This is a genomic window from Pseudomonas peli, from assembly GCF_050563605.1.
GTDB classification, from domain to species: Bacteria; Pseudomonadota; Gammaproteobacteria; order Pseudomonadales; family Pseudomonadaceae; genus Aquipseudomonas; species Aquipseudomonas peli_A.
Genome location: NZ_JBNXUH010000008.1, coordinates 112,230 through 225,415 on the forward strand (window position 1 = coordinate 112,230; position 113,186 = coordinate 225,415).

At 60.8% G+C, this 113,186-nt stretch carries 101 protein-coding genes, 3 tRNA genes and 1 pseudogene (1 of these 105 only partly in view); 44 read left to right on the forward strand and 61 right to left on the reverse strand.

Going from position 1 to position 113,186, the window contains the following annotated elements:
- From pilB to yacG, 5 genes are all read left to right on the forward strand, one after another.
- Positions 1–120, forward strand: the end of a protein-coding gene (gene pilB, locus ACQ4LH_RS11835) for a type IV-A pilus assembly ATPase PilB (protein WP_430697344.1). It extends 1,584 nt beyond the left edge of the window; only the last 120 of its 1,704 coding nucleotides appear in the window; its start codon lies off the left edge, out of view; the stop codon is at positions 118–120.
- A gap of 3 nt (positions 121–123) precedes the next feature.
- Positions 124–1,341, forward strand: coding sequence for a type II secretion system F family protein (locus ACQ4LH_RS11840; RefSeq protein WP_430697345.1), 1,218 nt, complete (start codon positions 124–126; stop codon positions 1,339–1,341).
- Between the two features lie 3 nt (positions 1,342–1,344).
- A complete protein-coding gene (locus tag ACQ4LH_RS11845) occupies positions 1,345–2,214 on the forward strand; it encodes a prepilin peptidase (protein WP_430697346.1) in 870 nt (289 codons plus the stop codon).
- A 268-nt stretch (positions 2,215–2,482) separates the two neighbouring features.
- On the forward strand, positions 2,483–3,097 hold the full coding sequence (gene coaE, locus ACQ4LH_RS11850; protein ID WP_430697347.1) for a dephospho-CoA kinase: 615 nt from the start codon (positions 2,483–2,485) through the stop codon (positions 3,095–3,097).
- Positions 3,094–3,294, forward strand: a complete 201-nt coding sequence (gene yacG / locus ACQ4LH_RS11855) for a DNA gyrase inhibitor YacG (protein ID WP_275960686.1) — start codon at positions 3,094–3,096, stop codon at positions 3,292–3,294. Before coaE ends, yacG begins: the two co-directional genes overlap by 4 nt.
- A gap of 3 nt (positions 3,295–3,297) precedes the next feature.
- Here yacG and ACQ4LH_RS11860 read toward each other — a convergent pair whose 3' ends face one another.
- Together ACQ4LH_RS11860 and ACQ4LH_RS11865 are read right to left on the reverse strand one after the other, a co-directional pair.
- Positions 3,298–3,513 carry a hypothetical protein gene (locus tag ACQ4LH_RS11860; RefSeq protein ID WP_430697348.1) on the reverse strand — a complete coding sequence of 72 codons (216 nt, stop codon included), beginning with the start codon at positions 3,511–3,513 and terminating at the stop codon, positions 3,298–3,300.
- Positions 3,514–3,617: 104 nt separating this feature from the next.
- Entirely contained in the window at positions 3,618–4,307 is a 690-nt protein-coding gene (locus ACQ4LH_RS11865) for an energy-coupling factor ABC transporter permease (RefSeq protein ID WP_430697349.1), read from the reverse strand.
- A 133-nt stretch (positions 4,308–4,440) separates the two neighbouring features.
- Between ACQ4LH_RS11865 and ACQ4LH_RS11870 the strand changes: the two genes are divergently transcribed.
- The 4 genes from ACQ4LH_RS11870 (at position 4,441) to ACQ4LH_RS11885 (ending at position 7,181) form a co-directional block, all read left to right on the forward strand.
- The gene (locus ACQ4LH_RS11870; protein ID WP_430697350.1) at positions 4,441–5,070 is read left to right on the forward strand and encodes a DUF1780 domain-containing protein; all 630 of its coding nucleotides are present in this window, start codon (positions 4,441–4,443) and stop codon (positions 5,068–5,070) included.
- Positions 5,067–5,561: an MOSC domain-containing protein gene (locus ACQ4LH_RS11875; RefSeq protein WP_430697351.1), complete on the forward strand. Its 495-nt coding sequence runs from the start codon at positions 5,067–5,069 to the stop codon at positions 5,559–5,561. The genes ACQ4LH_RS11870 and ACQ4LH_RS11875 overlap by 4 nt, the downstream gene beginning before the upstream one ends.
- A gap of 81 nt (positions 5,562–5,642) precedes the next feature.
- Complete coding sequence (locus ACQ4LH_RS11880; RefSeq protein ID WP_160085534.1) at positions 5,643–5,816, forward strand: DUF3094 family protein; 174 nt, start codon at positions 5,643–5,645, stop codon at positions 5,814–5,816.
- Positions 5,817–5,879: 63 nt separating this feature from the next.
- The gene (locus ACQ4LH_RS11885; RefSeq protein WP_430697352.1) at positions 5,880–7,181 is read left to right on the forward strand and encodes an NAD(P)/FAD-dependent oxidoreductase; all 1,302 of its coding nucleotides are present in this window, start codon (positions 5,880–5,882) and stop codon (positions 7,179–7,181) included.
- Between the two features lie 119 nt (positions 7,182–7,300).
- Here the strand turns inward: ACQ4LH_RS11885 and ACQ4LH_RS11890 are convergent.
- From ACQ4LH_RS11890 to ACQ4LH_RS11900, 3 genes are all read right to left on the reverse strand, one after another.
- Positions 7,301–7,376: transfer RNA gene (locus tag ACQ4LH_RS11890), tRNA-Lys, on the reverse strand.
- A gap of 5 nt (positions 7,377–7,381) precedes the next feature.
- Positions 7,382–7,458 (reverse strand) — tRNA-Pro (locus ACQ4LH_RS11895).
- A 9-nt stretch (positions 7,459–7,467) separates the two neighbouring features.
- Positions 7,468–7,543: transfer RNA gene (locus ACQ4LH_RS11900), tRNA-Asn, on the reverse strand.
- 212 nt (positions 7,544–7,755) lie between these two features.
- Here ACQ4LH_RS11900 and ACQ4LH_RS11905 point away from each other — a divergent pair.
- Positions 7,756–10,113: a DUF1631 domain-containing protein gene (locus ACQ4LH_RS11905; protein WP_430697353.1), complete on the forward strand. Its 2,358-nt coding sequence runs from the start codon at positions 7,756–7,758 to the stop codon at positions 10,111–10,113.
- A 9-nt stretch (positions 10,114–10,122) separates the two neighbouring features.
- Positions 10,123–10,458: a PilZ domain-containing protein gene (locus ACQ4LH_RS11910; RefSeq protein WP_275960678.1), complete on the forward strand. Its 336-nt coding sequence runs from the start codon at positions 10,123–10,125 to the stop codon at positions 10,456–10,458.
- Positions 10,459–10,542: 84 nt separating this feature from the next.
- On the opposite strand, the gene clpB is transcribed toward ACQ4LH_RS11910, so the two are convergent.
- From clpB to rluD, 3 genes are all read right to left on the reverse strand, one after another.
- On the reverse strand, positions 10,543–13,107 hold the full coding sequence (clpB, locus tag ACQ4LH_RS11915) for an ATP-dependent chaperone ClpB (RefSeq protein ID WP_430697354.1): 2,565 nt from the start codon (positions 13,105–13,107) through the stop codon (positions 10,543–10,545).
- A 165-nt stretch (positions 13,108–13,272) separates the two neighbouring features.
- Positions 13,273–13,998 (reverse strand): peptidoglycan editing factor PgeF, encoded by a 726-nt coding sequence (gene pgeF / locus ACQ4LH_RS11920; RefSeq protein WP_430697355.1) that lies wholly within the window; start codon positions 13,996–13,998, stop codon positions 13,273–13,275.
- Between the two features lie 47 nt (positions 13,999–14,045).
- Entirely contained in the window at positions 14,046–15,020 is a 975-nt protein-coding gene (gene rluD, locus ACQ4LH_RS11925) for a 23S rRNA pseudouridine(1911/1915/1917) synthase RluD (RefSeq protein WP_090251260.1), read from the reverse strand.
- Between the two features lie 147 nt (positions 15,021–15,167).
- Here rluD and ACQ4LH_RS11930 point away from each other — a divergent pair, with 147 nt between their 5' ends.
- The 4 genes from ACQ4LH_RS11930 to ACQ4LH_RS11945 all read left to right on the forward strand — a co-directional run bounded on the left by ACQ4LH_RS11930 (position 15,168) and on the right by ACQ4LH_RS11945 (position 19,522).
- Positions 15,168–16,151: an outer membrane protein assembly factor BamD gene (locus tag ACQ4LH_RS11930; protein ID WP_430697356.1), complete on the forward strand. Its 984-nt coding sequence runs from the start codon at positions 15,168–15,170 to the stop codon at positions 16,149–16,151.
- 212 nt (positions 16,152–16,363) lie between these two features.
- Positions 16,364–16,603 carry a PP0621 family protein gene (locus tag ACQ4LH_RS11935; RefSeq protein ID WP_430697357.1) on the forward strand — a complete coding sequence of 80 codons (240 nt, stop codon included), beginning with the start codon at positions 16,364–16,366 and terminating at the stop codon, positions 16,601–16,603.
- Positions 16,593–18,182, forward strand: a complete 1,590-nt coding sequence (locus ACQ4LH_RS11940; RefSeq protein ID WP_430697358.1) for a sensor histidine kinase — start codon at positions 16,593–16,595, stop codon at positions 18,180–18,182. Before ACQ4LH_RS11935 ends, ACQ4LH_RS11940 begins: the two co-directional genes overlap by 11 nt.
- Before the next feature lie 2 nt (positions 18,183–18,184).
- Positions 18,185–19,522, forward strand: coding sequence for a sigma-54-dependent transcriptional regulator (locus ACQ4LH_RS11945; protein WP_430697359.1), 1,338 nt, complete (start codon positions 18,185–18,187; stop codon positions 19,520–19,522).
- Positions 19,523–19,590: 68 nt separating this feature from the next.
- Here ACQ4LH_RS11945 and thiO read toward each other — a convergent pair whose 3' ends face one another.
- Genes thiO through ACQ4LH_RS11980 form a run of 7 tightly spaced genes read right to left on the reverse strand, consistent with a single transcriptional unit; the run spans position 19,591 to position 28,230 of the window.
- On the reverse strand, positions 19,591–20,697 hold the full coding sequence (gene thiO / locus ACQ4LH_RS11950) for a glycine oxidase ThiO (protein ID WP_430697360.1): 1,107 nt from the start codon (positions 20,695–20,697) through the stop codon (positions 19,591–19,593).
- A gap of 22 nt (positions 20,698–20,719) precedes the next feature.
- Positions 20,720–21,154, reverse strand: a complete 435-nt coding sequence (locus tag ACQ4LH_RS11955; protein WP_430697361.1) for a type IV pilin protein — start codon at positions 21,152–21,154, stop codon at positions 20,720–20,722.
- 26 nt (positions 21,155–21,180) lie between these two features.
- The gene (locus ACQ4LH_RS11960) at positions 21,181–26,097 is read right to left on the reverse strand and encodes a PilC/PilY family type IV pilus protein (RefSeq protein WP_430697362.1); all 4,917 of its coding nucleotides are present in this window, start codon (positions 26,095–26,097) and stop codon (positions 21,181–21,183) included.
- A 13-nt stretch (positions 26,098–26,110) separates the two neighbouring features.
- Positions 26,111–26,521, reverse strand: a complete 411-nt coding sequence (locus ACQ4LH_RS11965) for a pilus assembly PilX family protein (protein WP_430697363.1) — start codon at positions 26,519–26,521, stop codon at positions 26,111–26,113.
- A 10-nt stretch (positions 26,522–26,531) separates the two neighbouring features.
- Complete coding sequence (locus ACQ4LH_RS11970) at positions 26,532–27,269, reverse strand: PilW family protein (protein WP_430697364.1); 738 nt, start codon at positions 27,267–27,269, stop codon at positions 26,532–26,534.
- Positions 27,266–27,733, reverse strand: a complete 468-nt coding sequence (gene pilV, locus ACQ4LH_RS11975) for a type IV pilus modification protein PilV (RefSeq protein WP_430697365.1) — start codon at positions 27,731–27,733, stop codon at positions 27,266–27,268. The genes ACQ4LH_RS11970 and pilV overlap by 4 nt, the downstream gene beginning before the upstream one ends.
- Positions 27,730–28,230, reverse strand: a complete 501-nt coding sequence (locus tag ACQ4LH_RS11980) for a GspH/FimT family pseudopilin (protein ID WP_430697366.1) — start codon at positions 28,228–28,230, stop codon at positions 27,730–27,732. Before ACQ4LH_RS11980 ends, pilV begins: the two co-directional genes overlap by 4 nt.
- 120 nt (positions 28,231–28,350) lie before the next feature.
- Between ACQ4LH_RS11980 and ACQ4LH_RS11985 the strand changes: the two genes are divergently transcribed.
- Entirely contained in the window at positions 28,351–28,866 is a 516-nt protein-coding gene (locus ACQ4LH_RS11985; protein WP_430697368.1) for a GspH/FimT family pseudopilin, read from the forward strand.
- Here the strand turns inward: ACQ4LH_RS11985 and ispH are convergent.
- The 6 genes from ispH to murJ all read right to left on the reverse strand — a co-directional run bounded on the left by ispH (position 28,850) and on the right by murJ (position 36,333).
- A complete protein-coding gene (gene ispH, locus ACQ4LH_RS11990) occupies positions 28,850–29,797 on the reverse strand; it encodes a 4-hydroxy-3-methylbut-2-enyl diphosphate reductase (protein WP_430697369.1) in 948 nt (315 codons plus the stop codon). The genes ACQ4LH_RS11985 and ispH overlap by 17 nt on opposite strands.
- A gap of 146 nt (positions 29,798–29,943) precedes the next feature.
- Positions 29,944–30,396 carry an FKBP-type peptidyl-prolyl cis-trans isomerase gene (gene fkpB, locus ACQ4LH_RS11995; protein WP_430697370.1) on the reverse strand — a complete coding sequence of 151 codons (453 nt, stop codon included), beginning with the start codon at positions 30,394–30,396 and terminating at the stop codon, positions 29,944–29,946.
- Positions 30,389–30,898, reverse strand: coding sequence for a signal peptidase II (gene lspA / locus ACQ4LH_RS12000; protein ID WP_430697436.1), 510 nt, complete (start codon positions 30,896–30,898; stop codon positions 30,389–30,391). Before lspA ends, fkpB begins: the two co-directional genes overlap by 8 nt.
- 7 nt (positions 30,899–30,905) lie before the next feature.
- Positions 30,906–33,737 carry an isoleucine--tRNA ligase gene (gene ileS / locus ACQ4LH_RS12005; RefSeq protein ID WP_430697371.1) on the reverse strand — a complete coding sequence of 944 codons (2,832 nt, stop codon included), beginning with the start codon at positions 33,735–33,737 and terminating at the stop codon, positions 30,906–30,908.
- A gap of 48 nt (positions 33,738–33,785) precedes the next feature.
- On the reverse strand, positions 33,786–34,712 hold the full coding sequence (gene ribF, locus ACQ4LH_RS12010; protein ID WP_430697372.1) for a bifunctional riboflavin kinase/FAD synthetase: 927 nt from the start codon (positions 34,710–34,712) through the stop codon (positions 33,786–33,788).
- Positions 34,713–34,788: 76 nt separating this feature from the next.
- Positions 34,789–36,333: a murein biosynthesis integral membrane protein MurJ gene (gene murJ / locus ACQ4LH_RS12015; protein WP_430697373.1), complete on the reverse strand. Its 1,545-nt coding sequence runs from the start codon at positions 36,331–36,333 to the stop codon at positions 34,789–34,791.
- A 179-nt stretch (positions 36,334–36,512) separates the two neighbouring features.
- On the opposite strand from murJ, the gene rpsT reads away from it, so the two are divergent.
- Positions 36,513–36,791: a 30S ribosomal protein S20 gene (gene rpsT, locus ACQ4LH_RS12020; protein WP_160085557.1), complete on the forward strand. Its 279-nt coding sequence runs from the start codon at positions 36,513–36,515 to the stop codon at positions 36,789–36,791.
- 134 nt (positions 36,792–36,925) lie between these two features.
- On the opposite strand, the gene ACQ4LH_RS12025 is transcribed toward rpsT, so the two are convergent.
- From ACQ4LH_RS12025 to rplU, 5 genes are all read right to left on the reverse strand, one after another.
- Positions 36,926–37,390: a CreA family protein gene (locus ACQ4LH_RS12025; RefSeq protein WP_311089339.1), complete on the reverse strand. Its 465-nt coding sequence runs from the start codon at positions 37,388–37,390 to the stop codon at positions 36,926–36,928.
- Positions 37,391–37,400: 10 nt separating this feature from the next.
- Positions 37,401–38,519 (reverse strand): glutamate 5-kinase, encoded by a 1,119-nt coding sequence (proB, locus tag ACQ4LH_RS12030; RefSeq protein WP_160085559.1) that lies wholly within the window; start codon positions 38,517–38,519, stop codon positions 37,401–37,403.
- A gap of 68 nt (positions 38,520–38,587) precedes the next feature.
- Positions 38,588–39,811, reverse strand: a complete 1,224-nt coding sequence (gene cgtA, locus ACQ4LH_RS12035; protein ID WP_430697375.1) for an Obg family GTPase CgtA — start codon at positions 39,809–39,811, stop codon at positions 38,588–38,590.
- A 174-nt stretch (positions 39,812–39,985) separates the two neighbouring features.
- Positions 39,986–40,243 (reverse strand): 50S ribosomal protein L27, encoded by a 258-nt coding sequence (gene rpmA / locus ACQ4LH_RS12040; protein ID WP_003176049.1) that lies wholly within the window; start codon positions 40,241–40,243, stop codon positions 39,986–39,988.
- A 39-nt stretch (positions 40,244–40,282) separates the two neighbouring features.
- Positions 40,283–40,594: a 50S ribosomal protein L21 gene (gene rplU / locus ACQ4LH_RS12045; RefSeq protein WP_430697376.1), complete on the reverse strand. Its 312-nt coding sequence runs from the start codon at positions 40,592–40,594 to the stop codon at positions 40,283–40,285.
- Between the two features lie 245 nt (positions 40,595–40,839).
- On the opposite strand from rplU, the gene ACQ4LH_RS12050 reads away from it, so the two are divergent.
- Positions 40,840–41,808, forward strand: coding sequence for a polyprenyl synthetase family protein (locus ACQ4LH_RS12050; RefSeq protein WP_430697377.1), 969 nt, complete (start codon positions 40,840–40,842; stop codon positions 41,806–41,808).
- A 157-nt stretch (positions 41,809–41,965) separates the two neighbouring features.
- On the forward strand, positions 41,966–42,193 hold the full coding sequence (locus ACQ4LH_RS12055; protein ID WP_090249418.1) for a PA4570 family protein: 228 nt from the start codon (positions 41,966–41,968) through the stop codon (positions 42,191–42,193).
- Between the two features lie 79 nt (positions 42,194–42,272).
- On the opposite strand, the gene ACQ4LH_RS12060 is transcribed toward ACQ4LH_RS12055, so the two are convergent.
- The 9 genes from ACQ4LH_RS12060 to ettA form a co-directional block, all read right to left on the reverse strand.
- Positions 42,273–42,890: an FKBP-type peptidyl-prolyl cis-trans isomerase gene (locus ACQ4LH_RS12060; RefSeq protein ID WP_430697378.1), complete on the reverse strand. Its 618-nt coding sequence runs from the start codon at positions 42,888–42,890 to the stop codon at positions 42,273–42,275.
- Positions 42,891–42,951: 61 nt separating this feature from the next.
- The gene (locus tag ACQ4LH_RS12065) at positions 42,952–43,098 is read right to left on the reverse strand and encodes a DUF2256 domain-containing protein (protein ID WP_430697379.1); all 147 of its coding nucleotides are present in this window, start codon (positions 43,096–43,098) and stop codon (positions 42,952–42,954) included.
- Complete coding sequence (locus ACQ4LH_RS12070) at positions 43,095–44,630, reverse strand: cryptochrome/photolyase family protein (RefSeq protein WP_430697380.1); 1,536 nt, start codon at positions 44,628–44,630, stop codon at positions 43,095–43,097. Before ACQ4LH_RS12070 ends, ACQ4LH_RS12065 begins: the two co-directional genes overlap by 4 nt.
- An 11-nt stretch (positions 44,631–44,641) precedes the next feature.
- The gene (locus ACQ4LH_RS12075; protein WP_430697381.1) at positions 44,642–44,947 is read right to left on the reverse strand and encodes a DUF6482 family protein; all 306 of its coding nucleotides are present in this window, start codon (positions 44,945–44,947) and stop codon (positions 44,642–44,644) included.
- A 139-nt stretch (positions 44,948–45,086) separates the two neighbouring features.
- On the reverse strand, positions 45,087–45,584 hold the full coding sequence (locus tag ACQ4LH_RS12080) for a TIGR00645 family protein (RefSeq protein ID WP_304866230.1): 498 nt from the start codon (positions 45,582–45,584) through the stop codon (positions 45,087–45,089).
- Positions 45,585–45,786: 202 nt separating this feature from the next.
- On the reverse strand, positions 45,787–46,128 hold the full coding sequence (locus tag ACQ4LH_RS12085; RefSeq protein WP_430697382.1) for a hypothetical protein: 342 nt from the start codon (positions 46,126–46,128) through the stop codon (positions 45,787–45,789).
- 198 nt (positions 46,129–46,326) lie between these two features.
- Positions 46,327–48,789, reverse strand: a complete 2,463-nt coding sequence (locus ACQ4LH_RS12090; protein ID WP_430697383.1) for a Lon protease family protein — start codon at positions 48,787–48,789, stop codon at positions 46,327–46,329.
- A 121-nt stretch (positions 48,790–48,910) separates the two neighbouring features.
- On the reverse strand, positions 48,911–49,243 hold the full coding sequence (locus tag ACQ4LH_RS12095) for a TraR/DksA family transcriptional regulator (RefSeq protein ID WP_430697384.1): 333 nt from the start codon (positions 49,241–49,243) through the stop codon (positions 48,911–48,913).
- Positions 49,244–49,392: 149 nt separating this feature from the next.
- Positions 49,393–51,060, reverse strand: coding sequence for an energy-dependent translational throttle protein EttA (gene ettA, locus ACQ4LH_RS12100; RefSeq protein ID WP_275960645.1), 1,668 nt, complete (start codon positions 51,058–51,060; stop codon positions 49,393–49,395).
- A 356-nt stretch (positions 51,061–51,416) separates the two neighbouring features.
- Between ettA and ACQ4LH_RS12105 the strand changes: the two genes are divergently transcribed.
- From ACQ4LH_RS12105 to ACQ4LH_RS12120, 4 genes and pseudogenes are all read left to right on the forward strand, one after another.
- Entirely contained in the window at positions 51,417–55,604 is a 4,188-nt protein-coding gene (locus ACQ4LH_RS12105) for a bifunctional diguanylate cyclase/phosphodiesterase (protein ID WP_430697385.1), read from the forward strand.
- A gap of 125 nt (positions 55,605–55,729) precedes the next feature.
- A complete protein-coding gene (gene glyA / locus ACQ4LH_RS12110; protein WP_430697386.1) occupies positions 55,730–56,986 on the forward strand; it encodes a serine hydroxymethyltransferase in 1,257 nt (418 codons plus the stop codon).
- A gap of 391 nt (positions 56,987–57,377) precedes the next feature.
- Positions 57,378–61,091: pseudogene (locus tag ACQ4LH_RS12115) on the forward strand (M10 family metallopeptidase C-terminal domain-containing protein); the annotation flags it as partial.
- 150 nt (positions 61,092–61,241) lie between these two features.
- Positions 61,242–61,613 carry a PilZ domain-containing protein gene (locus ACQ4LH_RS12120; RefSeq protein WP_430697387.1) on the forward strand — a complete coding sequence of 124 codons (372 nt, stop codon included), beginning with the start codon at positions 61,242–61,244 and terminating at the stop codon, positions 61,611–61,613.
- A 44-nt stretch (positions 61,614–61,657) separates the two neighbouring features.
- Here ACQ4LH_RS12120 and radA read toward each other — a convergent pair whose 3' ends face one another.
- The 3 genes from radA to ACQ4LH_RS12135 all read right to left on the reverse strand — a co-directional run bounded on the left by radA (position 61,658) and on the right by ACQ4LH_RS12135 (position 63,696).
- Positions 61,658–63,022 (reverse strand): DNA repair protein RadA, encoded by a 1,365-nt coding sequence (radA, locus tag ACQ4LH_RS12125; protein ID WP_430697388.1) that lies wholly within the window; start codon positions 63,020–63,022, stop codon positions 61,658–61,660.
- A gap of 68 nt (positions 63,023–63,090) precedes the next feature.
- Positions 63,091–63,369, reverse strand: a complete 279-nt coding sequence (locus ACQ4LH_RS12130) for a YdcH family protein (RefSeq protein ID WP_339523122.1) — start codon at positions 63,367–63,369, stop codon at positions 63,091–63,093.
- 84 nt (positions 63,370–63,453) lie between these two features.
- Complete coding sequence (locus ACQ4LH_RS12135; RefSeq protein ID WP_430697389.1) at positions 63,454–63,696, reverse strand: YdcH family protein; 243 nt, start codon at positions 63,694–63,696, stop codon at positions 63,454–63,456.
- A 136-nt stretch (positions 63,697–63,832) separates the two neighbouring features.
- On the opposite strand from ACQ4LH_RS12135, the gene ACQ4LH_RS12140 reads away from it, so the two are divergent.
- Together ACQ4LH_RS12140 and mscL are read left to right on the forward strand one after the other, a co-directional pair.
- Positions 63,833–64,579, forward strand: coding sequence for an EAL domain-containing protein (locus ACQ4LH_RS12140; protein WP_430697390.1), 747 nt, complete (start codon positions 63,833–63,835; stop codon positions 64,577–64,579).
- Between the two features lie 67 nt (positions 64,580–64,646).
- Entirely contained in the window at positions 64,647–65,060 is a 414-nt protein-coding gene (gene mscL / locus ACQ4LH_RS12145; protein ID WP_430697391.1) for a large-conductance mechanosensitive channel protein MscL, read from the forward strand.
- A 53-nt stretch (positions 65,061–65,113) separates the two neighbouring features.
- Here mscL and ACQ4LH_RS12150 read toward each other — a convergent pair whose 3' ends face one another.
- The 3 genes from ACQ4LH_RS12150 to ACQ4LH_RS12160 all read right to left on the reverse strand — a co-directional run bounded on the left by ACQ4LH_RS12150 (position 65,114) and on the right by ACQ4LH_RS12160 (position 68,869).
- Positions 65,114–66,667 carry a TerC family protein gene (locus ACQ4LH_RS12150; RefSeq protein ID WP_430697393.1) on the reverse strand — a complete coding sequence of 518 codons (1,554 nt, stop codon included), beginning with the start codon at positions 66,665–66,667 and terminating at the stop codon, positions 65,114–65,116.
- Between the two features lie 322 nt (positions 66,668–66,989).
- The gene (locus tag ACQ4LH_RS12155) at positions 66,990–67,763 is read right to left on the reverse strand and encodes a ferredoxin--NADP reductase (RefSeq protein WP_430697394.1); all 774 of its coding nucleotides are present in this window, start codon (positions 67,761–67,763) and stop codon (positions 66,990–66,992) included.
- 110 nt (positions 67,764–67,873) lie between these two features.
- Positions 67,874–68,869 (reverse strand): DctP family TRAP transporter solute-binding subunit, encoded by a 996-nt coding sequence (locus tag ACQ4LH_RS12160; RefSeq protein ID WP_430697395.1) that lies wholly within the window; start codon positions 68,867–68,869, stop codon positions 67,874–67,876.
- Positions 68,870–69,260: 391 nt separating this feature from the next.
- Here ACQ4LH_RS12160 and ACQ4LH_RS12165 point away from each other — a divergent pair, with 391 nt between their 5' ends.
- On the forward strand, positions 69,261–70,385 hold the full coding sequence (locus ACQ4LH_RS12165; RefSeq protein ID WP_430697396.1) for a methyltransferase: 1,125 nt from the start codon (positions 69,261–69,263) through the stop codon (positions 70,383–70,385).
- A gap of 9 nt (positions 70,386–70,394) precedes the next feature.
- On the opposite strand, the gene ACQ4LH_RS12170 is transcribed toward ACQ4LH_RS12165, so the two are convergent.
- The 8 genes from ACQ4LH_RS12170 to ACQ4LH_RS12205 all read right to left on the reverse strand — a co-directional run bounded on the left by ACQ4LH_RS12170 (position 70,395) and on the right by ACQ4LH_RS12205 (position 79,364).
- Entirely contained in the window at positions 70,395–70,538 is a 144-nt protein-coding gene (locus ACQ4LH_RS12170; protein ID WP_339730371.1) for a DUF2474 domain-containing protein, read from the reverse strand.
- Between the two features lie 10 nt (positions 70,539–70,548).
- Positions 70,549–71,556 (reverse strand): cytochrome d ubiquinol oxidase subunit II, encoded by a 1,008-nt coding sequence (cydB, locus tag ACQ4LH_RS12175; RefSeq protein ID WP_430697397.1) that lies wholly within the window; start codon positions 71,554–71,556, stop codon positions 70,549–70,551.
- 2 nt (positions 71,557–71,558) lie between these two features.
- A complete protein-coding gene (locus tag ACQ4LH_RS12180) occupies positions 71,559–72,998 on the reverse strand; it encodes a cytochrome ubiquinol oxidase subunit I (RefSeq protein ID WP_430697398.1) in 1,440 nt (479 codons plus the stop codon).
- Positions 72,999–73,236: 238 nt separating this feature from the next.
- Entirely contained in the window at positions 73,237–73,803 is a 567-nt protein-coding gene (locus ACQ4LH_RS12185) for a nucleotidyltransferase family protein (protein ID WP_430697399.1), read from the reverse strand.
- A 1-nt stretch (position 73,804) separates the two neighbouring features.
- Complete coding sequence (locus ACQ4LH_RS12190; RefSeq protein WP_430697400.1) at positions 73,805–74,776, reverse strand: XdhC family protein; 972 nt, start codon at positions 74,774–74,776, stop codon at positions 73,805–73,807.
- A 16-nt stretch (positions 74,777–74,792) separates the two neighbouring features.
- Complete coding sequence (locus ACQ4LH_RS12195; protein ID WP_430697401.1) at positions 74,793–76,001, reverse strand: cytochrome c; 1,209 nt, start codon at positions 75,999–76,001, stop codon at positions 74,793–74,795.
- 2 nt (positions 76,002–76,003) lie between these two features.
- Positions 76,004–76,543 (reverse strand): (2Fe-2S)-binding protein, encoded by a 540-nt coding sequence (locus tag ACQ4LH_RS12200; RefSeq protein WP_430697402.1) that lies wholly within the window; start codon positions 76,541–76,543, stop codon positions 76,004–76,006.
- A complete protein-coding gene (locus ACQ4LH_RS12205; protein WP_430697403.1) occupies positions 76,536–79,364 on the reverse strand; it encodes a xanthine dehydrogenase family protein molybdopterin-binding subunit in 2,829 nt (942 codons plus the stop codon). The genes ACQ4LH_RS12200 and ACQ4LH_RS12205 overlap by 8 nt, the downstream gene beginning before the upstream one ends.
- A 283-nt stretch (positions 79,365–79,647) precedes the next feature.
- On the opposite strand from ACQ4LH_RS12205, the gene ACQ4LH_RS12210 reads away from it, so the two are divergent.
- The gene (locus tag ACQ4LH_RS12210; RefSeq protein ID WP_430697404.1) at positions 79,648–80,877 is read left to right on the forward strand and encodes an MFS transporter; all 1,230 of its coding nucleotides are present in this window, start codon (positions 79,648–79,650) and stop codon (positions 80,875–80,877) included.
- Here the strand turns inward: ACQ4LH_RS12210 and ACQ4LH_RS12215 are convergent.
- Positions 80,874–81,428 carry a DJ-1 family glyoxalase III gene (locus tag ACQ4LH_RS12215; protein ID WP_430697405.1) on the reverse strand — a complete coding sequence of 185 codons (555 nt, stop codon included), beginning with the start codon at positions 81,426–81,428 and terminating at the stop codon, positions 80,874–80,876. The genes ACQ4LH_RS12210 and ACQ4LH_RS12215 overlap by 4 nt on opposite strands.
- A 185-nt stretch (positions 81,429–81,613) precedes the next feature.
- Here ACQ4LH_RS12215 and ACQ4LH_RS12220 point away from each other — a divergent pair, with 185 nt between their 5' ends.
- From ACQ4LH_RS12220 to ACQ4LH_RS12230, 3 genes are all read left to right on the forward strand, one after another.
- Positions 81,614–82,906, forward strand: coding sequence for an NCS2 family permease (locus tag ACQ4LH_RS12220; protein WP_170049396.1), 1,293 nt, complete (start codon positions 81,614–81,616; stop codon positions 82,904–82,906).
- Positions 82,907–82,961: 55 nt separating this feature from the next.
- Complete coding sequence (gene trmA / locus ACQ4LH_RS12225) at positions 82,962–84,050, forward strand: tRNA (uridine(54)-C5)-methyltransferase TrmA (protein WP_430697406.1); 1,089 nt, start codon at positions 82,962–82,964, stop codon at positions 84,048–84,050.
- A gap of 131 nt (positions 84,051–84,181) precedes the next feature.
- Positions 84,182–84,676: a DUF4136 domain-containing protein gene (locus ACQ4LH_RS12230; protein ID WP_430697407.1), complete on the forward strand. Its 495-nt coding sequence runs from the start codon at positions 84,182–84,184 to the stop codon at positions 84,674–84,676.
- A 1-nt stretch (position 84,677) separates the two neighbouring features.
- Here the strand turns inward: ACQ4LH_RS12230 and ACQ4LH_RS12235 are convergent, their stop codons facing one another.
- Entirely contained in the window at positions 84,678–85,064 is a 387-nt protein-coding gene (locus tag ACQ4LH_RS12235; protein WP_311089373.1) for a DUF4345 domain-containing protein, read from the reverse strand.
- A 143-nt stretch (positions 85,065–85,207) separates the two neighbouring features.
- On the opposite strand from ACQ4LH_RS12235, the gene ACQ4LH_RS12240 reads away from it, so the two are divergent.
- Both ACQ4LH_RS12240 and ypfJ read left to right on the forward strand, forming a co-directional pair.
- Positions 85,208–85,648 carry a DUF411 domain-containing protein gene (locus tag ACQ4LH_RS12240; protein ID WP_430697408.1) on the forward strand — a complete coding sequence of 147 codons (441 nt, stop codon included), beginning with the start codon at positions 85,208–85,210 and terminating at the stop codon, positions 85,646–85,648.
- A gap of 72 nt (positions 85,649–85,720) precedes the next feature.
- Positions 85,721–86,590: a KPN_02809 family neutral zinc metallopeptidase gene (gene ypfJ / locus ACQ4LH_RS12245; protein ID WP_430697409.1), complete on the forward strand. Its 870-nt coding sequence runs from the start codon at positions 85,721–85,723 to the stop codon at positions 86,588–86,590.
- An 89-nt stretch (positions 86,591–86,679) separates the two neighbouring features.
- On the opposite strand, the gene ACQ4LH_RS12250 is transcribed toward ypfJ, so the two are convergent.
- Positions 86,680–87,567 (reverse strand): PA4780 family RIO1-like protein kinase, encoded by an 888-nt coding sequence (locus ACQ4LH_RS12250; RefSeq protein ID WP_430697410.1) that lies wholly within the window; start codon positions 87,565–87,567, stop codon positions 86,680–86,682.
- A gap of 374 nt (positions 87,568–87,941) precedes the next feature.
- Here ACQ4LH_RS12250 and ACQ4LH_RS12255 point away from each other — a divergent pair, with 374 nt between their 5' ends.
- Entirely contained in the window at positions 87,942–88,346 is a 405-nt protein-coding gene (locus ACQ4LH_RS12255) for a DUF2218 domain-containing protein (RefSeq protein WP_430697411.1), read from the forward strand.
- Positions 88,347–88,355: 9 nt separating this feature from the next.
- Here the strand turns inward: ACQ4LH_RS12255 and ACQ4LH_RS12260 are convergent, their stop codons facing one another.
- A complete protein-coding gene (locus ACQ4LH_RS12260; protein ID WP_430697412.1) occupies positions 88,356–89,246 on the reverse strand; it encodes a LysR family transcriptional regulator in 891 nt (296 codons plus the stop codon).
- Between the two features lie 101 nt (positions 89,247–89,347).
- Between ACQ4LH_RS12260 and ACQ4LH_RS12265 the strand changes: the two genes are divergently transcribed.
- The gene (locus ACQ4LH_RS12265; RefSeq protein WP_430697413.1) at positions 89,348–89,989 is read left to right on the forward strand and encodes an NAD(P)-dependent oxidoreductase; all 642 of its coding nucleotides are present in this window, start codon (positions 89,348–89,350) and stop codon (positions 89,987–89,989) included.
- A gap of 25 nt (positions 89,990–90,014) precedes the next feature.
- Positions 90,015–90,296 carry a DUF2218 domain-containing protein gene (locus ACQ4LH_RS12270; RefSeq protein ID WP_430697414.1) on the forward strand — a complete coding sequence of 94 codons (282 nt, stop codon included), beginning with the start codon at positions 90,015–90,017 and terminating at the stop codon, positions 90,294–90,296.
- Here the strand turns inward: ACQ4LH_RS12270 and ACQ4LH_RS12275 are convergent, their stop codons facing one another.
- Both ACQ4LH_RS12275 and ACQ4LH_RS12280 read right to left on the reverse strand, forming a co-directional pair.
- Entirely contained in the window at positions 90,297–91,484 is a 1,188-nt protein-coding gene (locus ACQ4LH_RS12275; protein ID WP_430697415.1) for an HD domain-containing phosphohydrolase, read from the reverse strand. It lies immediately after the preceding gene.
- Between the two features lie 13 nt (positions 91,485–91,497).
- The gene (locus ACQ4LH_RS12280) at positions 91,498–95,004 is read right to left on the reverse strand and encodes a response regulator (RefSeq protein WP_430697416.1); all 3,507 of its coding nucleotides are present in this window, start codon (positions 95,002–95,004) and stop codon (positions 91,498–91,500) included.
- A gap of 122 nt (positions 95,005–95,126) precedes the next feature.
- On the opposite strand from ACQ4LH_RS12280, the gene ada reads away from it, so the two are divergent.
- Positions 95,127–96,167: a bifunctional DNA-binding transcriptional regulator/O6-methylguanine-DNA methyltransferase Ada gene (gene ada, locus ACQ4LH_RS12285; RefSeq protein ID WP_430697437.1), complete on the forward strand. Its 1,041-nt coding sequence runs from the start codon at positions 95,127–95,129 to the stop codon at positions 96,165–96,167.
- A gap of 99 nt (positions 96,168–96,266) precedes the next feature.
- Here ada and ACQ4LH_RS12290 read toward each other — a convergent pair whose 3' ends face one another.
- Positions 96,267–97,544 carry an acetyl-CoA C-acetyltransferase gene (locus tag ACQ4LH_RS12290; RefSeq protein ID WP_430697417.1) on the reverse strand — a complete coding sequence of 426 codons (1,278 nt, stop codon included), beginning with the start codon at positions 97,542–97,544 and terminating at the stop codon, positions 96,267–96,269.
- A 170-nt stretch (positions 97,545–97,714) separates the two neighbouring features.
- Here ACQ4LH_RS12290 and ACQ4LH_RS12295 point away from each other — a divergent pair, with 170 nt between their 5' ends.
- Positions 97,715–99,070, forward strand: coding sequence for a 3-oxoacyl-ACP reductase (locus ACQ4LH_RS12295; protein WP_430697418.1), 1,356 nt, complete (start codon positions 97,715–97,717; stop codon positions 99,068–99,070).
- A gap of 234 nt (positions 99,071–99,304) precedes the next feature.
- On the opposite strand, the gene speA is transcribed toward ACQ4LH_RS12295, so the two are convergent.
- The 5 genes from speA to ACQ4LH_RS12320 all read right to left on the reverse strand — a co-directional run bounded on the left by speA (position 99,305) and on the right by ACQ4LH_RS12320 (position 103,600).
- The gene (gene speA, locus ACQ4LH_RS12300) at positions 99,305–101,218 is read right to left on the reverse strand and encodes an arginine decarboxylase (RefSeq protein WP_282874937.1); all 1,914 of its coding nucleotides are present in this window, start codon (positions 101,216–101,218) and stop codon (positions 99,305–99,307) included.
- A gap of 125 nt (positions 101,219–101,343) precedes the next feature.
- The gene (locus ACQ4LH_RS12305) at positions 101,344–101,715 is read right to left on the reverse strand and encodes a translation initiation factor Sui1 (RefSeq protein WP_275961578.1); all 372 of its coding nucleotides are present in this window, start codon (positions 101,713–101,715) and stop codon (positions 101,344–101,346) included.
- A 19-nt stretch (positions 101,716–101,734) separates the two neighbouring features.
- Entirely contained in the window at positions 101,735–101,926 is a 192-nt protein-coding gene (locus ACQ4LH_RS12310) for a hypothetical protein (protein WP_430697419.1), read from the reverse strand.
- A 60-nt stretch (positions 101,927–101,986) separates the two neighbouring features.
- Complete coding sequence (locus ACQ4LH_RS12315) at positions 101,987–102,523, reverse strand: NUDIX hydrolase (RefSeq protein ID WP_430697420.1); 537 nt, start codon at positions 102,521–102,523, stop codon at positions 101,987–101,989.
- 3 nt (positions 102,524–102,526) lie between these two features.
- Complete coding sequence (locus ACQ4LH_RS12320; protein ID WP_430697421.1) at positions 102,527–103,600, reverse strand: DUF2333 family protein; 1,074 nt, start codon at positions 103,598–103,600, stop codon at positions 102,527–102,529.
- A gap of 308 nt (positions 103,601–103,908) precedes the next feature.
- Between ACQ4LH_RS12320 and ACQ4LH_RS12325 the strand changes: the two genes are divergently transcribed.
- The 7 genes from ACQ4LH_RS12325 (at position 103,909) to prmA (ending at position 113,008) form a co-directional block, all read left to right on the forward strand.
- Complete coding sequence (locus tag ACQ4LH_RS12325; RefSeq protein WP_430697422.1) at positions 103,909–105,528, forward strand: diguanylate cyclase; 1,620 nt, start codon at positions 103,909–103,911, stop codon at positions 105,526–105,528.
- A 1,089-nt stretch (positions 105,529–106,617) separates the two neighbouring features.
- Positions 106,618–107,661 (forward strand): methyl-accepting chemotaxis protein, encoded by a 1,044-nt coding sequence (locus ACQ4LH_RS12330; RefSeq protein WP_430697438.1) that lies wholly within the window; start codon positions 106,618–106,620, stop codon positions 107,659–107,661.
- 137 nt (positions 107,662–107,798) lie between these two features.
- A complete protein-coding gene (locus ACQ4LH_RS12335) occupies positions 107,799–109,565 on the forward strand; it encodes a protein-disulfide reductase DsbD (protein ID WP_430697423.1) in 1,767 nt (588 codons plus the stop codon).
- 120 nt (positions 109,566–109,685) lie between these two features.
- Positions 109,686–110,135, forward strand: a complete 450-nt coding sequence (aroQ, locus tag ACQ4LH_RS12340) for a type II 3-dehydroquinate dehydratase (RefSeq protein ID WP_430697424.1) — start codon at positions 109,686–109,688, stop codon at positions 110,133–110,135.
- Positions 110,136–110,157: 22 nt separating this feature from the next.
- Positions 110,158–110,619, forward strand: coding sequence for an acetyl-CoA carboxylase biotin carboxyl carrier protein (gene accB / locus ACQ4LH_RS12345; protein WP_304869465.1), 462 nt, complete (start codon positions 110,158–110,160; stop codon positions 110,617–110,619).
- A gap of 17 nt (positions 110,620–110,636) precedes the next feature.
- A complete protein-coding gene (accC, locus tag ACQ4LH_RS12350; protein WP_305590390.1) occupies positions 110,637–111,986 on the forward strand; it encodes an acetyl-CoA carboxylase biotin carboxylase subunit in 1,350 nt (449 codons plus the stop codon).
- Between the two features lie 143 nt (positions 111,987–112,129).
- Positions 112,130–113,008: a 50S ribosomal protein L11 methyltransferase gene (prmA, locus tag ACQ4LH_RS12355; protein WP_430697425.1), complete on the forward strand. Its 879-nt coding sequence runs from the start codon at positions 112,130–112,132 to the stop codon at positions 113,006–113,008.
- The last annotated feature ends 178 nt before the right edge of the window (positions 113,009–113,186 follow it).

A 113,186-nucleotide genomic window follows, 5' to 3' on the forward strand; every position in this document is an offset into this window, starting at 1 on the left:
ATTGATATTTCCATCCAGATGCGCAAAGACGGCTTTAATGACCTGCGTACTTCAGCCCTGCTGAAGGCCATGCAAGGCGTTACCAGCCTCGCCGAAGTGAACCGTGTGACTAAGGACTAACCGATGGCCGTTAAAGCACTAAAAACCAGCACCTTCGCCTGGGAAGGCACCAATAAGCAGGGTGCAAAAATAAAAGGTGAAGTCAGCGGCCAGAACCCAGCACTGGTAAAAGCTCAGCTGCGCAAGCAGGGCATCAACCCCACCAAAGTACGCAAGAAATCCGCCTCGCTGTTCAGTGCAGGCAAAAAAATCACACCAATGGATATTGCGCTGTTTGCTCGACAAATGGCCACCATGATGAAAGCAGGCGTACCACTGCTCCAATCTTTTGAAATTATTGGTGAGGGACTGGACAACCCCAATATGCGTAAACTGGTAGATGACATAAAACAACATGTTGCTGCCGGTAATAGTTTCGCGGCTTCACTGCGTACACGACCAGAATATTTCGATGATCTGTTCTGCAACCTAGTAGATGCAGGCGAACAGGCGGGCGCACTTGAGGACCTACTGGACAGAGTTGCCACATATAAAGAAAAAACCGAAGCACTAAAAGCAAAGATAAAAAAGGCAATGAATTACCCGATTGCCGTAATTGTTGTGGCCGTTATAGTTTCAGCTATATTGCTAATCAAAGTAGTACCACAATTCGAGACTGTATTTTCAAGCTTTGGAGCAGAGCTACCTGCGTTCACCCAATTTGTTATAAGCATCTCTCAGGGTCTTCAAAAGTGGTGGTTTGTAATACTTGTAGCTACATTTATTCTAATATTTTCGCTCAGAGAAGCAAAAAAACGCTCCGAGAAATTTCGAAACTGGATTGACCGCACGGCCCTGAAAGCGCCTATTGTAGGAAGCATTATCTACAACTCATCCGTAGCCCGTTACTCGAGAACCTTGGCAACCACCTTTGCCGCAGGTGTTCCTCTCGTCGAGGCATTAGACTCAGTTGCAGGGGCAACCGGCAATATTGTATTCAAGAATGCCGTTAATAAAATCAAGCAGGATGTTAGCGCTGGGATGCAGCTTAATTTCTCAATGCGCAGCACAGGCGCATTCCCGTCAATGGCCATTCAAATGACCGCTATTGGTGAAGAGTCCGGCGCACTGGACATGATGCTGGATAAAGTAGCAAGTTATTATGAAGCGGAAGTAGATAATGCTGTTGATGGCTTGACTAGCCTGATGGAGCCCCTAATCATGTCCGTACTGGGCGTATTGGTTGGCGGCCTGATCATCGCAATGTACCTGCCAATCTTCCAACTGGGCGCCGTTGTTTAACCTATGTCAGTAATCGACTTCTTGGCCAGCCACGTGCTGGCCTTTATTTTATGCGCACTGCTTGTCGGCTTGTTGGTCGGCAGCTTCCTCAATGTGGTGGTTTATCGCCTACCCAAAATGATGCAGCGCGATTGGCATGAGCAGGCCCGTGAAATATTGGAGCTGCCCGCCGAGCCCCATACAGCAACATTCAATCTGGTACTGCCCAACTCAACTTGCCCGCACTGCTCCCATGAAATAAAGCCCTGGGAAAACATTCCGGTTATCAGCTACCTGTTTCTGCGCGGCAAGTGCTCAAGCTGCAAAGCATCGATCAGCATGCGCTACCCACTGGTTGAGCTGGCTTGCGGTTTGTCGTCGGCCTTTATCGCCTGGCACTTCGGTTTTACCTGGCAGGCTGGCGCGATGCTGCTGTTGACCTGGGGCTTGCTGGCGATGAGCTTGATCGATGTTGATCATCAGCTGCTGCCGGATTCGCTGGTGCTACCGCTGTTGTGGCTTGGTTTGATTGCCAATAGCTTTGGCATATTTACCAGCCTAGAAGATGCGCTCTGGGGGGCAATTGCCGGCTATCTGAGCCTATGGTCGGTGTACTGGTTATTCAAGCTGGTAACCGGCAAGGAAGGCATGGGTTATGGCGACTTCAAGCTGCTGGCCATGCTCGGCGCATGGGGTGGCTGGCAGGTCTTGCCGTTGACGATACTGCTGTCGTCGCTGGTTGGTGCGATCCTGGGCCTGATCATGCTGCGCTTGCGTAACGCTGAAACCAGCACGCCCATCCCTTTCGGCCCTTACTTGGCGATTGCCGGTTGGATTGCCTTGCTCTGGGGTGAGCAAATCACCTCCAGCTATCTACAGATCGCCGGCTTCTAATCAAGCCACCGGCGGTGGGAGGCGCTTTAGCGGCGAGCGGTTCAAGAACAGTCGCGGCTAAAGCCCCTCCTACAGGCCAGTAACATAGCCCGGATGTACTCCGGAAAATCCCCCAAGATTGCATCCAGGCTACGGTTTTCGCTGGCCATCCAGCGAGCCTGCAGATACGCCTATATCTTTCGCGGGCACGGCCCGCTCCTACTGTTCGCCAGCTGCCAAGCTGCTGCACTACAATCGCGCCTTCGAATGACCGGCAAGAGCACGCACCTTGACCACAAAACCTTGGATTCTTGGCCTTACCGGCGGCATTGGCAGCGGCAAGAGTGCTGTGGCCCAGTACTTTATCGATCTGGGCGTGCATCTGGTCGATGCCGACCACGCAGCGCGTTGGGTGGTTGAGCCTGGTAAGCCGGCGCTAACCAAGATCGCCGAGCACTTCGGCAGCGATGTACTGCAAGCTGATGGCCAACTTGATCGCGCGGCACTGCGCAGCCGGATTTTTGCCGACGCCGGTGAGCGGCGCTGGCTTGAAGCGCTGCTGCATCCGCTGATCGACAAGGAAATCATCCAGTACCTGGCGCGGGCAGAATCACCCTATGCCATTCTGGTTTCGCCGTTGCTGGTTGAATCAGGCCAGCACAAGCTGACCCAGCGCATACTGGTGGTGGATGCCCCCGAGCAGCTGCAAATGCAGCGCACCATGGCTCGCGACCAGAGCTCCAGCGAGCAGGTGCAGGCCATTCTCAAGGCTCAGGCCAGCCGTAAAGAACGCCTACGCCACGCCCATGATGTGCTGCTCAACGATCAAGACTTGCCCTGGCTGCGAGCCGAAGTGGAACGACTCCACACCTTTTACCTGAGCCTACGCGGAGGCCAAGCATGAGTACGCCAACCCTAGTCGCCTGCCCCACCTGCAACGCGCCCGTCGAATGGGGCCCGCAAAGCCCGAACCGGCCCTTCTGTTCAGAACGCTGCAAGCTGATCGACCTCGGCGCCTGGGCCTCGGAAGAGCACGCAATTGCCGGCAACCCACTGGAAGATGATCTGTTCTCTGGCGAGCTACCGCCGCGCGAGCACTGATATTCAGGGCCGCATAAAGCTGTAGTCGCGATCGCTATCCAGATTGTCAGCGAGAAACTGCAGCTCTGCGGCCAGATCCGCCGCGCTGCGTCCGGCCCGGCTACGCTCGACCACTGCGCTGAGCAAGGCCCGCAGCACCATGGCCTGATCAAAACCCTGCGCCTCGACACCCAGCAAGCTCTGCTCAATTGTCTGCCTTGCCCATTGATGCACACCCATATCGCGCCCTCTCCGTTGATAGATCAAAGATCGCGCATAGCCGTTCGCGCAGCTTGATCTGAATCAAGCTGCGCAACGCAATCGAAACGCTGAAGGGCGTGCCATCAGCGCGGCAGATCATCATCCTTCCAGGGCGCGGCCAGATAACGCGTGCGATTGAAGGTCTCCAGCCAATCCGGATAGAACACCACCAGCGCCGTGACCAACATGCCGTTGATAAAGGCCTCGGGGAAAATCACCAGCCAGAGGTAGCCGATAAAGTCCTCCAGCCATGGCGGCATAGGGAACAGCCCATCCACCCAGAGCACCGTGAAGGCGGCAGCGATACACAGCAACGCCGCCAGCGCAGCGGCGAAGAAGCCACTGCAGAAGATATACACGAACAGATTGCGCGGCTGTTTTTTCTCGACCCACAGCGCGCATGCCTCGGTCACCCACACGGGAATCACCACCAGCAGCACACCATTGACGCCCAGCGCAGCAAGGTCCTGCCGGCCCAGCGCCAGCAAGCCCAGCTGCGCAATCAACCCCACCAGCATGGCCAGAGGCCAATCCAGCAGCAAGGTGACCGCCGTCATGCCGATAAAGTGATAGGACAGGCCCGAGTCGAAATCTCGGCGTACCAGCCACAGTACAAACAGCGCCAGCGCCGTGCCGCAAAGCAGATGTTGGCGGCGCAGATCACTGCACAGCTCAACCCAGGGCGCACGCCAGATCGCCCAGCACAGCAGCGGCAAATAGATCAGCCAACCCAGTATCTGACTGGTGGAAGACAATAAGTGCGCGGCAATCATGCGGAACAACCCCCAAGCCATCGTGGCCGACTTGCGCAGTCTACAACTGCGGCCTCCAGCAACACATGAAAAGCCCGCAACAACCGTCGCAGAGGGATACCAACAACCCAACCGCGCAGGCTAAGCTGAGCCCATGGATGACTCAGATTACCTGCGCCTGCTGACGCATCAGGCCGAACAAGCCAACGCCTTTCTCTCCAACGCGCGCAAGTGGGAGCGCGAGCGCTGGGTGTGCCAGCGCCTGTTGCAAGCCTTGAACGTCAGCCATCGCCTGGATGAGTTCAGTGCCGCGGGCCATGAACCGCCTGACGTGTTGTTCCGCGAGGCCAGCTTTGAGGTGTTCTTCGTCCTCGACGAAGGTCGCCGCCTGAATGATGAATGGCGCGCCGAACTGGAACGGCGGCGCAGCGCATTTTCCCTCAGCCAGCTGGTGCGCCGCGAAGCAAAACCACGGCGCATCGCCGCCGCCGAACTGCAACAGCGCCTGACGCCAACCCTGCGCAAGAAAGCCCACAACTATAAAGAGCGCGGCCTCGACCTGAGCGAGCTGGACCTGCTCGCTTACGTCAACCTGAAACGCGCGGTGCCGGACTTCAATAGCCACTTTCCGCCGCCAACCGAGTTTCTCCGCCAGGGCTGGCGCTCGCTATCACTGGTCGGCCCGACCTTTGCGCGCGTGCTTTTCGCTCACCCGGACGCTCCGGACTTTCTGCGCAACAACCTCGGCCGCTCCGTACTCTTCGATGTGGGCATCAGCCTGTGAGCCCTTTGCACGAATTGCTCGCGGCCGTGCCGCAACAGGGCTGCGTGCGCTGGATTGGCGTTCGCCCAGCCTCGCGGGCGGCGATGATCGAGCTGGAGGCCGTTGAAGCGCGCCGCGAAGCCGGTCTCACCGGCGACCACAGCCGGCCAGGGCCACGCAATGCCAGGCAGGTCACCCTGATCCAGTGGGAACACCTGGCGGTGATCAGCGCATTGATGGGCCGCCCAGCCGAACAGCCAATCAGCGCACCTGAAATACGGCGCAATATCGCCATCAGTGGCATCAACCTGTTCAGCCTCAAAGGCCGGCGTTTTCGCCTCGGCCAGGCGATCCTGGAAACCACCGGTTGGTGCCAACCCTGCGCCAAGCTGGAAGAACGCCTGGGGCTTGGCACCTTTCAGGCCATGCGCGGCCACGGCGGAATTACTGCGCGCGTGCTACAAGGGGGCATTATTCGTCTGAATGACGCCCTGCGCGTTGAGCCTTTATAAGCCGCGCAGCTAGAATGCCCAGCACTTCAGCCTGCAATCGATCCCATCAATTGCCAAACGGCCCCTTAATTCGAGGCACGCATGTCCAGTCGCCTGAACCCTGATGATCAAAAACGTGTCGAGCAATACCTCAGCGCTCCGCAACATCAGGTCGAGCGCCAGCCGTTCAAGGTTTGGCGGCTGCTGCTGATCATCGTGATGGTCACGATTGGCCTGGGCGTGCTGAGCCGTCTTCTGAGTCGACTGGTGCTATGAGCTGCTTAGCGCTCGCCCACAGCGACTCGCCACTTTTTCTTAAAAGCCTTGTGAGCGTGTCTGATGACTCATCAAATCATAATTGTCGGCGGCGGCGCCGGCGGACTGGAGCTTGCTACCCGCCTGGGTAGAACCCTGGGGAAACGCGGCCAGGCCAGGATCACGCTGGTCGACGCCAACCTGACGCATATCTGGAAACCGCTGCTGCACGAAGTGGCCGCTGGCTCACTGAACTCCTCCGGCGATGAGCTGAACTACGTGGCGCAGGCCAAGTGGAATCACTTCGAGTTCCAGCTGGGCCGGATGTGCGATCTCAACCGCGCAGAAAAACGCATCAGCCTGGCGGCCACCCTGGACGACCACGGCCAGGTGCTGATGCCTGCTCGCGAGCTGAGTTATGACAGCCTGGTCATCGCCGTGGGCAGCACCACCAATGACTTCGGCACTGCCGGCGCCGCCGAGCACTGCCTGTTTCTGGATACACGCGAGCAGGCCGAGCGCTTTCACCGTCAACTGCTCAGCCATTACCTGCGCGCCCACGCCAGCCAGAGTGAAACCACCGAGCTAATCAATATCGCCATCGTCGGCGCCGGTGCCACGGGCGTTGAACTCGCCGCCGAGCTGCACCACGCAGCGCGTGAACTGGCGGCCTATGGCCTGGATCGGATCAGCCCGGAAAATATGCGCATCACCCTGATCGAAGCCGGCCCGCGGGTATTGCCAGCCCTGCCGGAGCGCATTAGCCATCCCGTGCATAAAACCCTGGAGAAGCTCGGCGTAACCGTGCTCACTGGCGCCGCCGTCAGCCAGGTGACTCGCGAGGCGCTGCATACCGCGCAAGGCCAGGTTATTCCGGCCACCTTGAAAGTCTGGGCGGCGGGGATTCGCGCGCCTGATTTCCTTAAAGAGCTGGATGGCCTGGAAAGTAATCGCATCAACCAGCTGCAAGTACGCCTGACGCTGCAAACCACCCAGGACGACAACATTTTTGCCTTCGGCGACTGCGCCGCCTGCCCACAACCCGGCAGCGAAGGACGCAACGTGCCGCCACGCGCACAAGCGGCGCACCAGCAAGCATCGTTGCTGGCCAAATCGCTGAAGCTGCGCATTGAGGGCAAAGCCCTGCCTGAATACCGCTACCGCGATTACGGCTCACTGATCTCGCTGTCGACCTTCTCGGCGGTCGGCAACTTGATGGGCAACCTGACCGGCAGCGTTATGCTCGAAGGCTGGCTGGCCAGAATGTTCTACGTGTCGCTCTACCGCATGCATCAGATCGCCCTGTATGGCGTAACCCGCACGCTGCTGATGATGCTCGGCGACCGCATCGGTCGCAGCACCGAGCCACGTCTTAAGCTGCACTAAGTTGTCTGCGGACAAGGCCTCGCCTTGCCCGCAGTAACCCCAGCTAGTGGCGAAGCAAAAATCGCAGGCAATAAAAAACCCGCACTAGGCGGGTCTTTTACTTTCAAGCGTGCTTGAAATGGTGGGTCGTGTGGGATTCGAACCTACGACCAATTGGTTAAAAGCCAACTGCTCTACCAACTGAGCTAACGACCCAAAAATGGTCGGGGTAGGGGGATTCGAACTCCCGACATCCTGCTCCCAAAGCAGGCGCGCTACCGGACTGCGCTATACCCCGATGAAAGATTGGCTCCGCGACCAGGACTCGAACCTGGGACCCAATGATTAACAGTCATTTGCTCTACCGACTGAGCTATCGCGGAACTACTTGCTTCCTTTCTCAGAAACCGGAGCCGGTTGTTAAATCGTTTCCCGTGTCTGAGGCGCGCCATTTTACGTTTCCGCGCGCGCCTGTCAACCCCTTAAATTGCTTTTAGTACAATGATTTGCAGCTGCGTGAGCGGCTGCTATATCTTCCCTATGTCTGTATTCATTGCAGGACGCACCAGCCGTAAGGCTCCAGCCAGGAAAGTCCATGAGTAACCAGGGCATACCGCCAAATCCACCCGGCTCAACGCAGACCCTTGCCAGCCGGGGTATCCAGCCGCGCTTCGGCGACCTGGTGCAAAGCTGTCGAAAACTGGTAATGAACCGCCTGGCCGAACACCTGACCGGGGTCTTCGCCCAGGTCGACGACACGCTGTTTGAGTGCGCCGAAAAAGCCGAGAACAATCAGGTGCAAACCCTGTTCTTCGACAACATGCGCGAGATCCGCAGGCAGCGGCCACAGATAGAACGCAGCTACCACCAGCAGATCGCGCAGAACTTCTCCGACTTCCTCGAAGGCAAGCTCAAGCCGCCACCCAGCGCCAGCGAGCTGGACGCTGAGCACATGGCCCTGGTGCAGAACGAGGATTATGAAGAAAGCCTGCAAGTCACCAATATGGTCAGCCGGGTCAAGGCGCGCTGTGCGCAGCCGCTGTTTGCCCTGGAGCAACGCCTGGCCCTGCTGAACAACGGCCAGAAGCTAGGCGAGGACATCAACCCCTTCGGTCCGCAGATGATTGCCCAGGCCTTTCGCGACGCGCTGACGCCCTGCCCGTTTCCGCTGCGTATAAAGGTCATCCTCTATACGCTGTTTGATACTCATGTGATGCAGAGCCTGGACAGCATCTATGCCGCGTTGAATCAACGCCTGATCGATGCCGGTGTACTGCCTAACCTCAAGTACACCGCGCAGCGCAACAACCCGCCGGCCCCTACAAAGACAACACCCGCCGCCGCACCCGGCGAACACCCGACCGAGAGCAGTACAAGCAATAGAAACCCGGGCGGTACTGCCACCGCGCAACCTCAAGCGCAACCCTACAGCGCTGGCAGCACCGATCTAAGCGGTCCGCCGCCGAACGACCCGCAGGAATTGCTCGGTAGCCTGGCAACGCTGCTGAGCGAACACCGCCAACGCGACATTGACGCGCCACTGCTTGGCGGCACCCGCAGCATTGCCAGCTTTACCCCGCGCGAAGCGACCAGCACCTACAGCGCCTCGGCCCTGCTGGATGCGCTCAACCGCATGCAGCAGCAATCGGCCAACGACCTGTCACAGCGCCTGAGTCGCCCGCAGCAGGTAGAAGGCCTCAAGGCCGATTTACAGCAACAGTTGGAAGCCCACAGCGAGCTACCTGGTCAGCAGAAGGTTTCCGACCAGGAAGCTGACGTGATCGACCTGGTCGGCATGCTGTTCGACTTTATCCTCGACGACGACAACCTGCCGGACAGCTGCAAGACCACCCTGTCCCACCTGCACACGCCCTACCTGAAAGTGGCGCTGCAGGACAAAGCGCTGTTCACCCAACACCATCATCCTGCCCGCCGCCTGCTCAATGCCATGGCCCAGGCCGGCGTGCTGTATGGCGGCGACGGCGATGAACGCGGCCTGCTGGCCAAGATGCAATGGGTAGTTGAGCGGGTTATCCATGATTTCTTCGGCGATCTGCAACTGTTTGAAGGATTGCTGGAGGAGTTCAACGAGTTCGTTGCCACCCTCAGGCACAAAGTCGAACTGCGCGAACGCCGCGCGGTGGAAGCAGCCAAAGGTCGCGACAAACTGCTCGGCGCTCGCCAGCACGCGGTCGAAGCAATAGCCAATAGCCTGAACAATCGCCAGCCGCCGACCATCATCCGCAACTTCCTCGAATTGACCTGGGCCGACGTACTGGTATTCGTGCTGCTGCGCAACGGCGAACAGAGCCCGGAATGGCAGCGCGCCTGTGAAGCGGCCGAGCAGCTGGCCTGGAGCGGCATCCTACTCGACGAAACGGGTCGGGAACGCCTGCAGAAACTGCGCGTACCGCTGCTCGAAGACCTGCGCAAAGGCCTGGAACTGCTCGGCGGCTACCACGAGGACGGAATCCGCCGCCTGCTGCAGGACTTGGTAGCCTGCCAGCACGCCGTACAGGCTAAACAGCCGCAGGTGGCTGCCCAACTCAAACCGACGCTGCCAGAGAGCCCATTGGGCGCCATGCTCGGCGAAGATGCCGCACTGGCGACCCTGGCGCCGCGCGAATCGACACTCTCGGCCCGCGCGCAAACACTGGCCAAGGAGCTGGGGCATATCGAGTTCGGCACCTGGTTCGAGTTCGTCAATGGCGAACAGGTACGCACACTCAAGCTGTCCTGGTTCAGCCCAACCACGCGTAACTATATGTTTGTCGACCAGAGCGGCCAGCGCGTGGCAATCAAGCCACTCACCCAGCTGGCCACAGAAATGGAACAAGGGCTGGCGCGCATCGTCACCCCTGAACGAGGTGCACCGCTGGTGGACCGCGCCCTTACCGCCATTTACCGCGTGCTCCAGCGTTTTACCGGGCGCACGGCTGAGCCTCAAGAATAAGGAACTCCTATGGATGACGAACGTCGCCTGCACAGCCGGCATAACGCCGACGTGCAGCTGGAAGTCTTCGACTTACACACCGGGCAGCGCCTGGGCCGCGTGGTCGACCTGTCCGCCGATGGCTTTATGTTGTTCAGCGATACCCCGCTGACCGCCGACGAGCTGGTGGAGTGCCGCCTGGTCAGTGAACAGGAGGTTGAAGGCGTGTGCGAAATCACCCTGGGGGCCGACTGCCTATGGAGCCGCCCTGGCGCCGACGGCCAGCATTGCTGGGCAGGCTTTCACATCATTGATCTGGCCGAAGATCAGGCGGCCGCGCTGGAAATTCTGCTTAAGCATCTGTAATCCAGCCCCATAAAACACACCCCGGTCAGCGCAAACTGAACCGGGGTGTGTTTTATTCGGCAGCCTTAATGCTATCGGCTGCGCTTAGCCGAAGACGATCTCATCACCCTCGACCCTGCCCGTCACGCTAGTGCCAGGGGCAAACTTGCCGGCCAGAATCAGCTGCGCCAAGGGGTTTTCGATCCAGCGCTGCACTGCACGCTTGAGCGGGCGCGCGCCATAGACCGGGTCATAGCCGACGGCGATCAGCTTGTCCAAAGCCTCGTCGGACAACTCCAGGCTCAGCTCGCGTTCGGCCAGACGCTGACGCAAACGACCCAGCTGGATTTGCGCAATCCCAGCAATCTGATCGCGAGCCAGCGGCTCGAAGATCACCACCTCATCGATCCGGTTGATAAATTCCGGACGGAAGTGTGTGCCCACCGCATCCATGACCGCCGCCCGCTGCGCCTCGCGATCACCGACCAGCTCCTGAATCTGCGTGGAGCCGAGGTTGGAGGTCATCACGATCACGGTGTTCTTGAAATCCACGGTGCGGCCATGACTGTCGGTCAGGCGCCCATCTTCCAGCACCTGCAACAGCACGTTGAACACATCCGGGTGAGCCTTCTCCACCTCATCCAGCAGGATCACCGAATAGGGCTTACGGCGTACGGCCTCGGTCAGATAGCCACCCTCCTCGTAACCGACATAGCCCGGCGGCGCACCGATCAGCCGCGCCACGGAGTGCTTCTCCATAAACTCGGACATATCGATACGCACCAACGCCTCTTCGGTATCAAAGAGAAACTCGGCCAGCGCCTTGCACAGCTCGGTCTTGCCGACCCCGGTCGGGCCGAGGAAAAGGAACGAACCGCTCGGCCGATTCGGATCAGATAGTCCAGCACGGGAGCGCCGCACGGCGTTAGCCACGGCGACTACGGCTTCGTTCTGACCGATGACCCGCTGATGCAGCAAACCTTCCATTTTCAACAGTTTGTCGCGCTCGCCTTCGAGCATTTTGCTCACCGGAATACCGGTCCACTTCGATACCACTTCGGCGATTTCTTCCTCGGTAACCTTGCTGCGCAGCAGCTGGTTCTCGCTTTTACCGTGCTGGTCGACCATCTGCAGGCTGCGCTCCAGGTCCGGAATAATCCCGTACTGCAGCTCAGCCATACGATTGAGATCACCCTTACGCCGCGCCGCCTCAAGCTCCTGACGGGCTTGCTCGATCTTCTGCTGAATCTGCGCGGAGCCTTGTACCTCGGCCTTTTCCGATTTCCAGATATCTTCCAGGTCGGCGTACTCGCGCTCCAGCCGCGCAATGTCTTCGTTAAGCTTGGCCAGGCGCTTGATCGCCGCTTCGTCGTCTTCTTTCTTCAACGCCTGAGCTTCAACTTTGAGCTGAATCAGACGCCGCTCAAGGCGATCGAGCACCTCAGGCTTGGAGTCGATCTCCATACGAATGCGACTGGCCGCTTCGTCGATCAGGTCGATGGCCTTGTCTGGCAGCTGACGGTCGGTGATATAGCGGTGCGACAGCTTGGCCGCGGCGATGATCGCGCCGTCGGTGATGGCCACCTTGTGGTGCACCTCGTAACGTTCTTTCAGGCCACGCAGGATGGCGATGGTGTCTTCTTCGCTCGGCTCATCGACCAGCACTTTCTGGAAGCGCCGCTCCAGCGCCGCGTCTTTCTCGATGTACTGGCGGTACTCGTTGAGCGTGGTCGCGCCGACGCAGTGCAGCTCGCCACGCGCCAAGGAGGGCTTGAGCATATTGCCGGCGTCCATCGAACCTTCGCCCTTGCCGGCGCCAACCATGGTGTGCAGCTCGTCGATAAACAGGATGATCCGCCCTTCCTGCTTGCTCAGTTCATTGAGCACCGCTTTCAGGCGCTCCTCGAACTCGCCGCGGAACTTGGCGCCAGCAATCAGCGACCCCATATCCAGCGACAGCAGACGCTTATCCTTCAAGCCATCCGGCACTTCGCCGTTGACGATGCGCTGAGCCAGGCCTTCGGCAATCGCCGTCTTGCCCACGCCCGGCTCGCCGATCAGCACCGGATTGTTCTTGGTGCGGCGCTGCAATACCTGAATGGTGCGGCGGATTTCATCATCACGACCGATCACCGGATCGAGCTTGCCTTCCTCGGCACGCTTGGTCAGGTCGACGGTGTACTTGTCCAACGCCTGGCGGTTTTCCTCGACGTTCGGATCATTCACCGCATCGCCGCCACGCAAGTTGGTCACGGCGTTTTCCAGCGCCTTGCGGCTGACGCCCTGACCGAGCAGCAGCTTGCCCAGCTTGGTGCTCTCATCCATCGCGGCCAGCAGCACCAACTCGCTGGAGATAAATTGGTCGCCCTTCTGCTGCGACAGGCGATCAGCCTGATTGAGCAGGCGCGCCAGATCCTGCGACAGATTGACGTCGCCGGATGGATTCTGGATTTTGCCCAGCTGATCCAGCTCCTTACCGAGAGCCAGACGCAGGCTGTTGACATCAAAACCGACCTGCATCAGCAGCGGCTTGATCGAGCCGCCTTGCTGTTCGAGCAATGCCTGCATCAGGTGCAGGGGCTCAATGGCCGCATGGTCCAGACCAACGGCCAGGGACTGCGCATCGGATAGCGCGAGTTGCAACTTGCTGGTTAAACGATCAATACGCATAAACAATCAACCCTCGTGGTGGTGGCAGGCCGGCGCACTGAATCGCACCCAAACAGAAAGCCTGCGAGATGAAGAGTAGATGAGGACGATTGTGCGGGTTTCAAGCCGAGCGGCGTTGACCTGGGTCATTTGCCGCAACAGCGCCGCAGGTGCGGCACGTGAGGATCAGTTGCCCAGCCAGATCAGGCTGGCAAAGCGCCCGGTTTGCGCCGAACGGCGGTAGGAGAAGAAACGTGGATCGTTAAAGGTGCAGAAATCGCCGCCGTAGACCGCCTCAACGCCACAGGCGGCCAGACGAATGCGCGCCAACTGATAGATATCGGCCATAAATTTGCCCGCATTGGCGCTAGGCTGGAATGCAGCGGCGGCCTGCGCATGCAGGGCGACAAAGGCTTCACGCACTTCCGCGCCCACTTCGAAGGCCTGCGGACCAATCGCCGGCCCTAGCCAAACCAGCACCTGATCCACCGGCACTGCCAGTTGCTCCAACGTGGCTTCAAGCACCCCAGCAGCAAGCCCGCGCCAGCCGGCATGGGCTGCAGCTACACGGGTTCCCGCGCGATCACAGAACAGCGCTGGCAAGCAATCGGCCGTCATCACCGTACAGGCAACGCTAGGCTTACTCGTCCAACTGGCGTCGGCTTCAAGCACTAGGGCTGGATCAGCTTCGACCACCGCAACGCCATGCACCTGCTGCAACCAGGCGGGCTTGCAGCCGAGCAGGCTGACCAAGCGTTGACGGTTTTTCAGCACGGCTTGCGGGTCGTCGCCGACATGCTCGCCCAGGTTGCAACTGTCGAACGGCGCAAGGCTCACGCCGCCTGAACGAGTAGTAACGCTAGTTTTTACTCTTGCCGGTGCGGGCCATTGCGGCGCTAGCCAGTCGTGCATCCTGTCACCCAACTCCCTGTTACCCACTCGTATTAGCCAGATATTTGTCAGCCAATAAAGGCTTCACGATCCTGACGCAGCAGCGTCAGCAACCAGACAAAGTCGTCTGGCAATGGCGACTGCCATTTCATCCGCTCACCGCTAATCGGATGGTCCAGCTCAAGGAAACGCGCATGCAAAGCCTGGCGCGGAAACTCCTTGAGGGTCTGCACCATGCTCGGGTTGGCAGCTGGCGGAATGCGGAAACGCCCGCCGTAAACCGGATCGCCTACCAGCGGGTAGCCGATGTGGCTCATGTGTACGCGGATCTGGTGGGTGCGACCGGTTTCCAGCTTGACCCGCGCATGGGTATGCGAGCGATAGCGCTCCAGCACCCGGTAGTGGCTGACGGCAGGCTTGCCCCCATCACTCACCGCCATGCGCTGGCGTTGCGACGAACTGCGACCGATCGGCGCGTTAATCTTGCCACCGGAGGTGATTACGCCAATCACGATGCATTCGTAGATACGGCTGACCGAGCGCTTCTGCAGCTGGTCGACCAGACGAGTCTGCGCTTCGATAGTCTTGGCCACCACCATCAGGCCAGTGGTGTCCTTATCCAGACGATGGACAATGCCGGCACGCGGCACATTGATAATGTCCGGCACGTGGTGCAGCAAGGCGTTGAGCAAGGTGCCATCGGCATGCCCTGCAGCCGGATGCACAACCAGGCCGGCGGGCTTGTCGATGACCAGAATCTGCTCGTCTTCGTAGACAATATTTAGCGCGATGTCCTGGGCAATCCATTCGCCCTGGGCTTCCTGCTCGGCGTTCAGCGCCAACAGTGCACCACCGTGGACGATGTCGCGCGGGCGCAACACCTCACCATCGACGGTCAGCAGACCCTCTTTGATCCAGGCAGACAGACGCGAACGCGAGTGCTCGGCGAACAGGAGTGCGGCGACTTGATCGAGGCGTTGACCGCCCATTTCATAGGGCACCTCGGCGTTCAGTTCAATGATCTGCTTATTAATAGAGGACATGCTCGGCAACAGAGGGGGCATAGCTTTTGGTTTCGGCTACACGCTTGTGGTTAAATACGGCGTCTTTGCCCCAGGGGTACCGGGGGCGCTCATCATAACAGGACGGCTTTGCTCAAGACAGCCGCCGTCACAGGGACGCAAGCCGCCATGCAAGTGAAACACCTGCTGCTGATCGCAATCCTCGCCCTCACCGCCGCCTGCTCATCGAAACCGGTGGTCGACGAAAACCTGAGTGAGGCCGAACTCTACCAGCAGGCACAGGCCGACCTGGATAATAGTAGCTACACCAGCGCCGTCGCCAAGCTCAAGGCACTGGAGTCGCGCTATCCGTTCGGCCGCTATGCCGAGCAGGCGCAGCTGGAGCTGATCTACGCCTACTACAAAAACGTTGAGCCAGAAGCTGCCAAATCCGCAGCGGACCGCTTTATCCGTCTGCACCCGCAGCACGCCAACGTTGATTACGCCTACTACCTCAAGGGCCTCGCCTCGTTCGACCAGGACCGTGGCCTGATCGCCCGTTTCGTCCCGCTGGACATGACCAAGCGCGACCCGGGTGCCGCCCGCGACTCGTACAACGAGTTCGCCCAGCTCACCAGCCGCTACCCCACCAGCCGCTACGCGCCAGACGCCAAGCAGCGCATGATCTACCTGCGCAACTTGCTGGCCGCCTATGAGATCCACGTGGCGCATTACTACCTAACTCGCAACGCCTACGTAGCAGCCGCCAACCGCGGCCGTTACGTGGTGGAAAACTTCCAGGAAACCCCAGCAGTCGGCGACGGCCTGGCGGTAATGACTGAAGCCTACCAGCGCCTGACCCTGGACGACCTAGCTGCCACCAGCCTGGAAACCCTCAAGCTCAACTACCCGGATCATCCAAGCCTGGTCGACGGCCAGTTCGTCCCGCGTGAAGAAGAAGCCGACAGCCGCTCTTGGATGGCCAAGGCAACCCTGGGCCTGATCGAAACCGACACGCCGCTGCCACCGGGCGAAACCCGCGCCAGCCAGGACGTGATTCGTCAGTACGAAGATGCCGAAGAGCAGATTCCGGACGACCTCAAGGCCGGCACCAGCGAAGAACAACCAAGCCGCTCCTGGTTCAGCTACCTGACCTTTGGCCTGTTCGACTAAGCCGGCAAAACACAGTGAAAAAGGGAGGCCAACGGCCTCCCTTTTTATTGCTCAACTGGCCGCGCCAGGCCTGCCCGCTAGCCAGCAGCCAAATACTAAGCGCTGCTTATTGCTCAAAGCGGCGGAAACAACGCTCGGCACACTGTTTCAGCGCTGGGCGCACGAAGGTGGGTTAGCTAAACTGCCCGCTTACCGATAATAAAGAGAGCGCCATGGGCCTGTTCCGCTTACTGTTCTGGATTGCCATTATTGCGGCGGCATTTTGGCTATGGCGGCGTTTTACTCGACCAGCCCCCCCTCGCAGCAAAGACCACAATGCCAGCCCAACCCCCATGGTGCGCTGCGAGCATTGCGGCACCCACGTCCCCCGCGACCATGCGCTGGCAAAGGGCGAACAGTGGTTCTGCAGCCAGACGCACCTAGAACAAGGCCCACACTCCGGTGAGCGCTGATTTCTCCCTGAGCGGAGAACAAAGCAGGCGAATCCTGCGGCTCTATCACCTGTACCGCCTGGTTATCGGCATCACCCTGGCGCTGCTGGTATCCAGCAATCTGGACAGCGAACTGTTGGACATGATGCATCCGACGCTATTTCGCAATGGCAGCTGGCTGTATCTGGCGCTTAACGTCCTAATTATCGCCACCGTGCGCAGCCCCAAGGGTCTGGCGCAGGTATTCAGCCTGGCCCTGGTCGATGTAATTCTGCTGTCTGGCCTGTTCTATGCCGCCGGCGGCACGCCCAGCGGTCTCGGCAACCTGCTGATTGTCGCCGTAGCGATCGCCAATATCCTGTTGCGCGGGCGTATCGGCCTGCTGATTGCCGCAGTCGCCGCTACGGGCATGATCTACCTGACCTTCTACCTCAGCCTCAGCCGACCGGCCGCTGCCGCCCAGTACGTGCAAGTCGGCGCACTTGGCGCGCTGTGCTTTGCCGCCGCACTGTTTGTGCAGGGGCTGACACGCCGCCTGCAAGTCAGCGAAAGCCTGGCCGAGCAACGCGCCGCCGACGTGGCCAATCTGGAAGCGCTCAACGCGCTGATTCTGCAGCGCATGCGCACTGGCATTCTGGTGCTGGATGAACTGCACCGCGTGCTACTGGCCAACCAGGGCGCCAACCACCTGCTTGGGCATGCCGATCTGACCGGCAAGATTCTCGACCCCCACTGCCCCGAACTGATCAAGCGCATGCAGCAATGGTCGCACAACCCCAGCCTGCGCCCCGCCAGCCTGCAAGCGGCACCCGATGGCCGCGTGCTGCAGCCGAGCTTTATCGCCCTGCAGCGCGGCGAGCACAAACACACACTGATCTTCCTTGATGACATCTCGCAGATCGCCCAGCAGGCACAACAGCTCAAGCTTGCCTCACTAGGTCGCCTGACGGCCGGCATTGCCCATGAGATCCGCAACCCTCTAGGGGCAATCAGTCATGCTGCACAACTGCTGCAGGAATCCGAAGAGCTGGAAGGCCCGGACCTGCGTCTGGCGCAGATCATTCAAGATCACTCGCGGCGGATGAACCTAGTGATCGAGAACGTTCTGCAACTATCGCGGCGGCGCCAAGCCGAACCGCAACTGCTCGATCTGAAGTACTGGCTACACCGCTTCGCCAGTGAGTTTCGCAGCAGCGCCGCCCCAGGCCAGACCCTGCATTTGGAAACCAGCGGCGGCAGCATCCAAACCCGCATGGACCCACACCAGCTCACCCAAGTGCTGAGCAACTTGGTGGAAAATGGCCTGCGCTACAGCGCGCAGAAGAACAAGCATGGCCAGGTATGGCTAAACCTGTTCCGCGACCCGGAGAGCGAGCTGCCGGTACTCGAGGTGCTGGACGATGGCCCAGGCGTATCCGAAGAACAGCTGCACCACCTGTTCGAACCCTTCTACACCACGGAAAACAAAGGCACCGGCCTGGGCCTGTATATTTCCCGCGAGCTATGCGAAAGCAATCAAGCCCGTCTCGACTATAAACTTCGTGAAGGTGGCGGCAGCTGCCTACGCATCACTTTCGCCCACCCGCGCAAACTGAGCTGACCATGACCCGCCAGAGAGCCCTGATCGTCGATGACGAACCCGATATTCGCGAACTCCTGGAAATCACTCTGGGGCGCATGAAGCTCGACACCCGCAGCGCGCGCAACGTCAAGGAAGCCCGCGAATGGCTGGCGAAGGAACCCTTCGATCTATGCCTCACTGACATGCGCCTGCCTGACGGCACCGGCCTGGAGTTGGTGCAGCATATTCTGATGCGTCATCCGCAAGTACCAGTGGCGATGATCACCGCTTACGGCAGCCTGGATACCGCGATCAATGCCTTGAAAGCCGGCGCATTCGACTTTCTGACCAAGCCGGTGGATCTCGGTCGCCTACGTGAACTGGTGGCTGCCGCCCTGCGCCTGCGCAGCGCCGATGGTGAAGAACTGCCGGTGGACAGCCGCCTGCTCGGCGATTCGCCGCCGATGAAGGCAATGCGCAAACAAATTCTCAAACTGGCCCGCAGCCAGGCACCGGTGTATATCAGCGGCGAATCCGGCAGCGGCAAGGAACTGGTTGCTCGCCTGATCCACGAGCAAGGCTCACGCGGCGAGCAGCCCTTTATCCCGGTCAACTGCGGGGCCATCCCCACCGAGCTGATGGAAAGCGAGTTCTTCGGTCACAAGAAAGGCAGCTTCACCGGCGCCATAGAAGACAAACAGGGACTATTCCAGGCTGCCAACGGCGGCACGCTGTTCCTTGATGAGGTCGCCGACCTGCCACTACCGATGCAGGTCAAACTGCTGCGCGCAATTCAGGAAAAAGCCGTGCGTGCCGTCGGCGGCCAGCAGGAGCTGATCGTGGATGTGCGCATCCTCTGCGCCACCCACAAGGATCTGGCCGGAGAAGTCGCTGCCGGGCGCTTCCGTCAGGATCTGTATTACCGCCTCAACGTGATCGAACTGCGCGTACCCGCTCTGCGTGAACGTCGCGAAGACATCGCACTGCTGGCCGACATCATGCTCAAGCGCCTGGCCGAAGGGACCGGCCTCAGTCCGGCCAAGCTTGATGATGACGCCCTGGAGAAACTCAAAAGCTACCGCTTCCCAGGCAATGTTCGTGAGCTGGAAAACATGCTCGAGCGCGCCTATACCCTGTGCGAAGACGATCGCATCACCACCAGCGACCTGCGCCTGGCCGACAGCATACCGATCAGTGAACACGGCGAAGCCAACCTCGCGCAGATCGACAATCTGGAAGACTACCTGGAAGCCATCGAGCGCAAGTTGATCATGCAGGCTCTGGAAGAAACCCGCTGGAACCGCACCGCCGCCGCACAACGCCTGGGCCTAAGCTTTCGCTCGATGCGCTACCGGCTAAAGAAGCTCGGCATCGACTAACGCAATACATCACAAAGCACAGTTATAGGAGGGGCTTTAGCCGCGAAGCCCCACCCAAACCAACCGGCTCAAACAGCCGAACCCAACCGCCCAGCAGGCGCATAGGGTGCGGGGTCCACAATCGGCTCACGCCCCAGCATCAGGTCCGCCAGCAATTGGCAGGACGCCGGAGCCAGCACCAGTCCATTGCGGTAATGCCCGCAGTTCAGCCACAAACCATCATGCCCCGGCACCGGCCCAATAAACGGAATGCCCTCAGGCGAACCTGGCCGCAGCCCAGCCCAATGCCCCACCACCTCGGCATCGGCCAGCGCTGGCAATAACTCAATAGCGGAAGCCTTCAAGCTGGCCAGCGCCTCGCCGGTCGGCGTCTTGTCGAAACCCGCATGCTCTAGCGTGCTGCCAATCAGAATATGACCGTCACGCCGCGGAATCGCATAACGCCCCTTGGCCAGCACTATTGCAGGGAGAAAGTCTTCGGCGCACTTGTACAGAATCATCTGCCCCTTGACCGGCACAACCGGCAACTCGATGCCAAGGGTCTTCATCAGCTCGCCACTCCAGGCACCGGCAGCCAGCACCACCTGATCGGCATACATATCACCCTGTGCGGTGTGCACACCCGTGATACGCCCACACTCGCGAATAAAACCACTGGCCGCACAGTGCTCATGCAGGGAGACATTCGGCATCTGCTGCAACGCCGCCCGCAACGCTTTGACCAGGCGCGGGTTACGCACATTCGCCACATCCGCCATCTGCACCGCCCGCCCGAAGCCTTCAGCCAGCGCCGGCACAGCTCGCTCTACCGCCGCAACATCAACACGCTGCAGAGGCCGCCCCTCACGCTGCGCCCAAGCGAGCGCCTCAGCCTCGTCGTCAAGATCAAGCCAATACAGGCCCGTGACATATACCTCTGGATCAATCTGTGTCTGCGCCAGCAACTGCTCACCCAAACGAGGATAAAAATCCTGCGACCAATGCGCCAATGCAGTTACTGCCGGACTGTAACGCCAGGGATAGAGCGGTGAAACGATTCCCCCGCCGGCCCAAGAGGACTCGCGCCCTATTGAACCTGAGTCAACAATAACGACATCACGACCTGCTTGCGCCAGCAGCATGGAGGACAGCAAGCCAACAACACCGCCGCCCACACAGATAGAACTCAACTGCACGCCCTCAACGCACTGCACCTAGCTAGCGGCGCCAACAAGCAGCACTCCCTAGCGCTCCTGAGGCGGCAGTAGCCCCGGTATGAGTAATGCTGAGCGTTCCGCACGCATCCCCAGCCATGGCACCAGCAGGAACGGCCTGTAACGTATAAGCCCTTGCCTGCAAACTTCCGTTGGCTGGAGCAACGTTGTAATAAGCCGCCCCACTTGCAGGAATCGCCGTCTGAAAAACTGGAGCAATCGCATCGCAGTTAGCCGCCTCCGCGCAATAGCGGCCATTTACCGAAAAAAACACTTCCAGCCGCTGCGCTGCTTCGGTCAGCACAGCCGCAGCTTCTGATCGCCTGGACTTAGCAACACTGTCCTGATACGCCGGAAAAGCGATTCCGGCCAATATCCCAATCACGGCGACGACAATCATCAATTCAAGCAAAGTAAAACCCTTCAACTTTTTATGCATCACATCGGCGCCCTCAGTTAATCGTATTATTCAAGCTGCTGCCAAGAAAGACGCCCGCGCACCAAAGAGGCACCACCTTTCTCCAACACCTTGGTCAGACCGCCGCTCGAACCTGAAATATATTTACCTTCATTTTCGCCAAACCCCACAAAGGCAGGTGTCCGAATTAGCTCGTCAAATTTACGACCACCGATACTGTATTTATCTGGCGCGAGCAGATACATATCACGGTCATCAATCTTCCCATCATTATTCAAATCAAGCACTGAGGTCTCAAAACGCTTACCGCTTACCGCGTCCATCTCCATTAGCCAACCAGAACCACCAAACTCACAGCTATCGACTGGTGGAATCAAGGTGGTAAAGATCAACCGGCCATGCCTTACCACTGCGGAAGAGTTAATGCGCTCACCCTGAGGAGTACCTGGAGCTGGCGGAACCAAATTTAAGTACCAGCCATCGGAGCTTTCATAATTAACTTCATTCGCTGACGTTACACGTATGGCGAAACCAGTAGTAGTGTTGTCGGCAAGAGTAGCGTTATCCCGCTCATAAACGACCGTTTGCGAGACGAGTCGTGAACTTGTCACGGTTGCGCTGAACGCCTGTCCATCGAGCCATTTATCTTGTACTGCATACATAGCCTGCACAGTAGCATCAGCCTTATCAGTATTCCCAAGATAACGACCAGTTCCAACATAGACCATGACTTTATTATCTGTGGTCGTATATAAGGTAGGTGCCGATGTAATCGGCTGACCTGTAGCGGCTGACAACAATGGCAAACCACCCAAATCGAGCGCCCACCCGGCACTATCTGCTGCAGAAAGATTGAAGCGCCACAACTTACCGGCATCATCCCCTGCGTAAACAAAGTCCACATAGCCATCATTATCTTTATCTAGAAGCGTGGGTGTTGCGAGGGAAGCACCTGCTCCATTAACACGTATCCGTTTAATCAGATTCCCAGTTTCCATATCCACGATCATCAGAGAAGCACGACCGCTTCGACCGTTATAGCCATTGGCAAATATCGCAACTGTCTTGTCACCTGCTTTTACCCGGGCGATTTGTGGCTTGCCAATCGTATAACCTAAGTCAGTGTCACTGATATCGACGGAAAGGTTAGCAGCCTCTTTCTGGGGATCAAATTCCCACAAAACACTGGAATTGGTAAATGCAGTTGGATTAGTCACATCAAGTGCAAATATTCCTTGCCCGCCCGCCCCCAGCGCTCCGAGAAGCAGGGTTTTCCAATTCCCAGAAATTTTTGCGTCACTCACACTGCTCGGCCCATCAACGTAATAGCGATGAGTGTAATTAGGCGAAGTCAGTTCATACATATTTGGCAGGGCACCACTTGGCACATAGGCCAACAATTCAGTGCCGCTCGCCACAGATGGCCCGCAATTCATCGCACATACGCCATGCAAATAGCCCGCATTGGTACCGGCGTAAACCATTTCAGGACGCGTGGACAAGGTGCTTCTGAAAGCAGCATAGCTGGTGGTATCCGTAACAGGGACGTTAACCAAGCGAGACTCGAGGTTATCCACATACACAGGATCAGAGTTCGTAATGTCACCAATAACACCATTCACGCGATCACGGAACGCTCCCCCGTTGCGTTGCTCCTGAGCGCTACTGCCCCGCAGATAGGACATCCTATCCTGAGCAACGGAAGCACTCACACCACCAGTACTCAACATAGTCTGCTGGGCCGGAGTCAAATTGCTCCATTCGAACGCAACGCCACCATTACCGAGCGCATTCAACGTTCTAATATTTCGATCATTAGCAGCGGGAACATTTTCGGAAGAATTCCAAAGAATATTACCAATTTCACTATTGCTTAAAATCTCGAAACCCACGAGTTCGCCAGACCAGTTAGACGTACGGAAACGCGCCTGAATAACCTGACTCTTACCCTGAACAAACTGCCCGGTACTTGCAGCAGCAGCAGAGGACGAAGACAAAGAACGCAGAATATCGCTAAATGCCTTATCAAGCTGATCACGCAACTTTAGTGCGTTTGTTACAAGAAAGTAGTTATCTGGATTAGGGTTAGTGGAAGTGGAACTTGTCCACTCCTCCTTCAAATCCGGACGACCGTTGCCATTTTTGTCATTAAACCCACCCCACTTCGCAGCATACCAAAGCGGATCTTTCAGCAAGGTAGCCGCCGGAGTAGAGCTAGCGGTGAAGTTCCGCGAAGCTTGAAGAGGGAGTTTACCTGTGCCACGCGGCTGCCCTGGAACACGACCAGCCAGCGTATCAAGCGGATGCTCGTAGTCATCCGCAACACTGGTGTCAACGTCACGAACTTCAAGAAAAACACCATCGGTCGTGGTTCCAGAAATCACATAACCCATGTGCTGCACAACACCGCCTGCAGCGTAATCAGAGCTCATCTCGATGGTCAGTGTTTGGTCTGGGTTAACTCTATAGCTGTAGCGTGCAATGGCATCCATATCATGGTCATTACCCTGCTCAACGTCCTCAAAGTTAACACGAAATACACCAGACTTACCGTCATCCGCAATTGACTCAACGTAAAAGTCCACAATGGTATTAGTAGGTGAGTACGTGCTCCACCCAGCAGCATTGCCATGTTTCACAGACTTGGCAAAGGGGACCAGCGTTACAACATTACCACCTACAGGGATTTTGAACTCTGGTAAAGGCGACGCCAAAGCAATGGCGTATGTGCTCATTTTTTGCTGCCCCGAGCGCGTATTCAAATCGTTGCTCAAACCATGATAAGCAACGCTTGCAGCATAGTAACCACCGCGCTTGGTTGGCTCTTCTGGAGCCAGGCCGCGAGTATTCTTGAATGTTTTGGCAACCTTGGCAGTGGGACCAGACGTTACATCACCATTGGTCTCGCCGATAAACACACTTTTATCGCCACCAATTTCATACTGCCAAATAGTATCCGCAAGCGTACCGGCATTCAGCCCCGTAGCGGCACCTGTCTCGGCAAATGATGTATTCCAATAGCTACCAGGCAAGTCATCGGTATCATACGAAGGGTTAATGTCTGAAATAACGGTTTGCACCGGAACCGAACATGACTGGACACCAGATTTAGAATACGGATCAACCCAAGCTACGCTAGGCCTTGGCAGCCCCAGCTCATCGTCATACGTTGACGTTGCGTAGGTAAAGCCGGCCGTGGGCGCTGTTCTACCCGAGAAATAGCGAACCCCCTCATACATCATTTCGGCAATTGGGTTGCCCCACATATGACATTCATTATTATTAATTGCTCTCGCCAGCAAACCGCACCCAGCATAACTACTACCATTATAGCCAACGATTTTTAGCTTATTAATTGAAGAGATAACGCCATTAACCGCAGTAAACTGGCCAGTGCTTTGATTGATCTCATCCGAAATATTGGATATTTCACGCCGAATAACGCCGCCGCGGGTATTATTAACATGACTACCCGTCAACAAACCAAACAGCATTTGAGGTGTGGCACCACCACCGTATTGCTGCAGAATACCCTCTGGCTTGAACGATTCACGCTCGGCACCACCTGCCGAATACACATAGCGGGTACAGTTGTCCTCCAAGAGCCCTGGCTTACAGACTTGAACCCTGGCCCTGTAGTCAGTCATAACGGCAGCAGGCTGAGTACGCCCAAGCACGGTCAACTGCAGCCCTTTCAAGCCTTCAGTACCTCCTGCACTGGCTTTAACAATCTCCCAGTCCAACGATGGACGCTTCCAGGCTAACTGATAGGAGTCACCACCACCCGCCTCTTCATGGCGGAACAAAATATCGTACTCACCCGCGACCAAATTTAAGACGGGCGATTTATAGTCCCAGTTATCGCGGATATTGGCATTTGAATCCGTGAAATTCTCAGCACCATGTCCATTATACCAACCAAAGGTGCCAATACCCTGAATAGTAAAATCTACGGCATCATCACCATTTATAGCGAATTGATAAGCACCAGCCTGCGTCACCACCAGCTTACCAGTAATAACGCTAATGTAGTTTTCTTGCTGCCCTGCAGAGGACGCACCTGCCCCCGGTAATGTTTCTGCACCATCAACACGCTTATTAATCTGCGTGCGTGCAACCGGCCCGGCTAGAACAGTCGTGGAAAACTTCTCAACCAGCGCAGCAAACTCTGATGCATTAGCTGGGTGACTTGTATCTGTACCCGCGGCCTGCGCACAGGCACCTGCAGGGTTTATACACTCGTCCCCGGCCACAGGAGCCTCTTTGGATACCCATTCCCATATCCGCCGGTTAGAGTTGGTTAGCACACGAATCAACGGAGTTGCTGTGCCCGTATTCAAGTTGACATTAGCAATCAGGTGACGACCTGCAGCAGAAGGTAGAGAAAGCGGCGTATACTGTGAAATATCATAGCCATCCACCGCTATGCTTTTATATTCCTTACCCCAGCTGTGACCATCTTGCGGTGTATAACTACGCTCCAGCACTGTCTGTACTGCGGCAGTAGTAGCCAAATCGACTGAACGGTAGCCTCCGTACAACACTTTGCGCAAGGCATCAATACGCGACGTAGAAACATAGTTCAGGAAGTTACCACTCCAATCCCCACCACCGGAGACCGAACAACGAAAACTATCCGCCGCTGTGGTGCGAGATATTGGTACAAAAATATTGTCCGTATAGTCATAACATATATCTGATGCAAAGTAGCCAAAATAGGTAATAGAGGGCTTGAAGCGAATATCTACAACACCATCGCCATCGAGATCAGACGCATCATTATAAGCCTCGTAGTACAACTTATGGTCACGCCCCATCACCAACATATTAAGCGGGGTAACGGTACGCGAGGTATACAATGGCTCACTTGCAATATCCGCAGCAGACACCTGCATACTTGAAAACGCAGTAGAAACACTCAACCCAAAATAGAGAAGCGCGCGAACATAATAATTAATCTTCATTTAAATTCCTCCTTCAATAAGGACGATAAGTCGACTGGAGTACGACACGCGCATTCCCATCAATGCCATAACCGATGGCAGTGATTCGAAAAACAGAGTTGGCATAACCAATTTTTTGCTGATGATAATAAGCATTGCGACCGTCAATTTCTATCGTTTGCCAACCGCTAGGTGCCACACCGACACTTGGCAGTGTTGCAACGTTTTCGTTACTTATAGAGGCGCTGTTGGCTTGAACGTTGGCTTCTCCCGCGCGCAGCGCGCCTTCGGCAGCCTGAAACGCGCGATTTTCCTCCACCGCATTACCGACCATTTTCTCTTGCATCGTGGCCGATTGCATTGAGGAAACGCCTAAAATAGTAAGCAGCAATAGAAAAATCATACAGATAATTAATGCCGAACCACCCTGCTTAACATTAAACATTTAACTCTCCTTAAGGCAGGCGGTTACGAACAGCGACAACTGACTTGAATACCTGATCACCAACAACCTCACCACGTAATGTGAGGGTGACCTCGACACTCACAACAGACGACCAATTAGATCCTACCGTTGCAGCGTCCTCATACTTATCAGCCCAACCTGTTGCCGAAGCAATGCCATAACGTAGAGCAAGCCCCTGCACACCAGAAGGAATAAGGTTATCTCCCGCCCGCGTTAAGCCACCATTGGAAACCGCGTATCGAACGCTAGACAGCTCATATATTAAGGAGCCTGCGGGGTAGCCTGCAGGTACGTTATTAGACTTAAACATTGTGGCATTAGAGCAATCCGCAACCACACGAACCGGAGGAGTGCTTCCAGTAAGGCTGGCACCACCAACACTACTAACAGGCTGAGGATTCAAGAACACAAGATCCAAATTCCCTGCAGATTCTACAATCGTTTTATCATTAATATCGTTAAAGACTGCGTCACCTGTATCATTGACAATAGTTGCCTTGCGAGAGCACCCCCAATACCCAACTTGCCGGATATCTTGCGCTATTTGCTCGAAGGCAAAACGGGCATTCTCCTGAACGCGCGCCATATCATCTTGGGTGCGGTATGTTTGTCGCTGACTGAGAAACACTTGAATGACTGCAGCACCAATAACCAAACTCAAGGTCATGGCAATCATCAACTCAACCAGGCCAATACCCGCCTGATACTTCTTCGAAAAAGCCTTCATGGGAGTTGGTCCAACTGAGTAGTGTATGTAAATGTTGTATCGGCAGCAGCCGCATCGGCTAATTGCCTGACGCGCGCTTGATCTTGCGAGCGAATCACTATAGTTAGAGTCCGACTGCCACTGTTCCAAGCGACCGAACCATCGCCGCCAGGGATAGTTGTTTCCAACTGATCCAACCAAAGAAACAGATCATTTTTCGCCATAGTGTCAAGACTGCCAGATGGCTTACCGGCATTCATTGCGATCACATAATCGGCAACGCTGGCTCTGTTCGCCCGAATACGCTCAACAATGTCATAGGCCAAAAAATTTGCTTGGGAGCGCCACTGGGAACCCTGGGTATACTTCAACGACTGTAACTGCATGGCTGCTAAGCCCAGCAGACCTACCGCCAAGATAAATACAGAGATAAGCACTTCAATCAGCGACAAGCCTTTCTGCTGCCTGGGCGAAGATATGATCATGGGGTGCAGGCCTCAATTTGGGTTCTACCGGTAGGACCAACGACAAGATTGCGATCACGCTGCGGATTACACTCATTGGCCACTGAGCGGTATGCAATCGTATATTCCCCCCCCTGACGACGACCGCTGCCATTGAAAACGACCTGACTGCTGTCTACCCCACCTTGCTGCACCACAAGCGCGGCAGCAGCCGACACCGCACCAAATGTACGCACTACAGAGTCACCCGCAGCAGCGCAACTGTTGTCGTTATTAACATCCAACCGGACCTCCCATCCGCCCCTCCAGGAAGCTGAATAGATACAGGCTGGCTGATTACGTTTAACGGCCTCAGAGCGTGCCAAAGACAATGCAGCAGTCAATGAGCTAACGTCACTGGAGGCACGTACGCTTCGAATAAATTCAGCAAACCCCGGCACAGCCACAGCCAGCAATATCGCCAACACAGCGACTGTCACCATCAGCTCTATCAACGTAAAGCCCTTTTGCATGCGCATTTGAAATTCCATCCTGAATTACTGACCTACACTTTATTTTGCTTGATGCGCAAAGCAACAAGCCTGGGATGACCGGACGCATCCTAACGACCATCGGTACTCAACCAAGGAAGGTTCAGCATGAAATATGGCCAAGGGCATACGCTTTTAGAAGCACTGGTAACCCTCTCAATTCTGGTACTAGCCATGACTTTTGCTGTGCCTAATGGCATGGCGCTGCTTGCCAGAGAGCGCGCGATAGCTGATGCAAACCTATTGCACGGTGCACTGCAACAAACGCGCTTGTATGCAGTGACCACAGGCGTACCAACCAGCATCCAAGCCATCGACGGAGACTGGTCAAACGGATGGCGAGTATTCATAGACAGGAATAAAAACTCAGATAGCTCAAAGCACATTATTGCCGAGCAAAGCCCCCGCACATCTCAAATTAAGATCACTCAAACCTTGCTCAACAAAGTGCATTTCTTGCCAAGCGGACAGGCAATACTACCCAGCGGGGGATTCCAGGCAGGAACATTCAGCATCTGCGAGAGAGGTTTAACGCGCAGCCACGATCTGGTCATAAATCGTGTGGGCCGAGTGAGGCGAGCAACAGCAGCTCATAACGCCAAGTGCTCTAGTCCAGTGCCCTAATCCGAAGTTCCTTAGGCATCGAAAACATCACATTCTCCGGCCGCCCCAGCAACTCTTGCGCACCTGTTGCACCCCACTCGCTCAGCTGCTGGATAACTCCCTGCACCAGCACTTCCGGTGCAGATGCACCCGCAGTAATACCAATACCTGCCACGCCCGCAAACCACTCCTGATTGAGGTCCTCTGCCCCATCAATCAGGTAGGCCGGGGTGCCCATGCGTTCGGCCAGTTCGCGCAGGCGGTTGGAGTTGGAGCTGTTGGGGCTGCCGACCACCAGTAGCACATCGCACTCGACGGCGAGTTGTTTGACCGCGTCCTGGCGGTTCTGGGTGGCATAGCAGATGTCGTCTTTGCGCGGGCCGCCGATGGCGGGGAATTTGGTGCGTAGGGCGTCGATGACTTTACTGGTGTCGTCCATCGACAGGGTGGTCTGAGTGACAAAAGCCAGTGCTTCTGGGTTACGCACCTGCAGCTCAGCGACGTCCGTTTCGTCTTCCACTAGGTAGATGGTGCCGCCGTTGCTGGCGTCGTATTGGCCCATGGTGCCTTCGACTTCCGGGTGGCCTTCGTGGCCGATCAGGATGCATTCGCGCCCCTCGCGGCTGTAGCGCACCACTTCCATATGCACCTTGGTTACCAGCGGGCAGGTGGCGTCGAAGATCTTCAGTCCACGGCGCTCGGCCTCATTACGCACAGCCTGGGAGACGCCATGGGCGCTGAAGATAACGATGACATCGTCAGGAATCTGATCAAGCTCTTCGACGAAGATCGCGCCACGCGAACGCAGGTCTTCGACCACAAACTTGTTGTGCACCACTTCATGGCGGACATAGATGGGTGGGCCGAAGACTTCCAGGGCGCGGTTGACGATTTCAATGGCGCGGTCGACGCCGGCACAGAAGCCACGGGGATTGGCGAGTTTGATATGCATGGCGGGTATCTCGACGGTAGACCTTGCGGGCTAGTGTACGGCGCGGCCGCACGCACTGGGAAAGCAATCTGTATAAGCCGCGTGATCGCGAGGATCACGTAGGGACACTCAAGGCTAAAACCGCTCCCACAGGAGCGGGCTACACCTTAGAGCGCTTTGACCTCAATAATCTCCACATCGAAGCTCAGCGCCTTGCCGGCCAGCGGGTGGTTGAAGTCGATGGTTACCTGGCTGTCGTCAAAGGCTTTGACCACACCCGGCAGCTCGGCATTGGCCGCATCATTGAAGATCACCAACAGGCCTTCAGACAGCTCCATATCCTGAAACTGGCTGCGCGGCATGATCTGGATATTCTGCGGATTACCCTGACCAAAGCCCTGCTCCGGACTGATCGACAGGCTGCGTTTGTCGCCCGCCTTCAAGCCGTAGATGGCCTGCTCAAAGCCAGGTAGCAGGTTGCCATCGCCGACCTTGAAGGTGGCGGGCTTTTTATCGAAGGTGCTGTCGACCACATCGCCATTGTCCAGCTTGAGGGCGAAATGCAAGGTCACTTGCTTGTTCGGACCGATTCGCAGCTCTTGGATGAGAGGGTCAGTCATGAGCGGTTTCTCCGGACTTCTCACTTTTGAACATATCCAGCGCCAGCAGGATGGCACCGCCGGTAATCGCCATATCGGCCACGTTGAAGGCCGGGAAATACCACTGCTGATGCCAGTGCAGCAGGATGAAGTCGACCACATGACCAAACACCACGCGGTCGACCAGGTTACCCAGCGCGCCTCCGAGCACCAACGCCAAGGCCACCGCAAGCCAGGTTTCGCCTGGCTTGAGGCGCTTGAGCCAAACCACCAACACCCCGCTCACCACCACAGCAATCGCAGCGAAGAACCAGCGCTGCCAGCCCGCCGCATCTGCCAGGAAGCTGAAGGCCGCGCCGGTGTTGTAGGCCAGGGTCCAGCTGAAGTAATCCGGAATGATTACGATCTGCTGGTACATACTCAGGTTGTTGTCGAACCAGAACTTGCTTGCCTGATCGACCACAAACACCAGCAGGCTCAGCCACAACCAGGCCAAACGCCCAAAACGACTGGCGTTAGGCATGCCGTTATTACGCATAATGACGAACCTCGCCGGCGCCTTCGATATTGTCCACGCAGCGCCCGCAGATTTCAGGATGTGCCGGCTTCACGCCAACATCCTCACGGTGGTGCCAGCAGCGCGCGCACTTGGCGTGACCGGACTTCAGCACTTTCAACTTGAGCCCCGCCACTTCGGTTTCCACGGCATCGTTTGGCGCGCTGGCGAGCGGAGCCAGGCTGGCGGTGGAGGTGATCAGCACAAAGCGCAGCTCGTTACCCAGTTTGTTCAGATCGGCAATCAGGCTGTCCTCGGCGTACAGGGTGACTTCCGCCTGCAGGTTGCCGCCAATGGCCTTGGCCGCACGCAGGTTTTCCATTTCCTTGTTCACCGCGACCTTGACCGCCATCACGCGCTCCCAGAACGCACGATCCAACTCGAAGCCTTCCGGCAATTCGCTCAGGCCCTGATACCAGCCATTGAGCATCACCGACTCGTTACGCGCGCCCGGCAGGTATTCCCACAGCTCATCGGCGGTGAACGACAGCACCGGGGCGATCCAGCGCACCAGGGCTTCGGCAATATGGAACAGCGCGGTCTGGCAAGAGCGACGCGCCACGCTGTCGGCGGCGGTGGTGTACTGACGGTCCTTGATGATGTCGAGGTAGAAGCCACCCAGCTCCTGCACGCAGAAGTTGTGCACCTTCTGGTAAACGTTCCAGAAGCGGTAGCTGTCGTAGGCCTCTTCGATTTCGCGCTGCAGCAGCAAGGCGCGATCCACCGCCCAGCGATCCAACGCCAGCATCTCGTCGACCGGCAGCAGATGCTGCGCCGGGTCGAAGCCGCTGAGGTTGGAGAGCAAGAAGCGCGCGGTGTTACGAATGCGTCGATAGGAGTCGGCGCTGCGCTGCAGGATGACCTTGGACACGGCCATCTCGCCGGAATAGTCGGTAGACGACACCCACAGACGCAGGATATCGGCACCCAGGCTGTCATTCACTTCCTGCGGCGCGACCACATTGCCCAGGGACTTGGACATCTTGCGGCCGTTCTCGTCGACCACAAAACCGTGGGTCAGCAGCTCTTTGTAAGGCGCGTGACCGTCGATGGCCGCACCGGTGAGCAGGGAGGAATGGAACCAGCCGCGATGCTGGTCCGAGCCTTCCAGATACAGATCGGCGCGCGGACCAGCGGCGTGACCAAGCGGATGGGAGCCACGCAGCACGTGCCAGTGAGTGGTGCCGGAATCGAACCAAACATCGAGAGTGTCGCTGATCTTGTCGTAGTCAGCGGCTTCATCACCCAGCAGCTCGGCAGCATCCAGCTTGAACCAGGCCTCGATGCCTGCGCTCTCGACACGCTTGGCCACTTCTTCCATCAGCTCGGCGCTACGGGGGTGCAGCTCGCCAGTGACCTTGTGCAGGAAGAACGGGATCGGCACGCCCCAGTTACGCTGACGCGAGATGCACCAGTCCGGACGCCCGGCGATCATGCTGTGCAGGCGTGCCTGGCCCCAGGCGGGAACGAATGCGGTCTGTTCGATGGCGGCCAGCGCACGCTCGCGCAGGGTGCCACCTTCGTTCGGCTGCTTGTCCATGCCGACGAACCACTGCGCGGTAGCGCGGTAAATCAGCGGGGTTTTGTGACGCCAGCAGTGCATATAGCTGTGCTGGATGGCTTCGTGCTTGAGCAACGCGCCGACTTCGTCCAGCTTGGCAACGATGGCCGGGTTGGCCTTCCAGATAAACTGGCCACCAAAGAACGGCAGCTCGCTGACATACACGCCGTTGCTCTGCACGGGGCTGAGGATGTCATCGTTGCTCATGCCGTAGCCTTTGCAGGAACGGAAGTCGTCCTCGCCATAGGCTGGAGCCGAGTGCACCACGCCAGTACCAGCGCCCAGCTCGACGTATTCAGCCAGATAGACCGGTGCAAAGCGCTCATAGAACGGATGGCGGAAACGGATCAGCTCCAGCGCCGCACCTGGCGCGGTGGCGATCACTTCGCCTTGCAGGCCGTAACGGGCTAGGCAGCCTTGCACCAGCTCTTCAGCCAGCAGCAGCAGGCGCTCGCCGGTGTCGACCAGCGCGTAGGTGAATTCAGGGTGAACGTTCAGCGCCTGGTTGGCCGGGATGGTCCACGGCGTAGTGGTCCAGATCACGATAGAAGCAGGCTTCGGCAGGCTGGCCAGGCCGAAAGCGGCGGCCAGCTTGTCAGCATCTTCAACCACGAAGGCCACATCGATAGCGTCGGACTTCTTGTCCTGATACTCGACTTCCGCTTCAGCCAACGCCGAACCGCAATCGAAGCACCAGTTGACCGGCTTCAGGCCCTTGAACACAAAGCCTTGCTTGACCATCTCGGCTAGCGCGCGGATTTCGCCCGCTTCGTTGGCAAAATCCATGGTCTTGTACGGGTTATCCCAATCGCCCAGCACGCCGAGGCGGACGAAGTCGGCCTTCTGCCCTTCGATCTGCTCGGCGGCATAGGTACGGCAACGCTCGCGAGTCAGATCGGACGGTTGATTCTTGCCGAAGGTGGTCTCGACTTTGTGCTCAATCGGCAGACCGTGGCAATCCCAACCCGGCACGTACGGGGCGTCGAAGCCGGCCAGGGTCTTGGAACGGGTGATGATGTCCTTGAGGATCTTGTTGACCGCATGACCGATGTGAATGCTGCCGTTGGCATAGGGCGGGCCATCGTGCAGAACAAACTTCGGCCGGCCTTCGCCCTGCGCGCGCAGCTTCTGATACAGGCCAATCTCGTTCCAGCGCTGCAGAATCTGCGGCTCGCGCTGCGGCAGGCCGGCCTTCATCGGAAATTGGGTATCAGGCAGATTTAGCGTGGCTTTGTAATCGGTCATTTCAGGCTCTTCGTAAGCGATTGGCACCCAGCAGTTGAAGCTGGGTGCTTAAACGCGCCAATGGGCACGGGCGGCAGCAATATCGGCAGCAATTGCCATCTTCAATGCCTCAAGGGAGGCGAAACGCTGCTCATCGCGCAGCTTGTGGTGGAAAGCCACCGTCAAACGCCGGCCATATAAATCACCGGCAAAGTCCAGCAAATGCACTTCCAGATGGGCGCGACCATCGCCTGCAACACTCGGGCGCACGCCGATATTGGCAACGCCCGGCCAGGTTTGGCCGTCGATCTCGGTACTGACCAGGTACACGCCCTTGAGCGGCACCCGCTTGCGCTTGAGCTGCACGTTGGCGGTCGGCGCATTCAGCTGACGGCCGAGTTTCTGCCCGTGCAACACCCGCCCGGCGATCTGAAAAGGCCGCCCGAGCAAGTGCTGCGCCAAGGCAAAATCACCGGCATCAAGGGCCTCACGCACCCGCGTACTGCTGACGCGAATACCGTCCAGCTCAACCGTGCTGGCCGCTTCAACGCTAAAGCCTTCACGCTCACCGGCTTCGGCCAGAAAGGCAAAATCGCCGGCGCGGTCACAGCCAAAGCGAAAGTCATCACCCACTTCCAGATGCTGCACACCCAGGCCTTCAACCAGCACGCGATGCACGAACTCGGCAGCGCTCAGCTCACGCAAGCGGCGGTTGAAACTCAGGCACAGCACCCGATCAACGCCTTCAGCGGCCAGCAATGCCAGCTTGTCACGCAGCCGCGCCAAGCGGGCCGGCGCGGCATCAGGGGCAAAAAACTCACGCGGCTGCGGCTCGAAAATCAACACGCAACTGGGCACACCGAGTTCGGCGGAACGCTCACGCAAACGCGCCAAAATGGCCTGATGACCACGATGGACGCCGTCGAAATTACCGATGGTGGCGACACAGCCCCGATGCTGGGGCCGCAAGTTGTGTAGGCCTCGAACCAGCTGCATAACGCGCTTCTTGCTCATAAAGTGGTCGATTATACGCACACCGAGCAGCGGACAACAGGCAGCAAATCAGCCGCCATCAGAGCGCACTGCGCCGCGCAAAATCCTTCAAACGGAAACCCAGCAGCGCCAACACAGCCAAATAGGCCAGCATGCCCACACCAACCAGCCCACTCAGGCGCAGCAAACGCCAGAGCATAGTGCTGTCCGCCCAAGCTGGCAGCTGCTGCATGGCCAGCAGCAGCACCGCTACCATCGCCAGCAGCGCCAGCAACAGCTTGCCGATGAACAGCGCCCAGCCCGGCTGTGGTTGGAACATGTCGCGCTTGCGTAGCTGCCAGTACAACAGCCCAGCATTCAGACAGGCGGCCAGGCCGATGGCCAACGCCAGGCCGGCATGGGCCAGGGGAATCACGAAGATAAACAGCACATTCATCGCCTGGGTCGCCAGCAGCGTCACCAGCCCGATACGCACCGGGGTCTTGATGTTCTGCTGGGCGTAGAAGGCCGGCGCGAGAATTTTCACCAGAATGATGCCAACCAAGCCTAGCGAGTAAGCAATCAAGGCGCGCTGGGTCATCAAGGTATCGGCAGCGGTGAACTTGCCGTACTGGAACAGCGAGGCAATCAACGGCTCGGAGATGATCGCCAACGCCACCGCACTGGGCAACGCCAACACCAGACACAGACGCAAGCCCCAATCGAGCAGCTTGGAATAGTCCTCGCGACTGGCGCCGGAATGGGTTTTCGACAAGGCCGGCAGCAGAATGGTCCCCAGCGCCACGCCGAGCACACCGGCCGGCAACTCCATTAAGCGATCGGCGTAATACATCCAGGACACCGACCCAGCGACCAGAAAAGAGGCGAAGATGGTGTTGATAATCAGCGAAATCTGACTGACCGATACACCGAAGATCGCCGGCCCCATCTGCTTCATCACGCGCCACACGCCGGTGTCTTTGAGATTCAGCCGCGGCAGCACCAGCATGCCAATCTTGTGCAGATGCGGCAGCTGGAACAGCAACTGCGCCAGGCCACCCACCAGCACCGCCCAGCCCAGCGCCATGATCGGCGGGTCGAAATAGGGCGTCAGAAACAGGGCAAAGACGATCATGCTGACGTTCAACAGGGTCGGCACAAAAGCCGGTACCGAGAACCGGTTCCAGGTATTGAGCACCGCCCCCGCCAGCGAGGACAGAGATATCAGCAGAATATAAGGAAAGGTCACCCGCAGCAGATCAGTGGTCAGTTCAAAGCGCTCCGCCTCATCGGCGAAACCTGGGGCGGAGGCCCAAACAATCCACGGTGCCGCGAGAATGCCAATAAAGGTCACCAGCGCCAGCACCAGAGTCAGCAGGCCTGTCACGTAAGCGAGAAACGTGCGCGCAGCCTCATCACCCTGCTGGGTTTTATATTCGGCCAGAATCGGCACAAAGGCCTGAGAGAACGCACCCTCGGCAAAAATCCGCCGCAGCAGATTGGGCAGCTTGAACGCCACCACAAAGGCGTCCGAAGCCACGCCCGCGCCGAAGGTGCGGGCGATGATGGTGTCGCGTACAAAGCCCAATACACGCGAAAGCATGGTCATGGAGCTGACGGCGGCCAACGACTTGAGCAAATTCATGTAATATCCCGGCTCCGCAAACAAGCACTGGCGCGCAAAGGCGACGAGTGTAGCGGTCTGCCACTGGTCAGGCCAGCACAGGGAAAAGCCAACAGGCTTGACAGCACTCCCTCATATCGGCATGATTCGCGGCCTTATTTGTTTGTAACCCCCAGAATTTTTCTTCGAGGAGCTTGACGGTGGCCAATACACCTTCTGCCAAAAAACGCGCAAAACAGGCTGAGAAGCGTCGTAGCCATAACGCCAGCCAGCGCTCGATGGTTCGTACTTACATCAAGAACGTCGTCAAGGCTATCGAAGCCAAAGACGCTGCTCTTGCAGCTACTGCTTACACCCTGGCTGTGCCGGTAATCGACCGTATGGCCGACAAAGGCATCATCCACAAGAACAAAGCCGCTCGCCATAAGAGCCGCCTCAATGGCCACATCAAGGCCCTGAGCGCTGCTGCAGCCGCCTAAGCTGTTTGCGACACGCTACTAGTTCTTGAAAAACCGGCTTAACCGCCGGTTTTTTATTGCCCGCAATAATTGCCGGCGCAGCCTGCAACGCCCACAACCACAAAAAAGCCCGAATCGCTTCGGGCTTTTTTGACTCAGGGCTTTTGCGGCCAGGGCAGAATCGGAATGGCCGTCACCGCATTCTGCGGACTACCCTCGATTACCCGATCGCTGTAGACCAGGTAAACCAGGGTATTGCGCTTCTGATCGAAGAACCGCACCACCTGCATGGTTTTGAATACCAGCGAAGTACGCTCACGAAACACCTCTTCGCCCTCCTTGAGCTTCTCGAGAAAGCTGATCGGGCCAACCTGGCGACAGGCAATCGACGCCTCAGCACGATCCTCGGCCAGGCCCAGACCACCCTTGACGCCACCAGTCTTGGCCCGCGACAGGTAGCAGGTCACGCCTTCCACCTTAGGGTCATCAAACGCCTCGACGACGATCTTGTCGTTCGGCCCCATAAATTTGAAAACCGTCGACACTTCACCGATCTGCTCGGCCGCCACCAACCCAGGCAACAGCACAAGCGCACCCAGCAATCCCTTTACGACCCGCATCAGCCTTCCCTCAAATCAGGATCAAATTATCCCGATGAACCAACTCGGGCTCATCAACATAACCCAGCAGCCTCTCGATGGCATCCGACGACTGACCGATGATCTTTTGCGCCTCAAGCGCACTGTAGTTGGCCAGCCCACGGGCAATCTCGCGACCATCCGCCGCCACGCAGACCACCATCTCACCGCGGCGAAAGCTACCCTGCACCGCCTTAACACCAACCGGCAGCAAGCTTTTTGTACCGGTCGCCAGAGCCTTGACCGCACCGTCATCCAGCACCAGCGTGCCACGGGTCTGCAGATGCCCGGCTAGCCACTGCTTGCGCGCTGCCAGCATGCCGCGCTCAGGCGCCAGCAGAGTACCCAGACGCTCGCCCGCCTTAAGCCGCGCCAGCACCTGTTCGATAGCCCCGCCGACAATCACCGTATGCGCCCCGGAACGTGCAGCCAGGCGCGCCGCGCGCAGCTTGGTCTGCATACCACCACGCCCGAGCGCGCCGCCCACACCACCAGCGACGGCATCCAGCGCCGGGTCATCGGCGCGCGCCTCGAAAATCAGCTCGGCATCGGGGTTATGGCGCGGATCGGCGTTATACATGCCATCGCGATCCGTGAGGATCACCAGCAGATCCGCCTCGACCAAATTGGCCACCAGCGCTGCCAGGGTGTCGTTATCACCGAAGCGGATTTCGTCGGTGACCACGGTGTCATTCTCGTTGATCACCGGCACCACATCCAGATCCACCAGCGTGCGCAGCGTGCTACGCGCATTCAGGTAGCGCTTGCGATCGGACAGATCGTCATGGGTCAGCAGAATCTGCGCCGTGCGCCGGCCATGCTCGGCAAAGCTCGACTCCCACGCCTGAATCAGCACCATCTGGCCAATCGCCGCAGCCGCCTGCAGCTCATGCATGGCGCTCGGTCGCGCACTCCAGCCCAACTTGCTCATGCCCGCCGCCACCGCTCCGGATGACACCAGCACCAACTCGACGCCCTGCTCACGCAGCGCGACCATCTGCTTGACCCACACCGCCATGGCCGCGCGATCCAGACCACGACCATCAGCGGTCAGCAACGCACTACCAATCTTCACTACCCAGCGCTGCGCACCGGTTACCTTGTCACGCATGATCTTCCAACCTTAGCCGCGACCTGTGATTACAAAAACGCCGCAATTAAGCGGCGTTTTGTAGTTGCTTAATCCCGGACGTAAATAATTTCCGGGCCATCATCTTCGTCCTCTTCATCCCAGAAGCTGTCGTCTTCATCGACATCACCAACAGCCTTGACCCCGGAACGACGCAGCGCACGCTTGTCGTCCAGCGCCTGCAGCTGGGCGCGCGCCTCATCTTCGATGCGCGTATCCAGCTCAGCCAGCTCGGCCGCGTACTCTGGGTTTTCCTGAATGCGCTCAGCGCGCGCCTCAAGGAAATCCATGATGTCATAACAGAGCTTCTCAGTACCCTGGCGCGCCAAGGCAGAAATCACATACACCGGACCTTCCCACTCGATCCGCGTAACAATTTCAGCGATACGCGCCTCCTGCTCCTCATCGAGGATCTGGTCAGCCTTGTTCAGCACCAGCCAGCGCTCGCGCTCAGCCAGCGACGGACTGAACTTGGTCAGCTCATCAATAATTGTAGCTGCCGACTCGGCTGGATCGGTCAGATCCAGCGGCGCCATATCCACCAGGTGCAGCAGCAGACGGGTACGCGACAAGTGCTTGAGGAAGCGAATACCCAAGCCAGCACCGTGGGAAGCACCCTCGATCAGCCCCGGGATATCGGCGACCACAAAGCTCTTGTAGCGCTCGACACTGACCACACCCAGGTTTGGCACCAGGGTGGTGAAGGGATAGTCGGCGACTTTCGGCTTAGCGGCCGATACCGCGCGAATAAAGGTGCTCTTGCCGGCATTCGGCAAGCCGAGCAAGCCAACATCGGCCAACACCTTCAATTCCAGCTTGAGATCGCGCGACTCGCCCGGCTTGCCCGGCGTGGTTTGGCGCGGCGCACGGTTGGTACTGGACTTGAAGCGGGTATTACCCAGACCATGCCAACCGCCCTGCGCCACCAGCAGCCGCTGGCCGGCACGAGTCAGGTCGCCAATCACTTCCTGGGTACCAGCGTCGATCACCGTGGTACCAATCGGCACCGGCAGGATCAAGTCTTCACCCTTGGCACCGGTACAGTCGGTGCTGCCACCCTTCTCACCATTCTGCGCCTGGAAACGACGGGTATAGCGGTAATCCACCAGGGTATTGAAGTTCTCGACCGCCTCGATATATACCGAGCCACCGTCACCGCCATCACCACCGTTAGGGCCGCCCTTCTCGATGAACTTTTCACGACGAAAAGCCATCATGCCGTTACCGCCGTCGCCGGCTTTTACAAAAATCGATACTTCATCGACGAATTTCATGGGTACGCCTCCCGCAACTAGGCGGGTTATCTAAAACGAGAAAACCAGGTTCTTGCAAAATTGACCTGCATTCAAATCGAACGCTAACACCCAGGACAGTTTGGCAAGAACCCCAAGAATACAGAAACAAAAAAGCCCCGTCGCAAGGACGGGGCTTTCCCAGCAGTCGCGCAATTAAGCCGCAACGACGCTCACGTAACGGCGGTTGAACGCGCCTTTTACTTCAAACTTGATCACGCCTTCGATTTTCGCGAAGAGGGTGTGATCTTTACCCATGCCAACACCGTAACCGGCGTGGAACTGGGTGCCGCGCTGACGCACGATGATGTTGCCAGGAATGATTTTCTGACCGCCATACATCTTCACGCCAAGGCGTTTGGCTTCTGAGTCGCGACCGTTGCGGGTACTACCGCCAGCTTTTTTGTGTGCCATGAGTTCAATACTCCTATAAAGGGATCAGCGCTAAACGAATTAAGCCTGAATACCGGTGATTTTGATCTCGGTGTACCACTGACGGTGGCCCTGGCGCTTCATGTGGTGCTTACGACGACGGAACTTGATGATAGTGACCTTGTCGTGACGACCTTGAGCGATCACTTCAGCAACAACTTTGGCACCTTCAACAACCGGAGCGCCGATTTGAACGTCGTCGCCATTGCCGATCAGCAGAACACGGTCAAAAGTCACAGCTGCGCCAGTGGCCAGCTCGAGTTTTTCGACCTTGAGGAATTCGCCTTCGGTGACTTTGTATTGCTTGCCACCAGTAACAATTACTGCGTACATGGTAAATCTCCGTTGATCCTGCTCACCCAGCGCTTTATAGGAATAAGTGTCGGCTGGCATGGCTGCTTGGGGCCGGAAGGACACCCTTGCAATTGCGTAAGGCAGGGAAATACCCAGGGGGAAGTTCAGGGTGCGCGATTGTACGCAAGCAATCGACACCATGCAAGTGCGCCAAGCGCTTGCCTTGACAGCCCCTACCCTGCCCCCTAGCATGCCGCGCAACCCATGAGTAGCAGGTGCAAGCGATGCAACCCCAGGCTTTCTACCGCGTGGTGGCGGATGACTTTACCGCCGTCGACGGCATCATTCGCGCCCAACTGGTGTCGCGCGTACCGCTCGTAGAGAAGATCGGCGACTATATTATCTCCGCTGGCGGTAAGCGCCTGCGTCCGCTGCTGGTTCTGCTCAGTGGCAAGGCGCTGGGCATTGAAGGCGACAACCTGCGCCTGCTCGCTGCCACCATCGAGTTTCTGCACACCGCCACCCTGCTGCACGACGATGTAGTCGACATGTCCGACATGCGCCGCGGCCGCAGCACCGCTAACGCCCAGTGGGGCAATGCTCCAAGCGTGCTGGTCGGCGACTTCCTTTATTCACGCTCCTTCGAAATGATGGTCGAACTCGGCTCCATGCCGGTGATGAAGATCCTCTCCAAGGCCACCCGGGTGATCGCCGAAGGCGAAGTGCTGCAACTATCGAAGATTCGCGACGCCAGCACCACCGAAGAAACCTATATGGAAGTCATCCGCGGCAAGACCGCGATGCTCTTCGAAGCCTCAACCCACAGCGCCGCAGCACTGGCGGGCGCCAACGCCGAACAGACCGAAGCGCTGCGCACCTTTGGCGACCACCTCGGCGTGGCCTTCCAGCTGGTCGACGACCTGCTCGACTACCGTGGCGATGCCACCACCCTGGGCAAGAACGTCGGCGACGACCTGGCCGAAGGCAAACCGACTCTGCCGCTGATCTACACCATGCGCGAAGGCACCGCCGAACAGACGGCTCTGGTGCGCCAGGCGATCCAGAAAGGCGGCATTGAGGACCTGGAAAGCATTCGCAATGCCGTAGAAGCCGCTGGCGCTCTGGACTACACCGCCCAACAAGCCCGCGACTACGCCGAGCGCGCCATCGCCTGCCTGGACGCCCTACCCGCCAGCGAATACCGCGACGCGCTGATCGAACTCAGCCGCTTTGCCGTAGCTCGCACGCACTAAAGGCTTATCGTGACAGACAAGAGCCCGCCCATATGGCGGGCTTTTTATTGCCTGCGATCCACAGTAATCACACCGCGCGACGAAAGGCAGCGATTAATCCTTGCTATAAATATAATAAGAATTATTCTCATCTAAACACTTGAAAGGGAGATGAGTCATGACCTATCTGATCGATGCCTGGCTGGACCGCCCGCAGCCGTATCTACGCATTCTCAATCGCAACACCGGCGAAGTCTGCGCCCTGCTTAAGGAAGATGCCCTGGATGAACTGCGTGATCAGGGTGATCTGGATCTGCACGAGCTGAACTCCAGCGAGCCGCTGGTGCTCAAGGAGTTGGTGCGCAATCTGTTTCTCTACTGCTACGCCCGGGCATTGCGCCCCTGAAATGCATCGCGGGCATGGCCCGCCCCTACCAGTCTGGCGTAGGAGCGGGCAATGCCCGCGAAGGAAAGCGCCTGAAACGTTAGAGAACGTCCAGCAGCTCCACGTCAAATACCAGCACGCTGTGCGGCGGGATGCTGCCCACGCCTTGCTCGCCGTAAGCAAGCTCGCTCGGCACGTACAAGCGCCACTTGCTACCGGCATTCATCAGTTGCAGGGCTTCGGTCCAGCCGGCGATTACGCCGCCAACCGGAAACTCGGCAGGCTGGCCACGATCGTAGGAGCTGTCGAACACGGTGCCGTCGATCAGGGTGCCGTGGTAGTGGGTGCGCACGCTGTCTTCGCGGGAAGGCTTGGCGCCTTCGCCTGCGGTCAGCACTTCGTACTGCAGACCGGAAGCCAGTACGGTGATGCCGTCACGCTTGGCGTTCTCAGCCAGGAAGGCCAGACCGGCACCAGCAGCGGCCTCAGCCTTGGCAGCGGCTTCGGCTTGCATGATGTCGCGGATTACTTTGAAGCTGGCAGTCAGCTCTGCTTCGCTGACGCGGCTTGGCTGGCCGTTGAAGGCGTCAGTCAGGCCCGCCAGGATGGCGTCCAGGCTCACACCCGGCGGCGGGTTGTCGCGCAGCTGACCACCCAGTTGACGGCCGATGCCGTAGCTGACGCGGGTTTCGTCAGTCGAGAGATTGATATCGGACATAGCACTGCTCCGCTAGGGGCTAAAAAAGGTCGGCCAGCCTAGCACAAACCACCTGTCCGCCCTACCCACCGGCCACGCCTTGTCGATTACGCCGACAGCGCTCGGAGCAGTACTTCACCTCATCCCAGCAGCGCGCCCACTTCTTGCGCCAGGTGAAGGGCAGCCCGCATACCGCGCAGGTCTTGACCGGCAACTCGGCCCTTTTCACAGCACCTCGCCGGCATCCAGCCGCGCCAGCAGCTGCTCGCCGCGCGCCCACAGCCCCTGCTGCTTGGCGTCGCTCATTTTGTCCAGGCCACGATAGATCATGCCCAGCCGATGGTTACCCGACAGCTGCTGGCGGTGGCGCATGAGGAAATGCCAATACAGCGCGTTGAACGGGCAAGCCTGCTCACCCACGCTTTCCGTGACCTTGTAGGCACAGTCGCCGCAGTAGTTGGACATGCGTTTGATGTACTGACCGCTGGCGCAGTAGGGCTTGGAGCCTAGGTAGCCGCCATCGGCGTGCATGACCATGCCCAGGGTGTTGGGCAACTCGACCCAGTCGAAGGCATCCATATACACCGCCAGATACCAGTCGCAGACCTGGCTAGGCTGAATACCGGCCAGCAGGGCGAAGTTGCCGGTAACCATCAGCCGCTGGATATGGTGGGCATAGGCATGCTCCAGCGTTTGGCCGATGGCCTGGCTCATGCATTTCATCAGGGTTTTGCCGGTCCAGTAGAACTCCGGCAACGGCCGGGTATTGGCGAAGGCATTGCGCTCGGCGTACTCCGGCATATGCATCCAGTAAATGCCGCGCACGTATTCGCGCCAGCCAATCAACTGGCGGATAAAGCCCTCGGCGGCGTTTAGCGGCACCTGACCGCGCCAGTAGGCCGCCTCGACATCCGCACACAGGCGACGCACATCCAGCAGGCCGATATTCAGCGCCGCGCTGATCCGCGCATGGAACAGAAACGGCTCACCGACTGCCATGGCGTCCTGGTAATCGCCAAAAGCCGGTAAGGCGAAATCGAGAAAATGCTGCCACAGCGCTTCGGCCTCGGCATGGGTCACCGGGTAATCGAAAGCCGCCAGACTGCCGTAGTGATGACTAAAACGCTCAGCCACCAGCGCCAATACTTCCTGGGTAATGTCATCCACTGGGAAGCGCGCTGTCATCGGTGCCTTGATCAGCTTGGGCAGCGCCTTGCGGTTTTCCGCATCGAAGTTCCAGGCACCGCCCACCGGCGTGCCGTCGCCATTTAGCAGTAGGCCAGTCTTGCGGCGCATCTCGCGGTAGAAGAACTCCATACGCAGCTGCTTGCGCCCCTCAGCCCAACGGGCGAACTCGTCACGAGCGCAGATAAAGCGGCTGTCGGCATGCCAGGTGATCGGCAGGCCGCAAGCCTGCAGCGCCTGCTCCAGGCGCCACTCACCGCACTCGGTGATATGCACTTCGGCCGCCTGCAACTGCATAGCCCAGCGCTGCAACTCACCCGGCAGTGAGCCACTACTCTGGGTATCGTCCAGCTTGACGTAATGCACGCGCCAGCCGCGCTCGCGCAGGGCCTCGGCAAAATGACGCATGGCACTGAAGATCAGCGCGATCTTCTGCGGATGGTGCGGCACATAGTCGGTTTCAGCTGAAACCTCGGCGAGCAGTACGGCATCCTGCTGCGGGTCCAGGGCCTGCAGGCTGGGCAGATCGAAAGACAGCTGATCACCCAGAACCAGGGCAAGCCGGCGAATAGACATAGATGAAGTCGTTACCAGGAAGAGTTGAAGGAAATCGGCACGCGCAAGGTGTCCTGGGTGCCGTCCTGCATGCCGCACATTTCGTCATGCACCACCGCGTGCACCAGATGAAATGGCACGCGCGGCAGGTCGTGCAGCAGGTCGCGGGCATGCTCGACCGAGCGCAGGTGCAGGGTCTTGCCATGGCTATCACTAAGCGGATGGGCACGGCCATCCATGTGCGCCTCCAACAGGTAGATGCCACCTTCGATGGAGATCAGGTTGAGCGCGTCGATATGGCCGGCATGGGCGTGCAGCGACAGGTCTTGCAGATTCATGGCAATGTCCTCGGGCAAGTAAAGCTATACAAAAATCTGTACAAATACAATTTTTGTACAACACCATAAAAGCACAAGGCAGAAAGCAAACCGCCCGTCCGTTTTGCAACGGCCGGGCGGCGCGGACGCATAGGAAGGATCAGCTTGATTCGTACTTGGTCAGCTTATCCAGATAACCCATGGCGAAGGCCGAGAGGACGAAGGCCATGTGAATGATCACGTACCACATCAACTTGCTGTCGGGGATGTTCTGCGCATTCATAAACACTTTGAGCAGATGGATCGAGGAAATCGCCACGATGGAGGCCGCTACCTTCATCTTCAGCGAACTGGAGTCCATCTTGCCCAGCCAACTGAGCTTCTCGGTGCCCTCTTTGATATCCAGCTGGGAAACGAAGTTCTCGTAACCGGAAATCATCACCATCACCAACAGGCCACCGACCAGCGCCATATCGATCAGCGAGAGGATCACCAAAATCAGATCCGCCTCGGCCATGCCGAAGACGTTGGGCAGAATGTGGAAGACTTCCTGAAAGAACTTCAGCGCCAGCGCCAGCAGACCCAGCGAGAGGCCAAAGTAGATAGGCGCCAGCAGCCAGCGCGAGGCATACATGGCATTTTCGATAAAGCGTTCCATAAGGGCTCACTCAGGGTTCAAGACTGCCGGCGAGTATACCCAGCGCCCTCGCCTAGACAACCCTGGAGTGTGGCAATAGATGACCGCTGCGGTTATCCCCGGCAACTGTGGATAACCTTGTGGGCAGGCTCAGGATCAATGGCTGCAAGCCAGTCGTCTGCAGGATTGGTGGCACCTGGTCAAATACTCGACAAAGGCCCGCTCAGGTTTCCGGCTGAAACTGGTAATCACCCAAGTGATGGCCACGTTCGCCGTTCAAACGACGTAGCTCGGCCTGGATATGCAGCCGCCAAATCGGCACGTCGGTCGATTGCTCGTAACCCATGCCATGCAGATTTTCGGCGATATCGGTGAGGATGCTTTCTGCGGCGAAAGCCCCGTGGAATGGGCCCTGCGCTTTAATTGTGGAAGGCTGCGCACCGGCCATGCCGGCGGCGCAGATCAGCGTCCAGAGGCCATTGTTACCGGCCAGCGGCAGCACCACGCATTCAATACGGGTATCCAGGCCCAGGCAGTGACGGGTGAGATTGAGGCTGCGCGACATGGCGACGACCCTCTCGGGAGCAGGTCTTCAGCCTACACCCGAGCAAGCGCCGCTGGGAAGCCAACAGTTATCCCCGCCTGCTGTGGATAACTGTGTGGATGAATTGAGGAAAAGCCGGCCAGAGCCAGGCGCACTGGCCGGCGGCGCAATTCGCTCAGTGACTGACCAGCCACCGGGCGAATTGTCGCAGCCGGGCGGTCATTCAGCCGCCGGCTTTTTCGCCCGTGGCTTCTTCTCGTTTGCCGCAGCAGCCGGCTCTTCCTTCTTCGGCTCCTCCTTATCGTCGTCTTCCATACCCATGGCGGCGATATCGCGCAAACGCTCAACCACCCGCGCATTGACGCTGCCTGCAGGGAACTGCCCCTTTTCATTGGGCGAACCGGCGTCCGCGCCAACCAACAGGCTCAGCGCTTCGTCGACCTGACGCACTGCGTAGATATGGAACTGCCCGGCGCGTACCGCCTGCAGTACCCGCTCATCAAGCATCAGAGTGGTGACATTGGAGTGCGGGATGATCGCGCCCTGCTCGCCGGTCAGACCGCGGGCCTCACACAGACGGAAGAAGCCTTCGATCTTCTCGTTGACCCCACCGACCGCCTGCACCTCACCGAACTGGTTGATCGAACCGGTAATGGCGAAACACTGCTTGAGCGGCGTGCGCGACAAGGCAGAGATCAGCGTGCAGACCTCGCCCAGCGATGCACTGTCACCGTCGACATAGCCGTAGGACTGCTCCAGGGCGATGCTCGCGGAAATCTCCAGGGGGAATTCCTGGGCATAACGGCTGCCCAGATAACCGGTAAGGATCATCACGCCTTTGGAGTGGATCGGCTGACCGAGATTGACCTCACGCTCGATGTCGACAATACCGCTGCCGCCCGGATAGACCGTGGCGGAAATCCGCGCTGGCACACCGAAAGCCGAGTCGCCGACTTCCAGCACGGTCAGGCCGTTGCACTTACCCACGGCCGCGCCGGCGGTGTCGATCAGGATAATCCCGGCCAGCATGTCGTCGATGATCCGCGCCGATACGCGACCGGTGCGGGTGGCCTTGGCCTTTAGCGCACGCTCGATATGCCCGGCGTCGGTCACTTCATCCCCCGCCAGGCTGCGGATAAAGTCAGCCTCGCTGACCAGCTGGAACAGATCGCCAATACGCGCCGACAGACGCCCCTGGTGCTCGGCCAGGCGCGCGCTGTAGGTCGCAACCCGCGCCACAGCAGCAGCGGTCAGCGGCGCCATGCCCTCTTCCGAGGTGCGGGTTTTCATCAGCTGGGCGAACTGCTCGAGGCTGTCGTCGGCCAGCGGGATGTCTTCATCGAAGTCGACCAGCACACGGAACATCTCCTGGAAGTCCGGATCGAGGTCCTGCAGCGTGTAATACAGCTGACGCGAGCCGATGATCACCACCTTGAGGTGCAGCGGAATCATCTGCGGGGTCAGGGTCACAGTGGCGATGCGGCCGAGATCACCCAGCGGCGACTCCATCTTCAGCTGGCGCGATTGCAGGGCGCGCTTGAGCGCATCCCAGACAAACGGCTCGCCGAGCATCTTCTCTGCTTCAAGAATCAGAAAACCGCCGTTGGCGCGGTGCAACGCACCGGGACGCAGCTGGCGGTAGCTGGTGTAAAGCGCGCCCTGGTCGGTGTTGTATTCGATGCGGCCAAACAGATTGTCGTAGGTCGGGTGCGGCTCGAACACCACCGGTGCGCCACCCTGGGCGTGATGGCCGACTACCAGGCTCGGGCAGTACTGCTCTTCGAGCAGCTTGCGCGTCTGGGCGTCGGCCTTTTCCACTTCGACCAACTGATCGACCACGGTTTTCAGCAGATTGACCTGCACCGCCTGCAGGTAGGCGCAGACTCCGGCGTTTTCCGCGTACTTCTGCGACAGCGGCGCGAGCAGCGGCTGCAGGGCGATGGTGATGGTTTCTTCATTGAGCTGACGCAGCAGGTTGCTCGACTCGCGCTTCCACTGCGGCAGGCTGGACAGCTCCTCGTTGAGGCGCTCTTCCAGGGTGGCGATATCGGCATGAAAGCGCTCACGCTCGGCTTCCGGCAACTGAGCGAACTCTGCCTCATCCAGCGCCTTGCCATCGAGCATCGGGGTGAAAGCGATATTGCTGCTGTCACGGTATAGAGCGACGCTCTTTTCCAGCGACAGGCGCTCGACCACATCCAGGGCCTGGTCGTAGCGCTTGTTGAAGTCGCGGTCGATGGCGTTCTTTTTCTGCTGGAACGAAGGGTGCTCGAACACCGCCGGGAAGGTCGCCAGCAAGTTATCGATCAGGCCATTGATATCGGCGAGAAACTCGCCAGCAGTACCGGACGGCAGCTCCAGTGCACGCGGCTCGCGCGGCTCGTCAAAATGGTTGACGTACACCCGGTCAGCCGGGGTCTCCAGGCGCTTGGCTTCGGCCTTGAGGTAGCGTTTGACGAAGGAGAAACGCCCGGTGCCGGGCTCGCCCATGACAAACACGTTGTAGCCGGGACGCGGCATTGCCACGCCGAACTGCAGCGCCTCGACGGCGCGTTCCTGGCCCAATACGCCACGGAAGGGCTCCAGGTCTTCGGTATCGGTAAAGTTGAACTGCTCAGGAGAAAAGGGACGGGTAAGTGCTTCAGGTGCCAACCGCAAATGGGCTGCGACGGAGTCTGGCATTGGAAATCCTTGGACGGGGGCCTGGTGGAAATCATGGCCGCATCGGCCCGCATCCACAAGCCATAAGCTCAATCGCGCGCCTCTTCATTTAGCCGTCGGTAGGCGAGCACAACATCCTTGTTCAGCTGGCTTGATCCTGCATATCGGCACAGATCAGGCAATATTCGGCAGCAGGCATGGCCTGCAAGCGCGCAGGGCTGATGGCCTCGCCACAGCGCAGGCACAGGCCGTAATGCCCCTCGGCCAGACGCAGTTTGGCCAGGCCAACCTGACGCAACCCAGCCTCGGCTTCAGCCAGCAGCGCTTCCAGTACCTCATCGTTCTGCCGTTGCTGCGCCTGCTCGGCAAAATCCGCCGAGTGCGTGCGCGCCAGGTCCTGGCGAATCGCATTGGCGCGAGCGCTGTATTCATTTAATAGGGTGTAGAGCGCGACATGGGGGTCGAAGGCAGGCATGCGGTAGTCCTCGGGAACACTGTGTTCAGTGTGGCCCCAGCACTAGACCGACGCACTGCCGCAGATCAGTGCTTTGCAACTTTTGCTAACGCGCGGCGCCTGCAAAGAAAAACGGAGCCATGCGGCTCCGTTTTGCAGTACAGCGTGGCTTACTGGGCCAGCTTCTTGTAACGCACACGGTGCGGCTGCGCGGCAGCGTCGCCCAGGCGCTTTTTACGGTCAGCTTCGTACTCGGTGTAGTTGCCTTCGAAGAACTCGATATGCGAGTCGTCTTCGTACGCCAGGATGTGGGTCGCCACGCGATCCAGGAACCAGCGATCGTGAGAGATCACAATGGCGGCGCCAGGGAAATCGAGCAGCGCTTCTTCCAGCGAACGCAGGGTTTCCACGTCGAGGTCGTTGGACGGTTCGTCCAGCAGCAGCACGTTGGCGCCCTCTTTCAGGGTCAGGGCCAGGTGCAGACGGCCGCGCTCACCGCCGGAGAGGTCCTTGACGAACTTCTGCTGGTCGCCGCCCTTGAAGTTGAAGCGCCCGACGTAGGTGCGCGACGGCACTTCATAGTTGCCGATCTTGATCATGTCGGAACCGCCAGACACGGCTTCCCACACGGTCTTACTGCCGTCGAGGTCGTCGCGGCTCTGGTCGACGCAGGCCAACTGCACGGTTTCACCGATCTCGATGCTGCCCGAGTCCGGCTGCTCCTTGCCCATCAGCATGCGGAACAGGGTCGACTTACCGGCACCGTTACCGCCGATCACGCCGACGATGGCGCCCTTGGGCATGCTGAACGACAGGTTGTCGATCAGCGCGCGGTCGCCGTAACCCTTGCTGACGTTAACGAAGTCGATGACCTTGTCGCCCAGACGCGGGCCGACCGGGATATAGATCTCGTTGGTCTCGCTGCGCTTCTGGAATTCCTGCGACTGCATTTCTTCGAAACGCTGCAGACGTGCCTTGGACTTGGACTGGCGGGCTTTGGCGCCTTTGCGCACCCACTCCAGCTCTTCCTTCATGGCCTTTTCATGGGCCGACTGCTGCTTGGATTCCTGGGCCAGACGATCCGACTTGGCTTCCAGCCAACCCGAGTAGTTGCCCTCGTACGGAATACCGGCGCCGCGGTCGAGCTCGAGAATCCAGCCGGCAACGTTATCCAGGAAGTAACGGTCGTGGGTGATCGCGACCACAGTGCCGGGGAAGTCATGGAGGAAGTGCTCCAGCCAGGCCACCGAGTCGGCGTCCAGGTGGTTGGTCGGTTCGTCGAGCAGCAGCATGTCAGGAGCCGACAGCAGCAGACGGCACAGGGCCACACGGCGCTTCTCACCACCGGAGAGGAATTCCACCTTGGCATCCCAGGCCGGCAGGCGCAAAGCATCGGCGGCGACTTCCAGCTGACGCTCGAGGTTATGGCCGTCGCTGGTTTGCAGGATGGCTTCGAGCTTGGCCTGTTCGGCGGCCAGCTTGTCGAAGTCGGCATCCGGCTCGGCGTAAGCGGCGTAGACCTGATCCAGACGCGCCTGGGCGTCCTTGATCTGGCTCACGGCCTCTTCCACCACTTCGCGCACGGTCTTGCTCGGGTCGAGCTGCGGCTCCTGCGGCAGATAGCCGATATTCAGCTCCGGCATCGGACGGGCTTCGCCGTCGAACTCGGTGTCGACGCCGGCCATGATCTTCAGCAGGGTGGATTTACCCGAACCGTTGAGGCCGAGTACGCCGATCTTGGCGCCTGGGAAGAACGACAGGGAGATGTTCTTGAGGATTTCCCGCTTCGGCGGTACGACTTTGCCGAGCCGATGCATGGTGTAAACGTATTGAGCCATGATGACCTTGGTTCTGGGTTGAAACGAAAGAGAAGCCGCCAACTGATGCGTGTAGCCTGAGGCCACACGGCGGGGACGGAGCCGCCAGGCGCTACCTGCGCAGCGTCGTTTGCATACAGTCACGCGCGCGTGCGGCAAAGCTACCGGAATGCGCCGAGCAGGGCAAACGACGCTCGTCGGCAGCGCTGGCACTTTGCCACGGTTATGGCATGCTAGCCGCCCCCTGCCTGCCGGCCGTAACGCGCACCCGCCAGGGACTCAGCCCATCGCCGCCCAGCCCCCCAGGATGTAGGTCTTTGCCAACAGTCACGCCCCCAACCACACCGCGTGCACCCGGCGCTCCGCCGGCTGAGACGATGCGTGGGCCGACGCGTGGCGCACTGGTGGTGCTGGTCCTGAGCATGCTGGTGTTGCTGCTCTGGCAACTGCGTCAGGAATCCCAGCAGCTGCTCGACAACCAGCGCCAGCTGGGCCTGGCCTACAGTTCGCAGCTGGCCAATCACCTGGGCCTGAACATGGAGCTCAAGGCCAGCGCCGGCCAGGCTTTGCTGCAGAGCCACGTACTGCCGCCAAGCAACCCGGATGAGCTGGAAGAGCTGCTGCACACCCTGCGTGGCGTATTCCCGACCCTGCGCAGCCTGGCCTGGGTGAATAGCCAAGGCCGGATTATCGCCGACAGCCATGCGCCCACCGAAGACGCCCTGTATCTCAGTGAGTTGCTGGCGCGCGGGCGCAGCGACAGTTTCTTCTACACCTTCAGTGCCAACGACAACGGCCGTATCTACCTGCTACTGCGGCATAACCCCGACAGCGCCGCCAGCGGTTTCTGGGTGCTGCGCCTGACCAATCAGGCACTGAACAGCTGGCTGCAGGAGCATCATCAAAGCCCGCACCAGTGGCAACTGGAAGACCGTAATGCGCAGCGCGTGATTGCCCGCAACGCCTCACAGAACGCTAGCGACTCCTCGGTACCGCCGCCGGTCACCGCAGAAAATCTCGACCAGAGCATGCTGGAAACCCCGCTCAAGGGCAGCGACTGGCAGCTGCGCGCACTGTTCAATGAACGCAAGGTGCGCGCCCAGCAACTGCCACAACAGGCCAGCAAGCTGCTGCTGTTTATCCTCTGCGCCACCCTGACGCTGCTTGCGCTGTATCGCCTGCTGAATGAACAACGCAACCTGCACGCACTGAATACCGCCTCGCGGCGCTCGCTACAGCAGGCTGCCAGCGTACTCGGAGCCATCGAGGAGCGCGTGCTGGTCACCGACAGCAACGGCCAGCTGCAATATCTCAATCCGCAGGCCGAGGTGATGTTCGGCCTGAGCAACGACGAGGCGCGCGACTGGCACCTGCTCAAACTGCTGCCACGTCTCGACCCGCTGCTGTTGCACGACACGGCTCTGCACAACGACCTCGGCCCGGACCTGGTGGAAATCCAGCAGAACGGCGTCGCCCACCTGTACGACATCAGCCGCAGCGACTTGAGCGAAGACCACAAACGCACCGGCTTCGTCTGGGTGCTGCGCGATGTCACCGAAGAACAGCACGCCTCACACGTGCTGCAGGAAACCCGCCGGCGTTATCAGGACATCTTCGACGGCACCGGCACCGCGCTGTGCGTGCTCGACCTCGCCGAGCTGCAGCGCTACCTGCAACAGCAGCAACTGCGCAACATGAACAGCCTGCAACGCTGGCTGGACGCCGACCCGCAGCACCATGTCGAGCTCTGCCAGCGCCTGCGCCTGACCGAAACCAACCAGGTTGCCCTGCAACTGCTCGGCGTCGACTCCAATCAGCAAGCCTGGCAGCACCTGTTCAACGGCGGGCCGCTGCGCCCGGAAGGTTTCCGCATGCAGCTGGTCAGCGCCCTGCTCAGCGGCAGCGGCCAGCTGGAAATGGAACGCCAGATCCTTACCCCGCAGGGCCACGAGCGCCACCTGTGGATGTTGCTGCGTCTGCCGGAAAGCATCGACGACCTGCAGGCCGTGACCCTCAGTATCAGCGACATCACCAACCGCAAGCGCATCGAAACCTCGCTGATCGAGCGCGAGCGCTTCTGGTCCGATGTGGTCAGCGCGGTGCCCGATACCATTTATGTGCACGACATCGCCGGCAAGCGGGTGATGTACAGCAACAACCACCTCGGCCCGCAGCTGGGCTACAGCAAGGCGGAAATGCACCAGCTCGGCGAGCGGCTGTGGGAGAAGATCCTGCATCCCGACGATGTCGAGCTGTACCAGCGCATGCGCAATATCCAGCAGGTGCAGGGCAACGGCCTGCTGATGCAGTTCGAGCTGCGCTGGCGGCACCGCGATGGCAGCTGGCACTGGTTCGATATCCGCGAGCAGGCGCTGTCACGCGACGCCAAGGGCCGGGTCAGCCGGCTGATCGGCGTGGCCAAGGACATCACCGAACAGATCACCCACAGCGAATCCCTGCGCACCAGCGAGCAGCGCTATCGCCTGCTGGCGGAAAGCATCAGCGACGTGATCTTCTCAACCGGCAGCGATCTGCAGCTCAACTACGTCAGCCCCTCGGTGATGCCGGTGCTCGGCTATGACAGCGAGTGGGCGTTGGCCAACGGCTTCCAGAGCCTGGCCACCAATCCGCGTCAGCTAAGCGGCTTCTACGCCCTGCTCGACCGTGTGCGCAACGCCCTCGGCGACCCGCAGCGGCTGGCCGAGCTGCGCGCCGAGTTTCTACCGCAGCTGTTTGTCTTCGACTGCCTGCGCGCCGATGGCAAGAAGATTCCGATAGAACTGCGCCTGGTACCGATGTGGGATGACAGCGGGCGCTTCGAAGGCCTGCTCGGCGTCGGCCGCGACATCAGCCTGCAGCGCCGCGCCGAGAAAGACCTGCGCATGGCCGCCACGGTATTCGAGCACTCCACGGCGGCGATTCTGGTGACCGATCCGGCTGGTTATATCGTGCAGGTCAACAACGCGTTCAGCCGGGTCAGCGGCTACAGCTCCAAGCAGATTCTCGACCAGTTGCCGAGCATGCTCACCGCCGACACCCAGCAGGCCAGTCACCTGGCCTATGTGGTCAAACAGCTCAACCAGCAGGGCAGCTGGGAAGGCGAGGTGTGGCTCAAGCGCCGCAGCGGCGAAAAATTCCCGGCCTGGGTCGGCATTACGGCGGTCAAGGACGATGAAGGCGACCTGGTCAGCTACGTGTGCTTCTTCAGCGACATCAGCGAGCGCAAGGCCAGCGAGCAGCGCATCCACCGCCTGGCCTACTACGACGCCCTGACCCAGCTGCCCAACCGCACGCTGTTCCAGGACCGCCTGCACAGCGCCCTGCAGCACGGCGCGCGGCACCAGGAATGGGTGGCGCTGATGTTCCTCGATCTCGACCGTTTCAAGCCGATCAACGACTCCCTCGGCCACGCCGCCGGCGACCGCATGCTCAAGGAAGTGGCGGTGCGCCTGGCCGCCTGCGTCGACAGTGACGACACCGTGGCGCGCATGGGTGGCGACGAGTTCACCCTGCTGCTGCAATCGCAGAGCGACCGCGAAGGCGCACTGAAACGCGCGATCCATGTCGGCGAGCAGATTCTCGCCAGCCTGGCGCAGCCGTTTATCCTCGAAGGCCGCGAGTTCTTCGTCACCGCCAGTATCGGCATCGCCCTCAGCCCGCAGGACGGCAACGAGCTGAGCCAGCTGATGAAGAACGCCGACACGGCGATGTACCACGCCAAGGAGCGCGGCAAGAACAACTTCCAGTTCTACCAGGCCGATATGAACGCCAGCGCCCTGCAGCGCCTGGAGCTGGAAAGCGACCTGCGCCACGCCCTCGAACAGGGCGAGTTCAAACTGTATTACCAGCCGCAATTCTCCGGCGACGGCAAACGCCTGACCGGCGCCGAAGCGTTGCTGCGCTGGCAGCATCCGCAGCGCGGCCTGGTGCCGCCGAACGACTTTATTCCGGTGCTCGAAGAGTTGGGCCTGGTGGTGCAGGTCGGCGACTGGGTGCTGCGCGAAGCCTGCCGCCAGCTGGCCGAATGGCACGAGGCGAAGATTCGCGTACCGAAGATTTCGGTCAACCTCTCGGCCCGTCAGTTTGCTGAAGGTGATCTGCACGAGCGGATCGCGCAGACTCTTCAGCACAGCGGCATTCCCGCCGGCTGCCTGGAGCTGGAGTTGACCGAAAGCATCCTCATGGAAGACGTGGCTAACGCCATGCTGACCCTCAGCAGCCTGAAGAAACTCGGCGTGTTTATCGCCATCGACGACTTCGGCACCGGCTACAGCTCGCTGAACTACCTCAAGCAGTTCCCCATCGACGTGCTGAAGATCGACCGCAGCTTTGTCGACGGCCTGCCCCATGGCGAGCAGGATGGCCAGATTGCCCGGGCGATCATCGCCATGGCCCACAGCCTCAACCTCACGGTAATCGCCGAAGGCGTGGAAACCCTGGCTCAGCTGGACTTCCTGCGCGGCCACGACTGCGACGAAGTGCAGGGTTTCCTGCTCGGCAGGCCAATGCCGGCGCACCAGTTCACCGCCCTGTTTACCGGCACCGCGCTGTTTATGCTCGGCTGAAGCACGCCCGCGCATGAGCCCCGCTTGTCCGCCAGATGACCACGCTTCATATGCCTGTTTAGTACGGATGGGGTAGAATTCGCCCCCTCTTTCTACCGCCCAGCTGATTTTCTCAGGGGAATGCTATGTTCAGCCGTGATTTGACTATCGCCCGTTATGACGCCGAATTGTTTGCCGCGATGGAGCAAGAAGCCCAGCGCCAGGAACATCACATCGAGCTGATCGCCTCGGAGAACTACACCAGCCCAGCGGTGATGGAAGCCCAAGGCTCGGTACTGACCAACAAGTACGCCGAAGGCTATCCGGGCAAGCGTTATTACGGCGGTTGCGAATACGTCGACATCGTCGAGCAACTGGCCATCGACCGCGCCAAGCAGCTGTTCGGTGCCGACTACGCCAACGTCCAGCCGCACTCAGGCAGCCAAGCTAACAGCGCCGTGTATATGGCCCTGCTGGAAGCCGGCGACACCGTACTGGGCATGAGCCTGGCCCACGGCGGCCACCTGACTCACGGCGCCAGCGTCAGCTTCTCCGGCAAGATGTACAACCCCGTGCAGTACGGCATCGACAACGTCACCGGCCTGATCGACTACGACGAAGTCGAGCGCCTGGCCGTTGAGCACAAGCCGAAGATGATCATCGCCGGCTTCAGCGCCTACTCGCAGGTTCTCGACTTCCCACGCTTCCGCGCCATCGCGGACAAAGTCGGCGCTTACCTGTTTGTCGACATGGCTCACGTAGCCGGTCTGGTTGCTGCTGGTGTATACCCGAACCCGGTGCCGTTCGCCGACGTGGTTACCACCACCACTCACAAAACCCTGCGCGGCCCGCGCGGCGGCCTGATCCTCGCGCGTGCTAACGAAGCGCTGGAGAAGAAATTCAACTCTGCGGTATTCCCAGGCGGCCAAGGTGGCCCGCTGGAGCACGTGATCGCCGCCAAGGCAGTGTGCTTCAAGGAAGCCCTGCAGCCTGAGTTCAAGGCCTACCAGCAGCAAGTGATCAAGAACGCCCAGGCCATGGCCAGCGTGTTTATCGAAAACGGCTACGACGTAGTGTCCGGCGGTACTGAAAACCACCTGTTCCTGCTGTCCCTGATCAAGCAAGACATCACCGGTAAAGACGCCGACGCCGCCCTGGGTCGCGCCTTTATCACCGTGAACAAGAACAGCGTACCGAACGACCCACGTTCGCCATTCGTCACCTCCGGCCTGCGCATCGGCACCCCAGCCGTGACCACCCGCGGCTTCAAGGAAGACGAGTGCCGCGCACTGGCTGGCTGGATCTGCGAAATCCTCGCCAACCTGGGTGACGACGCCGTTGAAGCGCGTATTCGCGAGCAGGTTAAAGCGGTCTGCGCCAAGTTCCCGGTATACGGCAACTAAGTGACTCGCCCAGGCGGCCCATAGCGCCAGCCTGGGAAATCGCACGACCGTCCGTCGGTAATAAAATGCCCGCATTGAGAGATGCGGGCATTTTTTATGCGTCCAAAAACCCGAGGTGCAATGCCTTGGTGCCTGTTTGCAAGGCCGCCAGCCGCCCAGTGAATGACGCCAAATTTCCTCCGTACGCCCCGTACTCATTGACGCCCAACCCTTGACGCAGAGCGCTTTAACCGGCGCAGCACGCTTGCTCTGAGGCGCTGTCACAGCGACTGCAGCGGGCTCTCGAAGCCATGCGCATCCGTGTATTGGCTTTAAGGCGCCGCTCACAGCAGCTGGCGGAGGAGACTGCATGCTTTCCATGGCAAATGGCACCGGCGACCCATTACTGGAACTCGAAGGCAGCAGTGGCAATGACAACCTGATTGGTAGCTCAGACGATGAGCTGCTGCGCGGCCAGGCCGGCGACGACAAGCTCAATGGCGGTGCCGGCAACGATGTACTGGTTGGCGGCGCGGGCCGTGACACCCTCACTGGCGGAGCCGGCGCGGACACCTTTCGCTTCAGCGAACTGGCCGACAGCTACCGCACCAACAGCACCCTGCACGCCGACCTGATCACCGATTTCGACGGTACCCTAGATCGCCTCGACCTCTCCGCCCTCGGTTTCAGCGCACTGGGCAATGGTTACAACGGCACCCTGCTGCTCAGCTACAGCAGCACCAGCGACCGCACCTACCTGAAATCCTTTGAAGCCGATGCCAGCGGCAACCGCTTCGAACTGGGCATCCAGGGCAACCAGCTGACGACGCTAAACCCCACCAATATCCTGTTTACCGCCAACACTCAGGCCAACAACGCCCCCGTACTCAACGAGCCATTGCTGGATCAGAGCCTCAGTGAAAACAACTCGTTCACCTTCGGCTTCTCCGCGTCCAGCTTCACCGACCCGGATGGCGACAACCTGAGTTACAGCGCCACTCAAAGCAATGTGGCGACTCTGCCATCCTGGCTGGCCTTCAACGCCACCACCCTGACCTTCAACGGCATGCCTGGGCTCGGCACGGCAGGTGCCTATGAGATCACCCTGAGTGCCAGCGACGGGCGCGGCAGCACGTTCACCGACAGTTTCCTGATCAACATCCGCGCCGCGCCGGAGGGCGAGCTGATCTTGTGGGGCAGCGAGGGCAATGACCGCCTGCTGGGCACCTCCGCGGATGAAACCCTGCAAGGCATGGCCGGCGTCGACACGCTGCTCGGTGGCGGCGGCAACGATCTGCTGCTCGGCGGCGCCGGGCGTGACAGCCTTACCGGCGGCGACGGCGCGGACACCTTTCGCTTCAGCGAACTGCAGGACAGCTACCGCAATGGCAGCCTGAACAACGACACCATCACCGACTTCGATGCCACGCTAGACCGCCTCGACCTCAGTGGACTCGGCTTCACCGCACTGGGCAATGGCTACAACGGCACCCTGCTGCTCAGCTACAGCAGCGCCAGCGATCGGACCTACCTGAAATCCCTGGAGCACGACCTCAGCGGCAACCGCTTCGAGCTGGCCCTGCACGGCAATCACCTGAACAGCCTGAACGCCACTAACGTATTTTTCGACACCTCACCGCCGCCCCCGCCACCACCGCCTCCTCCACCGCCGCCGCCCACTCCGCTGGGCACGGTGGGCGACGACATACTCAACGGCAGCGACGCTGACGAAGTGCTTTTAGGCTATGCCGGGGCAGACAAAATCAATGGCGGCGCGGGCAACGATGTGCTCGACGGCGGCGCCGGCAAAGACAGCCTGACCGGTGGCGAAGGCAGCGACATCTTCCGTTTCAGCGGCGCACTCGACAGCTACCGCAACTACGGCCCCGCCGACATCAGCGCCGCCGACACCATCACCGACTTCGCCGCCGGCGTGGACAAGATCGACCTCTCGGCCCTGGGCTACACCGGCCTGGGCAATGGCTACGACCACACGCTGTACCTGACCCTGAACGACACGGGCACCAAGACCTCCCTGAAGTCCCGCGAGCCTGATGCCGATGGCAACAGCTTCGAGATTGCCCTGAACGGCAATCACCTGAACAGCCTGAGCGCGGCGGACTTTATCTTTGCCGAGCCCACGCCGCAGAACACCCTCTTCGTGCCCACGCTCGGCCAATCCAACGCCAGGCTGCTGCGCATGTTCTCCAGCGACGAAGAGTCAGGCGTCACCGAAATGGTCAGCCAGCTGACCCGCTATACCGACTTCGACAAGGTCGAAAGCCTGTTCTTTGATCAGGACGCCAACCCCGTGGACATCGCCGTCGGTGGCAGCACCGTCACCGGCCGCTCGACGGCCACTGATGTGGAGAAGGCCAAGGCCTGGTGGTACAGCGACACCGACCAACCCGGCGAGGCGCTGCTGCAGGCCGTCGCCAACCTCAGCAGCCAGCTGGCAACCCTTCTAGCCAAAGGCAGCGTGACCATGGCCATCGTTTGGGGCCAGGGCGAAGACAACGCCATGAGCTATGCCACCGCCACTGATCAGCAGGCTGAAATCGAGCTGTACAAGAGTAATACGCTGAAAGTCTTCGACTACCTGAAAACCCAGCTGGGCACCCCGGACCTAGTCTTCTACCTGATGCTGACCGGCAACTACCAGCAAGAGGCGGCCGCCTTGCGCGGTTACAGTGCAGCGGAAATTGCCGGCATCGTCGCGGGCACCGAAGCCATCCGCGAGGCGCAACTGGAACTGGCCGCCAGCCGTAGCGATGTGAAAATCGCGGTGGACTACAGCGACCTGCCGATGCGCTATGACGTCGATCCGCTGACCTATTACTACGATGTTTGGCATATGACCGGCGATGCCAGTGAAATCATCGGCCAGCGCCTGGCGGACTTTATCGCCAACGACCTGGGCTACCAGAGCGATGCCCACGACAACAACGACCCCAGCACGCTCTCCCTGTACCCCGCCAGACAGATTCTCGGCACTGACGGCGACGACCTGCTGCTCGGCACGCTAGGCGCCGACACCCTCGACGGCGGCCTGGGCAATGACTTTATGGAAGGCGGCGATGGCAGCGATGTCTATCTCGTCGACAGCGCCGGCGATCAGGTTGTGGAGAACGGCACCGGTGTTGAGGACTATGACACCGTCGTGGCATCGATCAGCTGGACCCTCGGCGATAACCTGGAAAACCTGCTGCTGGTCGGCCCGCAAGCGCTCAACGGCAGCGGCAACAGCCTCGACAACATCATTCGTGGAAATGCCGCAGACAACGTACTGGATGGCGGCGCGGGGGCCGACGTGCTGCTCGGCGACGTGGGCAATGACAGCTACTTCGTCGACAACGCTGGCGATCTGGTAGTCGAAGGTGCGGACGAGGGGACTGATCGGGTGTTCAGCAACCTGACCAGCTACACCCTGGCCAGTAATATCGAAATCCTCCACCTGATCGCCCCCGGCAACTCCAACGGTACCGGCAATGCCCTGGATAACCTCATCTTCGCAAGCTCCGGGGATAACATCCTCAACGGCGGGCTCGGCAACGACAGCCTGTCTTACGCCTATGCCGTGGCTGGCATCAGCGTCACCCTGGTCACGACACAAGCCCAGGATACTGGCGGTTCCGGGTTCGACTCGCTACGTGGCTTGGAAAACCTGATCGGCAGCGACTATGACGACATTCTGAGCGGCGGTTCCGGCAATAACATCCTGCAGGGCGGAGCCGGCAACGACGTGCTTAATGGCCTGGCCGGCAATGACGTGCTCGACGGTGGCGCCGGTGCCGACTACCTGAATGGTGGCAGCGGCGCTGATCGCTATGTGTTCAGTAAGCTCAGCGACATGCTCACGGGTGAGCTGCACGACCTGATTTACGGTTTCAAGAGCAGTGAAGGCGACCTGATCGATCTGTCGGCACTGGATGCCAATCCCTTGACCGCCGCCCACGACGCGTTCAGCTTTATCGGCAACGCCGCCTTCAGCGAGCAGGATGCCAGCGGCCAACTGCGCTTCGCCGACGGCGTGCTGTATGGCAGCACCAACGCGGGCAGCGGCGCGGAGTTTATGATCGGGCTGCTCGGCGCAACCACGTTTTCCGCAAACGACCTGTACGGCTAGGCGCGGCTACCGGGGTGCCGCCAGCCACTACTGCGGGCTTATTTAGCTGCCGCTTCAGTTACTATCCGCGCCAGATATTCGCCCAGATAAAACCAGCCAGCGCCAGCAGGCTTGGCTATAGTGGATAAAACCTCGCAGGAGTTTCTTTGCATGAGCGAAACAGCCAATGAGCGTCGGCGCTTTCACCGCATCGCTTTCGACGCCCCCACCGAGATAGTGCAAGGGGAACGGCGCTGGGCGGTCGAACTGCATGACGTGTCGCTGAAAGGCCTGCTGATCAAGCGCCCCAACGGCTGGAATGGCGACCCCAACCAGCCGTTTGACGCAAGCATCCAGCTGGCCGACGACACCCGCGTGCTGATGGAAGTGGTACTGACCCGCACCCAGGACGACCTGCTCGGCTTTGTCTGCCGACATATCGATCTCGACTCGATCAGCCATCTGCGTCGCCTGGTGGAACTCAACCTTGGCGATGACAGCCTGCTGGAACGCGAACTCGCCGCCCTCGGCGAAGACGAGTAAACAAAAAGGAGGCCTAGGCCTCCTTTTTCATGCCCACTGTTCAGCTACTCGAACAGCGCATCCAGCGCCTGCTCCAGGCGCGTTACGGCAATCACCTGCAACCCTGGCGGCGGATCTTTCGGCGCATTGCCCTTGGGCACAATGGCACGTTTGAAGCCGTGCTTGGCCGCCTCTTTCAGACGCTCCTGGCCACTCGGCACCGGACGAATCTCTCCAGACAGACCTACCTCGCCAAATACCAGCAAATCATGCGGCAGCGGCTTGTTGCGCAGGCTGGAAATCACTGCGGCCATCAGCGCCAGATCCGATGCGGTTTCCAGCACCTTGACCCCGCCAACCACGTTTAGGAATACGTCCTGATCATAGGTCGGGATGCCGCCATGCCGATGCAGCACGGCCAGCAGCATGGCCAGACGGTTCTGATCCAGGCCCAGGGTGACGCGGCGCGGGTTGGCCATATGGCTGGTGTCGACCAGCGCCTGCACTTCCACCAGCATCGGCCGGGTGCCTTCCCAGGTGGCCATCACCACACTGCCAGGAACTTCTTCCTGGGCGCGGGTAAGGAAGATCGCCGAGGGATTGGTGACCTCTTTCAGGCCCTTGTCGGTCATGCCGAACACGCCCAGTTCATTGATCGCGCCAAAGCGATTCTTTACCGCGCGCAGCAGACGCAGACGGCCGTCGGATTCACCTTCGAAATACAGCACGGTGTCGACCATGTGTTCAAGCACACGCGGCCCGGCCAGCGAGCCCTCCTTGGTCACGTGACCAACCAGAAAGATCGCCGTGCCGCTCTGCTTGGCAAAGCGCACCAGCAGCGCCGCACTCTCGCGCACCTGAGACACGCCACCGGGTGCCGAGGAAAGTTGTTCGGTAAATATGGTCTGGATCGAGTCGATCACCATCACCTTGGGCTTTTCTACCCGCGCGGTGGCGATGATGCTTTCGATGCAGGTTTCGGTCATCACCTTGAGCTTGTCTTCCGGCAAGCCCAGGCGGCGGGCGCGCATGGCCACCTGCTGCTGGGATTCCTCACCAGTGACATACAGCGCGGGAAAGCGCGTGGCGATATTGCACAAGGTCTGCAGCAGGATGGTCGACTTGCCGATACCGGGGTCGCCGCCGATCAGCACCACCGAACCGTCCACCAGGCCGCCGCCGAGCACGCGGTCCAGCTCGCCTGATGCAGTAGAGAAGCGCGGCACTTCCTCGACACTGACCTCGGCCAGGGTCTTGATCTGCGCCTGTTCGCCGGCCCAGCCCGCGCGCCCACTGGGGGTGGCGGCATTGGCCTCGATCAGGGTCTCGATCAGGGTGTTCCAGGCCCCACACTCGCCGCACTGGCCGGCCCATTTGGGAAAGGTCGCGCCGCACTCGGTGCAGCCATACATGCGCTTGGCCTTGGCCATGCCGGACTCCTATAAACGCTGAGCCCGGATCATACGAAATAGCTGGATATATTTACAGTCCTGCGCACCTACGATTTGCAGCCATTGCCGCACCCACAACATTGCCCTGCGGAGCGTTTAAGCCGGCGCGCGAGGTCATCCTTGAGGCCAACGCGTTCCTGCTTGAGGGCAAGCAGTGCATCGTCAGCCAGCAGTTCGCCGCCCGCCTCAATCCGGCAGATGCGTTTATCCAGGGTTTCGTAGGTGTCGGCCAGGCGGGCGAAGTCGGCATCGCCCTGGCGCAGCTCATGCAGCGCGCCGCGCAGTTCGGGGAAGTCCTTGATCAGCGGATGGTGTTCAACATGCATGCGGGCGTTCCTCTGGGATAGTCACTGCCTACAGACTACCCCCTGAACCGGGGCCGACACTTGACCCGGATCAAGCCCATCACGCTATGGCGTGCTGCCCAGAAAGCCGGCCAGTTCGTCCTTGAGGCTGACGCGCTGCATCTTCAGGCCCAGCAGCAACATCTCATCCATGGCCACCCGACCGCTTTCCGCCTCATAAATACGTTTGTCGAGCTCTTCATATTCCTCGGCCAACCGGGCGAAATGCCCATCACTGGATAACAAGGCGTGCAACTGCGTCTTGAACTCGGGAAACTCGCGGTGCAGCGGGTGATGTTCCAGTGGCATAACGGCATCCTCATGGCAGGCCTTTATTGAGCCTAGCCCAGTCGCGCCGGCTCTGCCGAAACGCCTTGCAACACGGGCCTCAGGCGACTTCTGCTATCTTTGCCCAAGCTTCAAAAGCCATTAGCGAGAACTGGTTATGAGTACAACATCAGGATGTTCGGCGTGCCGTGACGGCCAAGGGCTGGGTTTTCCCATCAGCATGGCCTTTCAGCCCATTATCAACCTGACTACAGGCACCATATTCGCCCACGAAGCCCTGGTGCGCGGTACAGCCGGTGAATCCGCCGGCAGCCTGCTGAGTAAGCTCAACGCGGATAACCTCTACCCGTTCGACCAGGCCTGCCGAATTACTGCCCTGGAATGGGCGGCCAAGCTGCAAGTGCCGGCCATGGTCTCGATCAACTTTATGCCCAACGCGGTGTACAAACCCGAGACCTGCATCCGCGCCACGCTGGAGGCGGCCAAGCGCTTCAACTTCCCGCTGCAGCGGATCATCTTCGAGGTCACCGAACAGGAGCAGGTGCTGGATGTCGACCACCTCACCGGCATCCTGCGCGCGTACCGCAAGCAAGGCTTCATGACCGCAATCGATGACTTCGGCGCAGGCTATGCCGGCCTCAATCTGCTGGCCGACTTTCAGCCCGACCTGATCAAGCTGGACATGCAGCTGATCCGCAATATCGAGCAGGACAGCGTGCGGCAGATTCTGGTCGAAGCCGCCCTGCAGATGTGCCGCAAACTGAATATCCGGGTGATTGCCGAAGGCATCGAAAGCCTCGGTGAACTGCATGCATTACGCGACATGGGCGTGGAGCTGTTTCAGGGTTACCTGCTGGCCAAACCGGGGTTCGAGTCGCTGCCCGAGGTCCACTACCCGGCCTGAGAAGTAGCTGGCAAGCGGCGCGCGCTGGATTACACTCAGCGCAACCTCACCTACCAGGGAACGCAGCATGAGCATACTCAGTGAATTCAAAGCCTTTGCAGTCAAAGGCAATGTGGTCGACATGGCCGTCGGCATCATCATCGGCGCGGCGTTCGGCAAGATCGTCTCGTCCTTTGTCGGTGACGTGGTGATGCCACCTCTGGGCGTGCTGATTGGCGGCGTGGACTTCTCCGACCTGGCGATTGTACTGAAAGCCGCCGAAGGCGATGCCGCTGCGGTCACCCTGGCCTACGGCAAATTTATCCAGACCGTACTGGACTTCCTGATCGTCGCCTTCGCCATCTTTATGGGCATCAAGGTGCTCAACAAACTCAAGCGCGAAGAAGAAGCCGCACCGGAGGCGCCAGCCGCACCGACCAAGGATCAGGAGCTGCTCAGCGAAATCCGCGACCTGCTCAAGGCGCAACAAGCCAAGGAATAATCCCAGGCAAATTGAAAAAGGCACCCGAAGGTGCCTTTTTTATTGCGCCGATTTTAATCAGCCAGAGGTGTAAGCAGCAGCTTGGCCACCCGACGGTCCTTGACCTCGGTAACCGTCAAGCGCCAGTCGGCGTACTCGACCTGATCACCAATAATCGGCAAGCGGTCGAGCAGGCTCATCGCCAGCCCAGCGATGGTCTGATAGTCATCGGTCGGTCTGGCCTTGAAGCCCAGCCGCTCACGCAGCACCGCGAGGTTCAGCGCGCCGCTGACGCGATAAGCCCCGTCGAGGTTTTCGATATCCGGGCCATCGACTTCGCTGGCATCCGGCAGCTCACCAGCAATCGCCTCGAGGATGTCGGTCAGGGTCAGCAAACCTTCGAAGCCGCCGAACTCGTTGACCACAAAGGCCACGTGGGTCGAGGCCTGGCGCATCTGTTCCAGGGCGCTAAGCACCGAAGCGCTGTCCGGCAGATTGACCGGCGCACGCACCAGACTTTCGATATCCGGCTGCTCGCCCTTGAGCAGTTCCTTGAACAGCTCCTTCTTGTGGATATACCCCAGCGGCTCGTCCGCCGCATCGCCACGCGACACCAGCAGGCGCGAGTGCGGCGACTCAAGCAGAGCCTGGTGAATAACCTCAAGCGGGTCGTCAAGATTGATCCGGTCGACGTCCATACGAGCGGTCATAACCTTCTGGATCGACTGTTCGGCCAGACTCAGCACGCCGCTGATCATCACCCGTTCGCGGCGATCAAACAGCACGGCTTCGCCGGCGCCGCCTTCGAGCATGTCGGCAATCTCTTCGCCCACCTCGTCGGCCTGCAGCTTGCCGCCGAGCAAACGCATCACCGCATGAGCGGTGCGTTCACGCATGCCGCGCTCACCCTGCAGGCTGCGCTTGCGCCGCGAACGGGCCAGCTGGTTGAACACCTCGATCAGAATCGAGAAGCCAATCGCCGCGTACAGATAACCTTTCGGGATATGGAAGCCCAGACCTTCGGCGGTCAGGCTGAAACCGATCATCATCAAAAAGCCCAGGCATAGCATGATCACCGTCGGCCGCGCGTTGACGAAGGCTGTCAGCGGCTTGCTCGCAACGATCATCAGGCCCATAGAAATGACCACGGCGATCATCATCACCTGCAGGTGCTCGACCATGCCTACGGCGGTGATCACCGCATCCAGGGAGAACACCGCATCGAGCACGATGATCTGCGCCACCACCGGCCAGAAGCGGGCGTAGGCCTTGCTGCCAGTCGCTTGATGGGTGTGCCCTTCAAGGCGCTCATGCAGCTCCATGGTGGCCTTGAACAACAGGAACACACCACCAAACAGCATGATCAGGTCGCGCCCGGAGAAGGTCTTGCCGAACACATCGATCAGCGGTTCGGTCAGGGTCACCAGCCAGGCGATACTGGCCAGCAGGCCCAGGCGCATGATCATCGCTAGGCTCAGGCCGATCAGCCGCGCGCGGTCGCGCTGCTCGGGCGGCAGCTTGTCGGCGAGGATTGCAATAAACACCAGGTTGTCGATGCCCAGGACGATTTCCAGGACGATCAGGGTCAACAGGCCTAACCAGGCCGTGGGATCAGCGATCCATTCCATTTAGTGTGTGGCTCTTGGGTTAATTGAACGGGCACAGCCAAAGGCAACGCACAGGCATTGGCCGCTCGTTTGCGTCATCAGCTGGGAAAAGGGTCGTGCAGCGGGTTGCTGCCGAGGGTGCGTGCGCAGGGCTGCGCCGCTGGATTTCGGTGCCGCACTCAGCGCGATTGGCGAGGGCGGCTTACATCTCTCACTGTCCATATAGTCCGGTAAAGGTCACAAGAAGCGCGCGATATTAGAGGCTGTAGGAGCAAAGACTAAGCGTTAAAGCGTTACCAGATTTTTACAACCGCGCATTCCTAGCAGCCATCCTGCGCAGTCGTTACCAGTAATTCTCCACCGCCACCTGCCCTGGGCGACGAGTCAAGCTGAGCTGCAGATCGCGCTGTTTCAGCAGCGCGCGGGTGTCGTCGATCATCTGCGGATTGCCGCAGATCATCAGCCGCGAATGGGCAGGGTCCAGGCTCAGATCGGCGGCGCGCTCCAGCTCGCCACTTTCCAACAAGCTGGTGATGCGCCCATGCAGGCAGCCGGGGACCTGCTCACGGGTCACCAGCGGTAGATAGACAAAGCGCTCGGCGTACTCCTGCAGATGTTCCTGCTGCATCAGGCCGTGAATCAGCGGCTGATAGGCCAACTCGCTGGCCGTGCGCGCGCTGTACACCAGCACCACGCGCGCAAAGCGCTGCCACACTTCCAAGCCCTGCAGGATCGATAGAAACGGCGCGAGCCCCGTGCCACTGGCCAGCAGCCAGAGATCACGGCCATCGGCAAAGCGATCCAGGGTGAGAAAGCCCAAGGCCTGTTTTTCTACCAGCAGGCTGTCGCCGACCTTTAGCCGACTCAGTTCGGAGGTGAACTCGCCGTCTGGTACGACGATGGAGAAGAATTCGAGAAACTCATCATGGGGCGCCGAGGCCATCGAATAGGCGCGCCAGACCACCGAACCGTCGGCCTTTTCTACGCCGAGACGGGCGAACTGCCCGGCGCGAAAGCGAAATCCGGCATCACGACTGCAACGCAGGCTGAACAGGCTGGGCGACCAGACCTGAATAGAGGTAAGGGTTTGCCGCGTGTACTTGTCGTCACTGGTCATGCGAACACCGGGCTTATGCGGATTGCATAAGCCCAGTGTGGCGCAACGCAGGTCATACAAACACCGGTAAACCCTGTGGGCTCTTGGCCTTTACCCTTTAAAACCTGTTCTTAGCGACGATTGACTGCCTGCGCGGCGCGCAACACATCGGCACCGATTTCAGCTTCGTAGGTCTTCCACAGCGGGCTCAGCGCCGTGCGCCAGGCGGCGCGTTCATCGGCCGTAAGGGTGACCACTTGGGCATTGCCGGCGGCAATGATGCGCTCGCGATCATTGTTGTTCAGCACCTCGGCATCCTTGTTCACCGAGTAGCTGACCTCTTCGATGATTGCTTCCAGTTCGGTGCGGGTCTTGTAGGGGATGCTGGTCCAGAACTCCTTGCTGCTGATCAGCATATAGCTCAGCGAGCCGTGATTAAGCTCGCTGATAAACGGCTGCACCGTGTCGACCTTCTGGCTGGCGATGTTCGACCAGGGGCCTTCGGTGCCCTGGATGGTGCCGGCCTGCAGCGCCTTGAACGCCTCGGCGAACGGCATCTTCACGGTCTTGGCGCCAAGCTGGCCAAACTGCGCTTCCAGCACCGACGATGGCTGGATACGGAAGGCCAGGTCTTTGGCATCCTCGGGCTTGCGCAGCTCGCGGTTGGAGGTCAGCTGCTTCATGCCGTTATTCCAGTAGGCCAGGCCGTAGATGCCCTGGTTGGACATGGAATGCAGCAGCTCGCGGCTCTTGTCACGCTTCTGGAAGCGCTTGACCGCCTCCAGGTCGTCGAACAGGAACGGCAGGTCAAACACCTGCAATTGCTTGGTGTACGCCTCGAACTTGGACAGCGAAGGGGCCAGCATCTGCACCTTACCCTCGCGCAGCGCGGTGATCTCATCGCCATCGCCGAACAGCGTCGAGTTCGGGTAAACCTCGACCGCCACCTGCCCGGCCAGGCGCTCTTCCACCAGCTTCTTGAACAGCAGTGCGCCCTTGCCCTTGGGCGTGTTCTCGGCCACCACATGGGAGAACTTGATAACGATTGGAGCCTTGCCTTCCGCCTGGGCCGGGCTTGCCGCGACCAGCAACGCAGTGAAGGTTAAAGACAACAGGGACTTGAACATGAACATACCTTTTTGCAAATAGAACGCCGTGAAGCCTGCATGGGCAGGCCTCATTGAGTGGGGGTGTGGGCTATGGATGATTCGGTGGACGCGGCAGAGTGCTGCACGGTCCTGATCATCAGGCGCTACCAGATCGCAGCCGGGCGTAATGCTCGGGGCCTGGTTATTATTTGAATGCCGACCTTGCTGACTCATGCTTGCTGACTCATGGGTATCAAGCACGACTGAGCAGATCCGCAAGGGGGCGGCATTCTTCGGTAAAGCCGCGTGCGGCACAACTGCGATTTGCTGAACCAGCTCTCAGTTCCGAGACTTTTCCGGCACTTGCACCGACAATAGCGACCAACTGCACTTTCTATCGCGCCCTTGCGGCCTGCCACCCGAGTTTTCCATGCCTGTGTTCAGCACCCCGTTCGCCCAACTCGATCTGCTTCGCCAACCCGACCAGCCTCACGAGCCGCTGCAGGCGTTCGATGCTGCGGACGATTACCTGCTCAACCATCTGCATGAACAAGGGCTGACGAGCAGCGCGCGGGTATTGGTGCTGAATGACAGCTTCGGCGCACTGGCGGCCAGCCTGGCTGGGCAGGCGCACGTAACCAGCAGCGGCGACTCTCACCTCGGCCATCTGGGCTTGCAAGTCAACCTGCTGCGCAATCAGTTGCCGGCGGATGCCGTGAAATTTGTACCGGCCAGCGCAGTCGCTCAGGGGCCGTTTGATGTGGTGCTGATTCGCGTACCGAAAACCCTGGCGCTGCTGGAGGAGCAACTGATTCGCCTGCACGGCCAGCTCGCCCCTGGCGCTCAGGTGATTGCCGCGGCCATGGTCAAACACCTACCGCGTGCTGCCGGTGATCTGCTGGAGAAATATATCGGCCCGGTGCAAGCCTCGCTGGCGGTGAAAAAAGCCCGCCTGCTGTTTGCCACACCTGAAGCCAAACCCGCGCCCGTATCGCCCTACCCGACGCGTTATCGCCTGGAAAAGCCGGCCATAGAGCTGCTCAACCACGCCAATGTGTTCTGCCGTGAAGACCTGGATATCGGCACCCGCGCCTTCCTGCCACACCTGCCCAAACACCTCAGCCGCGTGCGCGCAGCGGATCTCGGTTGCGGCAACGGCGTACTCGGCATTGCCTATGCCCTGGGCAGCCCACTGGCCGAGCTAACGCTAGTGGATGAGTCGTATATGGCGGTGCAGTCGGCCCAAGAAAACTGGCGCGCGGCGCTGGGTGAGCGCCCGGTAGAGATTCGCGCCGGCGATGGTTTGGCCGAGCAAGCGGAGGATTCGCTGGACCTGGTGCTGTGCAACCCGCCATTCCACCAGCAGCAGGTGGTCGGCGACTTTCTCGCGTGGCGTATGTTCCAACAGGCTCGCGCGGCCTTGGTGACCGGCGGCGAGCTGTGGATAGTTGGCAACCGCCACCTGGGCTACCACGCCAAGCTGAAACGGCTATTTCGCGGCGTAGAACAGGTGGCGGCAACGCCGAAGTTTGTGGTGCTTAAAGCGATCAAATAAGCACCGCCGTTACGGCGTGCCCATCCCCGCCGCCTGCATAAACAGCCGCAGCAGATAGGACACCGCGCCCAGGGCCAGCACGCTGCCGGCCCAGATCAGTACCAGCCAGCCGAGGCGTTGCCACAGCGGCTTTTTCTCTTCTACATCGTTCATCACTCGCACCTTAGTGATAGCCGTCTTCTTCCGTCACCTTGCCGCGGAACACGTAATAACTCCAGGCGGTGTACATCAGGATAAATGGGATGATGAACAGCGCGCCGACCAGGATAAAGCCCTGGCTCTGCGGCGGTGCCGCGGCTTCCCAGATGCTGATCGACGGCGGGATAATATTTGGCCACAGGCTGATGCCGAGGCCGCTGTAGCCGAGGAAGATCAGCGTCAGGGTCAGCAGGAACGGCGAGTAGTTGGCGTTGCGCGCCACCGCGCGCAGCAGCGCCCAGGTGCAGAGCAGTACCAGCAACGGCACCGGCATAAACCAGAAGATATTCGGCATGCTGAACCAGCGCTCGGCGATATCGGCATGGGCCAGTGGCGTCCACAGGCTGACGATACCGGTGACCCCAAGCAGCACGAACACCAGCGGCCGCGCCATATCGTGCATCTGCAGCTGCAGACGGCCTTCGGTCTTCATGATCAGCCAGGTGCAGCCGAGCAAGGCGTAGGCGGCAATCAGCGCCAGGCCGCAGAACAGCGAGAACGGCGTCAGCCAGTCCAGCGCGCCCCCGACATACACCCGATCGACCACCTTGAAGCCGTCGATATAGGCCCCCAGCGCCACGCCCTGGAAGAAGGTCGCGGTCAGCGAGCCGCCGATAAACGCCTTGTCCCAGATATGCCGTTTGGCGGCCTTGGCCTTGAAGCGGAACTCGAACGCCACACCACGGAAGATCAGTCCCAGCAGCATAAAGATCAGCGGCAGGTACAGCGCGCTGAGCACCACCGCGTAGGCCAGTGGAAAGGCGCCGAACAGCGCCGCGCCGCCGAGCACCAGCCAGGTTTCGTTACCGTCCCAGACCGGCGCTACGGTGTTCATCATCACATCGCGTTCGCCTTCGCTTTTGACGAAGGGAAAGAGGATGCCGATGCCCAGGTCGAAGCCGTCCATGACCACATACATCATCACCCCGAAGGCGATGATCACGGCCCAGATCAGCGAGAGATCAATGCCCATATTTAATTCCTCTCAGCCAGCGAGTCGGTTTCGCTTTCTTCCAGGCCCTCTTCGGGCGCGGACAGCGGACGGGACGGCGTGCGTTTCTGGCCCGGGCCGCCCTCGGCGGGTTCCTTGCCTTCATCGGTGATCGGGCCTTTGCGCACCAGGCGCATCATGTAGCCGATGCCGGCGCCGAACAGGGCGAAATACACCACCACGAACAGGATCAGGGTCAGGCTCATCTGCGCAAAACTGTGCCCGGACGAGGCATCGGCGGTGCGCATCAGGCCGTGGATAATCCAGGGCTGACGACCGATTTCCGTGGTGTACCAGCCGGCGAGGATGGCGATGATCCCCGACGGGCCCATCCACACGGCCAGATGCAGGAACGGCCGGCTCTGGAACAGCTTCCCGCGCGTACGCAGCCACAGGCCCCAGAGACCGGTGAGGATCATCAGCATGCCCAGGCCGACCATGATCCGGAAGGTCCAGAACACGATGGTTGAGTTAGGCCGATCTTCCTTGGCGAACTCCTTGAGCGCTGGCACCTGCTTGTCCAGGCTGTGGGTCAGGATCAGGCTGCCGAGGGCAGGAATCTCGATCTTGAAGCGGGTTTCTTCTCGCTCCATATCCGGCCAACCGAACAGGATCAGCGGAGTCGGCTCATCGCCATGGTTTTCCCAGTGGCCTTCGATGGCGGCGATCTTTGCCGGCTGGTACTTGAGGGTATTCAGGCCATGGAAATCACCGATCACTGCCTGAATCGGCGCAACGAGCAGCGCCATCCACATGGCCATTGACAGCATCTTGCGGATCGCCGGGTTGTCGCGGCCGCGCAACAAATGCCAGGCCGCCGAGGCGCCAACAAAGAACGCTGTGGCAAGGAACGCCGCCGTCGCCATATGCGCCAGGCGGTAAGGGAACGAAGGGTTGAACACCACGGCGAACCAGTCCACCGGGATCACCCGGCCGTCGATAATCTCGAAGCCCTGTGGGGTGTGCATCCAGCTGTTGGAGGCGAGAATCCAGAAAGTCGAAATCAGCGTACCGATCGCCACCATCACCGTGGAGAAGAAGTGCAGGCCAGGGCCGACGCGGTGCCAGCCGAACAACATCACGCCGAGGAAACCCGCTTCGAGGAAGAACGCGGTAAGCACTTCATAGGTCAGCAGTGGCCCGGTGACCGCCCCGGCAAAGTCGGAGAACGCGCTCCAGTTGGTGCCGAACTGATAGGCCATGACCAGGCCAGAAACCACACCCATGCCGAAGTTGACCGCAAAGATTTTCGCCCAGAAGTGGTACAGATCGCGGTACACCGCCTCCCCGGTTTTCAGCCACAGCCCTTCGAGCACCGCCAGGTAACTGGCCAGGCCGATGGTGATGGCCGGAAAGATGATGTGAAAGGAGATGGTGAAAGCGAACTGGATTCGAGCAAGGTCGAGAGCCTCCAATCCAAACATGGCGTTTCCTCAGTCAGGTGATACGGGGCACGGCCACGGGCACGCATGCCAGTCACGGGTAATCAGTCGGGGGGATTATTGTTCTGGGTGAGGCAACTAGCGAGCAGGGCAAAAGCCCTCACAACCGCGCGCCGAAGGTGTTGACGCGGGTCAATGCATGTACAGAGAGTAGCGTTTGCCGGGGTAAGTTCAGCTGTGGTCGATTGTCGCGCGACCGGCTGTCACAAGGGCTGGCGCCTTATAACAGCGCATCTGGTCGATCGACATCGCGCAGTACGCCAGGGTCATCTACAACGATGCCGTGGCAAGCGGCTGGGCTGGCTTGCAACAGCGCACGCGCACCTTCATCACCGCGCAGATCCTGCAATTGCGGCCAGAATTCACGGCCGAACAGTACCGGGTGGCCGCGCTGGCCGGCGTACAGCGGGTAGACGATGCGCTCGGCAGCCGCCTGGCTGATGAGCTGACGCAGGCTGCCTGCGGCGACCCAGGGCATATCGCCGAGCAACACGGCGATAGCCTCGGCATCCTGCCCGGCCAGGGCGCGCATGCCGGCAGTCAGGCTGTGGCCCATGCCCTGGTCGGCGTCGCTGCAGCGGATAATCCGGCAGGCGTCCGACAAGCCCAGTGCCTGCGGGTCATCCTCCGCGCGCAGCACCACATGCACCTGCGTGAACACCTGCAACGCCTGCTCGACGCTGGCGGCCAACAGGCTGCGACCATCCGGCAAACGGGCCAGGCGCTTGTCGCTGCCAAAACGCTTGCCGCGACCGGCAGCGAGCATCAAGGCGAGCACCGTGGGCATACTAGAGCGCATCCCGCGCCAGGCCGTTGCGCACCCGCAGGATGTCGGCCATTACCGCCAGGGCGATTTCCGCCGGGGTCTTGCTGCCCAGGTTCAGGCCAATCGGCGCGATAATCCGCGCCAGCTGGGCATCATCCAGGCCGCCTACCCGGCGCAGGCGTTCGAAGCGTTTGCTGCTGGTGACCATGGAGCCCATCACGCCGATATAGAACGCTGGAGTGCGTACCGCTTCGATCATCGCCAGATCGTCGATACGCGGATCATGGGTCAGCGCCACCACGGCGGTATCGGCATGGCAACCGCCGAGGCGAATCACTTCGGACGGCAGCTCGCGGCGGATTTCCACTCCCGGCAAGTCGACACCTTGCAGCACTTCGTCGCGCGGATCGCAGAGCACTACCTCGAAGCCCAGGCCCTGGGCGAACTGCGCACAGACCTGGGCCACCGAGGAGTAACCTGCCAACAGCAAGCGCTGGGCCGCGCCGACGCGCAAACGCAGCAGGTTCGGCTGACGCTCCACCCGTGGCCCCTGCGTGCTGTCGGCCAGCAAGCGGCGCTCACCGCTGGGCACCGCCACTTCGCGGATCAGCCGGCGCTGGCCAGCCAAAGCGCTTTCCAGCTCACGCAAATGTGCCTGTACCGCGCAGTCGGCCGGCAGGTTTTCCACCAGCACTTCCAGCACGCCGCCGCAGGGCAGGCTGATCTGCGAGTGCGGGTCGCTGCCATCGCCATAACGCAGCAGATAGATCGGCTCGGGGAACGCACCGGCGGCCAGCCGTTCAAGAAACTCATCCTCGACGCAGCCGCCGGACAGCGAGCCAACCCACTCGCCGCTCGCGGTGGCGGCCAGCAGTGAACCCGGCGCACGCGGCGCCGAGCCGTAGGTGGCCAGCACCGTGCACAGCCACACCCGCTGCCCCGCTGCAGACCATTGCAGCGCCTGGCGCACAACCAGCTGATCAAGGTGCTGCATCAGTATTCACCCAGCCTCAATGGCCCTTCTCGCTGCGCAACTGGCTGACCTGCTGCGGGCTCAGCTCAGCATCCTGGCCGCCCCAGGTCTGGCGCAGGTAATGCAGCAGGTCGCGCATCTGCCCGTCATCGAGCTTGTCGCTGAAACCCGGCATTGGCTGCATGCGCTCGAAACCGGTGAACTGCTGCTCCTTGATGCCGTCATCGATCACCCGCAACAGGTTGCGGGCCTCGTTCAGGCGCAGGGTGGTGTTGCCATCCATCGCCACGGCCACATGCGGGACGCCCTCGCCCGCCACGCCATGACAACCGGCGCACAGGTTGAGGTAGTGCTGGCGGCCTTGCTGTGCGCTTTCGTCGAGCTGATCCAGCGCCACGGCGGTCACCTTGCGCGCTTCTGGCGGCTGATCGCCGAGCAGGTAGGTGGCCATGGCCTTGTGGTCGTCCAACGGCAGGTACTGGGTGCTGTGGTGCAGCACCGGGTACATCTCGTTGAACATCGAACCCTGGGCGCTGATGCCATGTTTGAGGAAGGTCGCCAGGTCGTAGGTGCTCCAGCCACGCTCGGCCAGGTCCTCTGCGAGCAGGCTGGGTGCCTCGTAACCGAGCAGCACGCCGCCTTGCAGACGCTGATCCTGCTGCAACGCGCCGAGGGCATTGCGCGGGGTGTGGCACTCGCCGCAGTGGCCCAGTGCCTCGACCAGGTACTGGCCGCGCTGCCAGGTCTCGCTTTTGCCTTCGGCCGGCAGCAGTTGCACGCGGCTCTTGTAGAGCATGTTCCAGAAGCTCAGGCCGAAACGCACATTGAACGGGAAGCTCAGGCTGGTTTGCGGGCTGGGTTTGGCAATCGGCTCCAGACTCATCAGGTAGGCGTAGATGGCGTCGGAGTCTTCGCGTTTGAGCAAGTGATAGGAGGTGTAAGGCATCGCTGGATAGAGCTTGCTGCCATCACGCCGTTCACCTTCGGCCACCGCGCGGTAGAAATCATCGGCGCTGTACTCACCGATGCCGTACTGCTTGTCCGGGGTGATATTGGTGCCGTAGATGGTGCCGAATGGCGATTCCAGCGGCAGGCCGCCGGCGTACTCAGCACCGCCTTCGACGCTGTGGCAGGCCACACAGTCAGCGGCGCGCGCCAGGTACTTGCCGCGCTCGATCAGTTGCTTATCGGCGGCCTGGGCGGCCAACGGCAGTAACAGGGCGGCAGCGATCAGAATGTTCTTCATGCTCAACCCTCCTTGACCAGACCGAGGGACTCGACCACATCGCGCGCGGCCTTGTAGTAGCGCACGTAGCCGGTGCAGCGGCAGATGTGCTTGCCCAGGGCGTCTTCGATCTCGCCCTCCAGCTCGCTGCGCTTGACCGGCTGACGCTGCAGCTTTTCCACCAGTACGGTGGCGGCGTTGACGTAGCCCGGCGTGCAGTAGCTGCACTGAAAGGCAAACTGATCGACGAACTTCTGCTGGATCGGATTGAGCTCACTGACCTCACCCTGGGCATCGCGCTTGGCATGGCCCTCGATGGTGCGGATGCGCTTGCCGTCGAAGAAATGTGCGCCGGTGATGCAGGTGCGGATTTCTTCGCTGGTGCCGTCGGGCTTGTCGAGGATCGCCACACAGGCGTGGCAAACACCCTGACCGCAACCCAGACGCGAGCCGGTGAGGTTCAGGTATTCGTGAAGAAAGTCGATCATCATCAGGTCGTCGGCCACTTCCATCGGGCCGACTGCCTGGCTGTTGATAATCATGCTGAGCAGGCGCTTAGCCATGGAGGGCCTCCTTGATGCGGGCCGGAGTCAGGGGAAGGTCGCGCAGGCGCTTGCCGGTGGCGTGGGCCACCGCGTTGACGATGGCGCCGACCACCGGAATCATCACCACCTCGGCTATGCCCTTGGCCGGGTCGCTGGGTGATAGGGGCGGCAGAATCTCCGCGCTTTGCGACCACACCGCGCAATCCTTGGCGCGCGGCAGTTGATAGCGGTTGAAGTTCCAGGTGCCATCGCCGGGGCCGCCTTCATACAGTGGCATTTCCTCCAGCAGCGCGTGGCCGATGCCCATGGCGATACCGCCTTCGAGCTGACCGAGCACCAGTTCCTCGACGATCACCCGGCCGCATTCAAGCCAGGAGTGATGGTTGATCACCCGCGCCTCGCCGCTGCCCTTGTTGACCTTGACCTCGACCAGGGTGGCCACCGGGCTGTAGTAGGTGACCATGGCGTTGTTCAGCTGAGTGACCGGGTACTTGATGCTGACGCGATCGAGCAGGTGGAAGCCGTTGCGGCTCATCTGCGCTCTCTGCGCGGAGGTTGCACCGTCACCGTATTTCACCGCCAGGGCATCCAGCGGCACGCGCTCGCGCTGGCCGTTGATCTCGAACTCACCCTCAGCCCAGCTCCAGCGGTTGAAGCCGTGCACGCTCACGCCCGTGACCAAACCCAGCTCATGAGCCTTGTGCGCCAGCAGCTTGAACGGAATCGGCGGCATGCCGTCCGCGGTCAGCTTGCCATCGACCCAGTGCGCATTCTCGCGGCGCACCACATAAGGATTGGCCAGGCCGCCGTGCTCACCACGGCCCCAGATAGCCAGGGCCGCCGGCCACAAGCCATGAATAAACAGGATGCGCGCCGCCTCGCGGGTGGAGTGCCCGGTGTAGTAGGACGAGTTGGTCGCCGACGAAGGCGAGGCCAGCTTGCCGACCCAGCGCGGGTTCTGCAGCGCCGCGTCCTGCTCGGCCTGGCTAATCATGTAGGGGTTGCCGCTGGTGGTCAGGGCCAGCTCGCTCCACTCGGTTTCGCCGGTCTTGATTTCATCGGCGGGCTGGCCGAGGTAATCGGCGACCAGCAAGGCCTGCGAAGTGGCCATGCCGGTGCCCATGTCGATGGCGATCTGGCGCAGGCTGACGCGACCATCGGCGCTGAACTCCAGACTGGCCATCGGCGCTTCGGAGCCGGTGCCGAAGTCCTTCTGGCAGATGGCGAAACCGACGCCGTAGAGGTTGTCCGGATCTTCGGCATCGAAGCGCTGCTTGCGCTCAACGCGGTTCTTCCATATCTCGTGCTGCGCGGCCTTGTCGAGGATTTCGTCGAGGCGCAGAGCACCGGCCGGGATCGCGCCCTGGGTGTTCTTCATGCCGGACTGGAACACGTTCTTCTTGCGCAGCGCGATGGCATCGATGTTCAACCGCCCGGCTACTTCGTCCACCATCATCTCGGTGGCCGCCATGGTCTGCAGGGTGCCGTAACCGCGCATTGAGCCGGCTTCCACGCCGCGCGAATAGTAGGCTGTGGCCGCCAGATCGCTGCGCGGCAGGTAGTAGATCGACTGCGCCGCCGTGGCCCCGACTGCTGCCACCGAGGAGCTGTAGTTGGCGCGACCGCCGCCATCGACATCCATGTGTGCGCGGAAGATCTGGAAGCTGTGGTCCTGCTTGTTCACCGCAAGCTGGTAGTGCATATCGAAGGGATGTCGCTTAATCCCACTCTGGAACTGCTCGTAGCGATCATTGGCCAGGCGCACTGGCACACCGCTGCCGTAGAGCGCGGCCAGGGCCGCATAGAACACGTGGATGTTGTTGTCCTTGGAGCCGTAACCGACGGTGTAGCCGGGGTGCATGCTGAGTTTCTTCACACCGAAGCGCGACGGCGCGAGCATATGCGCGGTCTGCTCAGCCACTTCAAACGGACACTGGGTGGCGACCACAAAATGCAGGGTGCCACTGGCCACGTCGAACCAGCCATTGCCGTTGTCGGCCTCCAGCGCGGCGGGCTCGATGGATTGGGTGGTGAAGCGCTCATCAAATACCAGCCAGTCGTCCGGCGGTGTCTGCAGCTGCTGGAGCATCTGCTCGGCGTGGTACAGGCCCTGCTGGGTCAGATCACCACTGACCTTGCCTTCGCCCCAGGCCGGCTTGCGGTTGTGGATCAGCGGAAACAGCATGCTGTCCTTGAGGCTGGAAAACTTGTCGACCTCAAACGGTGTAGCGCCTCCGACCCGCACGAAGCGGAAACTGCCGTAAGGGTCGCTCTGGAACGCCGGCGCTTGCTCGCCGTAGCGGATCACCTTGTCGTTGAACTTGATAATGTTCTTGGCCTGGCGATAGCGCTCGAAGTCATGCCAGATCAGCAGCGCCACCGGGTGGCCGATAAACATCGGCACCTGGCCTTCGGGCAGCAGCGGATCAAGATTATGGCCATCCGGGAAGGCGATGCCGTCCTTAACCAGGTCACTGGCGGTGACCACCCGTTGCGGCTGCAACTCGGCCGGCAGTACTGATAGATCGAAGCCCTGATACAGCTGCTCGGTGCGCGTGGCCTTGAGCAACAAGGCATGACCTTGCTGCTGCGGCCAGCCGGGCATGTCCTTGGCGCGGATATCGCGGGCAAACACCTTGGCCCCGCACGCCTTGGACACCCCATCAATGCGCGCCACGGCCTTGCCGCTGGCGTCATACCAGGGCTGCGGCATGCGCGTGACGCGCTCTTCGAACAATGCCGCAAAAGCCTTGCTGCCCAGTGGAGCGAAGCTGATACCGATACCGGCGATTACGCTGCCTTGCAGAAAGGCGCGACGGGATAAATCAGGAGTGGACATGTCCGTTCCTCGGGGCCAGAGCAGCCTGGCCGTTTGCTTGAACAAGAGAGTGACAGGCGCACCGCTTACAAGGACGGAGCAGAATCAGCGTAGACGACAGACTTATTGACCTGAAAGTCAGATTCTACCCAAGTCATTCCCACAACAGAATAAAAACCTGCCTTTAAGGTCAGATTTACTCCCTGCGCGCATATCAGACTTCTCAATTGCCAGGCCCTGGCTCCGGCCCGCGCAGACGCATGCTAGGCTGCGTCTCCCGCCAACCGTCCGAGCCTTTTCGGCCATGTCCCAGCTTCTGCTCCGTCATCAGTGTCCGTTTCTCGCCTTCTGGTTCGCCCGGGTATTTACCGCCAGCGGCTTCCAGATGATTACCGTGGCGATTGGCTGGCAGATGTATGCGCTGACCGGCAACGTGCTGGATCTCGGCCTGGTCGGGCTGATCGAGTTTCTGCCGAAAATCCTGTTTATCCTGGTCACTGGGCATGTTGCCGATCGTTTTGATCGGCGCAAGGTGGCGGCGCTCTGCCAGGGCGCGCAGGGGCTGATTGCCCTGAGCCTGTTGCTCGGCAGCGGCGCAGGCGGCATCAGCCGCGAGATGATCTTCGTGATTGCCTTTCTGCTCGGCACCGCCCGCGCCTTCGAGATGCCCACAACCCAGGCCTTGCTGCCGAATATCGTGCCGCCCGGGCTGTTTCCCGCCGCCGTGGCAGCCTCCGCCTCGGCCATGCAAGCCGCCACCATCATTGCGCCGGCGCTGGGCGGCTTGCTCTATGCGCTCGGCACGCACTGGGTCTACGGCCCGGCCGTGCTGTTATATGGCTGCGCCCTGAGCCTGATGCTCAGCCTGCCGGCGCGCCAGCTGCCGCTGAAACAGAAGGTCTCGCTGGATTCGCTGCTGGCCGGTTTTCGCTTTATTCGCAGCCGCCCTGCCGTCTTCGGCGCGGTGTCGATGGACATGCTGGCGGTGCTGCTCAGCGGCGCAACCGCGCTGCTGCCAGTATTCGCCAAGGACATTCTGCTCACCGGCCCCTGGGGCCTCGGTCTGCTGCGCTCGGCGCCGGCCGTTGGCGCGCTGCTGATGTCATTGTGGCTGGCGCGCTTCCCCATTGAACGGCGGGTCGGCCCGGTGATGTTCACCTCGGTGGCGATCTTCGGTGTGGCGACCATCGGCTTCGGCCTCTCCACTTCACTCTGGTTCAGCCTGGCGGCGCTGGTAGTGCTGGGCGCGGCGGACATGATCAGCATGGTGATTCGTGGCGCCTTCGTGCAGCTGCAAACCCCGGACGAGATGCGCGGCCGCGTCGGCGCGGTCAACGGGCTGTTTATCGGCGCATCCAATCAGCTTGGGGACTTCCGCGCGGGGGTCAGCGCGGCCTGGCTTGGCACGGTGCCTGCGGTGCTGATTGGCGGCGTGGGCGCCATTCTGGTCACCGGGATATGGATCCGCCTGTTCCCCGAATTGGCCAAGCGCGATCATCTGCATCCGCAAGGCCCCGAGCGAAGCAACGACTAGCTGACCAGCATGGCCTCGGCGACCTGCTTGCGCACGGCCTTGCCACACAGCTGCTCAACCAGGGTCAGGGCAAACTCCAGGGCGGTACCAGGGCCCTGGCTGGTGATGCAGTTGCCATCGACCACCACCGGCTGATCGACAAACACACAGCCGCTCAGCCGATCACTGAACGCCGGATAACAGGTCATGCGCCGCTGTTTGAGCACGCCGTAGTGCTGCAGCGCCAGGGCCGGGGCGGCGCAGATGGCGGCGAACAGCTTGCCGGCCTTGGCCTGCTCACGCACCCGCTCGGCCAGCGGCTCGTGCTCGGCCAGGTGCTGCGCGCCCGGCATACCGCCCGGCAGCACAATCAGGTCGAAGGGCTGGGCCAGCACGTCCACCAGCATGGTGTCGGCGGTCAGGCGCGTGCCACGGGCGCAGGTGATCATCCGCCGGCTTTCGATACTGGCCACCACCACCTCGACTTCAGCACGCCGCAGTACGTCAATCAGGGTTACGCATTCGAGGTCTTCGACACCATCGGCAACGCTGATAAGGGCCCGTGCAGTCATCATTTCGCTCCTTGCAAATCAGGTACATAAACTGTCCGAGCGGTCATAAATTCACCCCTTCCAGACGAGCTGATATGATGCGCGCCTTTTTCCAGATCGCCAGCAAAAACATGCACCCATGCGTGGATGTGCTTTGCTTTCGGTTTGCATAAACACGGCAAAAAAGCCGTTACGGGGAGTTCCGCATGCTGGAAAGACTGTTCCAACTCAAAGCCCACAACACCACGGTGCGCACCGAGATTCTGGCGGGGCTGACCACCTTTCTGACCATGGCCTACATTCTCTTCGTCAACCCCAACATGCTCGCCGAAACCGGCATGGACAAGGGCGCGGTCTTTGTTGCCACTTGCCTGGCGGCGGCAATTGGCTCGGCCATCATGGGCCTGCTGGCCAACTACCCGATTGCCCTGGCGCCGGGCATGGGCCTCAACGCCTTCTTCACCTACACCGTGGTGCTGACCATGGGTCACACCTGGCAGGTGGCGCTGGGTGCGGTGTTTCTCTCCGGGGTGATCTTCTTCGCGCTGTCGATCTTCAAGATCCGCGAATGGATCATCAACAGCATCCCGCTGGCCCTGCGTGCCGGTATTGCCGCCGGTATCGGCCTGTTCCTGGCGATCATCGCGCTGAAGAACGCTGGCATCGTGGTCGACCACCCGGCCACCCTGGTGACCCTCGGCGACCTAAGCCAGGGAGGCGCCATGCTCGCCTGCCTGGGTTTCTTCGTCATCGCGGCCCTGGCTTACCGCCAGGTCACCGGCGCGGTGATGATCGGCATTCTGCTGGTCACCGGCCTGTCGATCCTGTTCGGCCTGTCGCAGCTCAGCGGCGTGGTGTCGATGCCGCCCTCGCTGATGCCGACCCTGCTGCAACTGGACATCATGGGCGCCCTGGATATCGGCCTGCTCAGCGTGATTTTCGCCTTCCTCTTCGTTGACCTGTTCGACACCTCCGGCACCCTGGTCGGCGTGGCGCAAAAAGCCAACCTGCTGGACAAGGACGGCAAGATGCCCAAGCTCGGCCGCGCCCTGCTGGCCGACAGCACCGCGACCATGGCCGGCGCGGCGCTGGGCACCTCGACGACCACCAGCTATATCGAATCCGCTGCGGGCATCAGTGCCGGCGGACGCACCGGTCTGACCGCCTGCGTGGTGGCAATCCTGTTCCTCCTGGCGCTGTTCTTCGCCCCGCTGGCGGGCGCCGTACCAGCCTTCGCCACCGCACCGGCGCTGCTGTTCGTCGCCGTGCTGATGATGAGCAGCCTGGCGCAGATCGACTGGGACGACCTCACCGTCGCCGCCCCCGTGGTAGTTGCCGCACTGGCCATGCCACTGACCTTCTCGATTGCCAACGGCATCGCCTTCGGCTTTATCGCCTGGACCCTGATCAAGCTGCTGGCCGGCCGCTGGCGCGACCTCAACCCGGCGCTGGTGGTGCTCTCGGTACTGTTTGCGATCAAACTGGCGTACTTCGCCTGATGACCCTGGGGGTGGGCAACAGCCCACCCGCCTCCTTTTTTGAAAAGAGTCCCGCATGAGCCGTTCCCTGTTCGATCCCGCCACCTACGCCGCCCAGCTTGCTGACAAGCAGCAGCGCCTGATCGAGCTGCTGGCGCCGTTCAATGCACCCGCCCCCGAGGTATTTGAGTCGCCGCGCGAGCACTATCGCCTGCGCGCCGAATTCCGCCTGTGGCGCGAGGGTGAGGACCGTCACTACGCGATGTTCGAGGCCGGCGATAACCTCAACCCGATCTTCTTCGAAGACTTCCCCATCGCCAGCGCGCAGATCAATGCGCTGATGCCACGACTGAAAGCCTCCTGGCAAGCCAGCAGCGCCCTGAGCTTCAAGCTGTTTCAGGTCGAGTTTCTTACCACCCTGGCCGGCGATGGCCTGATCACCCTGTGTTACCACCGTCCGCTGGATACAGCCTGGCAGGCCGAAGCCGAGAAGCTTGCAGCCGATTTGCAGGTCAGCATCATTGGCCGCTCCAAGGGCAAGCGCATCGTGATCGGCCGGGATTATGTCGAGGAAAAACTGCAAGTCGCCGGCCGTACCTTCAGCTATCGCCAACCAGAGGGCGCGTTTACTCAGCCCAACGGCGAGGTGAATCAGAAGATGCTCGCCTGGGCTTATGACGCGCTTGGCGAACGCCAGGATGACCTGCTGGAGCTGTATTGCGGCAACGGCAACTTCACCCTGCCGCTGGCCACCCGCGTACGCAAGGTGCTGGCCACCGAGATCAGCAAGTCGTCGGTCAACGCCGCCCTGGCCAACCTGGCCGACAATGGCGTGGATAACGTCAGCCTGGTGCGTCTGTCCGCCGAAGAGCTGACCGAAGCACTGAATGAGGTGCGGCCGTTCCGTCGACTGGCCGGCATCGACCTGAAAAGCTACGACTTCGGCTGCGTATTCGTCGACCCGCCGCGCGCCGGCATGGACCCGGACACCTGCGAACTGACCCGGCGCTTCGAGCGCATTCTGTATATCTCCTGCAACCCGGAAACCCTGGCCGCCAACATCGCCCAGCTCAACGACACCCACAAGGTGACGCGCTGCGCGCTGTTCGACCAGTTCCCCTACACCCACCATATGGAGTCGGGTGTGTTGCTGGAGCGCCGCTAGCGTTACCACGCCACCCACAGCGACACAGGGTGCAAGCAGCAGACCCATCGGCGGATTGGCGCAAGGTTGCGCCACCCGACCTAGACTGCGCTGGCCAGGGTGCCTGGCACCCACCCACCAAGGAGTCGTCGATGCATCGTTATCTGTTAGCCCTGCTGCTGCCCCTGCTAAGTGCCTGCACCAGCACGCCAGAACCGTCGATACAGGTGCTGCAGCCCGTGCAAGCCACGCCGTATCAGACCTTCAGCGTGCGGGCGGTCAGGGCCAGCGGTCATCGTATGGATCTGGAGCAGCGCTTTAACCAGGCGGTGCAGAACGCACTCAGCGCCAAGGGTTACCGCTTCACTGAAACGCAGCCTGATATGCAGGTCATCTACGCCCTGGGCCTGGAGCACGCGCAAGGCATTGAGCTTGCCCCGGTGGCCGTCGGCGGCACGGTCTATACCCAGACCCGCGCCACCGAAGATGAGCGCGCACGCCTGGCCCTGCGCATTCTCGATAGCAAGACCCAGGCGGTGCTGTTTCAGGCGCAGATCAACCGGCAGCTGCACAACCCGGACATGAGCCAGAAAAACTTCGATCGTGGCGTGGCGAAAATCCTCGAAGGCTTCCCCGCCGCACGCTGACTCAAACGCGCTGCAAACCGCGCAGCGCCCAGAAGCACAGCCCCACCGAGACCACTTCCAGCAGCAGCGCGTAGAGATTGAAAGTCTGCTGCGCGCCGCCATCCAGCCACAGGCCGCCAATCCGCGCCAGCGCCAGAGCGCTGTAGAGCAGCACCAGCAGGGTCAGCGCTGCGCGGGTGAAGTCCAGCCGGCTCAGCGACAAACCGATAAACGCCGCCAGACCCAGTTGCAGGCCACCGTAGAACGCCCGCATATCGGTGGCGGCCGCTGGCGACATCAGCAGCATGCCGCTGAGGTTGGCCATTTCATGGGGGCGGACAAAATAGGCCAGGCCCAGGCCCGCCAATGCCAACAGTTGAATCACCAGTACTACGCGTGCAAACAACATGGACAGCATCCTTTTCTTAGAATTCGAGAGCCCAGAAATCGAGCACGCAGCATAAGCCCCAGCCGCGCCTTTCGGAAATCGACGGTGGTTAGCCACGGCCGTCGGGCGCTATGCTCAACCTTTCACCTGCCAGGAGTCACCCGATGCGCCAGCTGCTTGTTCTCGCCGGGCTGTTTGTCAGCAGCCTGAGTTTCGCCGCCGAACCCCTGACCATCGATGTGCATCGCGATGCCAACTGCGGTTGCTGCAAGGCCTGGATCAGCCACCTGCAGGACAACGGCTTTAACGTTGTTGATCATGTAGAAACCGATATGAGTGCGGTCAAACAGCGCCTGGGCGTGCCGCCGCGCGTGTCCTCCTGCCATACCGGAGTGATCAACGGCCAGTTTGTCGAAGGCCATGTACCGGCCGCCGACATTCTCAAAATGCGCAAACAGCCCGACCTACTCGGCGCGGCCGTACCCGGCATGCCAGCCGGCTCACCGGGTATGGAATACGGCAATGTGCGCGACGCCTATCAGGTCATCGGCCTGGATAAACAAGGCGCCGAGCGGGTGATCAGCGAATACCCCACTATTGAATAAGTGACGACTGCACTGGCGTAGTTCAAGCCTGCGGACGACACTCAAGCTCGGCATACAAACAGGACGATAGCGATGCGCTGGAAACGCGGTAGACGCAGTGACAACGTGGTGGATGCGCGCGGCAGCGGCTCACGCATGGGCGGCGGCAAAGGGCTAACCCTGGGCGGGGTGGCCATCGTGGTGATCGTCGGCCTGCTCAGCGGCCAGGACCCGATGCAGATCCTCGGCCAGCTGGCCGGGCAAGCCATGCAGGGCGGCTCGGTCAGCGCGCCGCAAAGCTCCGCGCCTGCGACCAATGACGAGCATTCGGAGTTCGTTCGCGCGGTGCTCGGCGATACCGAGGACACCTGGCGGGAAATCTTCCAGGGCGCCAATCGGCAGTACAAGGACCCGACCCTGGTGCTGTTTCAGGGCGGTGTGAATTCCGCCTGCGGCTTCGCCAACTCGGCGGTCGGGCCGTTCTATTGCCCCGGCGATCAGCGGGTGTATATCGACCTGGCGTTCTTCCGCGAGCTGGAGCAACGCTTTGGCGCGGCCGGCGACTTTGCCCAGGCGTATGTGATTGCCCATGAAGTCGGCCACCACGTGCAGACCCTGCTCGGCGTCTCGGCCAAGGTCAACGCCGCCCGCCAGCGCGGCGAACGGGTGGAAGGCGCCACTGGCCTGTTGGTACGGCAGGAGTTGCAGGCCGACTGCCTGGCGGGCGTGTGGGCCTTCCACGGCCAACGCCGGCATGACTGGCTGGAGCCAGGGGATATCGAGGAAGCACTGGGCGCCGCCAACGCCATCGGCGATGACCGCCTGCAGAAGCAGGCCCGCGGCCAGGTGGTACCGGACTCCTTCACCCACGGCACCTCGGAGCAGCGCGTGCGCTGGTTCAAGACTGGTTTCGACGGTGGCGATGTCGGCCGTTGCGACACCTTCAAGGCAACGCGGCTGTAAGCCAGACAAACGTACAAGGTGTTCAGCGCAAAAAAAATGCCGCTTACCTGATCAGGTAAGCGGCATTTTTTATCAGCAGCACTCTGTGCCTATTGCGCCCAAGGCGGTGGCGGCTCTTCGCCCTTGGGTTCGTCTTCGGCATTCAGCAGCGCCTGACGGCGCGCCTCGTCGGCAAGAGCGGCCTTGATCTCGCGCATCACAGCGTCGATATCGGCTTCTTCTTCCGGGTCATCGAATTCACCGGTCAGCGGGCTTTCCGGGGTCAGTTCACCGGCCTCATACAGCGCCCACATTTCCTTGGCGTACTTGGTGAACTTCAATTCCGGGGCGAACTGGCCAAAGTACGCAGACATGTTGCCGACATCACGTTCAAGCATCTTGAACGCATGATTGTTCCCAGCTGCGTCCACCGCCTGCGGCAGGTCGATGATCACCGGGCCGCCTGGATCAAGCAGTACGTTGAATTCCGACAGGTCGCCATGCACCAGGCCGGCGCAGAGCATCTTCACCACTTCATGAATCATAAAGGCGTGAAATTCGCGGGCATCGTCCGGGTGCAGGTCGACATCGTTGAGGCGCGGAGCGGCATCGCCCTCGCCGTCATCGACCAGCTCCATCAGCAACACGCCTTCAAGGAAGTCATACGGCTTGGGCACTCGCACCCCGGCGCTGGCCAGGCGGAACAGCGCCGCCACTTCAGCATTCTGCCAGGCGTCTTCCTGGCCCTTGCGACCGTACTTTGAGCCCTTGGCCATGGCCCGGGCATCACGGCTGTTACGCACCTTGCGGCCTTCCTGGTACTCGGCGGCCTGACGGAAGCTGCGTTTGTTGGCTTCTTTGTAGACCTTGGCGACGCGCAGTTCTTCGCCACAGCGCACCACATAGACCGCGGCTTCTTTACCGCTCATCAGCGGGCGTATCACTTCATCGACCAGCCCGGCTTCGACCAGGGGCTCAATACGTTTTGGCGTCTTCATCAGCTTTAATCAGGGGTCCTGTGTTGCCCAAGTCGTATCTGCCGCCCGTTATACGGCAATCTTTAAGCAGCGCCCACCCTCCTGTCAGCACGGCCCTAGTTGCGGGGTATTACGCAGGCCGCGCAAAGCGGGCAAAAACCGCTCAAGCACGCGGATTGGCGGCGAATTTAAACCCCTCAAGCGAAGCAAACCAGGCGTTACAAGCAAGCGCCCGATGCAACCAAAAGGCTTTAAGCACTGTCCCATTGAGCACTGCCCCATGGGCTACACATCAGCCAGTCGACCATGCCCTAAGGCGTGCGACACGTGTTGGACTTTACCTTTACCCCGCGAAGGCGCTTAGCCTGAGCCTGCAGTGATTGGGGGAAATAACCATGAAACGCGCCCAATCTGGCATCAGCGCTGTTCTGCAGAGGCCCGTCCTCTACCCGCATAACACCCTGGAAGACTTGGCAGCCCAGCGTCATGCCATTCCCAGCCGGTGTAATGGCATCAGCGCCCCGTGCGTCGCCTCCAGCTATGTCGCCACCCCGACGCCCGCGCGCTATATCAGCCGCCTGTGCACCCAGTTCGCCCACAAGCTGCCGGTCACTTTCGATGAGCATCACGGGCGCATCGAGTTCGCCTTCGGCCTCTCACACCTGCATGCAGACAGAACCGGTCTGCATATCACCGCCCTGAGCAACAACCAGCAAGACCTGGACAAGCTCAAGCACCTGATCGCCGCGCACTTCGAGCGCTTTGCCTGGCAGGCTGAGCTAAGCCTCGACTGGCAGTAACAGCCACGCTCAGAACGCCTGTAGATGCTGGCGCAGCGCTTCGATGGCATAGCGCACCTTGGCCGGTTGCGCATCGCGGCGTGGCGTTACCAGGTAGATGCCGAAGGGTGGCAAACGCCAGTTCGGCAGCAGCTCGCGCAGGCTGCCATTGGCCAACTCCTCACGCACTTCCTGCTCCGGCTGCAACGACACGCCCATACCGGCCAAAGTGAAATGGCGCACCGCCAGGATGTTATTGCAGCCCACCCGGCTTTCCACCCGCAGTTTCTCTAGCTGTGCATCCGGCCCGTGTAGCTCCAGCACGTTGAACGCGTTATCGCCGTGCAGGATCAACCAGTCCAGACCGATCAAGTCTTGCGGATGATTGATCAGTGGTTTGCGCAGCAAGTAGGCCGGTGCGGCGCACAGCAGCATGCGCGAGTCGCCGATATGCCGCGCCACCAGGCTGGAGTCCTCCAGATTGCCAACGCGGATGGCCAGGTCGATACGCTGCTCAATCAGATCGATCTGCTCATCATGGAAGAACAGCTTGAGGCTCAGGCCGCTGTGCGCCTGCAACAGCGGCGCCAGTGCAGCGCTAAGCCGCCGCCCGGAAAACCCCACCGGCGCGGCAATACGTAGCTCGCCCACCGGCGCATCGCGCAGTTCGGCCAACCGCTGCTCGGCCTGCTGCGCCAGCGCCAGCACCTGGGCGCAGCTCTGATAAAACGTTGCGCCCGCCTCAGTCAGGGTCAGCTTGCGCGTGGTGCGATGCAGTAGGCTGACCTGGGTGCTTTCTTCCAGCTTGCGAATCTGCTGGCTGACCGCCGAGGCCGTCATGCCCAACACCTCGGCCGCCGCCACCATGGAGCCGCGATCGACCACGGTGGCGAACACCGCCATGCGCTTTAGCTGCTCCATTCATAAGCCCTGCTTAATAGTTAAAGCCTTTTTAGCCTATTTTTCTGACCTTTATCCAGCTGCGATTATCTCTCTCACGTAATCCCATCTGGAGACACCCCATGAAACTCGCTCTGATCGGTGCCAGCGGCTTTGTTGGCGCAGCTGTTCTACAAGAAGCCCTAGACCGCTTCCATCAGGTCAGCGGCATCGTCCGTGACCCCGCGAAACTGCCGCAGCATCCGGCGCTGACCGCAGTGGCCGGCGATGCCTACAACGCCGAGGCATTGGCCGAGCAACTCAAGGGCCATGACGCAGTGATCCACGCCTTCAACCCCGGTTGGGGCACGGCGGATATCCGCGAACGCTTTATCCAGGGCAGCCAGGCGATCATCGCAGCCAGCAAGCAGGCCGGTGTGCCGCGCCTGCTAGTGGTCGGCGGCGCGGGCAGCCTATATGTCGCCCCAGGCCTGCAGCTGATCGACACCCCGGACTTCCCCGCCGAATACAAGGAAGGCGCCGAAGGCGCGCGGCAGGCCCTCAATTTGCTGAAGGCTGAAACCGCGCTGGACTGGAGCTTTATCTCGCCGCCCGCGCTGCTGCAGCCCGGTGCGCGCAGCGGGCAGTTCCGCATCGGCGGCGACCAGTTGCTGATGAATGGCGATGCCCCGGCGCAGATCTCGGTGGCAGACCTCGCCGTGGCCATCATCGATGAGCTGGAGCGCCCACAACACCTGCGTCAGCGCTTTACCGTCGGCTATTAAACCGCGCCTTAATGAGGAGCAACCCATGCAACTGAACGCCAGCGCCTATGTCGCCACGGATACCCCAGCCCGCTATATCAGCCGGCTGTGCAAACACTTCGCCCACAAGATCCCGGTGAGTTTCGATGAGCAACAGGGGCGTATCGAGTTCGACAGCGGCCTCGCCCTGTTGCAGGCAGAGGCCGACGGCCTGCGCCTGAGCGTGCAAAGCGCCAGCAGCGAAGGCCTGGAAAGCCTGAAGAAGGTGGTGACCAGCCATTTCGAGCGCTTCGCCTGGCAGGCCGAGCTAAGCCTCAACTGGCAGTAATCAACTCGCCGGCAGGGTCAGCTCGATGCTTTCTCCCAGCGAGTCGTCCAGGCGCTGCAATTCGGCGTGAATTGCAGCGGCGTCGTCGGCCAGGCGCTGGGCGATTTCGGCGAAGTCATCGGCGGCCTCGATAAAGGCCAGCACCACCGAAGGATCGAAGCGCGTGCCACTGGCCGCGCTGATCTGCTGAAGCGCGTCGGCGTGGCTGCATGAAGGCCGGTACAGGTGGTGGCTGGTCAGTTCCTCATAAGCACTGACCACCGCCATCAACCGAGCCGTCAGGGGAATCTGTTCGCCCAGCAAGCCTTGCGGATAGCCACTGCCGTCCCAGCATTCATGCTGGCTATAGACGATATCGCGGGCGTCGCGCAGAAAATCGGTGACGTTGCCCAGTTTGGCTTCGGCGGCCAGTAAGGCATTGCGCCCGGCCTCGGTATGCCGGTGCAGCAGCTTGAGGTCATCGCCCTGCAGCTGCTGGATGGGATTAAGCAGAATGCGGTCCGGCAGCACCAGCTTGCCGATGCCATGCAGCAGCGCCGATTTACCCACCTGGACGATGCGTTCCTTGCTCAACTCATCGGCCAGGGCCGGTTGCTGATGCCACAGCGCCGTGGCCAGGGTGGCCATATAGGGTTCAATGCGCGCCAGGTGTTTGCCGCTGGGGTTGTCGCGCATGGCCGCAAGGCTGGCCATGGCCTCGATGGTGACTTCCTGCAGGCGCTGCATATCGCGGGTGCGGCGGCGCACTTCCAGTTCCAGGTATTCACTCTTGTCGCGCAGAAAATCCGCACTGGCCTTGAGCTGCAGTTGCGCATGCACCCGCGCCAGCACCAGCGGCGGGCTGATCGGCTTGGTGATGTAGTCCACCGCACCCAGATCAAAGCCGTGTTGCTCATCGGCCACTTCACTCTTGGCAGTGAGAAACACCACCGGGATATTCGCAGTGGCCGGATTGAGCTTGAGCAGGCGGCAGACTTCGTAACCGTCCATCTCCGGCATCATGATGTCGAGCAGGATCAGATCCGGCTGCTGGCTGCCGGCGGCAATGCGCAGCGCCTTGACGCCGCTGCTGGCGACCTTGACCCGGTAATCGTCGAGCAGCAGCGCGCTCATCAGCTCAAGGTTCTCCGGGGTGTCGTCCACCACCAGCACCAATGGCTGATCCGGCCGGTCGAGTATGTTGTCCATCACCGCTCCCCACTCAGAGTGTCAGTTGCCGTTGTGCGGCTGCGGCCTGCAGCAGCGCCAGCGCCTGTTCGAAGTCAAATCCACGCACCGCCGCAGCCAGGGCCGCGTATTCACTAGTAAAGGCGCTGCGCAGCAGTTCGGCCTGCTCATCGAAAAGTTTTCCCGCGCGCGGATCATCCTCGGCGAACAGCCGTTGCAGCTGCCGACACAGTTGCAGCAACTGTTCGGCATCCACGGCCTGCAGCGCGCCGGACCGATCGGCGGGAAACTGCGCATGGATCGCCGCCACCAGGACCTCCAGACTCTGCTGCAGCTCGGCCAGCAGGCTATCCAGCTCATCGTGACGGGCATCCTTGATCGCGCTTTCCAGAGTTGCCGCCTGGGCCGCCAGATCAGTAGCGCCTAGATTGCCGGCCAGGCCCTTGAGGCTATGGGCCAGACGCTCGGCACTTTCCTGCTGATTAGCCGCCAGCGCGGCACGCAGCTGCGCCGGGAAATCAGCCTGGCTGGCGGCGAACTTGCCGAGCAGGCGCTGATACAGCTCGCGCTTGCCGAGTACCCGGCGCAGGCCGCTGTCGATATCCACACCCGGCAGCTGCCAATCCACGGCCGCGTCAACTACGCGGGACGACTCAACCAGCGGCTCAGCCTGGGCCGCCATCCAACGTGACAGGGTATGCCACAGCTCGTTCGGCTCAATCGGCTTGCCCAGGTGATCGTTCATCCCCGCCGCCAGACAGCGCTCGCGGTCGGCGGGCATGGCATTGGCGGTCATGGCGACGATTGGCAACGCAGCAAAGCGCGATTCACGGCGAATCGCCTCGGTGGTGGCGATGCCATCCAGCACCGGCATCTGCATATCCATCAGCACCAGGGCGTAATAGCCGTCGGCATGGCCGCGCAGCAGCTCGATGGCGATGCCACCGTGCTCGGCCTGATCGATCTGCAAACCGCTTTCCTGCAACAGGCCGCACGCCACCTCGCGGTTCAGCTCGTTGTCTTCCACCAGCAGCACACGCAAGGAGCTGAAATTGGGAATCTGCTCACCCGCCGGCAGGCGCGCAAAGCCCTGCGCCGGGCCGTCGCCAGCAAGGCTGCGAATCAGCGCATCGAACAACAGCGAAGGGTTCAGCGGTTTAAGCAGCACGTCTTCGACGCCGACCTTCTCCGCCCCCAGAAGCACCTCCTCACGGCAATGGGCGGTGACCATCAGCAGGTGTGGCGGTGGTTGCAGATTGAGTTCGCGCACCCGACGCAGGGTTTCGATGCCATCCATGCCTGGCATCTGCCAGTCGACCAGCAGCACCTCGAACGGCTCACGCTGCAAACTGGCCTGTTGTACCTGCTGCAAGGCGGCCATGCCCGAGGCCACGGCTTCGACGCGAAAGCTCATGCTTTCCAGCATGTCGTGCAGCACCTGGCGTGCGCTGTCGTTGTCATCCACCACCAGCACCTTGCGTCCACGCAGATCGGCCTGCGGCAACAGATGCGCGGTCTGCTGGCGAGCAATACCCAGCGGCACCCGGCACCAGAACAGGCTGCCCTGCCCCGGCTGACTCTCGACCCCAACACTGCCGTCCATGGCTTCGGCCAGGCTCTTGCAGATGGCCAGCCCGAGGCCGGTGCCGCCGTATTTGCGCGTGGTCGAGGTGTCGGCCTGCTGGAAGGACTCGAACAAACGGCCCATCTGCTCGGGCGTCAGGCCGATGCCGGTGTCGCGCACGCCGAGGTACAGCAGCAACTGCTCGGCGTCGCGCTGCTCGACACGCAGAATCACCTCGACCTCGCCCTGTTCGGTGAACTTCACCGCATTGTTGGCGTAGTTGATCAGGATCTGTCCCAGACGCAGCGGGTCGCCAACCAGTTGCTGCGGCAGCTGCGGATCGAGGTTGAACACCAGCTCCAGGCCCTTGGCGGCGACCTTGTCGCCGATCAGGTTGGAGAGGTTTTCCAGCACCTGCTGCAAGCCAAAGTCGATGCGTTCGATGGTCAGCTTGCCGGCCTCGATCTTGGAGAAGTCGAGGATGTCGTTGATGATCCCCAGCAGGTGCTGACCGGACTGCTGAATCTTGCCCAGGTAATCGCGCTGGCGCGGGTTCAGCTCGGTTTTCAGGGCCAGGTGCGACATGCCGATAATTGCGTTCATCGGCGTGCGGATTTCGTGGCTCATATTGGCGAGAAAGTCCGACTTCAGCCGCGCGGCCTCTTCGGCCAGCTCCTTGGCCTCGGCCATGGCCTGCTCGGCCTGCTTGCGCGCGGTGATATCACGGCTGATGCCCACCAGCCCGAGCACCTGGCCTTGCTCGTCATAAAAGGTGGTGCGCAGCGTGTCGAAAATCACCCGCCGGCCATCCGGGTAGACCGAGTAGCCTTCGCTTTCAAACGGCTGCGCCTGACTTCTGGCGATGCGGTCATGCTCGGCGCGCGAGGCGGCCCAGGCCGGGTCGAGCAACGCTTCGTCACGCTGACCCTGCACCTCCTCGCTAGGCCGGCCGAACAGCGTGGCGCAGGCCTGGTTGATGCCAACATATCGGCCGTCGACATCCTTGAACCAGATCGGATCGGGAATCGCGTTGATCAACGCCAGCAAGGTGCTGCGCTGACGGCTGGCTTCGGCCTCTGCACGTTGGCGCTCGGCGATCTGCACGGCCAGACGGCGGTTCCACACCAGCACGAAAATCACCAGCGCCAGCAGGCCGAGCAAGTAGGGCCAACCCACAGCCAGCAGGCGCCGCCAGTTGAATGCGGTCAAGGGCGGTAGCCAGCGCTGCTTGATCGCCTCCTGCTCGCTGTCGCTCAGATCGTCCAGGGCCAGGTTGAGCAAGCTGACCAGCTGCGGCCAATCCGGGCGCACGGCAAAGCGAAACTCGCTGCTGGACAAGCCGGTTTCGCCGCGCAATTCAAGGTTGGTCAGGTTGAGTTCGCGAATCAGGTGACTGGCCACGATCATGTCGCCGACATAGGCATCCGCGCGCCCGGACGACACCGCGCGCAGGGCCGCTTCGGTGTCTGCCACTTCAAGCAAACGCACGCCCGCCACCCGCTCGCGCAGCGCCTGCTGCAAAACATAGCCGCGCTCGATGGCCACCTGTTTGCCCGCCAGATCCTTGATGCGCTGCACCGCCAGCTCGCTGCGGGTAAAGATCAGGCTGCTACTGGTCAGATAGGGCTCGCTGAACGCCATAAAGGTTTCGCGTTCGGCGGTCTTGGCCACCGAGGGCAGCAGATCGACCTGGCCGCTGCGCAGAGCCTTGAGCGCGGTATCCCAGTCATCCATCAGCACCGGCTCAAAGCGCAGCCCCAGGCGCTCGCCGAGCAGAGCCAGGTAGTCGCCACTCAGGCCGCTATGGCGGCCTTCCTTGTCCAGCACATCGAACGGCGGCCAGCCGCTGCGCTCAAGCCCAACCCGAATCACCCCATGCTCGGCAACCCAGGTTCGCTCCGCCTCACTCAGCGACACGGCCGCAGGCACGGCTAGTGGCAGCAGGCATAACAGCAACAGGCAACAGAAGCGCGGCATGGCGGCATCCTTGCGGGCGATCAGGTGTTCTTCAGCTTAGTCAGCAGTTTGAAAGTCAGATGTGGATTGGCAGACCGCCAGCCGCAGCCGACAATCAACCCATGACTATTGAGGATCGCGCCATGCTCGATGCCAACCGCTGCTGGCAAGCCGTATGCGACCGTGATGCCGCGCAGGATGGGCGCTTTGTATTTGCCGTACGCAGCACCGGTATCTATTGCCGGCCCAGTTGCCCGGCGCGGCGGCCCCGGCGGGAGAACGTCAGTTTCCATTCCGATGCTGAGGCAGCTGCAGTCGCCGGCTTTCGCCCATGCAAACGCTGCTCGCCGCAGGGCCAGAGCCCGGCCGAACAGCTGGATGCACTGGTGGTGGCCGTCTGCGAGTTGCTCAACACCAGCGAGCAGCCGCTAACCCTCGAACAGCTGGCAGCGCGTATCGGCCTGTCTCCTTCGCACCTGGCGCGCGCCTTCAAGGCGCGCACCGGGCTGACGCCCAAAGCCTGGAACGAGGCGCAACGCCGCGAGCGTCTGGAGCAACAATTGCCGGCAGCAAATAGCGTGCTGGATGCAGCGCTAAGCGCCGGCTACTCCGGCACCCGCGCGCTGTATCAACAGCCGGAGTCCCTGAGCCCGGCGCAACGGCGTAAACAGGGCGCGGGCGAACAGCTGCGCTACAGCATCGCGCCCTGCCCGCTCGGCCACTTGCTGCTGGCCAGCAGTGCCAAGGGCATCTGCGCGCTGCTGTTTGGTGACGACCCGGCTGCGCTGTTAAGTGAACTGCAGCAACGCTTTGCTGCCGCCGAACTGCAGGTGGATAACCCGGGCTTGGGCGATAGCTTGCGCCAGGTGCTCGCGCAGATCAGCGAACCGCAGCGCGCCGCCCAGCTGCCGCTGGATATTCGCGGCACGGCGTTTCAGCAACAGGTGTGGCGCGCCCTGCAGCAGATTCCGCTGGGGCAGACGCGCAACTACGCCGAACTGGCCGCGCAACTGGGCAGCCATCCACGCGCCATAGCCCGCGCCTGCGCCAGCAACCCGCTGGGCCTGCTGGTGCCGTGCCACCGGGTGATCGCCAGCAACGGCAGCCTCAGCGGTTACCGCTGGGGCCTGGCGCGCAAGGCGGCGCTGCTTAAGCGGGAAGCCGAGCCATCGTTTGAGCAATAAACAGCCATAAAAAAAGAGCGGCGCCACCTTCGTGGGCCGCTCCAAATCACGGAGTTGCATACATCAGTAGCCGCACAGCGTGCGGATACCGCTGTTTGATTACTTTTCCAGGATTGCAGTCACACCCTGACCGCCAGCGGCGCAAATCGAGATCAGCCCACGGCCTTCCTGCGCCACCGAAAGCAGCTTGGCCAGGTTGGCGACGATGCGCCCGCCAGTGGCCGCAAAGGGGTGGCCGGCTGCCAGGGAGCTGCCCTTGACGTTCATCTTGCTGCGGTCGATGGAGCCCAACGGCGCATCCAGGCCGAGACGGGTTTTGCAGTAGTCGGCGTCTTCCCAGGCCTTGAGGGTGCAGAGCACCTGGGCGGCGAAGGCCTCATGAATTTCGTAGTAATCGAAGTCCTGCAGGCTCAGCTTGTTGCGCGCCAGCAAGCGCGGCACCGCGTAGGCCGGAGCCATCAGCAGGCCTTCCTTGCCGCCGACGAAATCCACTGCTGCAGCTTCGCCATCCTTCCAGTAAGCCAGGATCGGCAGACCGCGGGACTTGGCCCAGTCTTCGCTGGCCAGCAGCACCAGGGACGCGCCATCGGTCAGTGGCGTCGAGTTGGCGGCAGTCATGGTGCCGCGTGGGCTGCGCTCGAAGCAGGGCTTGAGCGTGGCGAGTTTTTCCAGGCTGATATCGGCGCGCAGGTTCTGGTCGCGGGTCAGGCCACGGAACGGCGTGAGCAAATCGTCGTGCCAGCCTTCGGCATAGGCAGCGGCGAGTTTCTGGTGGCTGGCCACGGCCAGTTGGTCCTGCTCGTCACGCGGGATGGCCCAGGTCTGCGCCATCAGCTCGCAGTGTTCACCCATCGACAGCCCGGTACGCGGCTCGCCATTGCGCGGAATAGCCGGGGCCAGATGGCGTGGGCGAATCTGCAGCAGGCTCTTGATCTTCTCACCGGTGCTCTTGCCGCGATTGGCCTGCAGCAGGATCTGCCGCAGCCCCTCGTTGACCCCGATCGGTGCGTCCGAAGTGGTGTCGACGCCGCCAGCGATGCCGCACTCGATCTGCCCGAGGGCGATCTTGTTGGCCACCAACAGTGCAGCCTCCAGGCCAGTGCCGCAGGCCTGTTGCAGGTCATAAGCCGGGGTTTCCGGGGCCAAACGCGAGCCGAGCACGCATTCGCGGGTCAGGTTGAAGTCGCGCGAATGCTTGAGCACCGCACCGGCCACCACTTCGCCGAGGCGTTCGCCGTGCAGGTTGAAACGCTCGACCAGGCCATCCAGCGCGCTGATCAGCATCTCCTGGTTGCTCGCGGTGGCGTAGACGGTGTTGGAGCGGGCGAACGGAATGCGGTTACCACCGACAATGGCGACGCGGCGCGGCTGGGTCATGGATGACTCCTGAGCTGGGATGGGGCTGAGAGGGATAGCGCACAGGCTAACCTGTCCCTGCAGTGTGGCATTGGCCGCCTTGCCAGTGCAGCAGGCGATGCGGTCAATTGCGCATTTCTGCTGCCTGCGTAGAGTGGGCGCACTTTTGATCCATGCGCAGGAGCTGCCCCATGTCCGACCGTTATCTCGCCTTTGCCAACTCCACGTCCGGTCGCCGTCTGGTGAGCGCACTCGGCCTGCCCGCGCCGCTGCTGCTGGAGCGCTGGATGGCCGGGCGCAGCCGACCGGTGGACGGTGCCCTGCTGATTGGCGGCGAAGGCAGCCTGGCCGGCGCCGTACTGCCCTTTGCCAACAAACTGACCGACGCCCTGTTCGCCGCCCTCGAAGGCCAGCTTGAACTGCCGCGCTGGGCTGCCGAGCACGGCCCCAAGCTCAAGGCGCTGGTGTTTGACGCCAGCGGGCTGACCCGCTTCGAACAGCTGATCGAGCTGCGCGACTTCTTCCAGCCGGCGTTCAAGGGCCTGGATAAATGCCCGCGCGTGGTGATCCTCGGCCGCGCCCCGGAATCCCTGAAAGACCCGATTGCCGCCAGCGTGCAGCGCTCGCTGGAAGGCTTCAGTCGTTCCCTGGGCAAGGAAATCCGCCGGGGCGGTAACGTGCAGCTGATCTACGTCGGTAAGGGAGGCGAGGCGCAGCTGGAAGGCGCGCTGCGCTTCTTCCTCTCGCCGAAAAGCGCCTACGTCTCTGGCCAGGTGCTGCGCCTGAATGCCTGCAGCGAGCAGGTCAAGGACTGGACCCGCCCGCTCGCCGGCAAGAAGGCCCTGGTCACCGGCGCCTCGCGCGGCATCGGTGCGGCCATCGCGGAAACTCTGGCCCGCGACGGTGCCGAAGTGGTGCTGCTGGACGTACCGCCGGCCAAGGACGCTCTCGACGCCCTGGCTGCACGCTTGGGCGGGCGCGGCCTGGCTCTGGATATCTGCGCCAGCGACGCCGCCGCGCAGCTGATCGAGGCGCTGCCAGACGGGATCGATATCGTCGTGCACAACGCCGGCATCACCCGCGACAAGACCCTGGCGAAGATGAGCGACGAGTTCTGGAACTCGGTGATCAACGTCAACCTGAATGCCCCGCAGGTGCTGACCCAGGCCCTGCTGGACGCCGGCAAGCTGCACGATAACGGCCGCGTGGTGCTGATTGCCTCGATCAGTGGCATCGCCGGCAATATGGGCCAGACCAACTACGCAGTCAGCAAGGCCGGCGTGATCGGCCTGGCCCAGGCCTGGGCGCCGACGCTGGCCAAGCGCGGCATCAGCATCAACGCCGTGGCACCCGGTTTTATCGAAACCCAGATGACCGCCGCCATCCCACTGACCATCCGCGAAGCCGGCCGGCGGATGAACTCCATGGGCCAGGGCGGTTTGCCGCAGGATGTCGCCGAAGCCGTGGCCTGGTTCGCCCAGCCGGGCTCGGGTGCCGCCACTGCGCAGGTGATGCGTGTATGCGGGCAGAGCCTGATCGGGGCTTAAGCGCCCCCCGGATTGCATCCGGGCTACGGTTTTTAATCAATGTCAGCAGACAGCAAAAGGCCCCGCAGTGCGGGGCCTTTTGCATTCAGCGCGAGCTTATACCTGCTCAAGATCTCGCGAGCTAGAGCACTACAAGGCAAAAACAGGCGAGGAAGCGGAGTGTACTTTTGTACATGAGCATTCCGAGCCTGTTTTTAACGCAGTAGGGCCGACGCGCAGCAGATCGATTGTTCCCTAGGACGACAGGTAGGACGAACGGGTCAACCCCAGACGCAACGCGTCAAGGAACTGGGTGCGTTCGCGCGGGCTGATCTTGGCGCTGGCAACCTTGTCGCGGTAGTGGTTCATCAACTCCTCTGGCGACAAGTGCACGTAGCGCAGCATGTCCTCGATGGTGTCGTGGGTCTCGATACCGGCGTGGTACACGCTGCCATCGGCGTTCTGGTAGATGTTCACCGAATCGGTGTCGCCGAACAGGTTGTGCATATCACCAAGAATTTCCTGGTAGGCACCGACCAGGAAGATCCCCAGCAGGTAGTCCTCGCCTTCGCGCACTTCATGTACCGGCAGGCTGGTCTCGATGCTCTGCTCGTCGACGTACTGACGGATCTTGCCGTCGGAGTCGCAGGTCAGGTCTTGCAGCACGGCGCGGCGCAGCGGCTCTTCGTCGAGGCGGTTGAGCGGCAGAATCGGCAGCACCTGGCCGATGGCCCAGGTGTCCGGCAGGCTCTGGAATACCGAGAAGTTGCAGATGTACTTGTCGGCCAGCTTGTCGTTCAGCTCATCCAGCACCTGACGGTGCGAACGTTGACGCGCTTTGAGCGAGTTGTGCAGGCGGCGGCAGACGGCGAAGTAGCACTGCTCGGCCAGGGCCTTTTCGGTCAGGCTAAGTTTGCCGTCAGCGTACTGGGTAGCCACGTCGCTCATATAGTGGGTAGCGCGCCAGTAGGTCTCGGTGACCATCTCGATATCGGTCGGCCCGAGCAGTTCGACCAGGTAACGCACGGTTTCCGGCAGGCTGGTGACGTCTTCGATCTTGGGGATCTCGTCGTTGTGTTTTTCCACATCAGTGACCTGCACCACCAGCATGGCGTGGTGCGCGGTCAGCGAACGGCCGCTTTCCGAGAAGATGTGCGGATGCGGCAGCTCCTGGGCATCGCAGAACTCTTTCAGCATGCCGACCACGACACCGGCGTAGTCGTCCATGTCGTAGTTGATCGAGCTGGCGTTACGCGAGTGGGTGCCGTCGTAGTCGACACCCAGGCCGCCGCCGACGTCGATATGGTCAACCGGCAGGCCCAGCCCACGCAGCTCGCCGTAATAGCGAATGGCTTCCTTGAAGCCGTGCTGGTAGTCGGACAGGTTGGCGATCTGCGAACCCATATGGAAGTGCAGCAGGCGGATGCCCTGATCCAGCTTGGCCGCGCGGAAGCGCTCGACCACCGACAGCAGCTGCGCCGCCGACAGGCCGAACTTGGACTTCTCACCGCCAGTGTCGGCCCACTTGCTCGAGGCCAGGGACGACAGACGCACGCGCAGACCGATCTGCGGCGCGACTTTGAGTTCGGCCGCCTCGTCGATCACCAGCTGCACTTCGGATTCTTTCTCGATCACGATAAACACGTTGTGACCGAGCTTCTGCCCCATCAGGGCCAGCTTGATAAATTCGCGGTCCTTGTAACCGTTGCAGACAATGGTGCCGCCCTTCGGCGCCAGCGCCAGCACGGCCATCAGCTCCGGCTTGGAACCGGCTTCCAGGCCGATGGAGACGTTCTGCGTGGCAATGATGTTTTCCACCACCGCTTCCTGCTGGTTGACCTTGATCGGGTACAGCGCGGTGTACGGGCTCTGGTATTCCAGACGCGCGATATTGGCGTCGAAGGCCCCAGTCAGCTGGCGTACGCGGTCTTGCAGGATGTCCGGGAAGCGCACCAGCAACGGCAGCGACAAGCCGCTGGAACGCAGCTCCTCGACCTGCTCGAACAGGTCAATCGGCTGGCTCTCTGGGCCATTCGGGCGCACCTCGACACGGCCCTTGTCATTGATCGCGAAATAACCCGCGCCCCAATGGCGAATGCCATAGACGCTGCGGCTGTCCGCTACGGTCCACTGGCTGCCGTCATCTTTACGTGTGCGTCGTGCAGACATCGATGTCTCCCTTGCTGGCGATAGTGGCCTTGGTAACACCAAGACCCGTACAGATTAAAGTCTGGAAATGACGATTGCTCGGCAATGGACCAAAGGTCTGCCGAGGAAGTTTAGAAAAGACTGGATCAGCCGCCGGACTTCTTGGCTTTAAAGCCGTGCTTGATCAACTCGGCGATCAGCAGTTCGACGTGATCGCCCTGAATCTCGATCACCCCATCCTTGAGCGAACCGCCACAACCGCAGCGTTTCTTCAAGGCGCTGACGAGGTCCTTCAGCGGCTCTTCGGCCAATGGCACACCGCTGATGGTGGTCACCGTCTTGCCGCCGCGACCTTTGGTTTCGCGGCGCACGCGGGCGATGCCATCACCTTCGGGGATCAGGGTCTGTTTACAGATGCAGGCGTCCACCGGCTGGCTGCAGTCCGGGCAATGCCGGCCGCTGTCGGTGGAATACACCAGGCCGCTGAGGGCGGCAAATGAGGAAGCTTTCTTGACCACCGGTAGGTCCTCGAAGGGGTCAGGATAGCGACTGGTCGACGGAGTGTTCGGAGTCGACCGCGAAGCCCCACTCTGGCAGGGGCAGCGCACCCTGGCGATACACGGCCAGGGCTTGAAGGCCGCGCAGTGTAACGGCAAAAGCCGCGACTGCTAAGTGTAAAAATGCGCCATTAATCGGCGGATTGGCGACGTTGTTCAGGATGCCGAACAAAACGTCCAGATATCCTGCACAAAGCCAGGGCTGACGGGGGGTTTGGCCGTTATTAAGGGCCTAGCGAGTGGCTGCCAGATAGCGCTGCAAGGCGGCCAACGAGTCGGGGCAATACGGCAGGTGCTGCGTCTCGGCCAATGCCTCGTCGATGGAGATAAAGCGCGCTTCCAACACCTCCTCCGGCTGCAAGCGCAGCGGCGCATCGGACACCGCCGAATAGGCCATGCACCACAGGCGGCTTTCCGGGGCGTCGTAGAGAAAATGCGCATGCTCGACCAGCGGCGCATCTTCGATACCCAGCTCTTCAGCCAGTTCGCGCGCGGCGGACTCGGCATAGCTCTCGCCTTCGAGCACCATGCCGCCGGCCGCCACATCCCAATAACCCGGATACAGAGCCTTGCTCAGGGTGCGACGGTGTACGCAAAGCAGGCCGGCGCTGTTGAACAGCAGGATATAGGTGCCGCGCCCGAGCAGATGCCGCGCCCGCAACTCGCTGCGCAACACACCGCCCAGCGGTCGATCATCTTCGTCGACCCAGGCGATGCGTTCGGCATCGGAGGCGGCGCGGTGCGCCACCTCGGCTTCGGACCAGGCCACCGCTTAGCCCTGCGACAGCAGTTGGCGCAGGTCGATCAGCCCGGCATTGGCGCGCGAGATGTAGTTGGCCATTACCAGCGAGTGGTTGGCCAGCAGGCCATAACCACTGCCGTTGAGGATCATCGGGCTCCACAGGGGCTCCTGCGCGGCCTCCAGCTCACGAATGATCTGGCGCACGCTGACAGTGGCGTTCTTCTTCGCCAGCACATCGGCGAAATCCACCTCGATGGCGCGCAGCAGATGAGCCAGCGCCCAGGCCTGGCCACGGGCTTCGTAGAACACGTTGTCGATCTGCAGCCATGGCGTCTCGTAGTTCACGCCTTCGATAAAGTCGGCTTGCGCCACGCTCTCGGCCAGCGCTGGATCAACCACTGCAGTATTCAGACGCACCTGACCGACACTGGCCGACAGGCGCTGCGACAGCGAACCCAGACGTGTGGCGGCATCGCCCAGCCAGTTGTTCAGGTTGTCGGCGCGGGTATAGAACTGCGCACTGCCCTTGCTCGGATCAGCAAGACGGGCCAGGTAACGGTCCAGCGACTTGATGCCTTCGGCGTATTCAGCCTCGGAGGCCGGCAGCGCCCAGCTCTTGTTGTCGAAGTGAAAGCGCGGCTCGGCCTTGGCCAGATCCGGGTCTTCGGTGGACTGCGACTGCGAGCGGGTGAAGTCCTTGCGCAGCGCGCGGGACATATCACGCACCTGCACTATCACGCCAAACTCCCAGCTCGGCATGTTATCGAGCCATAGGCCCGGCGGCGCGAGGTCGTTGGACAGGTAACCGCCCGGCTTGTCGAGCAAGGTGCTGGCCACCTGCTTGAGGGTTTCGGCAGTGGTGTAACCATTCACCAGCTTGTGCCCGCGGGCCTGGGACGCCGCCTCGGCGCGCTGCTGCACGGAGAATTGCGCCGGCTCCTGACTCCAGTACCAACCCACCACCAGGGCGATAATCAGATAAAGCCCCAACAGACCACCGACCGTACGGGCGGCCAGGCTTCCAGTGGATTTGCTCGTTGAGGTGTTGGCGGCGCCTGCCGCGCTATCACTCGCCCCGGCAGTTCGATTCTTCCAATCCAGCATGGCAATGTCCTTTTTTTACCCAAATAACAAGCTCGCGACCGGACGGCACAAACCGGTGGCTCCTCGTTCGACCACAACCCTCAAGCAGGGTTGCGCAACTGCCTTGCACTATAAGGGAAGCGCACCCTGCTGCGCAGCGGCGAAGGGCAAACTTAGCGCCGGTTAAGCCGATTACGTATCTGTGATGTCATAGACAGAAGGCCGACGCCAATAGATCGACGGCACTCGCAAAAAATCAAACGAGTGTTAGCATTGCTAGCACTAAGCCATCACCTGTAGCCACGCGCTGCGCCAACCGAAACCGGGCCATGATCGAGCAAGAAGACCCCAGCCGCGACCGCCTCAAGCAGCACTTCGCGCAGCGCGTGATCAATCAGGCGCGTCAGGTGTTGGAAGTCTGGCAGCGCCTGCAGCGCAGTGAGTGGAACGAAGCCGGCATGGGCGAATTGCGCGAGGCGACGCAACTGTTGCAGCGCTATGCCGAACGCTTCGATCAGGTCGAGCACAGCCAGCTGGCCCAGGAAATCGACAACTGCCTGCAACTGGTGGCCGGCAACCGTGGCCGCCTCAATAGCGAACTGATCAGCCAGCTCAACGAGCTGTTGCAGCGCCTGTCACGCACCGGCCTGCGCCACGGCGACCGCTTCGAGCAAACCGTGCTGCCGCCGCTGCGCAAACCGGTGTATCTGGCCCTGCAACATATTGAGCGCGCCGAACAGCTGGTGCAGCGCCTGGAATTCTTCGGCATGAACGCGATTGCCCTGGATAGCGCCAACGCCTTCCGCAACGCCATGCGCGAACGCCACCCGGCGGCGATCCTGATGGAAGTCGACTTCTCCGGTCCAGGTTGTGGCCTGCTCCTGGCGAAAAGTGTGCAGGAAGGCCTGGAACACCCAATTCCGCTGCTGTTCTTCAGCCCGGAAGACACCGACACCATGACCCGCCTGTCCGCAGTGCGCGCCGGTGGCCAGGAGTTCTTCACCGGCAGCCTGGACGCCTCGAACCTGTTCGAGCGCATCGAAGTGCTGACCAACGTGTCGCAGTACGAACCCTACAAGGTGCTGATCATCGACGACTCGCGGGCCCAGGCCACGCACACCGAGCGCGTGCTCAACAGCGCCGGCATCGTCACCCGCACCCTGATCGAGCCGATCCAGGCCATGAGCCATCTGGCGGATTTCCAGCCAGACCTGATCATCCTCGACATGTACATGCCCGAGTGCAATGGCCCGGAACTGGCCCAGGTGATTCGCCATAACGACCGCTACGTCAGCGTGCCGATCATCTACCTGTCCGCCGAAGACGATCTGGACAAGCAGCTCGACGCGATGAGCGAAGGCGGTGACGACTTCCTCACCAAGCCGATCAAGCCGCGCCATTTGATCGCCACCGTACGCAACCGCGCCGCCCGCGCACGCAACCTCAAGGCGCGCATGGTGCGCGACAGCCTGACCGGTCTGTACAACCACACCCACACCCTGCAACTGCTCGAAGATGCCCGCTTTCGCGCCGAACGTGACAGCCAGCCACTGAGCTTTGCGATGATCGATATCGACTTCTTCAAGAAGGTTAACGACACCTACGGCCACCCCATGGGCGACAGGGTGATCAAGAGCCTGGCGCTGTTTCTCAAGCAGCGCCTGCGCAAGAGCGACCACATCGGCCGTTACGGCGGTGAAGAATTCGCCGTGGTGATGCCCGATACCGACGCCGAATCCGCTCGCCGGGTACTCGACGAAATCCGCCAGCGCTTCGCGGAAATCCAGTATTCGGCGCAGCCGCATGACCTGTCCTGCACCTTCAGCTGCGGAATCGCCCAGCTGGCGCCGCAGTTGGACGGCAAACTGCTCTCGCAGCAGGCCGACCTGGCGCTGTATGTGGCCAAACACGGCGGGCGCAACCAGGTGGCGATCTATCAGGGCGACTGAGCGCGCTCGCCCTGAAGCACCTGCGCCATCGCCAACCACCCGACAGAAAACTGTGACGCAGTCGGCGTCGTCATATTACGGTCACGAAAAAGCAATAAATTCTGAGGCTTAGCTGCCGCCCTGACGCATCCGTCGGCGGCCGGAACCGTTCGTAGTCGGTCGAGCCCTATGCGCCTGAAATCCCTTACCAACCTCAACACCCTGCTGCTGGTCACCGTTTGCGTGGCCCTGGCCGTCACTCTTTGGTGGTCGCAGCGCGCCCTGGAGCGTCCATACCTGCTGATGGCGCGCTACCTGAGCCTGTCCCAGCAATTTCAGGGCGAGGCGGCGCAGAACATCAGTGCCTACCTGGAAAGTGGCGACGCCCTGCGCCACAGCGCCGCTCTGCAATCGCTGGACAGTCTCGAGCAGGCCATGACTGAACTGCCCACGCAGTTGGCGGACAACCTGCGCCCCAGCCTCGCAGAACTCAAGGCCTTCAGTGCCAACGAGCTGTTGGCCGCCGGCAAGCTTTCCGCCGACCCGCAAGGCCTGCTGCTACAAGCCGAGCGGGAAATGGACGCCGCTCTTGAGCAGCTAGCGCAATACGCCGACAGCGGTGAAGCCAATACTGCAGCCAATTACCGCAAGCCGCTGTTTAGCGCGGCACGGCATCTCACCCGCCTGGCCCATGCGCGCGACAAACTGGTGCGCAGCGGCCGCAGCGAGCTGGCCAGCGAAGTCGAGCGCGAACTGGCGGCCCTGAGCAAACAGGCGCAGGCAATCGGCGATTTGCCGCTGCTCGGTGTGGCCGATGCCAGCCAGTCGTCCGGCGACGCCTTTGCCAACCTGCTGGGGCTGGATGCCAGTAGCGAGAGCAGCCAGGCCGAAGACCGCGGCATCGCCCTCAAGCGCGACCTCAGTAACCTGATCACGCGCTATCCGGCCGAGCTGCAACGCACCCGCAGCCTGATCGAACAACGCAGCGCCCTGGCCAACAGCACGCGCACGCAGATCGACCAGGTGCAGCAAGCGCTGGCCGCGCTGGAGCCGCTGGTGCGCGCCGAACACGGACGTATCCAGGGTGAAGTGCAGCTGATCCTCGGCCTGATGATCGGCCTGATTCTGTTGATCGCGCTGATCATCGACACCATCCAGCGGCGCCTCACCCGCGTACTAGAGCGCCTGGTTCCAGCCCTTTCAGCATGGGCCGCCGGCGACTTCGCCGATGACATCCATCTCAACTCACGCACCCGCGAGCTGCGCGATATCGAAGAGTCGCTAAACCGCCTGCGCGCCTATCTGGTCGACCTGGTCGGCACCATTCGCCGACACGCCGAACAGGTGGTCGGTTCCAGCCGTACTCTGGCTGACCTCAGCGGCGGACTGCACAGCGGCGCCGAACGCCAGGCCGGCGACACCGCGCAGATCCGCGACGCCCTAGGCGAGCTGCAGGCCACCATCCAACAGGTTGCCGGCGATGCCAGCCAGGCCGCCGATGCCAGCCGCGACGCCAACCGCGCCCTGGAACAAGGTCAACAGGTGATTGGCCATAGCCTTACCGGCCTGCATTCGCTGGTCGATGAAGTGCAGGGCAACGCCCAGGCCATCGAACGCCTGGCCGAAGAAACCGCGACCATCGGCAATGTACTGACGGTGATTCGTGGCATCGCCGAACAGACCAATCTGCTCGCCCTGAATGCCGCCATCGAAGCGGCGCGGGCCGGCGAACTGGGCCGCGGCTTTGCCGTGGTCGCCGATGAGGTGCGCTCACTGTCGCAACGCACCAGCGGCGCCACCGCGCAAATTCAGGAACTGATCGGCCGCCTGCAGCAGGCCGCACTGCAATCAGTACAAGCCATGCGCACTCAGGTCGAACACGCCGAAGCCACCGCCAGCCAGGCCGAAGCCGCCGATGGCGCGCTGGATGAAATCGTCGCGGCGATCCGCACCATCGCCAACATGGCCGAACGGATTGCCGACGCCACCGCGCAGCAGAGCGGCGCAGTCAGCGAGATTCGCGGGCACAGCGAACGCATTCACACCCTGGGCGGTGACAATCTGCAGCGCATCGGCGAGGGCCGCAATCAGGGCGACCAGCTGCTGCAACTCGGCGGCCAGTTGCATACCGCCGTGCAGGCGTTCAGGGTTTAACAGACGGTTAACGGCCGCTGGCGCGGCAATCTGTCGCGCACCATCCGACCGGTCGACAAGACCGCTTACAGCCTGGGTCGTGCCCTGAACTGCCGGCCTCCGCTATGATGCGGCGATTCCCGCATCACGAGCCTGCCATGCACCGTCTACTCAGCCTGCTTCTGCTTCTGGTCGTACTGCCGGCCAGCGCCGGCCTGTTCGACAAGCCGCCCGCCCCTGCGCAATTCGGCGCGCCACTGAACAATAGCGCGGACTTTCTGCCGGTACGCGAGGCGTTCAAGCTGAGCCTGATCAGCAGCTCCAGCGAGTCGGTGAAACTGCGCTTTGTCGCCGCCGAAGGTTATTACCTGTATCGGCACCGCTTCAGCTTCAGCAGCGAGCCGGCCGATATCAGTCTGGGCCAGGCCGTGCTGCCGGCCGGCCAGGCAAAACATGATGAGTACTTCGGCGATGTCGAGGTGTACTACGAGGTGCTGGATGTCGAGGTGCCGGTCGACAACCCGGACAATCGCTCCTTCAACCTCAGCGTCAACTATCAGGGCTGCGCCGATAAAGGCCTGTGCTATCCGCCGGAAACCGCAGTGCTGGGGATTGGCGGTGGCGCGGCGGCCAGCAGCGCTGCTCCTAATGCGGCAACTCCGTGGAGCTGGACCGACCTGGCGCTGTTCTTCCTTGGTGGCCTGGCGCTGACCTTCACCCCCTGCGTGCTGCCGATGCTGCCGATCCTCACTGGCGTGGTGTTGCGCGGCCAGCCGGGCGGCATGCGCAGCCTGGTGCTGTCGCTGGCCTACGTGCTGCCGATGGCCCTGAGCTTTGCCATCCTCGGCGCATTGATGGGCCTGTTCGGCGCGGAACTCAACCTGCAGGCACGCCTGCAATCGCCCTGGGTGCTGGTGCCGTTTGCGATTTTCTTCGCCCTGTTCGGCGCGGCCAGTCTGGGCTTTCTCGAACTGCGCCTGCCAGCGGCAATCGACGGTCGCCTGCAGCGTCTGAGCCAGCGCCTGCACGGCGGTACGATTTTCAGCGCAGCGGCGCTCGGCGTGCTGTCCAGCGTACTGGTTTCACCCTGCGTATCCGCGCCACTGGCCGGTGCGCTGCTGTATATCAGCGCCAGCGGTGACGCCCTCGGCGGTGGCCTTAAGTTGCTGGCTCTGGGCCTCGGCATGGGCGCGCCACTGGTGCTGTTCGCCGTCGGTGGCGGCGCCTTGCTACCGAAGTCTGGCCCCTGGATGCTCACCGTGCGCAACCTGTTCGGCGCACTGCTGATGGCGGTGGCGATCTGGCTGCTCGAACGTGTGGTGCCCGGCCCAGTCAGCCTGGCGTTGTGGGGTTTGCTGGCCGCAGGCATCGCACTCTGGCTCGGCGTGCTGGAGCTGACACCGAAAACCCATCACCAGAAACTCGCGCAACTGCTCGGCCTGCCGCTGCTGATCTACGCCCTGGTGGCCTGGGTCGGCGCATTGCAAGGCCAGGATGACCCGCTACGGCCGCTTGGCCGCATGGTCAGCAGCGCCGAAGCCACTCAGGTACAAACCGGTCAATGGCAAACCATCAGCACGCCCACCGAACTTGATGCCGCGTTGCTCGCCGCAAAGAACAACGGCAAGCCGCTGCTGCTCGACTGGTACGCCGACTGGTGCATCAGCTGCAAGGTGATCGAGCGTGAAGTGCTCAGCGCCCCGGAAGTCGGCCGCCAACTCGGCGACTATCAACTGGTGCGTTTCGACATCACTGAAAGCAACCCCGCGCAACGTGCCCTGCTTGACCGCTACCAGCTGTTCGGCCCGCCGGCCATTCTGCTGTTCGACGCCAAGGGTGACGAATGGCTGGATCTGCGTGTCGTAGGTGAGGTGGATGCGGCGACCTTTGCTGCCCGCCTGAGCACGGCGCGGGAACGTTTTTAACGCCCCGAGTCATATATTTGCCGCAATTTGCGGTCATCGTGTCGACTATTGCTGAGAACTGGACAGCCCCGCGCTGTCGCGGCATAGTCCTGCGCAGTAGAAAAACAAGGATTAAGGATCATGGCGACCTTATTGGTATTGCACGGCCCCAACCTCAACCTGCTCGGCACTCGCGAGCCTGGGGTTTACGGCGCCGTCACCCTGGAGCAGATCAACCTCGACCTGGAGCGCCGCGCGCGTGAGGCAGGCCACCATCTGCTCTACCTGCAAAGCAATGCCGAGTACGAGTTAATTGACCGTATTCACGCCGCAAAAGGCGAAGGTGTCGACCTTATCCTGATCAATCCTGCCGCTTTTACTCACACCAGCGTCGCATTACGTGACGCATTGCTGGCAGTGAGCATCCCATTCATCGAAGTGCATTTGTCCAACGTGCACAAACGCGAAGCTTTCCGCCATCACTCCTACTTTTCAGATGTTGCGGTGGGAGTGATCTGCGGCCTTGGCGCCAGCGGTTATCGACTGGCCCTGGAGGCTGCACTCGAACAACTTGAACTTAAGCGCCCCTGACCTCACCGGGAGTTGAACCACTATGGATATTCGTAAAGTCAAAAAACTGATCGAGCTGCTGGAAGAATCCGGTATCGACGAGCTGGAGATTCGCGAAGGCGAAGAATCCGTGCGGATCAGCCGTCACAGCAAGCAGCCGGCCTTTATGCAACAGCCGATGTACGCCCAGGCGCCTGCGCCTGCAGCTGCCCCGGTTGCTGCCGCACCAGTTGCTGCTGAAGCCGCTGCGCCTGCAGCCGCCAAGCTGAATGGCACCGTGGTGCGCTCGCCTATGGTCGGCACCTTCTACCGCGCTTCCGGCCCGACCTCGGGCAACTTCGTTGAAGTCGGTCAGAGCGTGAAGAAAGGCGACATTCTCTGCATCGTTGAAGCGATGAAGATGATGAACCACATCGAGGCCGAAACCAGCGGCGTGATCGAATCCATCCTGGGCGAGAACGGTCAGCCGGTGGAATACGACCAGCCTCTGTTCACCATCGTTTGATCCACGGAGAGCCAGCGATGTTGGAAAAAGTTCTGATCGCCAACCGCGGCGAGATCGCCCTGCGCGTCTTGCGCGCCTGTAAAGAGCTGGGCATCAAGACCGTCGCGGTGCACTCCACCGCTGACCGCGAACTGATGCACCTGGGCCTGGCCGACGAGTCGGTGTGCATCGGCCCGGCCTCTGGCGCGCTGTCCTATTTGAATATTCCGGCGATCATCAGCGCAGCTGAAGTCACCGGCGCCACTGCTATCCACCCTGGCTACGGCTTCCTCGCGGAAAACGCCGATTTCGCCGAACAGGTGGAAAACTCCGGCTTCGCCTTTATCGGCCCGAAAGCCGAGACCATTCGCCTGATGGGCGACAAAGTCTCGGCCAAGGACGCCATGAAGCGTGCCGGTGTTCCGGTGGTACCTGGCTCTGACGGCCCGCTGCCGGAAGACGAGGAAACCGCCCTGCAGATTGCTCGCGAAGTCGGTTACCCGGTGATCATCAAGGCCGCTGGCGGCGGCGGCGGTCGCGGCATGCGCGTGGTGTACAAGGAAGAAGACCTGATCAAATCGGCCAAGCTGACCCGCAGCGAAGCCGGTTCGGTGTTCGGCAACCCGATGGTCTATCTGGAGAAGTTCCTCGGCAATCCACGTCACGTGGAAGTCCAAGTGATCTCCGACGGCCAGGGCAACGCCATCCACCTGGGTGACCGCGACTGCTCGCTGCAGCGCCGCCACCAGAAGGTACTGGAAGAAGCGCCGGCACCGGGCATTGATGAAAAAGCCCGCGCCGAAGTACTGCAACGCTGCGTCGATGCCTGCATCGAGATCGGCTATCGCGGCGCTGGCACCTTCGAGTTCCTCTACGAAGATGGGCATTTCTACTTTATCGAAATGAACACCCGCGTACAGGTTGAGCACCCGGTTTCGGAAATGGTCACCGGTATCGACATCGTCAAGGAGATGCTCAGCATCGCCGCTGGCAACAAGCTGTCGTTCAAGCAGAGTGACGTGGTGATTCGCGGTCATTCGCTGGAGTGCCGAATCAACGCCGAAGACCCGGACAACTTCATGCCCTGCCCCGGCAAGGTCAAGCACTTCCACGCCCCGGGCGGTAATGGCGTACGGGTCGATTCGCACCTGTACAGCGGCTACACCGTACCGCCGCACTACGACTCGCTGATCGGCAAGCTGATCACCTACGGCGCCACCCGCGACGAGGCCCTGGCCCGTATGCGCAACGCCCTGGACGAGATCGTCGTCGACGGCATCAAGACCAACGTGCCACTGCACCGCATGCTGGTCCGCGACAAAGGCTTCTGCAAAGGCGGCGTGAATATCCATTACCTGGAAAAGAAACTGGGTATGGATAAGCACTAAGCTTCGGCTAAGCGCACTGACAAGGGCTGCCATTAGGCGGCCCTTGTCGTTTCCGGCCCACCGGCGGTGGCAGCCGCACCACCGCTTCAAGTAAGCTGCGCGCCAATTTGCGCCATCACGCCACAACGTTCACGAGGTTTCCCATGCCCTGGTTACAAGTCCGTCTCGCCATCACCCCGGAGCAGGCGGAAACCTACGAAGACGCGTTGCTGGAAGTCGGCGCCGTCTCGGTGACCTTTATGGACGCCGAAGACCAGCCGATTTTCGAGCCGGACCTGGGCACCACGCCGTTGTGGTCGCACACCCACCTGCTCGCCCTGTTCGAAGCCGATACCGACGCCAACGCGGTGTTCGCCCACCTGCAGCTGCTGACCGGCGCCGAATTGCCGGAGCACCATGCCGAAGTAATCGCCGATCAGGACTGGGAACGCAGCTGGATGGACGGATTCCAGCCGATGCGCTTCGGTCAGCGCCTGTGGATTGTGCCGAGCTGGCACGCCGCACCTGAGCCGGACGCCGTCAACCTGCTGCTCGATCCGGGCCTGGCCTTCGGCACCGGCACTCACCCGACCACTGCGCTGTGCCTGGAATGGCTGGACGGCCAGAATCTGCAGGATTGCAGCGTGATCGACTTCGGTTGCGGCTCGGGCATCCTGGCGATTGCCGCCCTGCTGCTCGGCGCACCGCAGGCTGTGGGCACTGATATCGATATTCAGGCCATCGAGGCCTCGCGAGATAACGCCGGACGCAACAACATCGATCCGACGCGCTTCCCGCTCTATCTGCCGGACGATATGCCGCAACAGCCAGCAGACGTGGTGGTGGCCAATATCCTCGCCGGCCCGCTGGTAGCGCTGGCCCCGCAGATCACCAGCCTGGTCAAGCCGGGCGGGCGCCTGGCGCTGTCGGGCATCCTTGCCGAGCAGGCCGAAGAGGTGCGCGCCGCCTACAACGACGCCTTTATCCTCGACCCGACCGCCGATAAAGACGGCTGGGTGCGCATCAGCGGCGTACGCCGCTAACCGCCCCAGTGCGCACAGCTGCTGCATTGCCAAGCACTTGCGTTAGACTAGCCGCCTCGTTTAGCCGGATCGCCGCATGACCCAGAGCTTCGTCACCCATTGCCCCCATTGCGCCCCAAGTTTCCCCGGGAACCCAACCCAGCTGGGGGCGGCCATTGGGCCCGTGGGCGGGGGAGCC

Coding starts and splice junctions, on each gene's coding strand:
- ACQ4LH_RS11965 (WP_430697363.1), bottom strand. CDS start 26,521: ATGTTTAATGTTAAGCAGGGTGGTTCGGCATTAATTATCTGTATGATT.
- ispH (WP_430697369.1), bottom strand. CDS start 29,797: ATGCATATCAAACTCGCCAATCCCCGTGGCTTCTGTGCCGGCGTCGAC.
- ACQ4LH_RS12050 (WP_430697377.1), top strand. CDS start 40,840: ATGCAACCCCAGGCTTTCTACCGCGTGGTGGCGGATGACTTTACCGCC.
- rluD (WP_090251260.1), bottom strand. CDS start 15,020: ATGTCCTCTATTAATAAGCAGATCATTGAACTGAACGCCGAGGTGCCC.
- radA (WP_430697388.1), bottom strand. CDS start 63,022: ATGGCCAAGGCCAAGCGCATGTATGGCTGCACCGAGTGCGGCGCGACC.
- ettA (WP_275960645.1), bottom strand. CDS start 51,060: ATGGCTCAATACGTTTACACCATGCATCGGCTCGGCAAAGTCGTACCG.
- ACQ4LH_RS12130 (WP_339523122.1), bottom strand. CDS start 63,369: ATGCATGTTGAACACCATCCGCTGATCAAGGACTTCCCCGAACTGCGC.
- ACQ4LH_RS11870 (WP_430697350.1), top strand. CDS start 4,441: ATGGATGACTCAGATTACCTGCGCCTGCTGACGCATCAGGCCGAACAA.
- ACQ4LH_RS11885 (WP_430697352.1), top strand. CDS start 5,880: ATGACTCATCAAATCATAATTGTCGGCGGCGGCGCCGGCGGACTGGAG.
- ribF (WP_430697372.1), bottom strand. CDS start 34,712: ATGCAGCTGGTTCGAGGCCTACACAACTTGCGGCCCCAGCATCGGGGC.
- ACQ4LH_RS12335 (WP_430697423.1), top strand. CDS start 107,799: ATGCACCGTCTACTCAGCCTGCTTCTGCTTCTGGTCGTACTGCCGGCC.
- clpB (WP_430697354.1), bottom strand. CDS start 13,107: ATGCGTATTGATCGTTTAACCAGCAAGTTGCAACTCGCGCTATCCGAT.
- ACQ4LH_RS12195 (WP_430697401.1), bottom strand. CDS start 76,001: ATGAAGAACATTCTGATCGCTGCCGCCCTGTTACTGCCGTTGGCCGCC.
- ACQ4LH_RS12210 (WP_430697404.1), top strand. CDS start 79,648: ATGTCCCAGCTTCTGCTCCGTCATCAGTGTCCGTTTCTCGCCTTCTGG.
- ACQ4LH_RS12135 (WP_430697389.1), bottom strand. CDS start 63,696: ATGCCACTGGAACATCACCCGCTGCACCGCGAGTTTCCCGAGTTCAAG.
- cgtA (WP_430697375.1), bottom strand. CDS start 39,811: ATGAAATTCGTCGATGAAGTATCGATTTTTGTAAAAGCCGGCGACGGC.
- ACQ4LH_RS12205 (WP_430697403.1), bottom strand. CDS start 79,364: ATGTCCACTCCTGATTTATCCCGTCGCGCCTTTCTGCAAGGCAGCGTA.
- ACQ4LH_RS12230 (WP_430697407.1), top strand. CDS start 84,182: ATGCATCGTTATCTGTTAGCCCTGCTGCTGCCCCTGCTAAGTGCCTGC.
- mscL (WP_430697391.1), top strand. CDS start 64,647: ATGAGCATACTCAGTGAATTCAAAGCCTTTGCAGTCAAAGGCAATGTG.
- yacG (WP_275960686.1), top strand. CDS start 3,094: ATGAGTACGCCAACCCTAGTCGCCTGCCCCACCTGCAACGCGCCCGTC.
- ACQ4LH_RS12320 (WP_430697421.1), bottom strand. CDS start 103,600: ATGCTGGATTGGAAGAATCGAACTGCCGGGGCGAGTGATAGCGCGGCA.
- ACQ4LH_RS12075 (WP_430697381.1), bottom strand. CDS start 44,947: ATGAATCTGCAAGACCTGTCGCTGCACGCCCATGCCGGCCATATCGAC.
- accC (WP_305590390.1), top strand. CDS start 110,637: ATGTTGGAAAAAGTTCTGATCGCCAACCGCGGCGAGATCGCCCTGCGC.
- ileS (WP_430697371.1), bottom strand. CDS start 33,737: ATGACCGATTACAAAGCCACGCTAAATCTGCCTGATACCCAATTTCCG.
- ACQ4LH_RS11880 (WP_160085534.1), top strand. CDS start 5,643: ATGTCCAGTCGCCTGAACCCTGATGATCAAAAACGTGTCGAGCAATAC.
- ACQ4LH_RS11840 (WP_430697345.1), top strand. CDS start 124: ATGGCCGTTAAAGCACTAAAAACCAGCACCTTCGCCTGGGAAGGCACC.
- ACQ4LH_RS12105 (WP_430697385.1), top strand. CDS start 51,417: ATGCGTGGGCCGACGCGTGGCGCACTGGTGGTGCTGGTCCTGAGCATG.
- pilV (WP_430697365.1), bottom strand. CDS start 27,733: ATGATCATATCTTCGCCCAGGCAGCAGAAAGGCTTGTCGCTGATTGAA.
- ACQ4LH_RS11980 (WP_430697366.1), bottom strand. CDS start 28,230: ATGCGCATGCAAAAGGGCTTTACGTTGATAGAGCTGATGGTGACAGTC.
- lspA (WP_430697436.1), bottom strand. CDS start 30,898: ATGCCTAACGCCAGTCGTTTTGGGCGTTTGGCCTGGTTGTGGCTGAGC.
- ACQ4LH_RS12165 (WP_430697396.1), top strand. CDS start 69,261: ATGCCTGTGTTCAGCACCCCGTTCGCCCAACTCGATCTGCTTCGCCAA.
- ACQ4LH_RS12290 (WP_430697417.1), bottom strand. CDS start 97,544: ATGACCCAGCCGCGCCGCGTCGCCATTGTCGGTGGTAACCGCATTCCG.
- cydB (WP_430697397.1), bottom strand. CDS start 71,556: ATGGGCATTGATCTCTCGCTGATCTGGGCCGTGATCATCGCCTTCGGG.
- aroQ (WP_430697424.1), top strand. CDS start 109,686: ATGGCGACCTTATTGGTATTGCACGGCCCCAACCTCAACCTGCTCGGC.
- ACQ4LH_RS12270 (WP_430697414.1), top strand. CDS start 90,015: ATGCAACTGAACGCCAGCGCCTATGTCGCCACGGATACCCCAGCCCGC.
- ACQ4LH_RS12260 (WP_430697412.1), bottom strand. CDS start 89,246: ATGGAGCAGCTAAAGCGCATGGCGGTGTTCGCCACCGTGGTCGATCGC.
- speA (WP_282874937.1), bottom strand. CDS start 101,218: ATGTCTGCACGACGCACACGTAAAGATGACGGCAGCCAGTGGACCGTA.
- ACQ4LH_RS12155 (WP_430697394.1), bottom strand. CDS start 67,763: ATGACCAGTGACGACAAGTACACGCGGCAAACCCTTACCTCTATTCAG.
- ACQ4LH_RS12090 (WP_430697383.1), bottom strand. CDS start 48,789: ATGCCAGACTCCGTCGCAGCCCATTTGCGGTTGGCACCTGAAGCACTT.
- ACQ4LH_RS12280 (WP_430697416.1), bottom strand. CDS start 95,004: ATGCCGCGCTTCTGTTGCCTGTTGCTGTTATGCCTGCTGCCACTAGCC.
- ACQ4LH_RS12250 (WP_430697410.1), bottom strand. CDS start 87,567: ATGAAGACGCCAAAACGTATTGAGCCCCTGGTCGAAGCCGGGCTGGTC.
- ACQ4LH_RS12265 (WP_430697413.1), top strand. CDS start 89,348: ATGAAACTCGCTCTGATCGGTGCCAGCGGCTTTGTTGGCGCAGCTGTT.
- ACQ4LH_RS12190 (WP_430697400.1), bottom strand. CDS start 74,776: ATGCAGCACCTTGATCAGCTGGTTGTGCGCCAGGCGCTGCAATGGTCT.
- ACQ4LH_RS12140 (WP_430697390.1), top strand. CDS start 63,833: ATGAGTACAACATCAGGATGTTCGGCGTGCCGTGACGGCCAAGGGCTG.
- ACQ4LH_RS12120 (WP_430697387.1), top strand. CDS start 61,242: ATGAGCGAAACAGCCAATGAGCGTCGGCGCTTTCACCGCATCGCTTTC.
- ACQ4LH_RS12080 (WP_304866230.1), bottom strand. CDS start 45,584: ATGGAACGCTTTATCGAAAATGCCATGTATGCCTCGCGCTGGCTGCTG.
- rpmA (WP_003176049.1), bottom strand. CDS start 40,243: ATGGCACACAAAAAAGCTGGCGGTAGTACCCGCAACGGTCGCGACTCA.
- ACQ4LH_RS11930 (WP_430697356.1), top strand. CDS start 15,168: ATGCAAGTGAAACACCTGCTGCTGATCGCAATCCTCGCCCTCACCGCC.
- ACQ4LH_RS11945 (WP_430697359.1), top strand. CDS start 18,185: ATGACCCGCCAGAGAGCCCTGATCGTCGATGACGAACCCGATATTCGC.
- ACQ4LH_RS12185 (WP_430697399.1), bottom strand. CDS start 73,803: ATGCCCACGGTGCTCGCCTTGATGCTCGCTGCCGGTCGCGGCAAGCGT.
- glyA (WP_430697386.1), top strand. CDS start 55,730: ATGTTCAGCCGTGATTTGACTATCGCCCGTTATGACGCCGAATTGTTT.
- rplU (WP_430697376.1), bottom strand. CDS start 40,594: ATGTACGCAGTAATTGTTACTGGTGGCAAGCAATACAAAGTCACCGAA.
- ACQ4LH_RS12170 (WP_339730371.1), bottom strand. CDS start 70,538: ATGAACGATGTAGAAGAGAAAAAGCCGCTGTGGCAACGCCTCGGCTGG.
- pgeF (WP_430697355.1), bottom strand. CDS start 13,998: ATGCACGACTGGCTAGCGCCGCAATGGCCCGCACCGGCAAGAGTAAAA.
- ACQ4LH_RS12220 (WP_170049396.1), top strand. CDS start 81,614: ATGCTGGAAAGACTGTTCCAACTCAAAGCCCACAACACCACGGTGCGC.
- ACQ4LH_RS12275 (WP_430697415.1), bottom strand. CDS start 91,484: ATGGACAACATACTCGACCGGCCGGATCAGCCATTGGTGCTGGTGGTG.
- ACQ4LH_RS12060 (WP_430697378.1), bottom strand. CDS start 42,890: ATGTCCGATATCAATCTCTCGACTGACGAAACCCGCGTCAGCTACGGC.
- ACQ4LH_RS12255 (WP_430697411.1), top strand. CDS start 87,942: ATGAAACGCGCCCAATCTGGCATCAGCGCTGTTCTGCAGAGGCCCGTC.
- ACQ4LH_RS11970 (WP_430697364.1), bottom strand. CDS start 27,269: ATGAAGGCTTTTTCGAAGAAGTATCAGGCGGGTATTGGCCTGGTTGAG.
- ACQ4LH_RS11845 (WP_430697346.1), top strand. CDS start 1,345: ATGTCAGTAATCGACTTCTTGGCCAGCCACGTGCTGGCCTTTATTTTA.
- trmA (WP_430697406.1), top strand. CDS start 82,962: ATGAGCCGTTCCCTGTTCGATCCCGCCACCTACGCCGCCCAGCTTGCT.
- ypfJ (WP_430697409.1), top strand. CDS start 85,721: ATGCGCTGGAAACGCGGTAGACGCAGTGACAACGTGGTGGATGCGCGC.
- fkpB (WP_430697370.1), bottom strand. CDS start 30,396: ATGACTGACCCTCTCATCCAAGAGCTGCGAATCGGTCCGAACAAGCAA.
- ACQ4LH_RS12095 (WP_430697384.1), bottom strand. CDS start 49,243: ATGCCTGCCTTCGACCCCCATGTCGCGCTCTACACCCTATTAAATGAA.
- ACQ4LH_RS12330 (WP_430697438.1), top strand. CDS start 106,618: ATGATCGGCCTGATTCTGTTGATCGCGCTGATCATCGACACCATCCAG.
- ACQ4LH_RS12235 (WP_311089373.1), bottom strand. CDS start 85,064: ATGTTGTTTGCACGCGTAGTACTGGTGATTCAACTGTTGGCATTGGCG.
- ACQ4LH_RS12215 (WP_430697405.1), bottom strand. CDS start 81,428: ATGACTGCACGGGCCCTTATCAGCGTTGCCGATGGTGTCGAAGACCTC.
- ACQ4LH_RS12150 (WP_430697393.1), bottom strand. CDS start 66,667: ATGGAATGGATCGCTGATCCCACGGCCTGGTTAGGCCTGTTGACCCTG.
- ACQ4LH_RS12295 (WP_430697418.1), top strand. CDS start 97,715: ATGTCCGACCGTTATCTCGCCTTTGCCAACTCCACGTCCGGTCGCCGT.
- proB (WP_160085559.1), bottom strand. CDS start 38,519: ATGCGTGACAAGGTAACCGGTGCGCAGCGCTGGGTAGTGAAGATTGGT.
- ACQ4LH_RS12085 (WP_430697382.1), bottom strand. CDS start 46,128: ATGTCGCGCAGCCTCAATCTCACCCGTCACTGCCTGGGCCTGGATACC.
- ACQ4LH_RS11955 (WP_430697361.1), bottom strand. CDS start 21,154: ATGCATAAAAAGTTGAAGGGTTTTACTTTGCTTGAATTGATGATTGTC.
- ACQ4LH_RS11935 (WP_430697357.1), top strand. CDS start 16,364: ATGGGCCTGTTCCGCTTACTGTTCTGGATTGCCATTATTGCGGCGGCA.
- ACQ4LH_RS11985 (WP_430697368.1), top strand. CDS start 28,351: ATGAAATATGGCCAAGGGCATACGCTTTTAGAAGCACTGGTAACCCTC.
- prmA (WP_430697425.1), top strand. CDS start 112,130: ATGCCCTGGTTACAAGTCCGTCTCGCCATCACCCCGGAGCAGGCGGAA.
- ACQ4LH_RS12180 (WP_430697398.1), bottom strand. CDS start 72,998: ATGTTTGGATTGGAGGCTCTCGACCTTGCTCGAATCCAGTTCGCTTTC.
- ACQ4LH_RS12200 (WP_430697402.1), bottom strand. CDS start 76,543: ATGGCTAAGCGCCTGCTCAGCATGATTATCAACAGCCAGGCAGTCGGC.
- ACQ4LH_RS12160 (WP_430697395.1), bottom strand. CDS start 68,869: ATGTTCAAGTCCCTGTTGTCTTTAACCTTCACTGCGTTGCTGGTCGCG.
- ACQ4LH_RS11865 (WP_430697349.1), bottom strand. CDS start 4,307: ATGATTGCCGCGCACTTATTGTCTTCCACCAGTCAGATACTGGGTTGG.
- ada (WP_430697437.1), top strand. CDS start 95,127: ATGCTCGATGCCAACCGCTGCTGGCAAGCCGTATGCGACCGTGATGCC.
- ACQ4LH_RS11960 (WP_430697362.1), bottom strand. CDS start 26,097: ATGAAGATTAATTATTATGTTCGCGCGCTTCTCTATTTTGGGTTGAGT.
- ACQ4LH_RS12325 (WP_430697422.1), top strand. CDS start 103,909: ATGATCGAGCAAGAAGACCCCAGCCGCGACCGCCTCAAGCAGCACTTC.
- ACQ4LH_RS12070 (WP_430697380.1), bottom strand. CDS start 44,630: ATGTCTATTCGCCGGCTTGCCCTGGTTCTGGGTGATCAGCTGTCTTTC.
- ACQ4LH_RS11860 (WP_430697348.1), bottom strand. CDS start 3,513: ATGGGTGTGCATCAATGGGCAAGGCAGACAATTGAGCAGAGCTTGCTG.
- ACQ4LH_RS11910 (WP_275960678.1), top strand. CDS start 10,123: ATGGATGACGAACGTCGCCTGCACAGCCGGCATAACGCCGACGTGCAG.
- ACQ4LH_RS12025 (WP_311089339.1), bottom strand. CDS start 37,390: ATGCGGGTCGTAAAGGGATTGCTGGGTGCGCTTGTGCTGTTGCCTGGG.
- murJ (WP_430697373.1), bottom strand. CDS start 36,333: ATGAATTTGCTCAAGTCGTTGGCCGCCGTCAGCTCCATGACCATGCTT.
- ACQ4LH_RS11905 (WP_430697353.1), top strand. CDS start 7,756: ATGAGTAACCAGGGCATACCGCCAAATCCACCCGGCTCAACGCAGACC.
- ACQ4LH_RS12240 (WP_430697408.1), top strand. CDS start 85,208: ATGCGCCAGCTGCTTGTTCTCGCCGGGCTGTTTGTCAGCAGCCTGAGT.
- accB (WP_304869465.1), top strand. CDS start 110,158: ATGGATATTCGTAAAGTCAAAAAACTGATCGAGCTGCTGGAAGAATCC.
- ACQ4LH_RS12055 (WP_090249418.1), top strand. CDS start 41,966: ATGACCTATCTGATCGATGCCTGGCTGGACCGCCCGCAGCCGTATCTA.